The following is a 114,047-nucleotide window of genomic DNA, read 5'->3' as shown; positions in this document are numbered from 1 at the left end:
GCCGTCCTTGCGGAACAGGTCCCACTGGATGTTCGCGCCCATCGGAGCGACCTTCGCGCCCCGCCACCCGTTGTTCGCGTACGTGTACGGGGCCTTCTCCGCGGCCTGCTCCGTGCTGCCCGGCAGCTTCATCAGGGCGGCCAGCGGAATGACCTCCTCCGCGTGCGTGAAGCGGAAGACCGCGCCCGGACCGCCCTTGCCCGCGCGTTCGGCGTCGATCCGGGCGAAGAGGTCGGCCAGGAGCGGGGCCGCCATGCGGTACGTGATGTCCGCGCCCCGGAAGCCGGGGCCCGCCTCGTAGAAGGTCTCGGCGTCATCCAGATAGGCGAACCACGCGGCATCCGCCGGGGCGATGTACCGGTCCATGTGCCACGTACCCTCGTCGCTCATCGCAGGGGCGATGCTGTACAGCCCGTACACCGCCTCGGCGAGCGGCACCGCGTTCTCCGCGAAGCCGAACTCGCCCGCGTCCACACGCCGCACGAAGGCCGGGGTGAAGATCTTCTCCAGGACGCTCCGGGCCGCACGGCGCGTACGGTCCTGGTTCTTGATCTTCGCGAGGGTGGCCGCGAGGCGCTGGTCGCCGGCGATGTAGTCGCGGTACGCCGCGCCGCCCGCCGACTTGTGGAAGTAGAGCAGGTCCGGGTCCGGGCGCGAGGGCTGGACCAGCGGCGCGAGATCCGGCTGCGCGGCGGTGAGCGCGTCGGTGAAGGCGGTGCCGGTGTCGATCGCGCGGCCCTGGCCGGAGGTGATGACCTCGATCGGCTTCTTCTCCTCGGCGATCCGCCGGAACAGCTCGGGCTCGCGCTGCCGCAGCCGCCGCGCCGTCTCGGCGGTGTCGCGCACGCCCCGGCCGCTGAGGTTCCCGTAACCGACCTTCGCCATGGCGTCGAGCAGTGCGGTCACCTCGGGGCCGAGCCGTTCACCGGTACGGGTGAGGGCGCCCTCGCTCCGGGCCTGTCGCCAGGCGGTGAGCAGCAGCTCGCCGTCCGCGCCGCTGGACGCGGCGCGCGCACCGTGCCGCGAGACGTTCTCGGTGAAGACGGGGGTGTACCCGCGCGGGGCGCGCTGGTAGGTACGGGGGTTCTGCTGCGGGGAGTAGAGGGTCTTGGTGGTGTAGCTGCCGGAGCCCGCTACCGGTCCCGGGGCGGGGGTGGCCGAGGCGGGGGTGAGCGGCAGCAGGACGGCGGCCGCCAGCGCACAGGCGGTGGCGGCGACGTACTTCGCGGACCTCGTTCTCGCCGTCTTCGACGGGGACTTCGGCGACTTCGGCGGCTTCGGGGACTTCGGGGGCTTCGGTGACGTCATGGCGGCATCGTCGACCGGTCACATGAACGCAGTACGTACGCACGGCGGCCTCCCGGAGCCTCCGGAGCCCTCCCGATTCCGCCGGCCCGGAACCTCCCCCGGTCCCTTGGGGGAGGCCCCTCGGTGGCCTCCCCCAAGGGATCCGGCCGGTCTCAGTCCGCCGCCGTGAGCTGCTCCGGGAGCGCCGCCGCGTGCACCACCACCAGACCCGACACCGCACGGGTGAGCGCCACATACAGCCGGCGCAGCCCGGTCCGCTCGTCCGGTTCGCCGTCGACCACCGCCGCCGGCTCGTCCAGCACCACGTAGTCGTACTCCAGACCCTTCGCCAGTGACGCCGGTACGAGGGTGAGGCGCGCCGCCTCGTTCGTCTCCTCGCCGGGCGCGAGATACCCGAGCCCCGCCGCCGTCAGCGCCTCCGCCAGCGCCGGAATCCGGGCATCCGCCGCGATCAGGCCGATGGAGCCCTCCCGCGTCAACGACTCCCGGCAGGCCGCCACGACCGCCGCGTCCAGCGCCTCGGGGCCCGCGTCCGGCGCCTCAGGGCCCGCCGCATCCGAGGATTCGGGGGCGCCTGCCTCCCGTTCCTCTTGCACCCCCTGCACCTCCCGTACCTCTCGTACCCCCTGTACCCCCTGTACCTCCCGTACCTCCCGTACCTCCAGCGACCCCGGCGACTCCCGTACGGAGGCCACCGGCGCCAGCCCCGGCGAGATGGCGGGCAGCAGCCGCGACGCATACGCGATCACCTCGCGGGGTACGCGGAAGCCCGCCGTCAACTCCTCGATGACCGCGTCCCCCTTCCCCAGGTGGTGCAGCGCCTCCGCCCAGCTCGCCGTCGCCCACGGCGTCGTCCCCTGCGCCAGATCGCCCAGCACCGTCGCCGAACCGGTGGAGCACCGCCGGCCGACCGCGCGGTACTGCATGGGGGAGAGGTCCTGCGCCTCGTCGAGCACGACATGGCCCAGCGAGTGCGTACGGGCGATGAGATCGCCCGCCTCGTCGATCAGCACCGCGTCCGCCGGGGACCATTTCGCCGACCGTACGCTCCGGGCCGGTTTCGTCCACAGGATGGTCTTCTGCTCGTCGGCGCTGAGCACCCCGTCCGCGTGCGCGGCCAGGAACTCCGGCTCGGAGAGCAGCCGCAGCACCAGCTTCGCCGGATCCACCTGCGGCCAGATCGCCTTGACCGCCGCCTTGACGGCGGGGTTGCGCGCCACCGCGTTCTGCACCCGGTCGTCGGGGGCCTCGCCGGCCTCCTCCATCCGGACCAGCACGGCGTGCGCGATCCGCTGCGGCAGCGCCTCGTGGGCGGCGCCGTACCGCATGTCACGGGCGAGCAACTGCTCGACGATCTCGGTCAGTTCGTACGCCGGGACCCGCCACCGCCGCGAGCCACGCACCACCACGACCGGCTCGGTCGGCAGGATGACATGGGACCGTACGGCCCGCCGCAGCACCTCCGCCATCCGGGCGTCGCCCTTGATCACGGCGGCCTCGGCCGGGTCGGTGCCGCGTACCTCGGTCCCGGTGGCGACCAGGTCCCCGACCGTCGCCTGCCTCACCTCCAGCTCGCCCAGGGTGGGCAGCACCTGCTCGATGTAGTGGAGGAAGGAGTCGTTCGGCCCGATGACCAGCGTCCCGGTGCGGGCCAGCCGCTCCCGGTGCGCGTACAGCAGATACGCGACCCGGTGGAGACCGACGGCGGTCTTCCCGGTCCCGGGTCCGCCCTGCACGCACACCGTGCCGCCCAGACCGCTGCGGACGATCTCGTCCTGCTCGGGCTGGATCGTCGCGACGATGTCCCGCATCGGGCCGACGCGGGGCCGCTCGATCTCCGCCTGGAGCAGCTTGCTGGAGGTGGCGGCCTCGGCGGGGTCGGAGAGGTGCTCGTCCTCGTACGCGGTCAGGTCACCGGCGGTGTAACCGAACCGGCGGCGCAGCGCCACGTCGAGCGGCTTGTTCCGGGAGGCCTGGTAGAAGGGCTGGGAGACGGGGGCGCGCCAGTCGATGACCATCGGGTCGCCCTGGGCGTCGTGGACATGGCGCCGCCCGATGTAGAAGCTGTCGCCGCCGGCCGCGTCGTCCTCCTGACCCGAGTCCTCCCCGTTCCGCTCCCCTCCGCCTACGGGATTCCCCACGGGATTTCCTACGGGGTGGAGGTAGTCGAGCCGCCCGAAGAAGAGGGGGGTGTGGGCGAGGTCGGCGAGCGCCTTGACGCGGTCCTCGATCTGGGCCTCCAGAACGGCGGCGTTGACCCAGTTCGCGGTGACGTCGCGGATGTCGAGGGACTGCACGTCCTCGCGCATGGCGCGCAGGGCGGCGCGGGAGGCGCCCAGGTGGGCACGCTCACGGCCGAGCGGGTCGTCGGCGGGACCGGGGACGGCGTCGGGGGCGGCGTCGCGGACGGCATCGGGGACGGCGTCGGGGGCAGGCGGGGGTACGGGCGCGGACAAGGGAGGTGCCTCCGGGGCTGTACGCACGCCGACGGGCCGCGCTCCGGCGGGCGGGGCGGCGGGGGCCGTTCCGGCGTGATCACGTCATGGGCGGTGGCCGTCCGGTTTCCGTCCGGACGACGGCGCTCCCTGGGGGGAGGCGGGCAAGGTGCAGCAGTGTAGCCAGCGCATGTCGAGGAGGCGAATGCTTTTTGGCCGTCCTCCAGGGGGACCGCCTCCCCCTGGAGGGGGACGGCGGCTCACAAGCGGCTCAAACCCGGGGCCGATGTGCTCCACAGCGCCCGGAGTCACCATGGATGTATGAGCGCAGCATCCCTCACCCCGATCCACGCCCCGCAGAGCGCGCCACCCCCCGGTGCGACCGCGACGGGCTCCGTCCCCCACCCGGGCCACCCGGTCGGCAACGCGCTGCGGGCGGCCAAGATATTCCTGACCACGGCGTTCAAGGTGGCCGTGCTGGGGGAGTACCAGGAGGAGGCGGGCCCCAGACACCGCCGCTGACCGCCGCCGACCCGGAGCCGAAGGGCCCGGAACCAGACCCTCCGCCGATCCACTAGGGTCGCGGCCGTGACCTCCCGGACCGTGACCTTCCGCTCACTCCTCGCAGTGGGCGCGCTCGTCCTCTCGCTGGCGGCCTTCGCCGCCCTCGGCGTCACCCGGCCCGTACATCTGCCCGAGCCCCTGGCCGGAACGGCCCCGTACGACCTCGCCCCCTACGGGATGCCGGCGTACGGAACGACAACGCCGCACACGCACACCCCCGCAGCCCCGGCCCCCGAGAACTCCTCCCCCCACGCCTCCCTCTACTCCTACACCTCCCTCTACTCCTACTCCTCCCCTTATCCACCCTTCGCCGCGATCCTCCTGGTCCCGACCGTCTGGCTGCCCGCGGGCGCCCTCAAGGTGGTCCTCCTCCTCGGCAACCTCGCGCTGCTGGCCCTGCTCGTACGGCTCTCCGCCCGCCTGGCCGGACGGCCCGCCTCCGCACTGGTCGTCATGGGCGCCGTCGCCGCCGGGCTCTGGCTCGAACCGGTCTCCCGGACGATCCTGCTGGGCGAGATCACCCTCGCCCTCGCCTGCCTCGTCCTGTGGGACCTGGCCCGCCCCGACCACGCGCTGGGCAAGGGTTTCGCCCTAGGGGTCGCGGCGGGGGTCACCCTCACCCCGGCGCTCTTCATCGCCTACCTGCTCCTCACCTCCCGGGTACGGCAGGGGCTCACCGCCCTCGCCGCGCTGGCCGCCACGGTGCTGCTCGGGGCGCTCGTCCTCCCGTACGCCAGCGGCGAGTTCTGGACGGCCCGGATCCTGGCGGCCGACCGGACGGGCGCGGTGTGGGGCGTCGCCGACCAGTCGCTGCACGGCCTGCTCGCCCGCCTCTGCCCCACGGACCGGCCGGGCCTCCGCTGGGCGGCCGTCGCCCTGGTCACGGGGGCCGCCGGGCTGTGGGCGGCCCGCCGCGCCGCCGTCCGGGCCGGCTCCGAGACCTGGGGCGTCCTGCTGACCGCCGTCACCGCGCTGCTGGTCACCCCGGTGAGCTGGTCGCACGAGTGGGTGTGGTGCGTACCGCTGCTCGCCGCCCTGCTCGCCGAGGGCCGGGTCCGTACGGCGGTGCTGGCCGGGGCGGTCTGGACGGCGCGCGGCTTCTGGGCCGTACCGTACGAGGCGGACCCGGCCCCGCGCCCACCCTGGTGGCACCAGCCCCTGATCTCCCCGTACACCCTCTGCGCCCTGGCCCTCCTGACCCTGACCACCTGGCACACCCGCACCCCACGCCCCACCGGCCCCCCATACCGCCTCCCGGGGCCGCGCGGGGACAGGAAGGCGACGGCGGGGGCGGGGAAGGACCGCCGCGTCGTCGCCCACGCGGACCACCCCGAGCGGCGCTGAGAACGAGCAAGGCACCCCGCCCACGACAGCGCGCCGCCCACGGAAGCACCCCGCCCACGACAGCGCGCCGTCCGCGACAGTGCGCCGCCCACGGCAGCACCTCGCCCAGGACAGCGCCCCCCCCGCGACAGCGCCCCTCTCACCCCTCCCGCAGCAGTTCGTCCGCGTCCACGATCCGGTACGCGTACCCCTGCTCCGCCAGGAAGCGCTGGCGGTGGGCCGCGAAGTCCTGGTCGATCGTGTCGCGCGCGACCACCGAGTAGAAGCGCGCCTCGTGGCCGTCCGCCTTCGGGCGCAGGACCCGGCCGAGCCGCTGGGCCTCCTCCTGGCGGGAGCCGAACGTCCCCGAGACCTGGATCGCCACCGTCGCCTCCGGCAGGTCGATCGAGAAGTTGGCGACCTTCGAGACGACCAGGACCGAGATCTCGCCCTGCCGGAACGCGTCGAAGAGCTGCTCGCGCTGGGCGTTGCTGGTCTCGCCCTTGATGACCGGCGCGTCCAGATGCTCGCCCAACTCGTCGAGCTGGTCGATGTACTGGCCGATGACGAGCGTCTGCTCGCCCTGATGCCTGCGCACCAGCGCCTCCGTCACCTTCCGCTTGGTCTCGGTGGTGGCGCAGAAGCGGTACTTCTCCTCCGTCTCGGCCGTCGCGTACGCCAGCCGCTCGCCGTCGGTGAGGTTGACCCGTACCTCGACACAGTCGGCCGGGGCGATGTACCCCTGCGCCTCGATCTCCTTCCACGGCGCGTCGAAACGCTTCGGCCCGATGAGCGAGAAGACGTCCGACTCGCGGCCGTCCTCCCGTACGAGCGTCGCCGTCAGGCCGAGCCGCCGCCGGGCCTGGAGATCGGCGGTGAACTTGAAGACGGGCGCGGGCAGCAGATGGACCTCGTCGTAGACGATCAGGCCCCAGTCGCGCGAGTCGAAGAGCTCCAGGTGCGGGTAGATCCCCTTGCGGCGGGTCGTGAGCACCTGGTACGTCGCGATCGTGACGGGCCTGATCTCCTTCCGCGTACCGCTGTACTCGCCGATCTCGTCCTCGGTCAGCGAGGTCCGTTTGACCAGCTCGTGCTTCCACTGGCGGGCCGAGACGGTGTTGGTCACCAGGATCAGCGTGGTCGCCTTGGCCTGCGCCATCGCCCCCGCGCCGACCAGCGTCTTCCCGGCCCCGCAGGGCAGCACGACCACCCCGGAGCCGCCGTGCCAGAACCCCTCGACGGCCTGCTTCTGGTACGGGCGGAGCGCCCACCCGGACTCGTCCAGCTCGATCGCGTGCGCCTCCCCGTCCACATACCCGGCGAGATCCTCGGCCGGCCACCCCAGCTTGAGCAGCGTCTGCTTGATCTGCCCGCGCTCCGACGGATGCACGGCGACGGTGTCCGGGTCGATCCGGCTGCCGACCAGCGGCTGGACCTTCTTGGACCGCAGGATCTCCTCCAGCACCGGCCGGTCGGTGGAGGTCAGCACCAGCCCGTGGACGGGGTGCTTGGTCAGGGTGAGCCGCCCGTACCGGGCCATCGTCTCGGCCACGTCCACGAGCAGGGCATGCGGCACCGGATACCGCGAGAACCCCACCAGGGCATCCACCACCTGCTCGGCGTCGTGCCCGGCGGCCCGCGCGTTCCACAGCCCCAGCGGCGTCAGCCGGTAGGTGTGGATGTGCTCGGGCGCCCGCTCCAGCTCGGCGAAGGGCGCGATGGCCCGCCGGCAGGCATCGGCCTGCTCGTGATCGACTTCGAGCAGCAACGTCTTGTCGCTCTGGACGATGAGCGGTCCGTTCACAGTTGCGCCCTTTCCGTCGGGGTTGTGGACAACGCCCCGGGCGGGCGGAGCCGGCGGAGCCAAACGACCAGTGTCGCCCATCCCGGGCCGATCCGGCACCCAGGTCGGCCGGGAGGGGGGCGGAGGCCGACCGGCGCGGGCGGCGTATTCGGGTGGGGCGGGGGCATCAGGGGGCTATGACCGCTGAGACGGAAAGGACCGGGGCGGGGAGTTCCGCTGCCGGGAGAGGGGCCGGAGGGGCTTGGGGGCGGCATCTGCTGCGGGGGGTGATCATGGGGGTCGCGTTTGTCGCGCTGGTGGGGTTCTCCGCCGTACTGGCCGAGCTGACGCTGACGCCCTCCCCGGCCTCCGTCGAGATGGCGGGGTCCAACCTCAGGCCCGGACACTCGTTGCGCAATTACGCGGAGGACTACACCTTCCTCGCCGCCTGCAAGCAGATCGGCGGGAACCTGCTGCTGGGGGCGCCGTTCGGGGTGATCCTTCCGCTGCTGATGCCGCGCAGGATGCGGATGGTGCGGGTGGTGATGCTCACGGTGCTCGTGATGGCGCTGGTGGAGCTGGCGCAGGGGGCGATGATCGAGGGGCGCGCCTTCGACGTGGACGACGTGATCCTCAATACGAGCGGTGCGCTGATCGCCTATCTGCTGCTGGGGCGGCGGATCTCGCGGAGCTTCCACCGGCTGGGCGCGGAGCCGGAGAAGGTACGGGAGAAGACGAAGATACGGGACAAGGCAGAGGGGAAGGCGCAGGTACGGGACAAGGCTGAGGGGAAGGCGAAGGTACGGGACAAGGCAGAGGGGAAGGCGAAGGTACGGGACAAGGCAGAGGTAGCGGTGCGGGACAAGGCGAAGGTGCGGGGCGGGGTGTCGGGACGGGGGCTTGGCAAGGGCAAGGCCGCCGGGGTGTTCCGGGAGCGGTTGCGGCGGGTCAGGCCGGGTCGTCGGCCAGTTCCGCCACGCCCGTGATGCGGTGCAGGGGGTACGTACGGACCTCGTCGGCCGTGTGGTCGTACGCCGTGACGAAGCCGCCCTCCACCCGGACCGGGGCGATCACCCGCTGGCTCGCCGCGCCGTCCGCGTTCACATAGCCGATCCAGACCGCCGAGCCGGTCAGCGCGGCGGCCTGGACCGTCGCGAGGGTTTCGGCCGAGGTCGTACGGGGGAGCGCGCCGTTCCCGTCAGCCTGGGGTGACGACGATGACGACGGTGATGACGACGGCGACGGCGATGACGATGACGACGAGGCCGCCGCTGTCGCCGTCAGCGTCGCCGAACCGGACGGTGTCGGTTCCGGCACCGGCCTGCGGACCACCGTCGCCGCCAGGTCCCCGGCCCGGATCGCCCGTACCGCCGCGCCCAGCAGCGGTCCGTCCGGCACGGGCGGGCCGTCGGGGACCGGGGCCGGGGCGGTCCGGGGCGGGGTGCGGTGGGCGTGGGCCCGGGTGATCATCACATCGCCGTCCGCCGATTCGGCCGCCGGCGCGAACCCCATGGCGCGCAGCCCTTCGAGGAGCGCCCCCGCGTCCGCGTGCGCCGCCAGCACCGTCGGGGCGAGCCGGCGCAGCCGCAGCCCCTGGGAGCGCTTGTCGGCCAGGATCTCGTCGAGGACGGCCTCGTCGTCGCAGCGTACGTACGCGGAGGCCACGCCGACCCGGAGATGGCCGTGCTTGCGCGCCACGTCGTCGATCAGGTACGCGAGGGGCTGCGGTACCGGCGTGCGGCTGTGGTTCTTGAGGAATTCATGCAGGTCGGACGCGGACTGCCCGGCGTCCAGGGCACGTCGTACCGACCCGGGAGTGAAGCGGTAGACCGTCGCGCCGCCCTTCGACTCGACATCGGCCGCGATCGACAGCAGCTCGGCGAGGTGGCGCAGGAGCGGGCCGGGCGCCACGGCGGTCAGGTCGGCCTGGAGGAGTACGTGGTCCAGGGGCTCGGGGAGCAGCGGGGCCAGCGCCCGGGCGGCGCGCGCTTCGGAGGCGGCGGACGCGGTGCTTGTACGGGGCGTACCGGCGTCCCGAGCGGTGTCCGAGGACGGCGCCGTGAGCAGTTCCCTCGCGTGGGTCGACAGGGCGCCCCGGCCCGTGATCCCCAGGAGCTCCGCCTCGTTCAGCGTCCACGCCGCGAGCCGGGTCCGCAGGTCGTCCGCGCGGCCCGCCGCCGACGCGGCGCGCAGCGGGCGCTCCCAGCGGAGCCGGGCGAGCAGCGACTCGGGGTCGGGGGCGGTGCCGGGCGGGAGGGTGGCGAGGAGTTCGAGGATCCGGTGGCGTACCTCGGGGGCGGGGCCCCGGTCCAGGTCGGGTCCGAGCGCCGCGAGCGTACGGCCCTTGGAGTCCTGGCTGCCGACCAGGCCCGCCGTACGGGTCGCGGCCAGCCAGGCGGTGGCGAGGCGGGCCCAGCGCTCGGGGGCGGGGAGCTCCTGCCACTCGTCGTACGCCGGGGTCGGCGCGTACCGCTCCTCCGTCTCGCCGTCGGAGGCCAGCAGCCCGGCCGCGTAGGCCAGTTCGGTCCAGAAGGCGGCGATCGGCTCGGTGACGTCGAGCGCGGTGGCGGTCCGCTTGAGGTCCCGTACGGAGAGGCCGCCGGCCCGCAGGACATGCGGGCCGCCCTCGTTCCACTCCTTGGCCAGCTCCTCGACGGTGGCGAGCGCGGTGAACGCCTGACCCGCCGCCGTGTTGTCCACAAGCTGGGGAGACGGGGGAGGCGGGGGAGACGCGGGAGAGGAAGGGGACGAGAAAGATGAGGGGGACGAGAAAGATGAGGGGGACGAGAGTGGGGAGAGGGGCGCTGGGCGTAGCGGGCGGCCGCCGGGTACGCGGCCGGGCCTCGGGCCCACGCCCGCGCCCCCGGCCTCCGCACGGGGCGCCAGCGCGGGCGCCGTGGGCTCCGGCTTGCGGTGCGCGCGCCCGGCGCGCAGATGGAGCGCGGCCTCGCGCGGCAGGACCACGGTCCGGGTGGTCGCGGGCAGCAGCAGCCCCCGGTCGCGCAGCCAGCACACCGGCGGCGCCGGGGACGAGGTGACCTCCCCGTACGGCGGCCCCCACACCAGCCGGTCCAGTACCGAGAGCGCCTCCACCGGCGCGGTGTCGAGGAGCGCGGCCATCCGCGTGCGGTCGGTGAAGAGCGCGGTGAGCGCGGCGACGGCGGAGACCGGGTCGTGGGTCGTGGGCAGCCCCGTCGCGGTCAGGATCTCCTGGAGCCGGCCCGGCGACATCCCGGCCGTGGCCTCCGCGACCGTCGGGCCGAGCCCGGTGGGCGAGGGGTGGGTGGCGGACGGCGCGAGCAGTTCGCGGGCGGTACGGACCAGGCGGAGCCGGTCGTCCGGGCCCCAGAGCAGCGCCTGGTCGCGCAGGGTGGCCACGGCGCGGGGCAGGGCCGCCTCGATGACCGGGTCGCCCTCGTCGCCGGTGAGCAGTGCGCGCAGCGTGTCGTACGGGGCGGGCTCGGGGGCGACGGCGAGCGCCTCTGCGGTCTGGAGGGTGAACCGGTCGAGCCGTTCCAGCGCCCGTACGACCGAGGCCCGGGTCCCGGCGCGGGTCGCGAGCTGGGAGAGGTCGCCGGGCACCGGGTTGAGCAGGTCGGGCCTGGCACGCAGCAGGGCGGCGAGCGAGTCGTCGCCCTGGACGCGCAGGGCCTCCGCGAGCGTGCGCGGTGGCGTACCGCCGGTTCCTTCGGACACGTGCGCCTCCTGCTCGGCTTCCGCTCGACTCGGCCTTCGCGGATCCCCGCACGTTCCTCCGGGGATCCCCCTGCGTTATTCGTTCCACGTTAGCCCGTGAAGACCCTTCCGCCCGGTCTCAGGGGGTGGGGCGGGGCGTGGGTTTTTTTCGGACGGAGCCGGGTGGGGCATTCGGACGGAGCCGGATGGGGCGTTCGGGCGGAGCCGGGTGGAGACGATTTCGCGGTGTTCTCCGTACGGGGCGGCGGCGCTCCGTGTACAGGGTGTACGGGGACGCGCTGGGCGGCGCACCGGGGGAGGCACGGGGTGGACGCGCGCGGAGGAGTTCGACACCATCGCGCTGGTGGCCGCCGTGGTGCGTGATGTGGCGCCCGGTATGTGTGTGCGGTGTGCGGCGTGTGGTGTGCGGAGGAAAGTGTGGGGATCGAGAGCGATCAGCTCGTCTACGACTACCTGAGTCGCGTCGGGGACGCGGCCCAGCAGCAGCATCTCTCCTCGGGCGAGCGGATGCGGCTGGTCTCGACGCTGCGGAACGAGATCGACAAGCAGCGCGGCAAATTCTCCACCGACACCCCCGCGACCGTCCGCCGCATCCTGGGGCGGCTGGGGGAGCCCCATGTGGTGGTACGGGACGCCGCGCGGGCCAGTGGCGGTGGTGGCGGTGCCGATGGCGGCGGTACGGATACGGACTCCCCCCGCACCCCACGGGTCCCGGAGCCCCCGGAGGTCGCCGTACCGGAGCAGCGGACCGGGGCGCGGTCGGAGGCGCGGACGGGCCTGGCGAAGGGGCTGGGCCTCGGGCTGCTGGGGTCGTTGGGAACCGGCAAGGGCGGCAAGGGCGGGGGCGGCGAGTCGGGGCCGCCGTCGCCGGGGCCGTCCGCGGGATCGCCGTCGGCGCCCGCCACCCCCGCGCCGGAGCCCCCCGCGGCCCCTGCGGCACCGGCGGCGCCCGCAGCACAGCCGACGCCCGGGGCGGCCGAGGGCTGGCCGGAGGGTGCCTCCCTCATCATCCCGATGCCACTGTCGCCCCCCGGATCTCCCGAATCCCCGGGATCTCCGGAATCCCCCGGATCCCCGGGATCCCCGGCACCGTCCCTGAAGAAGCCGCCCTCGGGGAAACCGGCCCCGGAACCGGCCTCCCCCGCCGGCCGGACCCCCGATGGAACCCCCGAGACCTCGGCCGAAACGGATTCCGGGGCCGGGGCCGGGGCCGGGCGTGGGGCCGGGCCCCGCATCCCCGCCCAGGCGCCGCCCCGTGGAGCGCGGGCGGAGCCCGACTGGTGGCGGATCGAACCGGGGCCCTCCGGTCCCGCCGGGGTGTCGGTGGAGCCCTCGCACGGCTTCGTCGGCGGGGTCGAGATCCCCGACATGCTCAGGCCACCGCCCCCGCCGGCCGACCCGGACGCCAAGGACGCGGCGGGCGCGGCGGGCGCGCGGGAGGGAGCCGGCGCCACCGGAACGGAGGCCGCCGACGCCCCCGGGGACCCCGCCGCCGGGGCGAGGCCCCGGCGCGGGTTCCGGCTGCGCCCCGGGCCCCGGGAGCCGAAGGGCGGCGGCGGGCTCTCCAACCCGTTCCTGCTGCTGGCCGCCGCGCTGCTGGTCGCGGGCGCGTTCCTCGGCTCCTGGCTGGCGCTCGGAGGTGGCTGGCTCCTCGCGTACGCCTCCCGCACGCTCTCCCGCGCCGAGGCGAAGTGGGCGGTCTTCGGGCTGCCGGGCGTGTCGGCGGCGGGCGGTCTGATCTGGATCTGGGGCCGGCTGGACGGGCGCTGGGGCGAGCCGATCCCGACCGGCGGGATGGCGGAGGCGCTGACCGGACTCTGGCCGGTCGTGCTCCGCACGGCGGCGGTCTCCTCCGCCCTCTACCTGGTCTGGCGGGCCCGCCGCAAGACCTCGGCTAGTTAGCGGGTGGCGGCGTTGCGTGCCTCGGTGGCGAGGGCGTGGACGCGGTCGGGCGGGAGGGCGGCGGGGCGGTGTGCGGGCAGGTCTTCACTCCGGCAGGTGCGGCATTTCCCGTCTGCCAGTGCTTCTGGCCGTCCTGGTGCCCGGCAGGTGACGCACTCCACCATGGCGGCCCTTGCCCGGCCCGAGGCGACCGGCGTCTCCGCGGGCCCGGGCGGCTCGGGCGGGAGTTTGGTGGTGAGCCGGGAGCGTACGAGTCCGGCGGGGTGGTGTACGGGTGCGGGGAGTCCGTAGGTGAGGGCCCCCAGGATCTGTTCTTCACCGGCGCCGCGTGCGAACCATGCGGCGGTCAGGGTTTCCAGGGCCGTGCAGTCGGCGGCGGAGAGGGAGAGGTCGGGGCAGCGGCGTCCGAGGGAGGCGAGCAGGAGGTATGCGCGTGAGCGGGGTGGCCGCGTACCGGCCGCCAGGGCGGGGGAGGTGACGGTCCCGCTGCTGGTCGGGGTGGAAGCCGGGGCCGGGGCGGCGGAGGTCATCGGCCGTGCGGCCGGGGCGGTGGCCACGATTGCAACCGGTGCGCACGCACCGGCATTCGGGGGGTCCAGGAAGTCCGGGCGCTCCGTCTCGGTCCTCGTCTCGGCCCCTGTCTCGGTCCCCGTCTCCCAGGCGTCACCCTCACGTGCCGTACGGGAGAACCACGTACGAGTGACCCACCGCCCGCCCCCGTCTCCGGCGAGGAATTCGCGTCGGCGCAGCAGATGTCCGGCGCGTTCGAGGAAGTTGAGGGCGGTGCGTAAGGCGCATTGCCCGTACTCCATCACCTTGGCCAGGGCTTTCACGGAGATGTCGGCCCCGTCGGGCAGCCGGTCGATGAACCCGGCGATGGCGGCTTCCCGCCCCGGCAGGAGGGCGAAGTCGTCGGGGGAGGGGGCCGGTTGCCCGGCGGCCGAACGTTTGCCGTACCCCGGATTGGCCATCGGATGGGAAGCGGCGTGCACGGACGCCGACGCGACACTAAACTGCGAAGCAGCCACAAAGATCACTCATCTTGATCGAGCTGGTCAGGTCTCCGCCCGGTGCTGCTAACACCGGCGGAGGCCGTTTTTTCGTTTCAGGGGCAAGGTAGACGCTCCTCACCCTGCGTCGCAACCCGATCGCGAAAAGTCAACTCCCGAGGTGGGGAGGCGGGGAGCCGGGTAGGGAGGGTGGGTGGGAAAGAGGAACCAACCCATCCCTACAAGCAGGGCTCGACCCCCGAAGCTCAAGCCCCGGGCCACCCCGCCGCCCCTGTTCCCCCAGCTCAGCACCGCGCGAACCCTCGCCCCAACCCCCGAAGCTCAAGCCCCGGGCCGGGCCCGCCCGAACGGCACCGGCTCCGAGCTCTCGAGACTTGCCTTCAGGCCCGGCGTACTGCTCCGTCAGGCCACACCACATCCACGGGGATACCGGCCGCGCGCGCCTCCGTGACGACATCCGCCGTACCGCCGCCCTTCCCGGACGGCGGCTGTCCGTTCCAGACCGCGACAAGACGGTCCGCGCGTTCCAGCAGAACGGCGTTCGCGGACTCGTACGCCTGCCGGTTCGCCGTCTCGTGTGGCATCACCAGCACCTCGGCAGCGGCCTCCACCAGTCGGTCGAACACCGCCGCGTGATCCGGCTTCACCTTCGCAGCCCGATAGTCCCGCGACGGGATCGCCACCACCAGCCGGCCGCCCAGCGCGACGATCTCCTCCGCGAAAAGGCTGTCGGATCCTGCCGCGATGCACGACACCCCGGTCAAGTCCTCCCGAAACGGCTCCAGGACCTCCCGGAGCGCAGCCCGTACGAGCGGCACGCTTTCCAAGGTCAGGTCCATGTGCCCGGTCACGGCCAGTGTCGTCATGTGTCCACCCCTCAGTTCGACAGAAGGTCGCGGATACTGTCCCGCGCCTCTCGGACCGTACGCGACGCACTGTGCCCCACGGTGTACGGGTAGAGCTGTCCGAGCTGCGTGCGGACTCTCCCGGACTGGGTGAGCCCGGCCGCCGCCACCGCCCGGTGCGTTTCCTCGACGCCACCCGCGACATCCCCGGCGAGGAAGCGGCACTCCGCCAGGCCGATCCGGTCGAGCGCGTGCGAGCGCCCTGCTTCGGCCCGGGGCGGAGGGGCGCTTCGTCATGCCCGCGCCCCGTTTGGACGGCCACTTCAGCTGACGGCGGCCTCAACAGCCGCCAGCGCGGCCTGCCACGGATATTCTGAGGGCCGTCCACGCGTCGGCGGATGCGACGCGTACCCCTCGCTCCCGTCCAGATAGCGCACGCCTTGTGCGCGCAGATCCGCGATGCTCCGGGCCGCAGCCGGCTGACTGGCCTGCGCCTGGTTGAAGTACGGCATCGCCAGCACCGGCACCCCCAGATGCACACCCTCCGAGACGAGTCCCAGGGCGAGTGTGTCCGCGATCCCCGCCCCCCACTTGTTCAAGCTCGTGCTGCTGAGCGGCGCCACCAGCATCGCGTCCGCCTTCGGCAGCGCGTCGGACTCCCAGGGCAACTTGTACTGCGAGCGGACCGGGTGCCCGGTCAGCTCTTCCAGTTCGGCCATGCGCGGCTCCCACCACCGGGCCGCCGACGGCGTCAGGATCAGGCACACGTCCCAGCCTGCGGCCTGCGCTGCCCGTACACCGCCGTCGATGTGCTGGGCCGGGCCTGCCGCGCAGGCGATCAGGTAGAGCACTCGCTTCGTCATGCCCGGAGTCCACACCGTGCGGCCAACGCACGCAACTCTGTGCTCGGTACTGGCGTCGCTCCCAAGAGGTCCTCGACCAGGTCCCGGCTGGACTGCCTGCGACGGACCTCCTCGGGAGCCAACTCATCCGCGCGTACGAGGGACTTGACCGCACCTTCCTTGTGCCGTGTCAAGAGCTGAACGCGTGCCATCGTGATGAGGTGCTGGGCCTGCCGCTCCCGCGTCATACCGCCCAGCGCCTCCGGCTCCAGCTCGTTGGCGGCCTCCAGGGCCGACCACCCGTCCTCGAGCCGAGCCAGCACGTCGACCCGGTGCAGCTCGACATTGGTGGGACCGAACGCGGTCCAGTCCTCGTTGAGGTCGGTGCCCTGCTGCTCGGCTACCTCGGTGGCCTCGTCGACCAGATTCGTCGACGCAGCGACCACAGCGGTCGACCGTTCCAACGACGACGAGGAGATCGCGGCGGACAGGTACAGCATCCCGAGGGTCGACAGCCCCGTTGGGCCGGCCGCGGTCAGGCCGTCCCGCAGACGGCTGGCAGCCTGCACCGCGAAGTCGCGTGCGGCCTCCGGGCGCCCCTGGGACTCGCCGGGAGGCGGCGCCGATCGCCACCGGATCCCCGGATCTTTCGGCCGCGCCGAGCGCGCGGTCCGCGACGACTGCGGCCTGCACTGCGGTGCTCGCGCCGTACTTGTGAAGGAAGCTGGCAGCGAGCTGGAGTGTCCGGGACAGCAGCACGTACGCCTCGCCCGTAGATGTCTCCTGCGCGGCCCGCTGGGTATTCAGCAGTAGCGCGGGGAGGTCACGCCCGAGGGCACCGTAGTGACACGCTTGGAACGCGACGCAGCAGAACGTGAGCGCGCGGCGGATCTCGCCGAGCGGCAGCGGGGGACGGTCGCTCATCCCGCTTCGGTACAGGACATCGATCAGCCCGGCGGCCTCGGCGGGCGGAACGGTCTCAGGCGGCGGGGCCGGCGAGTCCATCAAGAGTTGCTCCAGGGGGATGCGCAGGACCTCGGCCGCGCGCATCAGAACTGACAGACGTGGGTCCTGTTGGCGCTGGCCGCCTTCCAGGTCCTGCACCCAGCGCTTGGTCTGGCCCATGAGACGACCGAAGTCTGCCTGTGTGAACCCGCGCCGAGTACGCCAGTAGGCGATGCGACGGCCGATGCGCCCAGTCTCCATCAGTCATCCCCCGTTCAAGGCACGCACTTTGCGTGGCTGCATCTGTTGTACCGCCCCCTACGGTGCGTGCACAGCGGTTCCAACCGAACGGGACATTATGAGTGCAATCAACGCAACATCCGCTGCGGCGGCTATCGGCCGCTGGCTGGCGTCATCCATCCGAGATCCCGAGTCCGCCTACCGGGACTGGCGCGACGGGCGTCCCGCCGTGCTCGCCCTGGGCGTCCAGTTCGACGCGGTGAAGCTCCCGCAGCGCCTGGTGAACGCGGCGGCCGGAGCCCCCGAGCGGTCCGCCGTGACGACCGTCCTGGCCCCGCTGGGCGGCCCCGTCATCTGGTCGCCGCCCGGCTGGTACCTGGCCCTCGTCCCCGCCGGGACGGCCGCCGGCTGGGACTTGCCGTACGCGGGTGCGCTGGGCCAGGGCACGTATCTGACGGTGCCCCGTCCCGACCGTACGGGTCCCGCCGGAATCCATTGGGCTGTCCCGCCCGCCCACGCCCGCACTCTCTGTTCCCCGGGTGCCGTCGCCCGGCTTCTGGCCGACGGCCACCGGCGCCAGGGCGGTACCCGGGTAACGGGGCCCGGCGCGACACCGGCCCTCGTGTCCAGGGCCGACATCGAGGACGCCCTCGCGAAGGCCGCCGCCCTGGGGACCGCACGGGCGGGCGAGGCGGAGCTGGGTGCGGCCGCCGAGCGGCTACGGACCCATATCGCCGCCCTGCTGCCCGCCGCCGAGGCGCACGTCGAGGGGCTGTGGCCGGGCGGGCCCGAGTGGTACCCCCGGCGTTCACGCCTGGACAGCATCCGGCACAACCTCGGCGAGCACGCCCCGGCCTTGACGCCGCTCTCCGCTCAGGTGCGGCTGGCTCTCCTGCACCGGGACTGCGCCTATCTCCTGGAGCACTATGGGAACGCGCGGCCCGAGGACCCCCGAGGGGGCCCGGTGACCCGCGACCACCAGGAGCGTCGGGTCGCGGCGCATCCGCACCGGCGGGCTGGTGAGTCCGGATGACGACTCCCGAACCGCCCGTCCCGCCGCGCTACCCGGCGCCGCACCGCCGGTCCGTACCGTCCGCCCCGTCCGGCGTGGAGTCCGGTCCGTCGTCGCTGCCTGCTCTGTCGGGTCTGCGGGTCGGGATGGCGGCGTACGACCGGCGGACCGAAATGCCGGGGGTCATCAGTTCGTTCGCCGGGTTGCTGGTCTGCCTCGTTCGTCCCTCGGGGCATACCTGGCAGGCCACGTTGAACGCGGTACGCCCCGCGACGGAGCGGGAGCGGATCCAGCTTCGTGCCCTGGCCGAACTCCACCGGCGGCAGCGGCCCCCGGCCACGCCTCCCGCCCCGGCCGCGCCTCCCGCCCGGCGGCGCCCGGCATGAGCGTCGCCCGGTTCTACAACGTGACCGTGGTCTGTGAGGGGCCCACGGTCGACGGCACCCTGGTACGGGTCGTCCTCGCCGCCCGCCAAGCGGTGACCGCCGATGCCGCCCTGGCCTTCCTGCGGCAGCAAGCCCGCCGTATCGCGAATGGCCTCGATCCCGGCCCGGGGGCCGGGTGGGCGCCCCGGGGCACCCTCACCCCCGTATGGTCACCCGACCCCGACGTCCCCACCAGACTCCGCCTCTGGTGTCACACACCGCAGGCCCAGAAAGCCGCCCGGGAACGGCTGCTCGCCGGGGCCGAGTTCAGGCTCAGCGCCGATGACTTCAGCGAGCGGTACACACTCAGGGCACTGCCCGTACCCGTACCCCCGTACCGAAGACCCCCGTACCGGCCCCAGCCCGCGCACATACTGCCGCGCCACGCACAGCCCCCGGCCCGTTCCCGCCGCCGCAGGCACCGCAAGCCCCGGTGGATCGACCGGATCCGGCTCCGTCTCCCCTTCCCTTTCCGGCGGCGGGCCCGCGAACGCTATGCGCCCCGATGACGCCGCACGGGCCGCACGTATCGCACGGGCCCTGCGAGCGGTACGGACCGCACTCGTCGTCAGTGCCACCCTCGCCGCCTACTCGGTCGCCGGATGGCTCCTGGCCGAGCACTTCACGCGCTGACGGCCCGGTTGCCCGCAGCAGGCCCCGTGTGACCCGAGTGCCCAGTGATGGCCTGTACGGGACAGGTCGCCGCTGCCTCGTGGACCGCGCGATCGTGCCCCTCTCCCGTCCCCGGTCCCGTCCCGGCCCCCGTTCCTGTCCGCAGCAGTTCGGCCACTCCCTCGTCGTTCTGGGTGAACACGGCGGGCGCGTGCCGCACGCCCCGGCGGAAACCCCCGCCCGGGTAACGGGTTTGACCAGTGCGAGGGCTGTGGCTGTGCGGAGTCCTGCGGAATGATGAGAGACGTGCGGCAACGAGTAAGCGGCCCCCCGCCCCGCCAGAACGCCACCCCCCGCTCCCCGGCCCAGGTCCACGCCCCGGGCCAGGGGCACGGCTTGGGGCCGGGCGCCGTCTGTGGGCCGGGCTCTGGTTCGGACGTCGACCCGGGTTGGGGGCGGGGCCAGGTGTTCGGGGTGGGGCGGTTGTTCGGATCTCTGTGGTGGCCGGGGGCGAAGGGGAGGGGCGGATCTCCGCGGTGGCGGGGGGTCGGTGTCGGGCTCTGGGTGTGGGGGGTCGTGGCGGTCGGGGCCGGGGGGTGTGGGGCCTTCGGGTACGCGGCTGCCGGGGCCGGGGCCCTTGAGGTGGCCCGGGATCTCTCGGTCGGCTGGGCCTATGCCGGGGCCGGGATCGTCGCCCTGTGGCGGCGTCCCGCCAACCGGACCGGGGTGCTGCTCCTCGCCGAAGGGGTGACCTGGTTCGTCGGGAACCTCCAGGGGTTCGGGCAGCCCGTGGTCTTCGCCCTCGGCGCCTGGGGCGAGGCGCTCAACCTCGCCGTCCTCGCCCATCTGCTGCTCGCCTTTCCCGAGGGCCGTGTCACCGGGGCCCGCGAACGCCGCACCGTCACCGCCGGATATGCGCTGGCCGCCGTCGGCGGCTTGGCGCGCGCTCTGCTGTACGACCCGGCGACCAGCTCCGACAGCAGCTACCTGGCCTGCCGCGCCTGTGACGGCAACGCGCTCCTCCTCCTGCCCGACGCCACCCTCCTCGGCACCCCCCTCTTCGACATCGTCGACCTCACCTACCGCTGCGCGGGCGCACTCCTCACCCTCTGGATCTTCCTGTTGCTGGTCGGCCGCTGGCGCGCGAGCAGCCCGGCCCGGCGCCGCATGCTCCTCCCCGCGGGGGTGTCGGTGGCCCTCGCCCTGGTCTTCGTCGGCTGGGAGATCCTTTATGTCGCGGTCCCCGGCGCCCTGGGGACCCCGGGCGCGGTGCTGACCGTTCCCTCCGACCTCTGCCAGATCGCCGTGCCGGTCTCCTTCCTGCTCGGGCTGTTGCGGATGCGGCTCCGGCGCGCCTCGGCCGGGAACCTGGTCATAGCGGCCGGGGCCGAACCCTCCCCGCGTCAGCTCCAGGACGTGCTGCGCCAGGTCCTCGGCGACCCGTCGCTCCGTCTGGGGCTGAGCGTCCCGGGCGGCGCCCCCGGTGCGTACGAGGACCCGGATGGCCGTTCCCTTCCCGTCCCGGTGTCCGGATCCGGGGTGGGGCACGCGGAGTACGGGGGGTGGCCGGCGCCCGGGGACACCTTGCTCGTTCGGGGTGGTGCCGTCGCCCTTACCGTTGTCGCCCTCACCGCTGCCGAGGGCTGTGGCGGACAGGGACAGGGGAAGGAGCAGGGACAGGAGCAGGGGAAGGGGCAGGTGGGCGGGCCCTTGGCGGTGATGGTGTACGACAGCGCCCTCTGCGACGACCCCGCCCTGATGGCCTCCGTCGCCGCCTCCGTACGGCTCTGCCTGCGCAATGCGCACCTCGCCGAGCAGGCCGTCGGCAGCGACTCCCGGGCCCGCGCCCTGCACGCCCGGCTGCTCCACACCGCCGACGAGGAACGGCGCCGCCTGGAGCGGGACTTGCACGATGGCGCGCAGACCCGGCTGGTCTTCGCCCTGATGAACCTGCGCCGGGTCGGCGCCGAACTCCCCTCCGGCAGCGACCCCGCACTGCGCCTCGCCGTGGTCGAGACGGAGAAGACGCTCCGCCAGGCGCTCTCCGAACTCCGCGACATCGCCCACGGCATCCACCCCGCCGTGCTCTCCCGCGCCGGGCTCGGCCCCGCCGTCACCGCGCTGGCCGAGCAGGCCGCCCTGCCCGTCGTCGTCCTCGCCGAGCCGGGGCGGTACCCCGAAGTCGTCGAGACGACCGCGTACTTCGTGGTCTCCGAGGCCCTGGCCAACGCGGCCAAGCACGCCTCCGCCGGAGCCGTCTCCGTGCGGGTGCGCAGGACCGGAGCCCTGCTGGCCGTCGAGGTCGCCGACGACGGCACCGGCGGCGCCGACCCCGCCGCGGGCAGCGGGCTCCGCGGGCTCGCCGACCGGGTGAGCGCCGCCGGCGGCACCCTGCGGGTGGACTCCCCGCCCGGCGGCCCCACCAGGATCCTCGCGGAGCTGCCATGCGCGTGATCGTCGCGGAGGACTCCGCACTGCTGCGGCAGGGCCTCGTACGGCTGCTGGGCGACCTCGGCGTCGAGGTCGCCGCCGAACTCGGTGACGCCGCCGGGCTGCTCGGCCTGGTCGGCGCCGAGCGCCCCGACGCCGTACTCCTCGACATCCGGATGCCGCCCACCTTCACCGACGAGGGCATCCGCGCGGCGCGCGCCGTCCGCGCGGACTTTCCCGGTACGGGGGTGCTCCTGCTCTCCCAGTACGTCGAGACCACCGCTGCGGTCCAGGCCATGGCCCGCGACTGCCGGGGCTTCGGCTACCTCCTCAAGGACCGCGTCGCCGACGCGGACGAACTCTCCGACGCGCTCAAGCGGGTGGCCGCCGGCGAGTCCGTGGTGGACCCGGAGGTCGTCGCCCGGCTGATGGGCCGGCGCAGGGCGGCGGACGACCTGGACACGCTGACGCCCCGGGAGCGCGAGGTGCTGGCGCTGATGGCGGAAGGCCGCTCCAACGACGCCATCACGGAGCGGCTCCGGATCAGCGGCAAGACGCTGGAGACGCATGTGCGCAACGTCTTCACCAAGCTCCATCTGGAGCCCGATCTCGCCTACCACCGACGGGTCCTGGCCGTCCTCGCCCATCTGCGGGTCTGAGCCGCGCGACGCGCACGGCTCGCGTGAGCCGCGCGACTGGCGTGGCTCGTGTGAGCCGCGTGAGCCGCGTGAGCTGTGCGAGCTGTGTGAGCCGTGCGAGTCGCCGGATGATTTTCCGCGGAACCGGAACCGGAACCGGAACCGCCATCGCGACCGGCATCGCCATCGGAACTGCCCCATTGCCTTGCCCCCTTGCTGTCCCCCGTTGCGGGCGTGGCCCTCCCCCGTGGGGTCACGCCCGCAGGCGGTGTCCCCCGCACCGCCACTTACGAAGGTAGGCGCAGCCGCGCCGTCGTACATCGGGGCAGACCCTGAAATGTGGCTGAGGGGCCGTCAGGGAAGACGTCGGGGGAGAGTCAGGGGTGTCCCTGAGCCGCCCGCCGCGCCCCCGCCAGGAGTTCGCGGGCCTGCTCCGTGTACCGGTGGTCCGGGCCGAAGAGGGACTCCCGGGCCGCCCGTACCTGTTCGAAGAGCTCGATCGCCTCGGCGGCCTCGCCCGCCAGTTGGCAGGAGTACGCGAGGTTCGCGCGCGCGGTCAGCGTCTCCGAGTGGCCGGCTCCGTAGACCCGGGTGTGGTCGGCCAGCGACCGCCGGTGCAGGGCGACCGCCCTGGCGGTTTCCCCCAGGGCCCGGTGGCAACTGGCCAGGTTGGACAGGGCGTTCAGGGTGTGCGGATGGTCCGGGCCGTGGAGGCGTTCGTACGCGGGGAGGTTTCGCTCGTGCAGGGCGAGGGCGGCCGCCGGCTCGTCCCGCAGGGTGTGCAGATATGCCAGATTGGCGCGCGCCACCAGCGTCTCGGGGTGCTCGGGCCCGTACACCCGCTCGGAATCGGCGAGGTTCCGCAGGTGCAGCGGCCCCGCCGCGTCCAGGTCGCCCGCCACCCGGTACGCGCTCGCCAGGAAGGAGCGCGCCGTCAGCGTCGCCGGCGCGTCCGCGCCCTGGAGCCGCTCGTACGCCTCCACCGCGCCCGACGCGCAGGTGACGGCCTGGTCGAAGGGGCCGTCGCCCTGGAGGAAACCGGAGGCCGCGAGCAGGACCGACGCCGTCGTCCCGTCCGCCTCCTCGGGCCCGATATAGCCGGTCAGGGCCAGGACATGCGGCAGGAGCCGGCGCCAGCGCGGCCAGCCGGGGACGTTGAACAGCGGGTTCTCCGGCAGCGCCGCCGAGAGCAGCCGCTGCGCCGCCGCCCTGGCCCGGTCGATCGCCTCCGGTGTCCGCAGCGGGTCGGCGGGGTCCGGGATCCGGGCGACGGCCTGGACCAGCCGGTGGATGGTCACCGCCTCCCGGTCCAGGCCGATCAGGCTGTACGCGTGGAGCAGGGCCAGCGCGTCGTCCACGGCGAGGGGATCGTCGTGGAGGGTGTGGACGAGGTCCCGGGGGATCGGCGCCGACCCGAACCACGCGAACGTCCGCAGGATCTCCCCGGCCAGCGGCTCCTCCTCCGTGACCGCCCGCAGCGACAGCCGCCAGATCCGCGCCACGGTGCGCTCGCCCGCCGCCTCGCCGCCGCCCCCGTCGGTTCCCGGACCCGCGTCGGAGGGCGCCGAGCGGAACATCCGGGCCGGGTAGCGGCGCAGCCGGTCCAGATACGCGGCCGGGGTGATCGCCGTGTACTGGATGTACGCCGCCGCCTGGTCCAGCGCCAGCGGCAGATGGCCCAGCTCGGCCGCGATCCGGTCCAGCACCCCGGGGGCGGTGTTCCCCTCGCCGTCGCTCTCGCCCGCGCTCCCGCCGCTACCCGCGCCGCCGCTCTCGCCCTCGCCGTCGGGGCCCGCTATGCGCCGGAGCAGCTCCGTCGCGGCCTCCGGCGGCAGTGTGCCCAGCGCCAGTGGGCGCGCCACGCGGTGCCAGCCGGTGGCGCGGCGGCTGGTGATGAGATGCCGCCCGGTGGTGAGCATCCCGAGCAGCGGCTCCAACTGGCGGGGCGAGTGCGCGTTGTCGAAGACGAGCAGCCAGCCGTGGTGACTCTGGAGCCAGCGGACCGCCCACGCCGCCGCCTCGGCGCTGGTCGCGGCGGTGTGGGCGCCGTACAGATGCGGGGAGAGCCGCGCGGCCAGCGCGGCGAGCCCGCCCGTGACGGTGCTGGGGGAGTCCGCGGGGATCCACCAGATGGGGTTGTACCGGTCGCGGTGGTGGTGCGCGAAGTGCAGGGCCAGCGCGCTCTTCCCGATACCGCCCAGGCCGTACACGACCGAGGGCGCGGAGGAAGGATTCTCCTCCCCGGGCCGTGCGTCCGGTCCCGTATCCGGACCCGTATCCGGACCCGTATCCGGTCCCGTATCCGGTCCCGTGTCGCCGTCGGCCGGTGCGGGTCGCAGCCCGGCCAGGATGTCCTGCCGGTCGACGAAGACCGGGCTGTGCGGGGCGGGCAGGTTGTGCGTCCCGTGCCCTGCGGCGACCTCGGCGGGTTCGCGTACCGCCGACGCCGGCAGATGGACGGTACGCGCGTCGATGGTCGCCCCGTCGCCCGTGCTCACGATGCCCGTGTTGTGTTGTACGGCCACGGAGCGCGCCCCGGACGCCACCACCCCGGGCGCCTCCGCCCCGGGCGCCTCCGCTCCGGACGTCTCCGCTCCGGACGCCTCCGGCGCGGTCACCGGTCGGTGGCCGGGATGCCGATGGTGGCGCCGTCGCCCGTGCTCACGATGCCCGTGTTGTGCTGCACGGCCACCGACCCCGCCCCGGACGCGGTGAACGACGTACCGCCCGCAGGGAGCAACGCGGCCAGCTCGGCGGCGAGTTCGGGATCGGCGCGCAGCACCCGGCGCAGATGGACGCGGAGTACGGCCTGGAAGTCGGCGTCGTCCGGCGCCTCGGCCAGGTCGTCGATGACCCGCCGCAGTCCCGCCCGGCCCGCGTCCCCGTCCCCGGCACCGTCCGTGCTGTCCGTACGGTCCGTACCGTCCTCACCCCGCTGCCACAGGCGCTGTACGATCCGGCGCCCCAGCGATACGGAGGCGTCGGCCACCGTGTCCGTCGTCCTGGTGACAACTGCCGTGCCGTACGCGGCGATCGCCGCCGTCACGTACGGTGTCACGTCGTTCGCCACGGTCAGCGCGTCCATACGGTACGTTCCCCCAGTCCGGCCCCTCGGCCCGATCGCCCGCGGCAGGCCCCGTCAGCGGTCCTGTTCCGCCGCACCCTCCGAGTATGCGGCCTCTCGTCCCGCCGCCGCCCCCGCGTTCGCCGCCGCGCGATGACCGGCACCGTACGGACGCGGCCGCCGAAGGTGCCGCGCCCCCGTCTGATCGTGATGGAGCCGCTCCCCGGGGCGGAGTCGGACGCGGGCCACTCCCTCTTCCAGCGGGCCACTCCCTCTTCCAGACGGTGATGTGCGGAAAGGAGACCCGTGGTTTCGGAGACAGCGACGACCTCCGCGCGCTGCTGCACGCGGCGGGCTTCGGCGTGCTCTCCGTCGAGCGCCTGTCCAGCGGGCATCACGCCTTCAGGTGCTCACCCGACTGAGCCCCGCCCCGCCTCCTCCGCCCGGTACGGCGTCTCCTCCGCCCGATACGGCGCCCCCGGTACCACCAGCGGCGACCCCGTCACCGGATCCGGGATCACCACCGACTCCAGGCCGAAGACCTCCCGTACCAGCTCCTCCGTGACGACCTCTCCCGGCGCGCCCTCCGCCACCACCCGCCCCGCCTTCATGGCGACCAGGTGGTCCGCGTACCGCGCCGCCTGGTTGAGGTCGTGCAGGACGATGACGACCGTACGGCCCCGCTCGTGGTTGAGGCGGCGTACCAGGTCGAGGACCTCCACCTGGTGCGCGATGTCCAGGAAGGTCGTCGGCTCGTCCAGCAGCAGGAGTTCCGTCTCCTGGGCCAGGGCCATGGCGATCCAGACGCGCTGCCGCTGCCCGCCCGACAGTTCGTCCACCGGCCGGTCGGCGAGCGCGGTGACATCCGTACGGGCCATCGCCGCCGTCACCGCGCGCTCGTCCTCGTCCGACCACTGCTGCCACCACCGCTGGTGCGGCTGGCGGCCCCGCGCCACCAGGTCCGCGACCGTGATCGCCTCCGGCGCGGCCGGGGACTGCGGCAGCAGGCCGATCGAGCGCGCGATCCGCCGGGTCGGGATGCGCGCCAGCTCCGTACCGTCCAGCAGCACGGAACCGCCCTTCGGGCGCAGCAGCCGGCCCAGCGCGCGCAGGGTGGTCGACTTGCCGCAGGCGTTCGGGCCGACGATCACGGTCACCCGGCCGTCCGGGACGGCGAGGTCCAGGCCGTCCACGACCGTACGGTCCTCGTAGCCGAGCGTCAGCGCTTCGGCGGTAAGCCGGCTCGTACCCTTCACGCCGCTCACCCCGCCCGCCTCGTTGGTTCCGCCCGTCCCGTTCACGCCTTGCCTCCCGAGCCGCTGCCCGTCGTACGCCCGGTACGGCCCCGGACGATCAGCCAGATCAGATACGGCGCCCCCACCACCGCCGTCAGCACCCCCACCGGCAGTTCGGTCGGCGAGAGCAGCTTGCGCGCCAGCAGGTCCGCCAGGACGACGATCACCGCACCCGTCAACGCCGAGCAGACCAGCGGGATCTGCGCCGTCCGCGTCATCCGCCGCGCGATCTGCGGCGCCAGCAGCGCCACGAAGTCGACCGGCCCCGCCGCGCCCGTCGCGACCGACGCCAGCACCACCCCGAGCCCCACCAGCCCCAGCCGGACGCGTCCGAGCCGTACGCCGAGCGCGGTGGCGGTGTCGTCGTCCATCGACACCGTGCGCTGCGCGTACGCCGCCCACGCCACCGCCGGCAGGGACACCAGCACCACCCACCCGAGCGGCGCCGCGACTTCCCAGCCCCGGCCGTTGAGCGAGCCCGTCATCCAGACCTTGGCCTGCTGGGCGACGAGAGCGTCACCTTTGGTCAGGAAGAGGGTGGTGACCGATCGCAGCGCGATCGCGAAGCCGATCCCGATGAGCACGAAACGGGCGGCGTGGAGCCCGCCGCGCCACGCGAAGGCATACACGAGGGCCGCCGCCGCGATGCCGCCGCCGACGGAGAGCACGGGGAGAACGCTGGGCGAGGTCACGCCGTACGTCATCGCGCCGACCGTGAGCGCGCCCGCGCCCTGGCTGACGCCGATGATGTCGGGGCTGGCGAGCGGGTTGCGGGCGACGGTCTGGATCAGCGCGCCCGCGACCCCGAAGGCCACCCCGACGAGGATCCCGGCCACCATGCGGGGCAGCCGCAACGTGCCGACCACCAGCTCCTGCGCGGACGGCTGCCCGGTGAGGACCTTCACCACCTCGCCGGGGGGTACGAAGCTCTCCCCGACGCTCAGGTACGCGACACAGACCGCGCCCAGCAGCACGGCGAGACCGGCGGCGACCACGGCCGAGCGGCGGTGCAGGAGGAAGGACGGGCGGAGGGACGGACGAAGGGACGGACGAAGGGACGGACGAAGGGACGGGCGGAGGAGGCCGCGCGGCGGGCGGAGGCGGGTGTAACCGGCGGGGCGTATGGGGGTGGAGGGGGCTACGGAAGCTGAGGGGCGTACGGAGGCGGAATCCCCGCCGGCGGGGCGTATACCGGTCGCCCCGTCCGCGGTTGTCCCGTTGCCGGTCGTCCCGCCCCCGGTCGTCGTCGTCACGCGGGCACCGCCTTCCGCCGTACGAGCGTCACCAGGAACGGCACCCCGATCAGCGCCGTCGTCACCCCGGCCGGCACCTCGCCCGGCGGGAAGACGATCCGGCCGAGCACATCCGCGACCAGCAGCATGACCGGGCCGATCAGCGCGGCCATCGGCAGTACCCACCGGTGGTCGGTGCCGACCAGCGCACGGGCGATGTGCGGCACCGCGAGCCCGATGAAGGCGATCGGCCCGGCCGCCGCGACCCCGACACCGGTCAGCACGGTCGCCCCGACGCCGCCCAGGATCCGTACCACCGCCACGTTCTGCCCCAGCCCCTTCGCGACGTCCTCGCCGAGCGCCAGCGCGTCCAGACCGCGCGCCACCCCCACCACCAGGACCGTGCCGACGAGCAGGAACGGCCACACCTGCCCGGCCACCTGCGCGTCCCGCCCGGCCAGCGAACCGACCTGCCAGAAGCGGAACTCGTCCAGCGTCGCCGCGCTCGTCGTCAGCACCCCCGTGACCACCGCCACCAGCAGCGCGTTGATCGCGGCTCCGCCCAGCGCGAGCTTGACCGGGGTCGCGCCGCCGCGACCGGCGGAGGCGATCGCGTACACCGCGACCGAGGCGAGCCCGGCCCCCGCGAACGCGAACCACACGTACCCGCCGAGCGTGTGCACCCCCGCGAAGGCGATGGCGAGCACCACCCCCACCGAAGCGCCCTGGCTGACGCCGAGGATCCCGGGGTCGGCGATGGGGTTACGGGTGATGCCCTGGAGCGCCGTACCGGCGAGCGCGAGCGCGGCTCCGACCATCACGCCGATCAGGGTGCGGGGGACGCGGAGTTGGCGGATGACCTCGGCGTCGTCGCCGTGCCCGGAGCCCAGCAGCGCGTCCAGCACGGCGGAGGGCGCGACGGCCCGGGCGCCGACGGCGAGGCTCAGCACCACCGCGAGCACCACGGCCACGACACCCGCCACCGTCCAGCCGATACGGCGGACGACGAGCGAGCCCCGGGCGGCGGCGGGGCGGGGCGGTGTCGTCGGGAGGGCGGCGGCTGGCATCTGACCCCAGGGAGGTGCGTCGGGAAGCGCGTTGGGAAGCGCGTTGGGAAGCGCGTTGAGAGGGAGTGAGGCAGAGGGGGGGAGCGAGGTAAGGCTTGGCTTGGCTGACCGGCTCAGTCTAAGCGGGGGGATCAAGCCACCGGAGTGGGTGGAATCGGCCTGGGCAGAATGGGCCTCATGGCACACTCCAGCATGTCGCGTACGGAGCGCCCCGCGCCCGCCGCCGGACCCGTCGTCGGGTTCGACCTCGATATGACCCTGATCGACTCCCGCCCCGGCATTCACGCCGTCTACCAGGCACTCTCCGCCGAGACCGGGGTGCACATCGACGCCGACCTGGCCGTCACCCGGCTCGGCCCGCCGCTCGACCAGGAGCTCGCGCACTGGTTCCCCGAGGAGCGGATCGCGGAGGTGGGGGACCGGTACAGGGAGATCTATCCCACATTCGCCATCGCCCCGACCCTCGCCCTGCCCGGCGCCCGCGAGGCGATAGCCGCCGTCCGGGCGCTCGGCGGGCGGGCGATCGTCGTCACGGCGAAGCACGAGCCGAACGCCAGGCTCCACCTCGGCCACCTCGGCATCGAGCCGGACGAGGTCATCGGCTGGCTCTGGGCGGAGGCGAAGGGCGAGGCGCTGCGCGAGCACGGGGCTTCGGTGTACGTCGGGGACCACACCGGCGACGTACGCGGAGCCCGTACGGCGGGGGCGCTCTCCGTGGCCGTGGTGACGGGGCCGTGCGGTGCGGAGGAACTCCGTACGGAGGGCGCGGATGTCGTCCTGACGGACCTGACGGAGTTCCCGGCGTGGCTGGCGGCGTACGTCGACGGGAAGGACGCCGACAGGACGTACGCCGACGGGACGTACGCCGACGGGACGTACGCCGACGGGACGTACGCCGGCCGGGCGGCCGTCAACGGGGCGGCCGTCAACGGGGCGGCCGACGCGGCGCGTTAGCCCCCGCGACCGCCGACGAGCCGCGTCGCGTCAGCTCCGGCTGTCCCGCCCGTCCCGGCGGTCCCGCCTGTCCCTGCTGTCCCGGCTGCGCTGCGCCGCGACCGAGCGGAGCACGCCCGCGCCGGCGACCGCGAAGCCGACCCCCATCAGCATCGACACGAGATACGCGACGGTCGGGAACGGCGTCCACCCCAGGAAGAGGGGCGCCACCGTGACCAGGGTCGCCACGGCGCCGACGCCGAAGACGATCGCCCCGGCCCGTACGAGACCGTCCCCGGGCCCGGCCTCGTCACGCGCGGGCACGCTCGCGGGGGCGGTCCCGGAAGCCGGATCGGCGGCGGCCGTGGAGCCCGATGATCGGGGGACAGGAGTAGTACTCACCTCACCAGGGTAGTTCCCTGCCGAAGGCAGCGGACAGGAACCGTCCGGCAACGTCTTGTCACCGGGCCCTGGGCCATTAGCCTTGGGGTGGCGGGTCGAGGACCCGCTGTAGTGCTATCCAGAGCCGTTTCGCGCGCGCCAGCGCCCCAACGAGTACGAGGACGAGGACAGACGTGCCTACCGGCAAGGTCAAGTGGTTCAACAGCGAGAAGGGCTTCGGCTTTCTCTCCCGCGACGACGGCGGCGACGTCTTCGTGCACTCGTCGGTCCTCCCCGACGGTGTCGACGCCCTCAAGCCAGGCCAGCGCGTGGAGTTCGGGGTCGTCGCGGGGCAACGCGGTGACCAGGCGCTCTCCGTGACGGTGCTCGACCCGGCGCCATCGGTGGCCGCCGCCCAGCGCCGTAAGCCGGATGAACTCGCCTCGATCGTCCAGGATCTGACGACGCTGCTGGAGAACATCACGCCGATGCTGGAGCGCGGCCGCTACCCCGACAAGGCGCACGGCGCGAAGATCGCGGGCCTGCTGCGCGCGGTGGCGGACCAGTTGGACGTCTGACGCCGGACGTCGGAGACCGGACGTCCGACATCAGACCTCCGGCCTTCGGCCCGGCGGAAGGGCGGGGTACGTACAGGGCTTCCACCCTTACGTACCCCGCCCTTCCGCTACGACGACATCGTCAGCTCCTGCCGGCTCCCTGTCGTCAGTTCCCGTCAGTTCCCGTCAGTTCCCGTCAGCTCTTGTCACCCGCGAACGCGAGCGCCTCCGCCGGCAGCGCGGGCACCAGCCCCTCGGCCGCGGCGCGGGTCAGCAGCCCGCGGATGGCGGCGTACCCGTCCTCGCCCAGGTCGGCGGTGAACTCGTTGACGTACAGCCCGATGTGCTGGTCGGCGACGGCCGGGTCCATCTCCTGGGCATGCTCCCGTACGTACGGACGCGAGGCCTCCGGATCGTCCCAGGCCATCCGGACCGACCGGCGTACGGAGTCCGCGAGCAGCCGCAGCCTCTCCGCGCCCAGCGAGCGCTTGGCGACGATCGCGCCCAGCGGGATCGGCAGTCCGGTCGTGGACTCCCAGTGCTCGCCCATGTCAGCGAGGCGGTGCAGCCCATAATTCTGATAGGTGAACCGGGCCTCGTGGATCACGAGTCCGGCGTCCACCTTGCCGTCCCGTACGGCGGGCATGATCTCGTGGAACGGCATCACGACGATCTCGCCCACCCCGCCGGGCACCCGGTCCGCCGCCCAGAGCCGGAAGAGCAGATAGGCGGTCGAGCGCTCGCTCGGCACGGCGACGGTCCGCCCGGTCAGATCGGCGTCCGGCTCCTTCGCGAGGACCAGCGGACCGCACCCCCGGCCGAGCGCGCCGCCGCAGGGCAGCAGGGTGAACTCGTCCAGGATCCAGGGGAGTACGGCGTACGAGACCTTCAGGACGTCGAACTCGCCGCGCTCCGCCATGCCGTTGGTGAGGTCGATGTCCGCGAAGGTGACGTCGAGTCCGGGCGCCCCGGGGACCCGTCCGTGCGCCCAGGCGTCGAAGACGAAGGTGTCGTTCGGGCACGGCGAGAAGGCGATACGGATCGGGGACGGACGGAGTGGGGACGTACGGAGTGGGGACGTCACGACGACTCCTCGGTCACGAAGGTTCCTCGAAGATGGGGGTGAGCAGGGTGAACGCGTTCCGGAGCGCCTCCAGCGCCGGGCCGATCCGCCAGGACGCCCGGTCGCGCGGCCCGACGGCGTTCGAGATCGCGCGGATCTCTGTACACGGTACGCCGTGGACGGCCGCGGCCTCCGCGACCCCGTACCCCTCCATCGCCTCGGCGGCGGCCCGGGGGTGACGGGCGGCGAGTTCGGCGGTGCGGGCGGCCGTGCCCGTCGCGGTCGAGACCGTCAGGATGGGCGCGAGCAGCGCGGCGGGCCCGGACGGCGTACGGGAGCCACCGGAGGCACCGGCGGGGCCACTGGAGCCGGTGGAGTCACCGGAGGCACCCAGCGCCCGTGCCATCCGCGCCGAGAACTCTGGGTGCGGACGGCGTACGGAGCGCCCGAAGCCCAGCTCCTCCACGGCGGCGAAGCCGTCCGGCGAGTCGGCCCCCAGGTCCGCGGCGACGATCGAGTCGGCGACCACGAGCGAGCCGACCGGCGCGTGCGGCTGGAAGCCCCCGCCGATACCGGCTGCGACGACCAGGTGGTACGGCGGGTCGTACGGGGAGGCGGCGAGCGCCGTCGCGGTGGCGACCGCAGCGGCGGTCGGGCCCACCCCGCCCGCCAGCACGTCGATCACCGGTATCTGCACGGAGCCGGGGCGCGGCGTGTACTGGGCGTGGCCCTTGATCTCGTACCCGCCGGTCAACTCCCGTACCCCACTGGCGGCGTACCGCCCGAGCCCGGCGGCCACGGCGTCGGCCTCCGCCGCCACGGCCGTCACGACGAGCACACGCATGGCGGAACCTCTCGGAGCGACGACGGGGGCGACGGGGACGGAGGGGGCCGGTCAGCCCTTCTTGAACTGGAAGTGCCAGACCCCTGTCAGGGTCTTCCCGGACGTCTCGACGATGCTGACCTGCGTCTCGGTCGCCGGCTCCCCGGTCGGGCTGGCCTGGCTGGAGAGGAAGGCGCTCGCCGGGATGGTCCGGTACGTCTTCGTGTACGGCTCCTGCTCGGCCGGCTGGCCGTTGATGAAGATCGACCAGCCGTGCTCGGCGATGGTCGGGTCGACGCCGAAACGGATCTTGTCGTCGAGGGCGACGGTGATGGTCCGGTCCGCCTTCTTGTTGAGGCAGGCGGTCATCTTGTTCTCCGCGATGGCCTTGCCGTCGTTGTAGCAGGACGCCTCGGTGTTGACCGAGTCGGTGCCGACCGTCACGGTCGCGAGCGGCGTCGGCTTGTCGCAGGCGGCGAGGACGAGGAGTCCGGTGGCCACCGCGCCGAGAGCGGCGCCGGCCCGGCGGGACTTACGGGCGAAGCCGGAGAAGCCAGAGGAGCCAGAGAAGAGCGCAACGGTCATGGGGCGAAGGCTATCGGTCGCCCCGGTTCACGCCACACGCGGGTGGGGCGAGCCGCGCCGGGCGGCGCCGAGCAGCCCCCGTACGCCCGCGAGCGCGCCCAGCGCCACGATGCCCGCGGCGACGCCCATGCCCACCACCCCGTTGAGGGGGAGCGCGATACCGATCGCGCCGCCGACCACCCAGGACATCTGGAGCAGCGTCTCGGAGCGGGCGAACGCGGAGGTCCGTACCTCCTCCGGGACGTCGCGCTGGATCACGGCGTCCAGGGAGAGCTTGCTGAGCGCCTGCGAGAACCCGGCGATCGCGCAGAGCACGGCCATCATCACGCCGCCGAAGAGCAGCGCGGCCAGGAGCGCCGAGCAGAGGGCGATGCCCAGCATGGTGGCGATGATCAACTCGGGCGCGCGGGCCTTGAGCCAGGCGCCGACGGCCGTGCCGAGCGCGTTCCCGGCGCCCGCCGCGACGCCGACGACGCCGAGCGAGACGGCGGCGCTCAGTCCGGTGAGGGGGTGCTCGCGGAGGAGGAAGGCGAGGAAGAAGATGAGGAAGCCGGAGAGGGCGCGGTGCGCGGCGTTGGCCTGGAGTCCGTGGAGGACGGAGGGCCCGACGGTCCGCAGCCCGGGCCGCCGCTCGCGCTCCCGCTCCTTCCTGTCGGCTCTGCTCTCCCTGTCGCCCTTGCCGTCCTTGCGGCCCTTGCGGCCCTTGCCGTTCTTGCCGTCCCGGTCGCCCCGGTCGCTCTTGGGGTGGGGGACGTGCACGAGGTGCGCCTTGCGCTCGCCCTTGGCCGAGTCGACGACGGGCGGCAGGGTGAAGGCCAGCACCGTACCGCCGAGGAAGATCACGCACGCCCCGTACAGCGGACCGCGCTCCCCGATCTGGTGCAGCCCGGCGGCGATCGGCGCCGCGAGCCCGGTGGCGAGCAGACCGGCCAGCGTGACACGGGAGTTGGCCCGTACGAGCGAGACGCGCGGCGGCAGCAGCCGGGGCATCACGGCGCTGCGGACCACGCCGTACGCCTTCGACGCGACCAGCACCCCGAGCGCGGCCGGGTAGAGCTCCAGGCTGCCGGTGACCACGGCGGCCGACATGGCGAGGCCGAGGACGGCGCGGGTCAGCATGGTGGCGGCCATGGCGGCGCGCCGGCCGTGCGGGAGGCGGTCGAGGAGGGGGCCGATGACCGGGGCGAGGAGGGTGAAGGGCGCCATGGTGACGGCGAGGTAGAGCGCGACCCGGCCGCGCGCCTCGTCGGTCGGTACGGAGAAGAAGACGGTGGAGGCGAGCGCGACGGTGATCATGACATCGCCCGCGCCGTTGACGGCGTGCAGTTCGATCAGCTTGCCGAGCCCGGACTCGCCGGCGCCGTGCGCGTGGGTGGCCCTGCGGATCGCGCGTGCGGCGGCGGTGAAGGGCAGGCGCAGCGCACGGCCGACGGCCCGCACCGTCCTCCGGAGCGGACCGCCGTCGTACGCGTCGGACGACCTCGCGGATCTCGCGGCTGCCACTCCGCCATAGTGCCCCAAGGGCCCCTGGCGTGAACCGATCTCAGGCATGACGGGGCCGTGACGGTGCCATGACGGGGGCCCGACCGGCGGGGGACGCGGACGGACCCCGGGGCTGCTTGGCCGGGACGCGCCCGGGGCTGCCCGGCGGGGGCGCGACCTGGGGTGCCCGGCGGGGACGTGGCCGGGTCTGCGGGCGGCGGACGCGCCCGGGGCTGTCCGGCAGGGGACGCACCCGGGCCTGCCCGGCACGGAGACGCGCCCCCGGGGCCGCGGGCGGGGGACGCGCCCGGGACTCACCGGCGCCCACCGGGAATCACCCGGGGGCTGCCCCGGCCTTCCCCTGCGCCACCTCTGGGCCTCCCCACGGCCTTCCCACCGCCTCCCCACGGCCTTCCCGGGGTCTTCCCGCGGCCTCCGCTGCGTTACGGCCCGGTTGCGGAGGGGTCCGAAGCGCGGGAAAGACGGCGCGCAGGTGGGCGGCGGGCGGCAGAGGAGGTAGCGTGCGTAGCGCGCCACCGGCGGTTGTTCTCGGCCGCGCGCCTCTTTGGCATCCCGCAGAATGGATGACAGTAGGCGTGCCCGAGGAGATCTCGGGCGTGGACGTCGATGCGGCCCTCTGGTCCGCTCCGCCCTCGGCCCGTACATCGAAATCCGATGCGGTCGGCGCACCCGTGAGACGGCGTAGGAGAGAAGCGAGACCTGTGAGTGCTGCGACGACGCGAAGCCGAATCCCTGACCGCCTGTGCGCCGAGGCGGTAGACCTCGCCCGCGCGGCAGCCGAGGAGGCCGCCGCGCCCGGGGTGGTCGGGGAACATGTCACGGCGGTGGCCGACGGGGACAGGGTCGTCACCCACTTCTTCGAGTGCAAGGAGCCCGGCTACCGGGGCTGGCGCTGGGCGGTGACGGTCGCGCGCGCCTCCCGCGCGAAGCACGTCACGCTGGACGAAACGGTGCTGCTGCCCGGTCCCGACTCGCTGCTGGCCCCCGAATGGGTGCCCTGGAGCGAACGGCTCCGCCCCGGCGACATGGGCCCCGGCGACCTGCTGCCGACGGAGGCGGAGGACCTGCGGCTGGAGCCCGGCTACTCGGGCGAGGACACGCCCCCGCCGAACTCCGTCGTCCCGGAGGTCACCCCGCAGAACCTGGCGGACCTGGTGGAGGCGGAGGACGCGGCCCCGTCCGCCGATGCCGCCGATGCCGCCGACTCCGTCGGGACCCCGGCCGACGACACCCTCTCGGCCCCCACCAGGGGCACGATCGCGGCGGTCGCCGAGGAACTGGGCATGCGCAGGGCGCGGGTCCTCTCCCGGTACGGCCTCCATGTGGCCGCCGACCGCTGGGACGAGTCCTTCGGCGCGAAGACCCCGATGGCCCAGGCGGCCCCGGCGCCCTGTGTCTCCTGCGGCTTCCTGCTCCCGCTGGCGGGCTCGCTGCGCCAGGCGTTCGGCGTCTGCGCCAACGAGTTCTCCCCGGCCGACGGGCGGGTCGTATCCCTGGCGTACGGCTGCGGCGGGCACTCCGAGGCGGCGGTCATGCCGAAGCCGCCGCGCCCCGCGCCGCCGGTACTCGACTCGATGGGCACGGACGCCTTCCCGCTCCGTCCGGCCCGGGACAGCGGCTCGGTCCTGACGGGCACGGCGGTGGGGGACGGCGATACGGAGGACCTGGGCCACTCGTAAGGCCCCTGAGCCCCCCTGAGCCCCCTAACCCCCTGAGGCCCCTAACCCCCCCGAGGCCCCTTAAGGCCCGTAAGGGACGAGGCAGGACAACGGCGATGCACACCCTCACCCACCGCAAGCTCACCTACTACGTGGCCACCACGCTGGACGGCTTCATAGCGGGCCCGGACGGGGCGGACCCGTCAGGCCCGGACGGCTTCTGGCCCCTGGCGGAGGACTACGTACGGCACATTGTCGACACGTACCCCGAGACGCTCCCCGTCCAGGCCAGGGAGGCGCTCGGGGTGGAGGCGGAGGGCACCCACTTCGACACGGTGCTGGAGGGCCGCCGCAGCTACGAGATCGGCCTGGCCGCAGGGGTCCCCGACGCCTACCCGCACCTGCGCCACCTGGTCTTCTCCCGCACCCTGGCCAAGGCCCCGTCCCCGACGGTCGAACTGACCCCGGAGGACCCGGTGGCAACCGTACGCCGTCTCAAGCGGGAACCCGGCAAGGACATCTGGCTCCTGGGCGGCGCGGAACTGGCGGGCAGCCTCTACGAGGAGATCGACACCCTGATCCTCAAACTCTCCCCCCTGACCATCGCCCAGGGCATCCCGCTGTTCTCCCCCAAGGCGGCCTTCACCCCCCGAACCTGGCACCTGACCAGCCACACCCCCCTCCAGAGCGGCGCCCAGTTCCTCACGTACACCCGCACGGACACCGACTGACCCCTCCCCGCGAGGGCGCCGCCGCCCGGGGCACACGGCAAGGCGCCCACGGCGTAGGGGATGGCGCTGGTGGGTTACTCGGGCTGTACGGGCGGGCATGTGCCCGTGTCCGAGCCGATGCTGTTGATCTCGGCGTTGGAGCGGGTGTCCTCGGCGTAGTTGTACTGGTTGGTGCAGCGCTCGCCGGGCTTGTTGGGGCCGGGGGGCGTGGTGCTCTCCCCGGCCGATGCGTCCGACTTTCCGGAGCCGGAGCCGGAGCCGGAGGCGGAATCGGCGTTGGAGCCGGAGCCGGCCGTGCCGGCCGACGACGCGGCCGACGACGCGGTGGTCGGCACGGAGGTTCCCGCGGCCCCGTCGTTGTCCGGGTTGCAGGCGGTGAGCGACAGGGTGAGGGCCACGGCGGTGAGGGTGAGCGCCGAGATCTTGCGGACGTGCATAAGTCTTCCTCCACAGGGCCCCGTTCCCGGTGAACGGGGCTTCTGGTCTTTCGGATGTGGGCGCGGCGGATCCGCGTTGCGTGGGAAAGGGCGTTGGGACACGCCTGTGACGAGGGCGCAATCCGGCTGTGAAACCCGCCCTGACCTGTGGAGATTGTGTTGTCGGGGTGATCGTTCAGGAGGTTTCCGCGGACTCCAGTACGTTTTTGAGGCGCGTCAGGTCGGCGGCGACCATGCCGGCGTCACGCTCGAAGTCGGCGTCGCTCGTCCCCGGCTGCCGGCGAAGGGTGAAGACCACCTCGCTCCCCGCGCCGTCGGCGATGACACGCACCGGGTTGTGGACGGTCTCCCCGGAGGGCAGCGTGACGTCGTGGTCGAGCACCCCCAGTTCGTTCCGGGGGACGAAGGCCACCACCACCCGTCCCATCAGGGAGGATTCCGCGATCCATTGATCGCCGGCCTTCTCGATCGAGTCCCCCAGGCCACGGGCCCACGCGGGCAGGTTGGCCGGGGCCGAGGCGTAGGCGTAGACCTCGTGGACGGGGCGGTCGATACGGACGCTGAGGTGGCGTGATTCCTTATCGCTGCTGATCATGGCGGCGATGGTAGTGGGCCACCGCCGCCGTTTTCTTGAACGAATCGGACCGGCTTCTCGAACGAATCGGACGGGTTTGTCGAACGAATCGGACAGGCTTGTCGAACGAATTGAACCGGCCCCCTGGATGAATCCGACCGGCCTCGTCAGCCGTGCAGCTTCAGTCCCCTGACGATCTTGTCGACCACGTTCCGCGGACCGTGCACCGCCAGCCCCACCAGGTCCAGGGCGTCCGCCGGGACCGTCCGTACCGCCGCCCGGTTGTCCTCGTCGTTGCCCGTGGCGAACATCTCCGCCGTATAGAGGGCCGTCGGTACGGCGCGGGCCAGCGCCCGGGCGTGGCTGCGGGTCAGGGCCGGGGCGTCGGCGGCGAAGCAGAGGACCGGTTCGCGCAGCAGCGGGAGGTAGTCGTTGCCGGAGGCGTCCTCGTACCGCTTGCCCATGATGTCGTCCCGCGCGTGCGCGATACCGCTGGCCAGGAAGGCCGTCACGTTCAGCTTCTGCCATACGGCCAGGTCGTCCCGGACGATGACGGCGATCTTGGTGTCGAAGCGGAACGGCGCCCCGGAGGATGTGCTGTCTGTCATGGGGGCAGTCTCGGACCGCCACCGGGGCGGTGTCTTGAACGTTCGTGCGCGGTACGCCCCCTCGCACGGCCCTGCGGTACGCCCCTCGTGCGGCCACCCCCTGGACGCTCCCGGGCGGCCACCCCCTGGACACTTCCGCGCCCCCGCCCCCCGCGCGGCAGACTGGACAGCATGAACCAGCAGGGCCTCCCCACCACCCCCGGCGGCGACTGGGCGCGCTACTGGCGGGATCCGGACCGGCCGCTGGAAGCCATGCACGCCCACTTCGTCCGGCACGTCTTCCACCTCCACAGCCACGACGCGTACTCCTTCGCCGTCACCGAATCCGGCGCCCAGCGCTTCCACTGCCGGGGCGGCGGCCACACCAGCACCACCGGGATGATCATGGCGTTCAACCCGGACGACCCCCATGACGGCGAGGCCGCCGAGGAGCTGGGTTTCACCTACCGGATCATGCACATCGGGCCCGAGGTCGTCCGGGACGTCCTCGACGACATCACCGGCGGGCGCGCCGCCCTCCCCCTCTTCGACCGGCCCGTCGTCGACGACCCGGTCCTCGCCTGCGCCCTCCGCCGCCTGCACCCCGCACTCGTCGGCGGCGCCGATCCGCTCGTACGGGAGGAGCGGCTGACCGCCGCCGTCACCGCCATGGTCCGGCGCAACGCCTCGAACCGTACGGGCTCCGCCGTCCCCCGCGAACTCTCCGGCGGACCCACCCGGGGGCTCTCCGGCAGCGGGCGGCTCCTGGCCGCGCGGCGGGTGCGGGCGCTGCTGGACGAGGAGTACGAGCGCGACCTCACCGCCCAGGAGCTCGCGGACGCCGCCGGGTGCAGCCGGTTCGCCCTCTACCGGGCCTTCCGGGCCGTGTACGGCATGCCGCCCAGCGACTACCACCGGCTGCTCCGGCTCCGCAAGGCCCGGCGGCTGCTCGCGGCGGGGCGCTCGGCCGCCGACGCCGCCGCCCTCTCCGGCTTCGCCGACCAGGCGCACTTCCACCGCTGGTTCGTCCGGTCGTTCGGGGTGACCCCGGGGGCGTTCGGGCGGGCCGGCGCGGGAGCCGGGTAGGAGGCGGTGGCCCCGCGTCGCTCAAACGCCGCACGGGGCCGCCGCCGGCCACCGACCGTCCCGCCGGCCACCGGCCGTCCCCCCGGTCAGTCCACCTCGTCCGAGGACTGGCCGCTGCTCTGGGAGATCCCCATGCGGGCCATCTGGTCGGCCATCTCGTCCGCGTTGCCGGTCCCGGGAACCAGACCGCGCATGGGGCCCTCCATGGCGGGGCGGAGGCGCTCACGCCTGCGGTCCAGCCGCGGCGCCTGGTGCCGGTCGAGGCCGTGGGCCGCGCCGGTGGGGTTCGGGGCGACCGTGCCGATCAACCCCTCCAGGCTGAGCAGGTTCCGGGGCATGTCCTCGCCGGTCATCGCCTTCCACACGTCGTTGGCGAAGATCGTGCAGTTGTACTGGGTGAGGTTGTAGGCGACCTCGGCCTTCGCGAAGGCGACCTGGTAACCGCTCTGGACACGATTCAGCGATACATTCTTCGATTCCCTGTGAGTGACCTTCTTGTGCCCGTCCGGGCACGCGACTCCGCCCGGAATGCTCTCCAGCAGCGGGATCTCCTCGCCCCTCTCCGGGTAGAAGCCGAAGGCGACCTTCTTCCCGTCCGATCCGGTGACCTCGATCCAGGCGTGCCCGAGCGACCCCCGAAGGACGTTCCCCGCGTCCACCTTGAGCGTGACCTTCAGCTTCTTGCGGCTGCCGTCGAGCAGTTCCCGTAGGAGCAGGGCGCGCAGCGGCCTCAGTTCGGGGTGCTCCGGCAGATCGATGCCATGCCGGGCCGCTCTCCGGTTCTGGCGCTGTTCCCGCTGGACCCGGCTCACGGCCATGTCCGCGATGCGCTCCGCCTGCTGCGCGAACAGGAGTTCGTGGTGTTCCGTGAAGACCTCTTCGAACACCATCGGATAGCGGTACAGGAAGTCCCCGTATTCGGGGCTGTCCTCGGCGTGGTCGGCGACCTCGCTGTCGTTGACGGCGGCGGAGGCGGCCGAGGCCGCGTATTCGGCCCATCCGTCGATCATCGCCCTGGATTCGTCGGTGACTCCCCCCTCCTCCGCCTCGGCGCCTTCGAGGAGGGAGCTCGTGACGCCGCTGTGCACGATGCCGTACACCGCGTCGCCCATGGCCGAACTCTGCACCGGAGCGGGCGCGGGAGCCGGGGATTCGGGGCGCGCCGGCTGGCGGCGCTCGTCCTCACTGGAGGAGGAGGACGGCTCGAACTCGTAGCGCCCGTAATTCCTTTGCTGATACGGGTTCGCCGGACCGTCCATGAAGGACTGCGCGGCGCTGCCGGCACCGCCCGACCGTATGGAGGCCCCCCGCTCCGGGGAACTGTCGGGCTGCCGTTCGTACTCCGATCCGGAGGACGAGTAGTTCGATCCGGAGTGGTCGGCCTCGTAGCCTCCGCGCTGCTGCGAGCCCTCCACGCGCTGCACGGTCGGCACCTCAGCCGCGCGCTGCACGGTCCCGGCCTCGGGCAGATCCTCGTGGTGGTGTCCCGCGTGCCCGGACGCGGCCCGCTGGGCGACGACGGACGGGGCGGTTGCCGCACCCGCTTCGAAGAAGGCCCCGTCCTTGTCCGCACTCCGCTCGGAGCCCTGGTTGGGGTCGGTGACCGCGAAGCCGGCACCGCTGTTGACCCCGGTCTCCTTGGTGCCGTTGAGGTTCTCGTTCACATGGCTCAGCTCGTGCCCCATGATCCTCATGTCCCTGGCGACCTTCGGGGGCGCGAAGATGTGGTGGCCGACCGTCATGGCCTGGGCGCCCAGCGCCTCGGTGGCCCGCTGGGCCACCGGGTTGTCGTGGAGCTGGGCGGCGCCGAGGTTCGGGTTCTGGAAGTACGGCACCGCCGCGTCGAGCAGCGGCGTGGGAAGCGAGCGGCTCGGCGACGCGATGGCCTCATTGAGGAGGGCCGCCTGAGCGGCCGGGCTGTGGTCCGCCTCGGCCGCCTCTGCCGCCGCGCCAGGCCCGCCGTCGTGGGCGTGCTCCCCGTCCTGGTGCGCCCGCTCGACGGTCGTGTCCGGTACGGAACGCTGGACCTGCGACCCCGATCCCTGGTGCCCGCACGCGGGCCCGTGCTGATGCCGGCTCTGGGCCCAGGGGTGCCCGGCCTGGCGGAGCATCTGGACGACCGCCGCGTTTCCGGCGCTCGCCATGAGATCGGGACCGCCCTGAGCGGCACTCCCGGCCGTGGGCTCTCTGGCCGTGAGGGGCATGTGGCCGCGCTCGGCCTCCTTGTTCCGTATAGGACTGGTGGTCATGTCCTGCTCCCGTACGCGCTGAAGTGAAGTGGAGAGACGTCTACAACGCCGAAGCGTAGTCCGGCAGTCGGCATCGGTCGCCGTCATCAGCGGATGCCGTCGGACGGCATCCGCCCCGCGCGGCGGCGTGTGGTGCGGCCCCGCACCGTCACGGGGCCCGGCGGCGCGGTACGTTCGGGCCCGTACGCGCGGACGGGCGTGCGGGACAGCTACGGCCGTCGGCGACGGGCCGACACGGACGTACGGAACAGAGCGGAGTCACAGCGTGAGCGGCGTAGGTGGCGTAGGCGGCCTGAGTGGCGCGGGTGGCGCGGGCGGCGCGGGCGGCGCAGGCGGTGTGAGGGGCGCCGGCGGCGCTGGCGGTGCGGGTGGCGCGGGCGGCATGGGCGTCGTCGGTACGGGTGCGGGGGCCGACCCGTTCGGTACGGCGCGGCTGCGGCGCGGCGTGCTGGACGCCTGGGGCGCGAGCCCCGCGCGGTTCCGCGAGGACGCCAACGCCGAGGAGGACCTGGCGCTCGGCGGCTACCGGGACCGGCTCGTCGTCGAGCTGGCCCAGAACGCCGCCGACGCCGCCGCCCGCGCCGGCGTCCCGGGGCGGCTCCGGCTCACCCTGCGGCCCGCGACCGGCGACGGACCCGCCGTCCTGGTGGCCGCCAACACCGGCGCGCCGCTCGACGCGACCGGTGTCGAGTCGCTCTCCACCCTGCGCGCCTCCGCCAAACGCGAGGGGCAGGAGGGCGCCGTCGGCCGGTTCGGCGTCGGCTTCGCCGCCGTCCTCGCCGTCAGCGACGAGCCCGCCGTCATCGGCCGGCACGGCGGCGTCCGCTGGTCCCTGGCCGAGGCGCGCGGCCTCGCCGAGGCGACCGCCCAGGCCAGCCCCGGCCTCGGCGACGAACTGCGCCGCCGCGACGGCCACGTACCCCTGCTGCGCCTGCCGCTCCCCGCCGAGGGCACCGCCCCGGACGGCTACGACACCGTCGTCATCCTCCCCCTGCGCGACGCCGCCGCCGCCGATCTGGTGGAGCGGCTGCTCACCGGGGTGGACGACGCGCTGCTGCTCACCCTCCCGGGACTCGCCGAGGCCGCCGTCGAAACCCCGGAAGGGGAACGGGTGTTGCGGCGTACGCGGGACGCGGGGGACCCCTCGTACGTGGTGGTACGGGAGGAGACGGCACCGGCCGCCGGAACCGCCGCTGGAACCACTGCCGGAATCACCACCGACACCACCCTCACCCCCGGCACCACCCCCGACACCACCCTCACCCCCGGCACCACCCGTCGCTGGCGCGTCGTCAGCCACCACGGCGCCATCGACGCCCCCCTCCTCGAAGGCCGCCCCCGGGAGGAACGCCTCCGTCCGCACTGGGCCGTCACCTGGGCGGTGCCCGTGGACGCCGAGGGCGCGCCCGCCCGCCCCCGTACCGCGCCCGTCGTGCACGCCCCGACCCCCACCGACGAACCCCTCGGCGTGCCCGCGCTGCTCATCGCCACGCTGCCGCTGGACACCACCCGGCGCCACCCCGCGCCGGGGCCGCTCACCGACTTCCTGGTCACCCGCGCGGCCGACGCGTACGCCGAACTCCTCAGCCGCTGGACGCCCAACTCCACCGCCCTCCTCGACCTCGTCCCCGGGCCGCTCGGCCAGGGCGAGCTGGACGGGCGGCTGCGCTCCGCGATCCTGGAGCGCCTCCCGCGCGTCCCCTTCCTCACCCCGGCCGCCCCGGCCGAGTCCGACACGTACACCGCGTCCGACACATACACCGCGTCCGACACCCCCGCCGAATCCTCCGAAGACGACGGAACCCCCGGCCCCTTCGCTTCCCCCGGCCCCTTCGCGCCCCCCGGCCCCCTCCGCCCCTTCGAGGCCGAGGTCGTCGAGGGAGCGGGCGCCGAGACCGTACGGGTGCTCGCCGAGGTGCTGCCCACCCTGCTCCCCGCCGGGCTCGAACGCCGCCCGGAGCTGCGGACCCTCGGCGTCGGCCGGCTCCCCCTCGGTGACGCCATCGAGCGCATCGCGGGCGCCGAGCGTGCGCCCTCCTGGTGGTACCGGCTCTACGACTCCCTCGCGGGCGTCGACGCCGACCGGCTCTCCGGGCTGCCGGTGCCGCTCGCCGACGGCCGGACGACAATCGGACCGCGCCAGGTGCTGCTGCCGCTGCCCGGGGCCGAAGGATCCGAGGACCCGGCCGCCTCCGTCGACCTCGCGCGGCTCGGGCTCAAGGTGGCCCACGCCGACGCCGCCCACCCCCTGCTGGAGAAGCTGGGCGCGCTGCCCGCCACACCGCGCGCCGTGCTGACCACTCCGCAGGTACGGGCGGCGGTCGCGGCCTCGCTCGACGCGGGCGAGATCTGGGACGAGGACGCCACCACCCCGGACGCCGACGAACTCGCCGAGCTGGTGCTGACCCTCGTACGGGACGCGGGGCTCGAACCCGGCGACGAACCCTGGCTGGGCGCCCTCGCCCTCCCCGACGAGGACGGCGAACTCGCGCCCGCCGGCGAACTCGTCCTCCCCGGCAGCCCGTTCGCCGCCGTCCTCCGCGAAGACGAACTCGCCCACTGCGACGCCGAACTGGCCGAACTCTGGGGCGAACAGCCGCTGGCCGCCTGCGGGGTGCTGGGCGCCTTTGCCCTCGTACGCGCCACGGACGTCGTCCTCGACCCGGACGAACTGGAGCCCAGGGACAGCGACTTCGCCGAACCCGACGACGCGGGCCTGCTCGACGCCGTCGACGTCTGGTGCGAGGACGTACTGGACCGGCTCCCCGAAACCCCCGTCCCGCCGGTCGCCACCGAGATCGTCGCCGTGCGCGATCTCGACCTGGTGGACGACGACGCCTGGCCGCAGGCGCTGGCGCTGCTCGCCCAGCCGCCGCTGCGGGACGCGCTCGTCCACTCCGTACGGGTGCTGCTGCCCGACGGGACCACGGAGAGCGTCCGTTCGTACACCGCGTGGTGGCTCCGCGACCACCCCGTGCTCGACGGGCGGCGCCCCGCCGGGCTCCGTTCGGCGGCCGGGGACCCGCTGCTCGCCGGGTTGTACGACGCGGTCGACGCCTCCGGCTTCGACGACGCCCAGGTGCTGCACGCCCTGGGGGTACGGACCTCGGTCGCCGCCCTGCTCGGCGAACCGGGTGGCGCGGCCGAACTGCTGGGACGGCTCGCCGACCCGGACCGGGAGGTCGCCCCCGCCCAACTCCACGCCCTCTACACGGCCCTGGCCGACCTCGACCCCGAACAGGTGACTCTCCCGGACGAGTTGCGCGCGGTCATCGACGGTGAGGTACGCGTGGTCGACGCCTCCGACGCCCTGATCGCGGACGCCCCCGACCTCCTCCCGCTCGCCGGAGGGCTTCCCCTCCTCCCCGTATCCCCGGCGCGCGCCGCTGAGCTGGCGGAGCTGCTCCAGGTGCGGCGGCTGAGCGAGGCGGTCCCGGCCGGGGTGACCGGTACGGACCGTACGGAGCGGGAGGTGCCCGAGGCGGTACGCACCCTCCTCGGCCCGGCCACCCCCGCCACGTACACCGAGTACGGGGAACTGAGCGCCGACGGCACCGAACTCGACTGGCGCCGCACCCCGGACGGCACCCTGCACGCCGCCACCCTGGAGGGCGTGGCGGCGGCCCTGGCCTGGGCGACCGCCCAGTGGCCTCGCCGCTTCGAGGTGGCGGCCCTGCTGGAGGACCTGTCCCGGACGGAGGAACTGGCCCGGGACCGCTGGTTCGACTGAGGCGGTCGGGCCGAGGGCGGGCCCCCGCTCCGTACGTGAACGAACGTACGTACGGCCGAGGACGGGCCCTGCTCCGTACGCAAACGCGGATACGTACGGAGCAGGGCCCCGGCACCAGTTGCCCCCCCCGGGTCACCCCAGCGCCCGCACCGACCTCCAGTCGTCCGCCATAGCGACCTTCACCGGCGCGTGCGTCCAGGCCGACGGCGCCGGGACGCCGGCGGGCAGCCTGACCCGGATCCGCTTGCCGACATCGAAACTGCCGTACCCGTCCCCCGGATAGAGCCAGAAGCCGCCGTCCGGGGTGACCGCGAAGAGATCGGTGACGCCGTCGCCCGGGTAGGCGTCCCCGTAATGGGTGATCAGCGCCGCCTTGCCGGTGGTGCGCTGGTACCAGTGGTTCGCCGGGTGGAGCTTTCCGCCCGTCGTGTACGAGGCGTTCAGGCACTCCCCGATACCGCCGCCCGGGAGCCCGACACAGGTGAACAGGTTGCCGGCGCTGTCCACCTGGAGGATGTCGGGGATGCCGTCGCCCGTCAGGTCACCGGGGGCGTCGCCCTGGGTGCCGGGCTGGACGTAGAAGGTGTAGCTGGTGGCGGCGCTCTTGTTGCCGTACTGGTCGAAGGCGTACGCCTGGAGCGTGTTGGGGCCCGCGTGCGGGGGTTTGAGGGCGGCGATGGTGACCTTGCCGTTGGTGGCGGTCACATCGGTCCACCCCAGACCGTCGATGCCGTACTGGAACTTCGCCGCCACGAGGACCGCGTCGAGACCTCCGTCACCCTCTACGACGGTCTCGGCCGCGAGCGCCAGACCCAGGAAGAGGCCGAGCCCGACTGGTCGAAGGTCGTCAACCCGGCGGGCACCTCCGACTACCGCGTCTACACCGACGCGCTGGGCCGCACCGCCCGCGTGGACACCTTCAACCCGCAGGCGCCGAACGGCTTCACCTCGACGCGGTACGCGTACGACCGGCACGGCCGCCTGGAGCAGGCCGTCAACTCGGCCGAGCCGAAGCACCCGTGGAGCTGGACATACGACCACCGGGGCCGCCAGATCACGGCGACCGACCCGGACGCGGGGACGACGAGGACCACGTACGACGCCCGCGACCGCGTCCTGACCACGAAGAACGCGCGGAACGTCACCACCTGGAACGCCTACGACATCCTCTCCCGCCCGACCGAACAGCGCCTGACCGGCGCGACCGGCACGCTGCTGGCGGCGTTCACGTACGACAAGGCGCCGGGCGGTACGGGCATGCCGTACACGGCGACCCGCTACACGGGCGGGGAGGCGTACACGCAGCGGGTCGACGGCTACACGAAGGACTACCAGCCGACATCGACCACACTGACGCTCCCCACGGCCCTGAGCACGGCATGGGGCCTGGAACCCTCCTACACGTACGCGTACTCCTACACGGACACGGGCATGCTCCAGGAGGCGACTCTTCCCAAGGCCGGCAGGTTCGACGCGGAGAAACTCGTCGTCCGCTACAACGAGGACGGCAACCCGCTCTCGGTCTCCGGCAAGGACTGGTACGGAGCCGAGACCGTCTACGACTCCTACGGCCAGGTCCAGCGCTCGACGCTGGGCGCGCAGCCGAACCGGGTCTGGACGCAGGCGACGTACGACGAGTCGAGCGGCGAGCTGAGCGAGCAGGCGGTCTACCGCGAGCAGACCGGCGACCAGAGTGTCGTCGCCGGCAACCTGGTCTCCAAGCGGGCGTACGCGTACGACCCGTCCGGCAATGTGACGTCGGTCCGCGAACACTCCACGGGCATAGCCGAGCGCCAGTGCTTCACGTACGACCCGCTCGGCCAGCTCAAGACGGCATGGACGTCGAAGGACCAGACGGCCTGCACCACCCCCAGGAACACCGACGGCTCACTCAACGTCGCGGCGGGCAAGGACAACTCCGGCTACTGGCAGGAGTACGAGTACGACCTGGTGGGCAACCGCACCAAGCTGACGGAGAAGGACCTGACGGGCGCCACCGCGAAGGACGCGGTGACGTCGTACGCGTACGGCAAGCCGGACGGCAGCCAGCCGCACACACTGACGAAGGTCGCCAAGGCGTACACGACGCCGCAGGGCGCGCAGGTCAAGGCCGAGGCGGAGCGCCTGTACGAACTGACCGGCGAGACCCGCTCGATCACCTCCACGGAGAGCGGTGACGAGCAACGGCTCTCCTGGACGTACGACGGCCAGATAGAGCGCATCACCGGCCAGGGCACAGCGGGCAAAACCCCCTACACCGGCCTGGCCGACAAGTGCCTGGACCTGAAGAACGGCCTGACCGCCGCGGGCCAGCCGCTCCAACTCCACGCCTGCAACACCTCCCCGGCCCAGAGCTGGCGCTTCACCCCGACCCCTGGGCAGGCGGACGCCGACCGGGGCGCGCTGAGCGCGTACGACGACTGGTGCGTACAGCCGGCGTCGAACACGGCAGGCGCGGCGGTGGAGATCCAGAAGTGCGACGGCAAACCGGCCCAGGAGCTGAGGCGCACAGCATCCGGCCAGTTGACACACCTGGCATCGGGCCTGTGTGTGGCGGTGAAGGACGCCAACCCGGCCAACTCCACCCCCCTGGTCCTGACAACTTGCTCGACCGCCGGACCCGACCAGCTCTGGTCACCTCAGAACGACACCCGATACATCTACGCCCCCGACGGCACCCGACTCCTCTCCATCAAGAACAAGCAGGCAACCCTCTTCCTGGGCGACACGGAGATCACGGTCGCGCCGGGCGGCACACTGATCCACACACAGCGCACCTACGCGGTGCCGGGCGGCGCGGTGATGCGGTACGCGAACGGTGAGGGCGCGGCGCAGTTGGTGGCCCTGACAGGCGACCACCAGGGAAGCACGTACACAGAAGTAGCCCTGAACTCCACCAACACCGTCCGGATCCGCAAGCAGGACCCCTTCGGCAACCAGCGGGCCGCGGGCTCGCTCGGGACGAACCTCCAGTCCCACTCCGGCTTCCTGGGCGCGACCAGGGACGACTCCTCGGGCTTCCAGCCGCTGGGCGCGCGCCTGTACGACCCGCTGGTGGGCCGCTTCCTGTCGGCGGACCCGGTGCTGGACCTGAACGACGTCCTCCAGTCCAACGGCTACGCGTACGCGCACAACAACCCGGTGACGATGGCGGACCCGACGGGCCTGGCCATCTCCCTGACGGCCTCGGAACGAGCGGCGGCCCTGGCGGGCGCGGGCCTCTCAGCGGCCCAGGTCTCCCAGGCCCAGGCCATGAGCGGCAAGTCCCTCACCTCGGTGATCCTGTCGGTGGCCTGGAGCACCCTGAAGGACTTCATCGGCATCAACGACGCGGTGTCGTGCTTCGGCGGCGACATGTGGTCGTGCGGCAGCCTGATCATCAGCGCGATCCCCTGGTCCAAAATAGGAAAAATCCCCTCAGTCCTCAGAGCGGTCGACCGCACCATCAACGCGGTCATGGCCTTCCGCGCCGCGAAGAGAGCGGCGGAACTGGTCCTGAAGGCGGCGAAGGCAGCCGAGGCCGCCGCTCTCCGGGCCAAGAAGGCGGCGATCGAGAGAGCAAAAAAGGAAGCAGCCCAGCGAGCCAAGAAAAAGGCCGCCGAACAAGCAAAAAGAACAGCAGACAGAGCAGCAGCCCAGGCCAGGAAAACCGGCAACGCGGTCCAGAAACAAGCCCAGGCAAAAGCAGCCCCCCGAGTCTCCACCCACAAGCCGCCCAATAACAGAGGCAGCACAGCCACCCCCTCCAAGGCAGGCGGCTCCAAACCAGGCGGCACCTCCGGCGGCACCTCCCGCACCAGCGGCGGAGGCACCAGCGGCAGCGGCGGCTCGGGCAAGGCCGGCGGCGGCTCCGGCGGCTGCTCGGCGGCGAACAGCTTCGTCCCCGGCACGAAGGTCCTCCTGTCCGACGGCACCACCAAGCCGATCGAACAGGTCAAGCCGGGCGACAAGGTCCTGGCCACAGACCCCAGGACGGGTGAGACCCGAGCGGAGACGGTCACCGCCGAGATCAAGGGCGAGGGCCTGAAACACCTGGTCAAAATAACAATCAACACAACCACCAAAAAAACCGCCAAAAAAACCACCAACCCAACCCAGATCACAGCCACAGAGGGCCACCCCTTCTGGGTCCCTGAACTCGGAGAATGGCTGGACGCCAAGAACCTCCACCCAGGCCAGTGGCTCCAGACCGGCGCGGGCACGCTGGTCCAGATCACAGCGGTAGAACACCACACCGCCCAAGCGGCAACAGTCCACAACCTCACCGTCGCCAACCTCCACACGTACTATGTGCTGGCGGGGCAGACGCCGGTCCTCGTGCACAATTCCAGTTGTCCCACAAGTGCCGCCGATGGTGAGCGTTTGCGCAGGCAGCTCGCCGAGGAGGCTGGCCAGCTTCCAGGGATTCGTTCGGCAGATGACATCTTCGATACCCCATCTGCCCTCAGTGGTGGCGTCACGCCGGACCAGGTTCGCCCATTCTTTGCAGGCCGGAACGGATGGGTCGAAGAGGGCCTAGGTAGAGGTAAGAACGCTGGCGGCGGTTGGGTAATTCGCGAATATACAGGTCGCGGAGACCCGACTGGGAGGATGCTCAGGTGGAATCCTGGAGGCGGCCATCATGGTGAGGGTGCTTACTGGAGAGTCGTGGGTCCTGAAGGGGATCTGGGAGGAATCATTCGATGACCGACGATCGGAAGTTGGCGGACTTTCGGCGGTGGACTCTCGCCGTGCTGGGCTTGCTCAGTGCAGGGCCCGAAAAGCAAGTGGAGTACTTGCGGGCGTCAGGTGTGGGACCAGATGAAGTATTGCTTCAATTCGACGACGTGCTGCACGTGGCTCGCGCCAGAGTAGCTGACGGTTCGTTGAATGACGAAGATTACCTCTTGCTTCAGGAGGTCAATGAAAGCGTCAATTCCGTAAGCGCGGGCCCTGAGGTGATTTGGACCGAGGGTGCTCTCAAAGAGGCCGCTGCATGGGAAGAGGTGCGGGCGGCGTCGAGGGCGGCAAAGTCGGGTCTGGAGCAGTCCTGGAGCCAGGATGCAGGCGATTAGCAGGGAACTTTTTGACGGTGATCGGTGGCGAATATAATTCGCCTTCGATTGCTCCAATGTAGGACGTTCCTGAGCGTTCGCTGAGGTCAACGCGAGAGCCCCACCGATGTGAAATCGGCGGGGCTCTCGTGTCGTTTGACGGCAACGGTGACGGCAACGTCAGCGGACGACGGCTGCGGTGGGTGGGTCGTCGGGGGCGTCGGACGGGCCGAGGGCGTTGCCGAGGGTGTCGATGGCCTGGCGCTGGAGGCGGAGGCGGACGTGGGCGTAGACGCCGGCGGTGACTCCGATGTGGGCGTGACCGAGCAGCTCCTTGATGATGACGAGGTCGACGCCCTGCTCCAGGAGCAGGGTCGCGGTCGAGTGCCGGAGGTCGTGGAAGCGGATCGTCCGGAGCTCTGCGCTGTGAAGGAGGCGGCGGAAGCGGCGGGTGAGGTTGGTGGGGTCGAGAGGTTCGCGTGTGCCGGCCACGGTCACCCCCGGCACGTTGGCCAAGGACACGCACACCGGCGCGGCGTACTCGTCAACCCCCAGCTCCCAGCGCGCCACGTCCTCCGGCGGGCGGCCGGTGGGTCGGTGCTCGGTCGGCGTGGTCAACGGGTCGGAGCGCACGCCCATTCGTTCCGCCCGGCCTATTTCAATCCCGAGATTGATTCCGCTCTCGCGGATGGTGGGCAGATCGCCGGCCGCGGAGCAGATAACTGTGCAGAGATCCGGGCCTGCAATACTCTGATCGCCGAGCATGGGGCCGATTTTGAAGATCAAGTCGGACGCTCGCTGCGGTTGAGCGACATCGAATTCTTGACCGTTCGCAGTGCAACGGGTGCCCCAGAAGCGGCGTGCCTATCCTGCCAGAGTGTTCTTGTCCGGCGCGGAGCGACAGACCTATCGAGGTGAGAAGAATGAGCGAGTCGGAGCTAGAGGAATTCCTCAGCTCGTTTGGCTGGGAGGTGGCTGGGGTCCGTCGTGAAGCGGATGCCATCGTGACAGGTCTGGAGCGTGTCGGATTTGCCTGCCATGAGGAGGCAAGGGGCTTCTTGGGTGAATACCTCGGCCTGAAGATCGACCACCTTCCGGCCCTTTTTATCGCCGGAGAGAGGATCTCAAGCTGGACGCACTTCGATCCGTCCGCCGTGTGCACTACTCGTGATGCGGACGTGGCTCGCCGATGTGCAGAGGTAGCTGGCACGACTCTGTTTCCGATTGGAGTGGACAGCTTCCATCTGACCGTATATTCGGGAAGCGACGGAAGGCTCTACGCAGGGTTCGATTCATCGGTCTATCGATATGGGGAAGATTTCAATGTGATGTTCTCGATGATGAAAGCTGGAGTACGCCCAATCTCATTGGGTGAGTGGACGATTCAGTGAGAACGGCGCGCCGCCACTTTTGCTGAAATCGTGTTCATTTGAATTTCCAACGCCCGCTTGACTGAGAATTCGCGAACCCTGAAAAGGCACGCTCAAGCCCTCGTCGACAGTGATGTCGATGAGGGCTTGACGTCGTTTGACGGCAGTAGTTGGAGGAACGCGCACGGTCGTGCGGTTGATATTCGGGTGAATGCTCAGGCGAAGCCCCATGCTGAAGCCGATGTGTTTCAGCAGGCGAAGGATGCCGGGGCGTCCGGCACCAGAGCAGTTCTCCATGTGGACCGGGACTTCTGTCGATCATGCGGAGCAACTGGTGGGGTTGGGTCCTTGATGCGCGGCCTAGGGGTTGAAGAGCTGCTAGTTCATTCGCCCTCCGGTATCTTTACGATCAACGCAGTACGAAGACCATCCACGCCGAGAATGCCAGGGTAGGGCGCCATGATCAGGCTGGCAGGAGACGATCGAGACGGCCCCAAGACGCGCGACTGGGAAGTTGATAATCCGGCGCCGGAACGAATCGTTCAGTCGATCGCGACTCTTGATGGGAATCGATGGACTGAGGTTTCCGTGACAGAGGATGCCCCTTTTCGGCATCTCTCGATTGCGGGCGGTCCGGATCTCTTCCTCGTTACGGGAGAATCTATCGATGGAGAAATCCTCCAATTGAGGAACCCTGAGTGTGGCGCGGAGGAGGTCAGACTTGTGTGCGGTGGCCAGATGGGGATTTTTGAACGATCCGATCTGGTTGGTCGAGATCAAGCTGTCGAGGCTGTTTCGGAATTTCTGGATGGTTTTCCTGACGGATTCAGATCGGCCTGGTCTGTAGAATAGGAAAGGTCGCCGGGGAGTGCGTTGAAGCACCTCCCGGCGACTTTCTTGTTCAGTCACCGCCCGGCGATGACGGCAACGGTGACGGCAACGTCGGCGGACGACGGCTGCGGCGGGTGGGTCGTCGTGGTCGCCGTCGGCCGGGCTGAGGGCGTTGCCGAGGGTGTCGATGGCCTGACGCTGGAGGCGGAGTCGGACGTGGGCGTAGACGCCGGCGATGACGCCGATGTGGGCGTGGCCGAGGAGTTCCTTGATGACGGCGAGTTCGTCGTCCTGTTCCAGGAGCAGGGTGGCGGAGGGGCTTCCTGTCCGACTGCACCACAAGGCAGATTGAAACGGACACCAAGACCATCAAGCCGGCCTAGATCACAGCCACAGAGGGCCACCCCTTCTGGGTCCCCGAACTCGGAGAATGGCTGGACGCCAAGAACCTCCACCCAGGCCAGTGGCTCCAAACCGGCGCGGGCACGCTGGTCCAGGTCGCAGCGGTAGAACACCACACCGCCCAAGCCGCAACAGTCCACAACCTCACCGTCGCCAACCTTCATACGTACTATGTGCTGGCGGGGCAGACGCCGGTCCTCGTCCACAATTGCGGGGGAAGCAAGCTCAAAGAGGGTGAGCAATACGTCTACCGCGCTGTGAAGGACGACGAGTTGAAACAACTCTTGGACACTCGTCGCTTTCAGAACCCCCGAGGTATCGAATCGAAGTACTTTTCTTCGACTCCAGAGGGTACAGCTCTCTACGCCAGGTCCGCCCATGCGAAGTTCCCTGACGAAGGCGCTTACACGCTGGTGCGTGGCGTGATTAGAACTGAACATATTCCTGCGGAGAGCAGGATTGAGCATCTCGCGGACGGGGGTGGCGGAATCGATGCCTTCGCGCTCTGGGAGGATTCAATGAGTACGATCGGCCGAGTTCGAATCCTTCCCTCCATGCCGATCCCTTAGGTGAATCGATGAAGATCTACGTGACGTCCCTCCAGCAGTCGACCCTGGACCTCTGGTCGAGGCTGCTGCCTGAATCGATGGCGATCGAGTTCGTCAACGAAAGTAGCCGCTCGGTTCGGGCTGACGCGCTTGTGATGTCTGGAGTTTGGGCATTTGACCGCTACGGCGGTAGGCCGAACAGAGAGAGCGCGCAGGTCTTGTCGAATTCGAGAGGTGACGGCTTGCCGGAGTGGATTGTCGTCCCGCCGTTTCGTCCGATCGTTGAACGAGACGGTGAATTCTCCATCAGGGAAGATTTCGAGCAAATCAGCCCTGCCTACTATGCCGTGCTCCAGTCTCTCAGAGCAGTGAGGGATGAATTCGGAGACTCGGTAAGCGTGGCGCTGGATCTACCAATGCTCGGAATGGATGATCCACACGATGAGTCGACCCCAGCGTCGGTGGCTCGGGCCATCGAGGTATTTCTGAATGAATGAGCAGAAGCCCCACCGGAGAGTCAGTCCGGTGGGGCTTCTCGCGTCTTGACGGCAACGCTGACGGCAACGTCAGCGGACGACGGCTGCGGTGGGTGGGTCGTCAGGGGCACCGTCACCCTGACCGAGGGCGTTGCCGAGGGTGTCGATGGCCTGGCGTTGGAGGCGGAGTCGGACGTGGGCGTAGACGGTGGCGGTGACGCCGATGTGGGCGTGGCCGAACAGCTCCTTGATCACGACGAGGTCCACACCCTGCTCCAGGAGCAGAGTGGCGGTCGAGTGCCGGAGGTCGTGAAACCGGATACGGCGGAGTCCGGCCCGGTCGAGGAGTCGGCCGAAGCGGCGGGTGAGGTTGGTCGGGTCGATCGGTCTGCCCTGGGGAGTGGTGAACACGTACCCGTTGTCCTGCCACTCGGTGCCTGCCGTGTGCCGTTCGCGCTGCTGCTTCTCGTGGTGGTGCTTCAGCGACTGGAGGCAGCGGGCAGGGAGGGCGATGCGCCGCTCGGAGGCCCGGGTCTTGGTGGGCAACGTCGTGAGTCCGCCCGTGTTGGTGCGCTGGAAGGTGCGGCGGATGGTGGCGGTGCCTGCGTCGAGGTCGAGGTCGCCCCGGTGCAGCCCGAGGAGTTTGCCCTTGCGGAGCCCGGTGTGGAGGGCGAGTTCGAACAGCGCGTGCAACCTGTGTCCGCGCGTAGTCGCGAGGAGCTGGCGGACTTCGTCGGCGGTGAGGGGGTCGAAGCGCCGGAGCCGTGGGGTGCCGGTGCGGACATTGCGGGCGACATCGCGCGGGCTCTTCTACTCGCGTACGGCCGTGCTCCAGGGGCGAGTTGAGAACGGAACGCATGTAGGCCGGCGTTAGCGGGAGGGCGGCTGGTTGCAGCACCGGCTGAGCGGGGGCTGGGAGGTCCGGGCATGCCCGCCGCCATGGCGGCTACAAAAGGGCCACCACTTCTGGGTCCGCGAACTCGGCGAATGGCTGGATGCCAAGGGCCTCCGCCCGGGCCAGTGGCTCCAGACCGGCGTGGGCACGCTGGTCCAGATCGCAGCGGTAGAACACCACACCGCCCAAGCGGCAACAGTCCACAACCTCACCGTCGCCAACCTCCACACGTACTATGTGCTGGCGGGGCAGACGCCGGTCCTGGCCCACAACGCCAGTCCGGAACAGTGTCAGCTCGGCGTGCAGGAATCACGTCGAGATGCAGGTCGCCGCCTATATGCGCCGCAATGATATTGGACGCGGAGTGCTTTACATAAATCGCCCCGATGGCGTCTGTCAATTCTGTAACGGATCGGCGTGTGCGAGCCCTGGTGGCACTCCGGTAAATCCCATCTAGGATGCGCTTCCCGGAGGTGCGCAAATGTGGGTCTACAATCAGAGTGGAAAATTCCTCGGTAAATTCACGGGTAATTCCCGCTAGTTGCGGCTGGAGCGTTTCGGTGGGGTATGGCAGGCGCCCTGCCGAAACGATTTCGGAGTGGAATGTGCGCCGATATGGCGATTATGAACATATCGGCCGAGCTGGGGCCATGGCGTATGCTTGTGTGCCGTGGATGAACTCCTGTCAATTAATTCGAATAGCGTCGAACGTTTCCTCCGTCGCTGGTACGGCACCGCGGAGAGCGTGAGTCGCGTTCACCTTGACGCCAGACCCTACGTGCCTGCCGAACTGATTGAGTGGCATATGGCTGCAGCGCTTGCTGCTGGCCCTGTGACGTTCCAGGACCGGCCCGTTACGCCTCGGGACCTTGTGTCGGACTCTTCCGGCATGCTCGAATTCTGGGTTGAAAATCAGAACGGCTATTTCTGGGCGGTTGATCTAAATGATGGCAGGCTTCAGGTCTTCTCCAGGGAGGCAGGAGAAGGCGGCTGGACGGGAACGAGCGAGGTCCTCCGTGATTTTCTTCTGCATTGCACCGTGCGGGAAGCTGTCATCGGAGGTGCGTCCAAGTTCACCATCTTTGTTGATGCTTCAGAAATCAACGAGGCTCTGGAGTCGTTTGAGCCGCTGAAGTTCGCAGCGCTTAGCAGCGAAGAGCCTCAGGTCAGGCTGTGGTGTAGCGAGGATGCGCTTGTCCGTATGGCGCCTCCGCCAACGGGATATGCGGGCCCCGGCGAGCAGTTGTGGATGCTGACTTTTGCAGCTCCGTCTGATTCACGTATCGAGCGGTACACGCCTCGGTTCGGCCTTGAGGGCTTGACCGAGGCCAAACCTGCTCGTTTGGAGCTTCCGTACGGGCCACCGCCGTTCTAGATGCACCGGAATCATCCTGGACCGCAGTTGGCGGCGTACGAGAATGACCGTCGACCATATGAGCGTGCGTGGCCTGGGGGCTCGTCCAGTTTGCTGAGGAACCGGAAGTCGTCATGTTCTTGGAAATGCTCCTCATTGCATAGCGCGGCGCCCCGCCGGTGTCTCTTCCGGCGGGGGCCGCCACGTCTGACGGCAGTAATTGACGAAGGAAGGCGGCGGGGATCGGTTGGTGGCTGGTTGTCGCAGCGGGGAGGGCGCATAAAGTTGGCTTCCACTAGCGAAGGCGTTGCTTCACTCTGGGCTCGCCTCAGGGGAATGCGGAAGGGTAAATTTTGTTTGGTACGCCCCGCGCTTGCTGGCTTGCGGGGTGCCTCGGACTGGGAAAACGGGCTGGTAGAAGGTGGCCACATGCGTGACGGTGAACTTGAGGAGATCGAGGAGTTGTGCTCTGCGGCCACTCCGGCGCCTTGGTTCGTTAGGACCTTGGGTGACGACTCCGCCATGAATCTTGTGGCGGTGAGCACGGCTCCCGACACTGGTGCTGCCGAGAGATGGCCGAACTTTGATCATCGAGAAATGATTGCCGCAACTTTGGTTCAGCATCCGCGATACGTCGATTCTGGCGACGAACGCTGGGACGAGAACGCGGCCTTCATCGCGATGGCGCGGGAGGCTGTGCCGCGCCTTGTGGAAGAGGTTAGGCGCCTCCGGGCCCTGCTTGCAGGTGAGGGGAGTGGTCAATGATGGACTATTCGGGCTTCATGGTCAATCGCGGAACCGGAGTCTGAATTCCGTCTTCTCGTTGGCATGAGTGTACGGACGGCTAACCAAAGAGTGCGCAAGAAAGCAGCCCCCGCCGTTTTTTCCGGAGAGGGCTGCTGCGGATTTTCGCGGCGGTCTGACGGCAGTAGTTGACGGCAACGGCGGCGGACACCTGGGTGTCCGCCGCCGTTGCTGTACGTATGTCAGGGGTGGTCGAGGGCGCGGCTGAGGGTGTTGATGGCGTCTTGCTGGAGGGGGAGTCACTGGGGGTTGTGGAGGGTCAGGTGGGGAATCTGCGGGCTACCCAGCGCCAGCAGAGTTCCAGGGCCGCTGATGCCACTGCCGCGATGGCGACCGCGGTCCAGGGGATCACGGTGCCCTCCAGCTTCAGGGCGAAGAAGTGCTGGAGGGCCGGGACCGCCAGGACGACCAGGAAGGCCGCGCCCATGGCGGCGACCAGGCAGACGCGCCACCAGGTGTACGGGCGGGCCACGATGGCCAGGACCCACATCGAGACCAGGAAGAGGGTGAGGGTCGCCGCGCTGGTCTGTGCGTTCAGGGCGTCCTGGCCGTGGTAGGCGTGCCTGGCCAGGAGGTATGTCGCGAAGGTGGCCAGGGCCGCGATGATGCCGGACGGGATCGCGTACCGCATCACCCGGCGGACGAAGTGCGGGCGGGCGCGTTCCCGGTTCGGGGCCAGGGCCAGGAAGAACGCCGGGATGCCGATCGTCAGGGTGGAGAGAAGGGTGAGGTGGCGGGGGAGGAAGGGATACTCCACCTGGAAGCACGCCACCAGCACCGCCAGCAGCACCGAGTAGACCGTCTTCGTCAGGAAGAGCGTCGCCACCCGCGTGATGTTGCCGATGACCCGGCGCCCCTCCGCCACCACCGAAGGCAGCGTCGCGAAGCTGTTGTTCAGCAGCACGATCTGCGCCACCGCCCGCGTCGCCTCCGAACCCGAGCCCATCGACACCCCGATGTCCGCGTCCTTCAGCGCGAGTACGTCGTTGACGCCGTCCCCCGTCATGGCCACCGTGTGCCCCCGCGACTGGAGCGCCCCCACCATGTCCCGCTTCTGCTGCGGGGTGACCCGGCCGAACACCGCACCCCGGTCGAGCGCCTTAGCCAGCCCGTCTCGTTCGGTGGGCAACTGGCGTGCGTCGACGGTGTGTTCGGCACCCGGCAGGCCGAGCTTGCCGGCCACCGCGCCCACGGAGACCGCGTTGTCGCCCGAGATCACCTTCGCGGCGACCTCCTGGTGCCCGAAGTACGCCAGGGTCTCGGCGGCGTCCGGGCGCAGCCGCTGCTCCAGGACGACCAGCGCGGTCGCCTCCGCCCCGGCCGCGGCCTCGGGGGAGTCGAGCGCGGTGACGTACGTACGGGCGAGCAGCAGGACCCGCATCCCCTCCCGGTTGAGCTGGTCCACCTCGGTCAGCGCCGGGTGGTCCGGGGGGAGGAGCACATCCGGGGCCCCCAGGAGCCAGCCGACCGTCTCGGGGGAGGGGGAGGGGGGTGACTTAGGGGTGGGTGAGGGGGGCGTTTCGGGGGTGTGCGGGGGAGTGGGGGCGGGCTCGGTGAATGAGGCTCCGCTGTATTTCCGTACGGACGAGAACGGCAGCGCCGCCCGCACCGGCCACCGGCCCCGATCGCCCTGGTACGCGTCGATGATCGCCTGGAGGCTGGCGTTCGGGCGGGGGTCGGAGGCGCCGATCGCGCCGAGCACCTGCCGTACGTACGCCTCGTCCGCGCCCCCCAGCGGGCGCAGCGCGCTGACGTCCATCCCGCCCTCGGTGAGGGTGCCCGTCTTGTCCAGGCAGACGACGTCGACGCGGGCCAGCCCCTCGATCGCGGGCAGTTCCTGGACGAGGACCTTGAGCCGGCCCAGCCGGATGACGCCGATCGCGAAGGCGACCGAGGTCAGCAGCACCAGCCCCTCCGGGATCATCGGGATGATGCCGCCGACCGTTCTGGCGATGGAGTTCTTGACATCGGTCTGCTTGACGAAGAGCTGGCTGAGGATGAGCCCGAGCGCGGTCGGGACCATCATCCAGGTCACGTACTTGAGAATCGTGCTGATGCCGTTCCGCAGCTCCGAGTCGACCAGCGTGAAGCGGGACGCCTCCTCGGCGAGCTGGGCGGCGTACGCGTCCCGGCCCACCTTCGTGGCCTCGAAGGCCCCGCCGCCGACCACCACGAAGCTGCCGGACATCACCGGGTCGCCGGGACGTTTCAGCACCGGGTCCGCCTCGCCCGTGAGCAGCGACTCGTCGATCTCCAGGCTCTCCGCCTCGGCCACCACGCCGTCGACCACGACCTTGTCGCCGGGGCCCAGTTCGATGAGGTCCCCGAGGACGATCTCGGAGGTGGAGAGTTCGGTGGCGGTGCCGTCCCGCCGTACGGTCGGCCGGGCCTCGCCGATGACCGCGAGACCGTCCAGGGTCTTCTTGGCGCGCAGCTCCTGGACGATGCCGATACCGGTGTTCGCGATGATCACGAAGCCGAACAGGGTGTCCTGGATCGGCGCGACGAAGAACATGATCACCCAGAGCACGCCGATGATCGCGTTGAACCGGGTGAAGACGTTCGCGCGCACGATGTCGGCGGCGGACCGGCTGCTGCGCACGGGTACGTCGTTGACCTCCCCGCGCGCCACATGCGCCGCCACCTCGGCGGAGGTCAGCCCGGTGTGCCTGGTCAGGCGCGACCGGACGGGCGACGGTGGCTTCACGGGGTGTACGGGGTCCAGTTCGGCGCCCGCGTCGATCATCGGGTGGTGGGGATGGTGGGGATGGGGGGAGTGGTGGTGGGGGGTGGGGGGTGTCGGGCCCGGGGGCTCGGGGCCGTCGGTGTTGATCTGAGCCCGCTGCGTCATGTCTCGACCGTACGGCGGGGAAGGCCCCTTCACCCGTCGGCCAGGCGCAGGATCAACCCGGGGGAGGAGGGGGCGGGGTCCGGACTCGTACCTGGGCAGGAGGAGTGGGGGAGGAGGAGTGGGGGAGGAGGAGTGGAGGAGGAGTGGAGGAGGTAGGGGAGTCGGGGCTCCGCCTCAGGGGGGCACTCAGGGGGCGTCAGGGTGACGGTGGCTGAGATCCCGCCGTGCCCGCCGAGCCCGCGGATCCCGCCGAGTCCGCGGAATCCGGAGAGTCCGCGGCCGCCGCGCGCTTGATCGCGGCGTCCCGGCCGCGTACGTACCAGATCCCGATCAGCCCGAGACCGCCGCCCGCCAGGCAGGTCCAGATCCACCAGGCGTGCCCGTGGGCGCTGTACCAGCCGTAGAACGGGAGCTGGATCAGGAAGAGGGCGAACCAGATGATCGTGCCGCCGGTGACGGTGCCGACGACCGGGCCCTCCAGGGGCTCGGGCGCGGTGCGCTGGGGCTTGGAACCGGTCATGGGGTCAGTCTAGGTGGGCGGCCCGCGGCGTCTCGCCGCAGTTGGCCGAGGCGGGCCGCGCCTTGGCGGCACAGGGGTCTACGCGCGGAGATAGCGATCTTGCCATGATCTGTTCATACTGAAGCGGTTTCTGGATGTCCGGTTTTGTTCGTTTGAACATCCGATGGAAATCTGTTGAACACATCAGTGTGATCGTCTCGTCTCCTTCCGTTTCCGTTCCGCTGTTCCCTTCCGTTCCGCTGTCCTCCGTCCCTTCATCCGAGGTCCCGCATGTCTTCCACGGCCATCGCTCCGCTCGACGGCTTCTTCAAGATTTCGGAGCGCGGTTCCACGCTCGGCCGTGAAGTACGGGGCGGTTTCGCCACCTTCTTCGCGATGGCGTACATCATCGTGCTGAACCCGATCATTCTCAGCAGCGCGAAGGACATCAACGAGCATCATCTCAACGGTGGCCAGCTCGTCACCGCGACCGTGCTGACCGCCGCCTTCTCCACGCTCCTCATGGGCGTCATCGGCAATGTGCCGATCGCCCTCGCCGCCGGCCTCGGCGTCAACAGTGTCGTCGCCCTCCAGCTCGCACCCCGGATGAGCTGGGCCGACGCGATGGGCATGGTGGTGCTCGCGGGGCTGCTGGTGATGGTGCTCGTCGCCACCGGGCTGCGCGAGCGCGTGATGAGCGCCGTGCCGCTGGGGCTCCGCAAGGGCATCGCGATCGGTATCGGTCTCTTCATCATGCTGATCGGACTCGTCGACTCCGGGTTCGTCTCCCGTATCCCGGACAAGGCCGAGACCACCGTGCCGCTCCAGCTCGGCTCCGGCGGGCATCTGCTCGGCTGGCCGGTGCTCGTCTTCGCGGTCGGCGTGCTGCTGACGCTCGTGCTGATCATCCGGAAGGTGCCGGGCGCGATCCTGATCTCCATCATCGCGATGACGGTCCTCGCGATGATCATCGACCAGGTCGCGAAGGTCGAGAGCTGGGGCCTCACCGCCCCGAAGTGGCCCGGCAACCCCGTCGCCACCCCGGACTTCGGCCTGATCGGCCATGTCAGTCTCTTCGGCGGCTTCCAGAAGGTCGGCATCCTCACCGGCGCGCTCTTCGTCTTCACCGTGCTGCTGTCGTGCTTCTTCGACGCGATGGGCACCATCCTGGGCGTCGGCGACGAGGCCAAGCTGATGGACAAGGACGGCAACCTGCCGGGCATCAACAAGGTTCTCTTCGTGGACGGTGTCGCGGTCGCCGCCGGCGGCGCGGGCTCCGCCTCCGCCAACACCTGCTACGTGGAGTCCACGGCGGGCGTCGGCGAAGGCGCCAGGACGGGGCTCGCCTCCGTCGTCACGGGCCTGCTCTTCACCCTCGCGCTGTTCCTCACGCCGCTGGCCACGATGGTCCCGTCCCAGGCGGCGACCCCCGCGCTGATCGCGGTCGGCTTCCTGATCCTGGCCGGCTCCGTACGGGACATCGACTGGAGCGACTTCACCATCGCCGTCCCGGCCTTCCTGGCCATGGTGCTGATGCCGTTCACCTACTCGATCACCAACGGCATCGGCATCGGCTTCATCACCTTCTGTGTGCTGCGCCTGGCGACCGGGCGGGGCCGCGAGGTGCCGGTGGCGCTGTACGTCGTCTCGGCGGTCTTCCTCTTCTACTACGCGATGCCCGCGCTGGGGCTGACCTGAGCCGGGGCCGATCCGGAGCGGGGTCGACCTGAGCCGGGGCCGACCTGCGGCGGTGCTCACCCGAGCCGAGTCCGAGCCGAGTCCGAGCCGAGTCCGAGCCGAGTCCGGTCCGATCCGGGCCGCCGACGCGCCCCCGGCCCGGCCCTGGCTACTGAACGCCGTAGAAGCGCTCCGTCTCCTCGACGGCGGCTTTGAAGCGTTCGTCGAAATCGTCCCGGATAAGCGTCTTGGTCACGTAGTCCTGGACGCTCATACCCCGTATGGCGGCATGGTGCCTGAGCCGTTCGAGCAGCTCGCAGTCGATCCGCAGGCTGAGCACTGTCGATCCCATACGTACCAGGGTCGGGGGCGGGTACGCCGTCGTGCGTAACTTTCCGTGTCAGTCTCACTCGTACGAGTGAGATCGTCGCCCGGGATCGCGCCCACGCCCCCGGGATCCCGTTCGCGCCCCAGTGGTATTTAGGTTGGGTAATGAGTTACGCTAAATACATGTCTGACCTGCCCCACGGCGACGACAGTGGCGACATCGAGAACGACGCCGAGAACGACGCCGCCGTGAACGCTCTCCGCTCCGCCGTCATGCGGCTGGGCCGGCGCCTGAAGCACCAACGTGTGGACGAGTCGCTGTCCCCGACCGAGATGTCGGTCCTGGGCACGCTCGCCCGCTGTGGCTCGGCCACCCCGGGCGAACTGGCCCGCAAGGAGCATGTGCAGCCGCCGTCGATGACCCGCATCGTCGCGCTGCTGGAAGCGAAGGGTCTTGTCAGACTTGAGCCACATCCCGACGACCGCCGGCAGAAGGTGGTGAGCCAGACCGAGCGTGCCGAGGCGATGCTCGAAGAGAGCCGCCGCAAGCGCAACGTCTGGCTGGCGACCCTGGCCGAGGGCCTGGACGAGGACGAATGGGCGAAGCTGCGCGCTGCCGCCCCCGTGCTGGAGAAGCTCGCCCATCTGTAGAACGCGCGCCGTAAGGAGGCGAACCCCCATTGAGTACGGGACCCGGAGCAGACTCCGCCCCCGCACCGAAATCCACCCACGACAGCACCGCACCGGACAGCGGCACTCACATAGGCGGCGGTACGCACAGCACCTGTGCCACCCCCGCCGAACCGACACCCGGTAGCACCGCCAACGCCCAACCCCCCACGCCCCCCACCTCCTCTGCGCCCCCCATACCCTCGGCGCCCTCCCTGCCCTCCGCGCCTCCCGTACCCTCCGCGCCCCCCGCATCTCCCGCATCTCCCGTGGCCCGTACGGTCCGTACAGTCCGTACCGCCCACACGGCCACCGCCCTCTCCGGGCCGCCTGGCGGAGCCGGAGACACCGGGGACACGGGAAACGCCGGAAGCGGAAGTGGAGGAGGAGGCGGAGGAACCTTCTCCTCCCTCAGGATCCGCAACTACCGGCTGTTCGCGACGGGCGCCGTCGTCTCCAACATCGGTACGTGGATGTCCCGCGTCACCCAGGACTGGCTGGTCCTGAGCCTCACCGGCTCCTCCGCCGCCGTCGGCATCACGACGGCCCTCCAGTTCCTGCCCATGCTGCTCTTCGGCCTGTACGGCGGCGTCATCGCCGACCGTTACCCCAAGCGGCGGCTCCTCCTCTTCACCCAGGGCGCGCTGGGCCTCTGCGGGATCTCCCTCGCCGTACTGACGCTCTCCGGACATGTCCAGGTCTGGCATGTCTACCTGCTGGCGTTCCTGCTGGGCATGGTCACGGTGGTCGACAACCCGACCCGGCAGTCCTTCGTCTCCGAGATGGTCGGCCCCGACCAGCTCCGTAACGCCGTCAGCCTCAACTCCGCCAACTTCCAGTCCGCCCGGCTGATCGGCCCGGCGGTGGCCGGGGTCCTGATCACCACGGTCGGCAGCGGCTGGGCGTTCCTGCTGAACGGCCTCTCCTTCCTGGCGCCGCTCGTCGGCCTGCTGCTGATGCGCCAGCGCGAACTCCACCCGCATGTCGGGGTACCGCGCGCGAAGGGCCAGCTCAGAGAGGGGCTGCGGTATGTACGGGGCCGCCCGGACCTGATCTGGCCGATCGTCCTGATCGGCTTCATCGGCACCTTCGGCTTCAACTTCCCGATCTGGCTGACGGCCTTCGCCGACAAGGTCTTCCCGGCCGGCGCCGGGCTCTACGCCTTCTTCAACATCCTCATGGCGGCGGGCTCCCTGGCCGGCGCCCTCCTCGCCGCCCGCCGCGGTGCCACCCGGATCCGGCTGCTGCTCCTGGCGGCGATGGCCTTCGGCGTGCTGGAGATCGTGGTCTCCTTCTCGCCGAACGTGTGGCTGTTCTCGCTGCTGCTCCTGCCGATCGGCATGCTCGGCATGACGACCAACATCAGCGCGAACACCAGTGTCCAGATGGCGGCCGACCCGGAGATGAGAGGCCGCGTCATGAGCCTCTACATGATGGTCTTCGTCGGCGGCACCCCCATCGGCGGTCCGCTCCTCGGCTGGGTCACCGACACGTACGGCGCGCGCGTCGGCTTCGCGACCGGCGGCGCGGTCTCGCTCCTCGCGGCGGCGGCGATCGGGGTCGTCCTGACCCGGGTGGCGGGCGTACGGCTCCGGGTGGACCTGCGCGGCGGACGCCCGCGCATGGAGTTCGTACCGAGAGAGGAGCCCGAGCGGCTCGCGACGGCGGCGTAGGCGCGGACGCGCACGCCGGGCGGCTGTTCCCGTGCTCCGGGGCCCGGACCCCGGAGCACGGAACACGGGGTGGGTCAGTCGCGGGGGAACTTGTCAGTGGCCAGGGTCAGGCCCAGGTTGTTCGTGGTGATGTCGATGGCGGTGCCGAACTTGGTGATCACTTCCGTGGTGTACTCGCCGTCCTTGAGATCGGTGTAGAGGTGGCACCGGGCGACGTAGGGGTCGACGATGAAGTACACGGGGACACCGGCTGCCGCGTACGCGGTCTTCTTCGGGCCGTAGTCGTTGGCGGCGGTGCCCTTGGAGATCACTTCGGCGATGAACTCCACGTCCTCGGGGCGCCATCGCCCGGCGGTATTGGGCCTGGCGTCGGCGGCCAGTTTGGCGACATCGGGGCAGAATCCGTTGAGAAGCCCGGGGAAGTCGATCCGCACGTCGGACGCGACGGTGACGTCCATGCCGAACCTGTCCTCCAGGGCTCGCACAATGCGGCGGATGATCTCCCAGTGCACCTGGCGCTGCGGCGACATGAAGATGTTCCCCTCGACAATCTCGACCTTCATTCCCTCGGGGACGGGCATCTTTTCGAGCGCGCTGAACATCGTGTCCAGTGTCATCTCGTAGCTCTCGTCGGCCATGGCGATCCTGTCGGTGTCGATCCAGCGGGTCTCTACGACGGTCATATGGCGCTCCTCCCCGCTCCCGCGTGGATGCGGTAGCCGCGCGGTACAACGATACGTACGGTGACCCGGTTACGTCCCGTATGTCGTATGACCGGCAGAATCGTTTCCATGAGCCTGCCAAGCCCGCCGCCCGGCCCGCCGCCCGGCCCGCCGCCCGGCCCGCCGCCCGGCCCGCCGAGCCCCGCCCACCCGCTGAGACTCTTCGCCGCCGTCCTGCCGCCCCCCTCCGCCGTCGCCGAGCTGGCCGGTGCCGTACGGGAGTTGGGAGGGCTGCCCGGGGCCGGTGCGCTGCGGTGGACCGAGGTGGCGGGGTGGCACTTCACGCTCGCCTTTCTCGGGGAGGTGGACGGGGCGGTGCTGCCCGAGCTGGTGCGGCGGCTGGGGCGGGCGGCCGGGCGGACCGAGGGGTTCCGGCTCCGGGTCCACGGGGGCGGGCGCTTCGACGACCGGGCGCTCTGGGCCGGCGCCGCCGGGGGGATCGACACACTGCGGCTCCTCGCCGAACGTACCGACGCCGCCGCCCGCCGGGCCGGGGTCGCGATGGGCGAGCACCGCCGCTTCCGGCCGCACCTCACCCTCGCGCGCACCAGGGGCCCCCGCGCCACCCGGCCCGACCTGCTGCCGTACGTCGAGGCGCTGGACGGTTTCGAGGGCACCCCGTGGGAGGTCTCCGAGCTGGCGCTCGTACGGAGCGAACTGCCGGTCTCGGGGGTGGCGGGGGAGCAGCCCCGGTACGAGACGATCGCGCGCTGCCCGCTCGGCCGGGAGGGAGCGGGGACCCCGGGCGCGGGGACCCCGCTCCCGGGGACCCCGGGCGCGGGGGGCGGCGGGGCGGGCGGTTAGGCTCGTCGCGTGGACCCGAAAACCCGTAACCGCGTCATGGCCGTCGTGCTCGTGCTGATGTTCGCGATCATCGCGGTGGCCTCGGCGGTCGGGTAGCCCTTGCGGGGGCCACCCGCACCCGCCTCCGCGCCCGCCGTACCCGTTACCAGGCGAACGCCTCCGGCGACGGGCCAGGACCCGGGAAGATCTCCTCCAGTTCGGAGAGCACCTCGCCCGTCAGGGTGAGGGCACTCGCCCGTACCGCCGATTCGAGCTGCTCCAGCGTGCGCGGGCCGACGATCGGGCCTGTCACGCCCGGCCGGGTGAGCAGCCAGGCCAGGGCCGCCTCGCCCGGGTCGATGCCGTGCTTGTCGAGCAGGTCCTCGTACGACTGGACGCGCGCCCTGGTCGCGGGGTCGGCCAGCGCGTCGGCGGCGCGGCCGGAGGCACGCCGTCCGCCCTGCACCTCCTTCTTGAGCACCCCGCCGAGCAGACCCCCGCTGAGCGGCGACCACGGGATGACCCCGAGGCCGTACTCCTGCGCGGCCGGGATGACCTCCATCTCGGCGCGGCGCTCGACCAGGTTGTACAGACACTGCTCGCTGACCAGGCCGTACGAGCCGAGGCGCCGCGCGGTCTCGTTGGTCTGGGCGATCTTCCAGCCGGGGAAGTTGGACGACCCCGCGTAGAGGATCTTGCCCTGCTGGATCAGGGTGTCGACGGCCTGCCAGATCTCCTCGACCGGGGTGGAGCGGTCGATGTGGTGGAACTGGTACAGGTCGATGTGGTCGGTCTGGAGCCGCTTCAGGCTGGCGTCGACCGCGCGCCGGATGTTCAGCGCGGAGAGCTTGTCGTGGTTGGGCCAGGCGTCGCCTTCGGCGGCCATGTTCCCGAAGACCTTGGTGGCGAGCACGACCTTGTCGCGGCGGTCGCCGCCCTTCGCGAACCAGGTGCCGAGGATCTCCTCGGTGCGGCCCTTGTTCTCGCCCCAGCCGTAGACGTTGGCCGTGTCGAAGAAGTTGATGCCCGCGCCGAGCGCGGCGTCCATGATGGTGTGGCTGTCGGTCTCGTCGGTGAGGGGACCGAAGTTCATCGTGCCGAGGACGATGCGGCTGACCTTGAGTCCGGTGCGTCCGAGCTGCGTGTACTCCATGAGTCCCTACCCAACGCGTTCGAGAGCACTCGAAGCAAGCCCCCTGGGGCGTGTGGGGGCGTATGGAGGCTGTCGGGGGCGGCGCGTCCCGCGTACGGCTCAGCGCGCGAACGGGCTCGGCGCGGGCGCCGGCTCGTCGCCCGCACGCGCTCAGCGCGCGAACGCGTCGAGCGCCGCGATCAGGGTGCGCCGCTCCTCGTCGCTCCCCTTGTGCCCGGCGTCCTCGATCACGACCAGCCGCGACCCCGGCCAGGCGCGCGCCACCTCCCAGGCGGTGCCCAGGGGCCCCGCCAGGTCGTGGCGGCCGTGGACGAGCACGGCCGGGATACCCGCGAGGCGGTGCGCGTCGCGGAGCAGGGCGCCCTCCTCCAGCCAGGCGCCGTTCGAGAAGTAGTGCGAACAGATCCGGACAAGCGCCTGCTGGTCGAGTGCGGGGCGGCCGGCGTACGGGGCGGGGGAGCCGTTTGGCTCCTGCGAGAGCACGGCGTCCTCCCAGGCGCACCAGTCGGCGGTGGCCCGCTCCCGTACGGCCGGATCGGGGCTCGCCACCAGCCGGGCGTACGCGGCGACGAGGGACGGGGCGGCGGCCGTACGGTGGTCCAGCTCGGGCGGGGCGGGGGCGCCGGCCCTTTCCCGCTCCTCCTGCCGGTGCTGCCCCGCACCCGCCCGGAAGCGCTCCCACTCCTCGGGGAAGAGCCGGCCCGAACCCCCGTACAGCCAGGCGATCTCCGCGCGCCGGGTCATCGTCACACCCGAGATGACGACCTCCGAGACGCGCTCGGGGTGCGTCTCGGCGTACGCGAGGATCAGCGTCGACCCCCAGGAGCCGCCGAAGAGCAGCCAGCGGTCGATCCCGAGGTGGGCCCGCAGCCGCTCCATGTCGGCGATCAGGTGCGCCGTGGTGTTGTGCCGCAGGTCGGTGGCGGGGTCGGCGGCGTGCGGGGTGGAACGCCCGCAGTTGCGCTGGTCGAAGAGGACGACGCGGTACCGCTCGGGGTCGAAGTACCGCCGCGTGTACGGCGACCGCCCCGACCCGGGCCCGCCGTGGACGACCAGGGCGGGCTTGCCCCGGGGGTTGCCGCAGACCTCCCAGTGCACGCGGTTGCCGTCGCCGACGTCCAGCAGCCCCTGGTCGTACGGCTCGATGGGCGGGTGCGGGTGCGGGTGCGGGTGCGGGGCCGGGGTCGGATCCGGGGTCGGGTCCTGGTCCGGGGCGGGTGCGGGCGGTGTGGGTGTCCTGGGCATGCGGACGACGGTACCGAGAGAGCCGGCGCGGGAGCGGGTCTGTCCCCCGGGGTTACGCGCCCAGTGCCCACAGCCAGGAGACGGAGCCGATGAAGCCGACCGCTCCCAGCGCCGTTCCGGTGACCGCCGGCCACATGCGGCCGATGCCCTGGCGGGCGTAGTGGACGGCCGCCGCGCCGGCGGTGAGGGCGAAGGCGCCGGCCAGGGCCGACCAGGGGAACAGCACGAGCATGAGGGCGGGGACGGTGCCCGCCGTGGCCAGGGTGCCCAGGGTGAGGGCGGTGGGGGTCAGCAGGGTGGCGGGGGTGTCGGGGGTGTTCGGGGTGCCGGGGGAGGTGTTGCTCGGTGTGGTGGTGTCGCTCGGCATGGTGGCCCCCCGGGATGAGAATTGAACCTGTTCAGATTCTGGGGTGATCCTACTCCTGGTCCGCCTTCCGGTCCTGTTCCTGGGCCTGTTCTCGGTCCTGCTTCCGGTCCTGTTCCTGGGCCTCCAGGGCGTCCGCCAGTACCTCCGCCAGGTGCCGGGCCCGGGTGCCGTTCAGGTGGGCCAGTTGGGTGCGGCAGGAGAAGCCGTCCGCCAGGATCTCCGCACCCGGTGTGCCGTCGGTGCCCTGGCCGGCCTGCTCCGCCGCCCTGACGGCAGGCAGCAGTTGGTCCTCGGCGCAGGCCACCGATACGTCGTAATGGCCCCGTTCGAAGCCGAAGTTGCCCGCCAGGCCGCAGCAGCCGCCGCTCAAGTCGCCTGTCAGGCCCGCCCGTTCGCGCAGGCGGCGGTCGGCCTCATCGCCCAGGACCGCGTGCTGGTGGCAGTGGGTCTGACCGGCGGCCGGGCGGTTCAGGCGGGGCGGGTGCCAGTCGGGGGCGTACTCCTCCAAGGTCTGGGCGAAGGTGCGGACGGCGGCGGCGAGACGGGGTGCGCGGGGGTCGTCGCCGAGGAGTTCGGGGAGGTCGGTGGTGAGCGCGGCGGCGCAGCTCGGCTCCAGGACCACCACCGGGAGGCCCGCGTCCAGCAGGGGTTCCAGGACGTCGAGGGTGCGGCGCATGACCGTACGGGCGCGGTCCAGTTGGCCCGTGGAGACATAGGTCAGGCCGCAGCAGACCCGGGGGCCGGGGGTCCGCCGCGCGGCCGGGGTGGGGGACGGGGAGAAGGGGGCGTCCGGGGTGAGCGGGGTCAGGCCCGCCGCCTCCAGGACCCGTACCGCCGCCCGGCCCACCGACGGCGACAGGTGCTCCGTGAAGGTGTCCGGCCAGAGGACCACCCGGGGGCCCGCCGTCCCGGGAACAGCCGTGTCGGAGCCCGCCGCCCCGGGACCTGCCGCCCCGGGACCCGCCGTCCCGGAGCCCGGGTCCCGTTCCCGTAGCCAGTGGCTGAAAGTCTCCGTCGCCAGGGCCGGGATCGGGCGCTCCGGGGCGATGCCGGCCAGGCGTTTCGCCAGGGCGGCCAGGGGGCGTACGCGGGCCGCCGCGTTCAGCACCCCGGCGAACGGGGCCGCCAGGCGGAGCCAGCGGGGGAGCCACCCCATCGCGTAGTGGGCGGCGGGGCGGCGGCGGCCCGCGTAGTGGTGGTGGAGGAACTCCGCCTTGTACGTGGCCATGTCGACGCCCACCGGGCAGTCGCTGCGGCACCCCTTGCAGGAGAGGCAGAGGTCGAGGGCGTCCCGCACCTCCGGTGAGCGCCAGCCGTCCCGCACCACCTCGCCCGCCAGCATCTCGTGGAGCAGCCGGGCACGGCCCCGGGTCGAGTGCCGCTCCTCGCCCGTGGCGCGGAACGACGGGCACATCACGCCGTCCCCCGAAGACGGGCCCGCGACCCGGCACTTGGCGACGCCGACACAGCGCCGTACCGCCGCCGGGAAGTCGCCGCCCGCCGGGCCGTCGTGGGGGTAGCCGAAGGCGACCGGGACCGGTTCGCGGGGGAGGACCGCGAAGCGCAGGTTCTCGTCGAGGCGGGCCGGGCGGGCCAGGACGCCCGGGTTCAGCCCGCCGTCCGGGTCCCAGAGGTCCTTGAACTCCGCGAAGAGGGCGACCAGTTCGGGCCCGTACATCTTCGGCAGCAGCTCCGCGCGGGCCAGCCCGTCGCCGTGTTCGCCGGAGAGGGAGCCGCCGTGCGCGACGACGAGGTCCGCCACCTCCTCCGAGAAGCGGCGGAACCGCCGTACGCCCTCCTCGCTCAGCAGGTCGAAGTCGATCCGGACATGGACGCAGCCGTCGCCGAAGTGCCCGTACGGCGTTCCGCGCAGCCCGTGTTCGGTCAGGAGGGACCTGAACTCCCTGAGATATGAGCCGAGTCGGGCGGGGGGTACGGCGCAGTCCTCCCACCCCGGCCAGGCCTCTCCGCCGTCCGGCATCCGCGTCGCCGTGCCGGCCGCGTCCTCCCGTACCCGCCACAGCGCCCGCTGCTCCGCCGGGCCGGTGACGACCACGGCGTCGAGCGCGTCGGCCGCGCGCAGGATCTCCTCTGCGCGGGCGCGCGCCTCCGCCGCGCTCGCGCCGCCGGTCTCCACGAAGAGCCAGGCGCCGCCGCGCGGCAGGTCGTGGCCGCCGGGCACCAGGTCCTCGGCCATGCCCTCGACCGTGAGCGGCCCGTAGGGGAGGAGCCCGGCGGCGGCCTCGGCGGCGGCGCTCTCGTCCGGGTAGCCGAGGACGGCGAGGGCGCGGGCGGCGGGCGCCTCGACCAGCCGTACGGTCGCCTCGGTGACGACGCCGAGCGTGCCCTCGCTGCCGCAGAACGCGCGGGCGAGGTCGGTGCCGCGCTCCGGGAGGAGCGCGTCGAGGGCGTACCCGGAGATGCGGCGGGGCATCGCGTCCGGGAAACCGGTACGCAGGAGGGCCAGATTCCGCTTTACCAGCGCCTCCAGCCCCCTAGGGGCTCCCAGGGGCCCCGGGAGCCCCGGAAAGCGCTCAGAAGGGCGCTCAAGGGCGCGCTCGGATCCATATTCAGGGGCGCGCTCAGGGGGGCGTCGAGAGGCGTGTTCGGAGGCGTGTTCGGAGGCGCGCTCAGGGCGCCATCCCTGGCCGAGGGTCAGGGTCTCGCCGCCGTACGTCAGGACCTCCAGCCGCCGTACGTTGTCGGCGGTGGTGCCCCAGGCCACCGAGTGCGCGCCGCAGGAGTTGTTGCCGATCATCCCGCCGAGCGTGCACCGGCTGTGGGTGGACGGGTCCGGGCCGAAGGTCAGGCCGTACGGGCGGGCCGCGGCCCGCAGATCGTCCAGGACGACACCGGGCTGGACCACCGCCGTACGGGCCTCCGGGTCGAGCGAGACGATGGTGCGCAGATGGCGCGTGAGGTCCATGATCACGCCAACTCCCGTTGCCTGCCCGGCGATTGATGTGCCTGCGCCACGCGGAACGACGGGTACGCTGTGGTCCCTGCAAACCGCGAGGGCCGCCGCCACATCGGCGGCGTCACGCGGAGTGACCACTCCGACCGGAACCCGGCGGTAGTTGGAGGCGTCCATGGTCATGAGTGCCCGCGCGGCAGCTCCGAAGTCGACCTCGCCGCGCAAGGCCGACGTCAGATCCCGGGCTAGGACGGTCGTCGCATGAGACGAATGAGACGGATGGGGCGGATGAAGCGCCGCCGCGTCCGATCCCCGCTGTTCACCTCGGTGTTCACCCTGGTCGGTCATGGCTCCAGGATGAACCCGGGGAGGTGCGCGGATGGGGATTTTTCCCCACCGCCACACCGTTCCGGAGGAAGGTCCGGACCAAGGGCCGGACCGGGGGCCGGACGAAGAACCCGGACAGGTTTTTCCCCAACCGATCGTCAACTCTCCTATAGTGGCCACCGTTTGCGCACTCTGAGTAGACAAACATCTCGGAGGAAGATAAGAGTCGGCGTCGAACCCGTCGTCATATACCGGTACCCAGCTCTACCCCTACCCCCACAGAGCCCCGTCCCACGCATCCCCCGCCGCTCCGTTCCGTCTACGAGGTAGCAGAATTTGCGCCGCTCACTCCGCTACACCGCACCGGCCCTGCTGATATCGGCTGCCGCCAGCGGCCTCCTCTGCTTCTGGGCCGTGTCGTCCGACGCCCCCGCCGCCGTACGGACACCACTCGCCTGGGGCGCCGCCGCCGCGGTCGTCGCCGCCGTCACGGCCGTCGCCCAGCTCACGGCCTCCCGCGAGCAGCAGCGCGAGAAGAACTCCCTGCTCAACGCCCATATCGAGCAGCTCAACGGCGACCTCGCGCGGGCCCAGGAGGAGATCCGGCGGGCCAACGCCGACGCCCGCGCCAGCGCCGAGGCAGCCTCCCGCAGCGAGACCAACCGGGCCGCCGCCATCTCCGCCTGCGCCAACGCCGCGGGCCGGATGCAGGCGCTCGCCACCAGCATGCTCGCCGACCTCCGCGAGATGGAGCACGCCCACTCCGACGAGGACGTCCTCGGCGACCTGCTCCACCTCGACCACCGCACCGCCCAGGCCGGCCGCCTCGCCGACTCCCTCGCCGTGCTCACCGGCGCCCGCTCCGGGCGGCGCTGGGCCAAGCCGATCGTCATGGAGTCGATCCTGCGCGGCGCCATGGGCCGTATCAGCGGCTACCAGCGCGTACGGCTCCACTCGACCAGCGAGGTCTCCATCGCCGGGCACGCCGCCGAAGGCGTCATGCACGCGCTCGCCGAACTCCTCGACAACGCTGCCAACTTCTCGCCGCCCACCGCCGAGGTCCATGTCTACGTCGAAGAGGTCCCGGCCGGGATCGTCATCACCGTCGAGGACAGCGGCCTGGTCATGAGCGACGTCCAGCTCCGCCGCGCCGAGCAGGCCGTCACCGTCGTCCCGGACGACCTCAGCGGACTCTCCGGCACCCGGCTCGGCCTCTCGGTCGTCGGCCGCCTCGCCCGCAAGCACGGACTGACCGTCTCTTTCCGGCCATCCGCGCGCGGCGGCACCGGCGCCCTGCTGATGCTCCCGCAGGACCTGCTCAGCCAGGCGCGCGGGATGAGCCTCGCCGGCCAGGACCAAGCCCCCCTGCTCACCGGAGGACCGATGGGAACGGGCCCCGGCGGCTCCACCTCGCCCGACGCCGCCGAAGGCCTCGCGGGCACCCCGATGTCCTCGCGGCTCCGCCGCCGTACCGCCGCCCCCGCGCCCGGACCGCACCCGGCCGCCGCCCACACGGCCGCCGTCTCCCACGCGCCCGTCCCGGAGCCCGCCCCCGACCTGGCCCCGGCGCCCGCCACCCCGGCGCCCGCCATCCCGGCCCCGGTCGCCCGCGCCTCCCGGGGCGCCGAGCGAGGCGCGGGAGACCGGGGCGCCGACCGGGGCGCCGACCTGCCCCCGGCCGCGCCCAAGCGGGTCCGCAGACACGCGCCCCCGGCCCCGGCCCCCTCCGGCCCCTCCTCGGCCCCGCCCGCCAGACCCGCCCCCACCGGACAGCACCGGGGCCTCCCGGACGAGGAGGAACCCCCGGAGCTGGGCGAGAGCGGGCTGCCCAAGCGCCGCCGCGGCCGTACCCTCGCCGCCTCCATGCGCCGCACGGGAGAGGCCAACTCGCCCGCGCGCTCCACCCCGATACCCCCCGCTGACCCGGCCGTCCAGGCGGCCCGGTTCAGCAGCTTCCGCAAGGCCGTACGGGACAACCCGCACACCCCGGCCACCACCATGCACCCGGACCCGGAAGGCGATTCCCGATGATCGGCAGTCCCATCGACGAGAAGTTCACCTGGCTCCTGGAGAACCTCCTCCAGCGCACCCCCGGCGCCCGCCACGCGCTGGTCCTCTCCCGGGACGGCCTCAAGCTCTGCCGTACCCCCGAACTCTCCGAGGACCAGGCCGACCAGCTCTCCGCCATCGCCGCGGGCATCCAGAGCCTGTCGCACGGCGCGTCCATAGAATTCGGCGACGGGCGGGGCGGCGTGCGCTCCGCCATGGCCGAGTTCTACGGCGGCGTCCTGCTGATCGTGGAGGCCGGGGACGGCGCCCACCTCGCCGTCGTCGCCGGTGAGGACTCCGATGTCGGGGTCGTCGGGCACAACATGAGCGAACTGGTCGAGCAGCTCGGCGAGTACCTCAGCGCGCCTCCGCGCCACCCTGAGGACGCCACCGCGGGATCCGTATGAGCGGCCCGGGGTTCGGCGGATGGTCGGGGCGCTCAGGGCGCCCCAGCCGGGACGACTCGCCCGACCGGCTGTACACCCTCACCGGAGGGCGCAGCAAGTCGGACGCGAGCATGTTCGACCTGGTCACGCTCGTGGTCGCGGAGTCGGCCCCGACCCCGGGCATGCAGTCGGAGCACGCCAAGATCCTGCGTATCTGCCAGACCCCGACGGCCGTCGTGGAGGTCGCCGCCCAGCTCAAACTGCCCGGCAGTATCGTCCGGATCATCCTCACCGACCTGCTCGACACGGGCCGTATCACCGCTCGCCACCCCCGTACGGCCCGATCGGCCGGCCGGCTTCCCGATCCCGACCTCCTGGAGCAGGTGCTCGTTGGACTCCGCAACCTTTGAACGGCCCACCGGCCCGACGCCGGCCGGTCCGTCCCTCGCCACGACCGCCGACAACGGACTGAAGATCGTTGTCGTCGGTGGCTTCGGCGTGGGAAAGACCACGATGGTCCGTTCCGTCAGTGAGATCCGTCCCCTCAGCACCGAGGAGACGATGACCCGCGCGGGCGAGGGGATCGACGAACTCGCCGACCTCGACGGGCTCCACCAGAAGTCCTCGACCACGGTCGCCTTCGACTTCGGCCGCATCTCCCTCGACCAGCACTCGGTGCTCTACCTCTTCGGCGCGCCGGGGCAGGAGCGCTTCTGGTTCCTCTGGGACCGGCTCTTCGCCGGCACGCTGGGCGCGGTGGTCCTGGTCGACACGCGAAGACTCGCCGACTCCTGGTACGCCATCGACCGGCTGGAGCACTACGGCACGCCGTTCATCATCGCCTGCAACGACTTCGGCGGCCCGCACCACACGGCCGAGCAGATCCGCGAGGCGCTGGACATCGACCCCGAGGTGCCGATGGTGGAGTGCGACGCGCGGGACCGGTCCTCCAGCAAGTACGTCCTGATCACGCTGGTCGAATACCTGGCCACGCTCGCCGCACGCGCGGCGCGGCATTCGTGACGTACGGGAAGGACATGACGTACGGGATGGACGGCAGGGACGGGGCGTACGGTACGGACACCCCGTACGGTACGGACGCCGCGTACGGTACGGACGCGACGCACGGAGACGCGGCGTACGCCCCCGGCCCCGGCGGCTACGCCGACGGCTTCCCCGAGGACGCCGTCCACCTCGGCGGGGCCCGCTTCCAGAGCGACCCCACCGCCCTCTACCGGGAGCTGCGCCGCGACCACGGCGCCGTGGCCCCGGTACGGCTCGACGGCGGCCTGCCCGCCTGGCTGGTCCTCGGCTACCGCGAACTCCACCTGGTCACCGCCGACTCCGCGCTCTTCAGCCGCGACCCCGCCCGCTGGAACCAGTGGCCCCGCGTCCCCGCCGACTGGCCGCTCGCCCCGATGATCGGCCGCAACCAGAACTCCGTCCTCCACACCGTCGGACAGCACCACCGCGAGCGCGCCGGGGTGATCGCCGAGGCCCTGGAGTCCGTCGACCCGTTCGTCCTCAAGCGGTACGCCGAGGAGTACGCCGACGACCTGATCGACGGCTTCTGCGCCTTCGGCCGTACGGAACTGATCTCCCAGTACGCCACCCTCCTCCCGGTCCGCGTGCTGGCCCGCGTCTACGGCTTCCCGGACGAGGAGGGCCCGTACATCGTCAAGGCGCTCAACGACCTGACCGACAGCGGCGAGAACGCGCTCGCGGGCCAGCGCTGTCTGTCCGAGTCGGTGGCCGCGCTGGTCCGCGAGAAACATGTCACCGGCGGCCACGACGTCCTCTCCCGGATGCTCCGCAACCCCTACGGGTTCACCGACGAGGAGGTCGTCCAGGACCTGATGGTGATGATGGTCGCGGGCCACCAGCCCACCGCCGACTGGATCGGCAACTCGCTGCGGCTGATGTTCACCGACGACCGGTTCACCGTCTCGCTCTCCGGCGGCCGGCACAGCGTCCCCGAGGCCATGAACGAGGTGCTCTGGGAGGACACCCCCTCCCAGAACGTCGCGGGCCGCTGGGCCACCGCCGACACCACCCTCGGCAACCGGCGTGTCCACGAGGGCGACATGCTGATCCTGGGCGTCGCCGCCGCCAACTACGACCCGCAGGTCCGTACCGACAGCTACACGCTGACCGGCGGCAACAACGCCTTCTTCTCCTTCGGCCACGGCGAACACCGCTGCCCGTTCCCGGCCCAGGAGATCTCGGAGGTGGTGGCCCGCGCCGCCATCGAGGTGCTGCTCGACCGCCTCCCCGACATCGAACTCGCCGTCCCCGCCACGTCGTTGAACTGGCGCCGCTCCCCCTGGCAGCGGGGGCTCGCGGCGCTGCCGGTGCGCTACACACCGGCGCCGCCGTACGGGAGGGCGTAACCGCCCCGCCGTACGGAAGGGCGTAACCGCCCCGCCGTACGGGAGGGCGTAACCGCCCCGCAGTCCAGACAGTCCGCGCAGTCCAGGCAGTCCCGTCCCGGATCCACGGAGGTGCGACATGAACTGTCCCTACGCCCACGGCGGTTCCGCGGCGGCACCGGCGGAGGGCCCGGTCGTCCTCGACCCGTTCGTCACCGACCTGGACGCCGAGAGCGCCGCGCTGCGCGCCGCCGGACCGCTGGCGCGCGTCGTCCTGCCCGGCGGGGTGGCCTGCTACGCGGTGACCCACCACGCCGAGGCCCGCGCCGCGCTCACCGACCCCCGGCTGGTCAAGGACATCGGCGTCTGGGACGCCTGGCGGCGCGGCGAGATCCCGCTCGACTGGCCGCTGGTCGGGCTCGCCAACCCCGGCCGCTCGATGCTCACCGTGGACGGCCCGGACCACCGCCGCCTGCGCGCGCTGGTCGCCCAGGCGCTGACCGTACGCCGGGTGGAGCTGCTGCGGGAGCGGATCGGCGAGCTGACGGCGGGGCTGCTGGACGGGCTCGACGGCCTGGACGGGCTCGACGGTACGGGAGCCCCGTACGGTACTGACTGTACGGACGGTACGGAGCCGCCGTACCGTCCGTACCGTACGGAACCGGTCGACCTGAAGGCGGCGTTCGCGTACCGCCTCCCCATGGGCGTCATCAGCGAGCTGATGGGCGTCGACCCGGGCGACCACCCCCGGCTGAAGGAGCTGTACGGGGAGTTCTTCTCCACGCAGACCCCGCCGGAGCGGGTCCCCCTGGTCGTGGCGGACCTCGCGGAGGTCTTCACCCGTGTCATCGACGCGAAGCGCGTCACCCCGGGCGACGACCTGACCAGCGCGCTGATCGCCGCCTCCGAGGACGGCGACCGGCTGGCCCAGGACGAGATCCTGCACACCCTGATGGTGATGGTCGCGGCCGGCCACGAGACGACGATCTCCCTGATCGTCAACGCGGTGGTGGCCCTGGAGACCCACCCGGAACAGCGCGCGCGGGTGCTGGCCGGCGAGATCCCCTGGGAGAACGTGATCGAGGAGACCCTGCGCTGGTCGGCCCCCACCTCGCATGTCCTCTTCCGGTTCGCCACCGAGGACATCGCGTTCGGCGGCAGCGTGCTCCCGGCGGGGGAGGCGCTGCTCGTCTCGTACGGGGCGATCGGCCGCGACGAGCGGCAGCACGGCCCCGACGCCGGCGCCTTCGACGCCACCCGCGAACCCAACCGCCACCTCTCCTTCGGCCACGGCCCGCACGTCTGCCCCGGCGCCGCGCTCTCCCGTCTTGAGGCGGCGGTCGCCCTGCCCGCACTGTACGGACGCTTCCCCGGGCTGAGCCTCGCCGTACCGGCGGCGGAGCTGCGGAACATGCCGGTGGTCACCCAGAACGACCTGTACGAGCTGCCGGTGCGGCTGGGGCGGCTGGGGCCCGGAGGCGCCTGACCACCGATGTGGGGGCCCGTGCGGAGCCCGAGCGCGCCGCTGGTGCAGGCCCGAGCGGGGCCCGGCCCCGGGGTCTGAGCGGGGACGTCTCACCGGACGGACACGTTTCCGTCCCGTTTCGGAAACGGCTAGGCTCGCGCCGTGGCCGATATCCAGATTCCCGCTGACATCAAGCCCGCCGACGGCCGTTTCGGCGCAGGCCCCTCCAAGGTGCGGACGGAGGCGGTGGACGCGCTGGCCGCCACCGGTACCTCGCTCCTCGGCACCTCCCACCGCCAGGCGCCGGTCAAGAACCTGGTCGGCTCCGTACGCGCCGGGGTGAGCAGCCTCTTCTCGCTGCCCGAGGGGTACGAGGTCATCCTGGGCAACGGCGGCTCCACCGCCTTCTGGGACGTCGCGACGCACGGTCTGATCGACACCAAGTCGCAGCACCTCTCGTTCGGCGAGTTCTCCTCCAAGTTCGCCAAGGCCGCCAAGCTCGCCCCCTGGCTCGCCGACCCGACGGTGATCTCCGCCGACCCGGGCTCGCACCCGGAGCCGGTCGCGGAGGAGGGCGTGGACGCGTACGCCTTCACCCACAACGAGACCTCCACGGGGGTCGCCGCCCCCGTCCGGCGCGTCGCGGGCGCCGACGAGGGCGCGCTGGTGCTGGTCGACGCGACGTCCGGCGCGGGCGGTCTGCCGGTGGACATCGCGGAGACGGACGTCTACTACTTCGCCCCGCAGAAGTCCTTCGCCGCCGACGGCGGTCTCTGGATCGCGGTCTTCTCCCCGGCCGCCCTGGAGCGCGCCGCCCGGATCCACGGCTCGGGCCGCCATGTCCCGGAGTTCTTCTCGCTGCCGACGGCGATCGACAACTCGCTGAAGAACCAGACGTACAACACTCCGGCACTGGCCACGCTCTTCCTCCTCAACGAGCAGTTGGACTGGATGAACTCCCAGGGCGGCCTGGAGTGGACGACCGCCCGTACGGCCGCCTCCGCGCGGAACCTGTACGGCTGGGCCGAGGCGTCCAAGTACGCGACCCCGTTCGTGGTCGACCCGGCGAAGCGCTCGCAGGTCATCGGCACGATCGACTTCGCGGACGAGATCGACGCCGCCGCCGTCGCCAAGGCGCTGCGCGCCAACGGCATCGTGGACACCGAGCCGTACCGCAAGCTCGGCCGCAACCAGCTCCGCGTGGCGATGTTCCCGGCGATCGACCCGGCGGACGTCGAGGCGCTGACGGCGTGCGTCGACTACGTCATCGAGCGCCTCTGACGCCCTTCCGTCGCGTCGGCCACGGGGCCCGTCGGACCCCCCTCACGGGGCTCTGACGGGCTCCGTCGCGTCGGCCCGGTACGGCTGCCGACCTGACAGGCCCCGTCGCGTCGGCCCGGTACGGCTGCCGGGGGCGGTCAAGGGCCGTCAAGGCCGGTCAAGGGCTGCCGGGGGCTGTCGGACGTTGCCAGTGGGCTGTCCGGCGCCGCTGTGGAAAAGGCGTGGCTGCCTGTCGAGTCGTGGTGCGAAAATCACTCCGCATCGTGATCCAGATGAGCGTCCCGGAGGTCCGTATGGACATCGCCCCCCTGCTGCCGATGACCACGCCCCGGTTGTCGCTGCGCCTGTTCACCCCCGGCGACGCCGACGACCTCCACGCCTACCAGAGCCTGCCGAGCGTGGCGCGCTACCTGTACCGGCCGGCGCACACGCGGGAGCGCAGCGAGCAGGTCGCCGCCGAGCGCGCGGCGCACTCGGTCTGGCGCGCCGACGGGGACAAGGTGGCGCTTGCCGTGTGCCGCCGCGGTGAACCCGGCGTCCTCGGCGAGGTGACGCTCACCCTGGCCGACGCCCGCGCGGCCCAGGCCGAGATCGGCTGGACCCTCGACCCACGTCACCAGGGCCACGGCTATGCGACCGAGGCGGCCGGGGTGCTGGCCGGGTTCGCCTTCGACCGGCTGGGCGTGCACCGGCTCTACGCACGGCTGGATGTGGAGAACACCGGGTCCGTGCGGGTCTGTGAGCGCCTCGGGATGCGCCGGGAGGCGCACCTGGTCGAGAACGACCTCGACGGGGACCGCTGGGGCAGCGAGTACGTCTACGCGGCGCTGGCCGCGGACCTCGCCGTTCGGCCGGACGCCGGACAGTCGAGCCCGACGCCGCCGAGCCCGGCCCGGGAGGGGCGCTAACTCTTCCTGCGGGCGCGCCGGTAGCCCAGGTAGAGCAGGGCGCCGGCCGCGAGGACGATCGCCCCGACGGTTGGGTTCCCCGGGCTCCCGGCCCCGCCCGTATCGCCGCCGCCGGAGCCCGCGGTGGCGTCCTTGCCGCCCCCGGAGCCGCCCCCGGCCCCGGAGTCGCCCCCGGAGCCTGCCCCGGAGTCGGAGCCCTGGCCCGGCCTCTTGTCCAGGTCCACCCGGATCACGGGGCTCTGCTCCCCCTCCGAGCCGAACATCAGGGCCGTCCCGTCGAGCGTGTACGTCACCGACTCGGCCTGCCGCTGAAAGGGCGCCGATACGGAACGTACCGCCCCCAGCTTGCCGTTCTCCCAGACGTACGACCGCGCCCCGATGTACGACCGCAGCGTCAACTCCTTGCCGTCCGGCGAGAACGCCCCGTCCGTCACCCAGGGCACCTCGTCGATCCGGCGGAAGACGTTCGTCCCCGACGGGCTGAGCGTCGCGGGCCCCTCGTACAGCCCCCCTCCCCCCTTGTTCTTCGACGCGATGTAGACCCGCCCCGTCGTGGGGTGCACCATCAGCGACTCCGCGTCGCGGGGCCCGTCCGCGTACTCCACGGTGAACTGCGTGACCCGGACCGTCGCGTCCCTCAGTTCCTTCGGCTCCGGGAAACGGTAGATCCAGACGTGGTCCCAGGCCCCGTCGAAGTTGTCCCCGATGTCCCCGACGTAGACGTTCCCGTCCGGCCCGATCGAAATGGCCTCGACATCCCGGGCCTCCCCGATCCCGGCCATGGTGATGGTGGCGACGGTCTCGCCGGTACGGGAGTCCACGGCGTACACCTGGGGCCCGTAACCGCTGTCGTTGTGCGTCCAGTACACCCCGGGGTGGCGCCGGCTGGCCGCCAGACCGCTGGACTCCTTGATCCGCGCGTCCCTGATCGTGAAACTCTGGTCCGGCTTCCCGTCCTCCGCGACCGCGACCGGCCCCCCGCCGAGCACCACCAGAGCCGCCGCCACGGACGCGGCCAGGAGGGCACGCGGTACGTACCGCACGGGCGGTACGTACGGTACGCGCGGTACACGCAGTACAGGCGGTACGTACGGTACGCGCCGGGCGTCACGCGGGGGGATACGCATCCCCCCAGCCTGCCATCACTCCCCGCGGCGCCCGTGCCCGCCGGGCTATTTGTCGTCGGGCCACAGCCGGAACGCGGTGTGCCCGGTGAGGGGGCGCACCATCCGGAAGCGACGGCGGTCCAGGGTCAGGATCGAGTCGGTGTGGTACTCGGATGCCATGACGACGCCGGTCAGGCGCCGGGTGGGTGGCCCGGGGGCGCGGCCGTGTCGTTCGGCATGACCAGGGTGCCGTTCACGCCGAACGTGGCGATCAGCAGCGACAGCCGCTGCCGCGCGGAACTGCCCCGATCCGGGGCGCCGTTGGCGTCGTCGCTCGGGGCTTCCGTGACGGGGGGAGGTTCCACGGGGTTCATGGCGATGGGCCTTTCGCCTCGGCGCGCGGTGGGGGGCGGTGGCGACATGCGGTGACCGTAGCGTCACTCGGGTGGAGTTTGCAAGTATGTACCGGGCCAAGGAGGGGTTCGGGTATGCGTCGAGGGCGCCCCGGCGGGGTCGCGCACGGGGCTTCTGGCGCGGCGCGGGCGGTTTTCAGTCCGGGAGGTGATCGAACATGCCCGTTTTAACGCTTGAGATGAACGTCGCGAACTTGGCTCGGCTGGTCTCCGCTATCACGTTCGGGTCGTCACTCTCGCGCAGAAGGATCGCGCCGTCGCGGCGGGCGATCTGGACGCACTGTGCTCCGACCTCGGAGAACGACGACTTCTGCCACTTGATACCTGAATTCATGACTTGACTTCTCACAGTTCACGTGCGATGTGGTGAATGAAGCTGCGCGACTCGGCGGGCTCCAGAGAAGCCTGCTCGGCAACTTCGAACACCGTGCGGTGGTTCTCCAGATCTGTAGGCGTGTCGAGGAAGCGGCCGTCGTAGCTGTTGTCGAGGTGGACCGTGTCGAGCTGGGGCACGACGCCGCCCGCGTAGAGCGCGGTCTGGGTGAGGCGGGTGAAGTCCTCGCTGGCGAAAGGAATGACGCGGATCATGATGTCGGGCCGCTCCGACATCTCTATGAGGTATTCGAGCTGCTTGCGGGTGGCCTTCCGGCCGCCGATCCGCATGCGCAGCGCGGCCTCGTGCACGATGGCCTCAAGGTCCGGCGGGTTCTCCTGGTCGAGCAGGGCGCTCCTCCGCAGCCGGTGCTCGGTACGCGCCCGCACTTCGTCGGCGGGCAGCCTGGGAAGTGCGGACCTGAACAACGCCTGTGTGTACTCCTCGATCTGGAGAATTCCGGGGAACGTCACCGGCTGTAGATAGCGCAGGTATTCCGCGTGGTGTTCCATCTCCGAGACGTCGAGGAAGCTGGGCGGTAGGATGCCGCGGTATTCGTCCCACCAGTACTGGCCGCGACGCTCGTTCGTCATGGCGCAGAGGGCGTCGATCAGGGCGGCGTCACCGCACTCGTAGTAGACCGCCAGCTTGCGGACCCGCTCCTCGCTGATGCCGAGGCGGCCACACTCGATGTTGCTGATCCTGGATTGATCCGTGGAGAAGAGGCCGGCCGCTTCGCGGGCTGTCTTTCCAGCTCGTAGCCGCATCCTCTTCAACTCTGTACCGAGGCGCACCTGTCGGACGCTCGGGTTGTCCCTTGGCGGCATGTCACCTTCCTTGTTTCCCGAAACAGTCTCCCGCGCGGTCGTCGAGCTGGTCCACTCAGGGTCATCAGATCGAGGTACATAGGTGGACCGGTAACTCTAGTTACCCCTACCGTTGTCCAGGCGTCGCATCGCGCGTCAACCAGACCGGAGTGCGGCCGCCCCGCGCGCCATAACCCTGTGCCGGTACGGCCGCCGCCACGCATGGCGAGCAACGCAGCGCATCCGTTCGTCTCGTTCGTTTCGTATCGCATCGCGTTGGAGGACGACATGGCCATGGTGACCACCCTTCCCCTTCCGCCCGCACCGCCGCAGCCGCATGGCGGGGAGAGCTACCGGCTGCTCCTGCCGAACACGGCGGGCGCGCCCAAGATCGCGCGTGACTTCGTCGCGTCGCTGCTGGCGGTGAGCAGGCATCTTCCGCTGGTGGACGACGCGCGGTTGTGCGTGACGGAGATCGTCACGAATGTGCACCGGCATACCGGCACGGACCTGATCCGGGTTCAGGCGACCGTCAGCCGCGAGCTGATCACCGTCTTCGTGTCCGACGACAACCCCTGGGCGCTGCCGGTACCCGGGGTGCCCGGCGCGTCCGGCGCACCCGGGGCCGGGTCCGGGGCCGGGTCCGGGCACGAACCGGAGGCGGGGCAGGGGCTGTTGCTCGTCACGCGGCTGGCGGTGGCGTGGGGCGCGACGTTGTACGGGGGGTGCGCGCCGACGCACAAGGCGGTCTGGTTCACGCTGGCCAGGAGCGCGGACGCGGACGCTGACGCGGGGGCGGGGGCGTGACGGAGGGCGTGACCGGTGGCCGGGGGTGGGACTTCGTGGTGGCCGGCATCTGTCTGGTGCTGGTGGCCGGAGGGCTGGTGTTCACCCCGGCACCGGGCCGCCGCCGATCGGCCGGGGGTGGGACTTGGGATGGGGCCGAGGCCGGGGAGGGGAGTGCTCTGAAGTGCGTCTGCCGGTCCGCCTGCTGGGGCGAGGGCGGGGCGTCGTGCCGCCGGGGCCCCGTCGCACCCCGGGATCCCGCGCACGGTGGTTCCGTACCCCAGGGTTCCGCCGATAGCTGATAAGTGCTGGTCCCGTGGCCGATCGCCCTGATGGCCCTGGGCGATCGGCCGCTGCCGGTGGTTGGCTGGGGCCATGGAGATCCTGATTCTGGGTGGTACGGCTTGGGTGGGCCGGGAGTTGGCGCGGCAGGCGCTGGAGCGCGGGCACGGGGTGACGTGCCTCGCGCGGGGCGACAGCGGGGACGTCGCGCGGGGCGCGCGGCTGGTGACCGGGGACCGGCGCTCGCCGTCGGCGTACGAGGGGCTCGGCGGCGGTGAGTGGGACGCGGTGGTGGAGGTGTCCTGGCAGCCCGGCTTCGTGCGCGGGGCGCTCGACGCGCTCGGCGGGAGGGCGCGGCACTGGACGTACGTATCGTCCGTCAGCGCGTACGCGTCCCAGGCGGATCCGGGCGCCGACGAGTCCGCCGCGCTGCTCCCCCCGACCGGCCTGAGCGAGGTCGGCGCGGAGGAGTACGCCGAGGCGAAGGTGGCGTGCGAGCAGGCGTCGGAGGCGGTGGTGGGGGACCGTCTGCTGATCGCGCGGGCCGGTCTCATCGGCGGCCCCGGGGACCATACGGGGCGTACGGGTTACTGGGTGGCGAGGGCGGCACGGGACGGGCGGGGCCCGATGCTGGTGCCGGATGCGCCGGCCGCGCCGACGCAGGTGATCGACGTACGGGACCTGGCGGCGTGGGTGCTGGACGGGGCGGAGACGGGGATCACGGGGGCGTACGACGCGGTCGGTCCGGTCGTACCGTTCGGGGAATGGGTCGACCTGAGCCGGGAAGCGGGCGGGCACACCGGCCCGGTGGTGAAGGCCGACCCGGCATGGCTGCTGGCCCAGGGCGTCGCCCAGTTCGCGGGCCCGGACTCCCTTCCCCTGTGGCTGGCCGAACCGGAGTCGCGGGGCATGCTGGCCCGCAGCGGCGAGGCGGCCCGCGCGGCGGGGCTGCGGGCACGCCCCCGGGCGGAGATGCTGGCGGACACGCTGCGCTGGGAGCGGGCCGAGGGCCTGGACCGGGCACGGGGCGCGGGCCTGAGCGCGGAGCGCGAACGGGAGTTGCTGGGGGAGTTGGGGGAGTTGGGGGCGCTGGAGGAGCCGGGGGCTTGACGGGGCCGGTTGTTTCGGTGGGTGGTGGGAGGGGTGCGGGTGGTCCGCCTTGCGGGGCATCCGCACCCCATCGGCCCACCCCACCCGCCCCGTCCGGCTTCAGCGCAGGTGGGAGCAGTCGGAGTTGGGGGTTCGGGTGAGGGTGATGACGTGGTCGAGGCGGTCGCGTACGGCCAGCAGGTCGGTGATCTGCTGGTCGATGCGGGTGCGTTCGGTGACGAGTTGGTCCAGGAGGCCCGAAGGGGCCGCGCTGCCCCCGTCCACGCACGGCAGGATCTCGCGGACCACTCGGCTCGGGAGACCCGCCGCGTACATCTGCTGGATGAAGCGGACCCGGCTGACGGCGGTGCCGGGGTACTGGCGCTGGCCGCCGGGGCTGCGGCTCGACCGGAGCAGGTCCTGTTCCTCGTAGTAGCGCAGCGCACGGACGCTCACGCCCGCCTGGTCCGCGACCTCGCCGATACGCATCGTTTCTTCCTTTTCTGATCGCATCTGCCCGGTATGTTCGGACTTGTCTCCGGATTTGCATCTGACGTCAACGTCAGGTTTTAGCGTAGCGGGCGTCGGCACTCGCCGACCACACATCCCCTGTGGAGAGGCGGAACGTCATGCGCGCAGTCCGGTTTCACGAGTACGGAGGCGTGGAGACCCTCGTGGTCGAGCAGGTGCCGGAGCCGCGTCCCGGGCCCGGGGAGATCCGTATCCGCGTGGCGGCGGCCAGCGTCAATCCGATCGACTGGAAGGCGCGGGCCGGTGCGCTGCGCGGGATGATCTCCGTGGAGCTGCCCGCGATTCCCGGCCGGGACGCCGTCGGCGTCGTCGACGAGATCGGCGCGGGGGTACGGGGGGTGAGCGCCGGCGACCGGGTCTTCGGGCTGGGCGGTGTCACCGGTGCGACGGCGGAGCTGGCCGTGCTCTCGGCCTGGGCGCACGCGCCGGCCGAGTGGACGGACGAGGAGGCGGGCGGCGCCGCCCTGGCCGCCGTGACCGCGATGGGCGGGCTGAACGCGCTCGGGCCCCTGCGGGGGCGCACCCTGCTGGTGGAGGGGGCCGCCGGGGGAGTGGGCAGCGCGGCGGTCGAGATCGCGGTGGCTCGGGGGGCCACCGTGATCGGGACGGCGAGTGAACGCAACCACGCGTTCGTCGCCTCCCTGGGGGCCGTTCCCACCACGTACGGCACCGGCCTCGCGGAGCGCCTGGCCGCGCTCGCTCCGGGGGGCGTCGACCTCGCGCTGGACACCGCGGCCTCCGGTTCGCTGGCCGACCTCGTCGCGATCGTGGGCGACCTGGCCCGCGTGTCGACGGTCGCCGACCATGCCCGCGCGGCGGAACTGGGGGTGCGTGTGGTCAACGCGGAGAACGACTCTGCTCTGTTGGCGGAGGCGGCCGAACTCGGGCGGCAGGGCCGCTACACCCCGCGCGTCGAGCGGACGTACCCCATCGAACGGATCGCGGAGGCACACGCGTACGCCGGGCGCGGACACACGCGGGGGAAGATCGCGATCCGCGTCTGACGGAGCCCGGGCCCCCGGACCCCCGGCTCCCGTCCGTACGTACGTACGTAACTCTCGCCGACGCGAACCACCGCCGGCGGCCGTGAGAATCGCCCGCGAGCGTGCCGGAGAAGGCATGCGCGAGGGCAGAGGAGCATGGGTGATGGGGTTGCGTGACATGGTGCGGGGGCCGGTGAGGCGGGGGAGGGTGCGTCGGGGGCCGGTGGGTGGAACGCTCACCGGCCCTTCGCGTGGGGGCCGGCGCCTGGTGGCGCTGTTCACGGTGGTGGGCGCTCTGCTGGCGCTGCTGACCGCTGTCGTGCCCGGCGCCGCGCCGGCGATGGCCGCCGACGACGGCCAGGAGCCGAGGCTCGGCTCGTGGAACATGCAGGGGGCGAACGACGGCACCGGTGGCGGACGCGAGTCCCGGTGGAATACCGGCGTCCCGAGGATGTTCAGCCGGGAGGGGGTGCAGGTACTGGCGTTGCAGGAAGCCGGTACCAATCCGCCGGAGGGGGCGGTGTGGACCGATCGCCGATTCGACGACGACAACCTGAGCGAGCATGTGTACACGCTGTCAGGGGTCGGTCCCGTACGTATCTACTGGGCCCATTTCGGTCAGCAGCGAAACGGCCTGGCATTTGTGACTCAGGAGACCGTCCGGGACGCTGCCCTGATCCGGGTGAACGGTGAGCACAATTCACGTCCGATTCTGGGCGTACTCATCGGGGAGATCTGGTATTTCACCACCCACGCCCTCTCGGGCACCGATGACAGCGGGGGTGCCGATGCCGAGGAGATCGTCGACGCGGTGCGCCACTATATGCGGACGCACGCACCGGTGAACGAATGGCGGATCGCGGGCGACTTCAACCGCAATCCGTCCAGGATGCCCGCTTCCATTCAGCGCATGATCGTCCGGACGAATCAGCCGACGCAGTACGGCGGGGACGAGCTCGACTACGCCGTCTTCAGCGACCGCAACAACCGGACGGTCGAAGCCGCCCGGGTCGGCCTCAATTCCGACCACTGGGGCATTACGTTCACCAACGCCGGCGGATGCGGTGCGGGTGGCGCTCCGAGGTCGGGCGCGGCGCTGGCGGGTGCGGCCCTGGCGGAGGTCGGGAAGGCGGCCGACGACGAGTGCGACCGCAACCCGGTCCCCGGCTACACCTACCGGGCCTACGTCACGGATGACATCGGCAGTCTCCGCATGCTGACCCGGATGGAGGTCGGCCCGGCGCTGGTCAAATCGGAGAAGGACGTGCCGCCTACGGCATCGGTCGACATCGAGGTCGGTTTCGGATGGCGCCCCGACACGTACAAACTGCACATGGGCAACCAGTGTTTGTCGCACGAGCTCGAAGGGCGGAGTCCCAAGGTCTCCTTCGGGCCGTGTGATCTGGGAGACCGCCGTACGGACTGGACGTTCTCCGGCCCGGGTGCGCTCATCGACCCCGATTCCAAGGAGACATGGAGCCTCGGGCCCTACCGGAGGGGATTCGGGGCCACCTTCCTGGGGATGGAGATGCGGACGGAGGTGTTCGACTGGACCTTCCTCGACCCCTCCCAGGGATTCCCGTCCAGGCCGACACCGCCCCATGCTCCGGCGCGGCCCGATTACCGTCTGATGGCGGTGGGCGACTCGATCACGTACGGCGTGGGATCGACGGGTGAAAACGGTTACCGGAAGATGCTCTGGGGCGAACTGGAGAAGGACGGGACCAGGCTCAACTTCGTCGGGTCGAATTCCTCGGGGAACATGTCGGAGCCGTTCCACGACGGATACCGGGGCTATCTGATCGATGAGATCGCGGAGAGAGCGGCACGGGATGTCAAGGACATGCGCCCGAACGTGGTGACCTTGATGGCCGGGACGAACGACATCCAGAAGGACCGGGATGTCGCGGGCGCTCCGGCCCGGCTCGGCAAGCTGATCGACCAGCTCCAGGACGGCTCGCCCGGGGTGGCGATCGTGGTGGCGACGCTGGTCCCGGTCAAGGGCGACCCGCCCGCGCAGGAGCGGCGCAACGCGTACAACGAGAAGGTGCGGGCCCTGGTGAGGGATCGGCAGGACCAGGGGGAGAGCCTGGTCCTCGCCGAGATGGGGCCGATGACCGACGACATGCTCGCGGACCGGCTGCACCCGAACGACGCCGGGTACGCCTACATGGCGGACGAGTTCGCCCGGGCCATCGCGATCGTGGCGGACATGGGGCTGATCGACAAGCCCGCGGATCTCCAGCACCGGCCCGACGACTGCCCGGCGACGGGCGGCGGTTGGAAGGAGCTGGGGCGGATCGCGCAGGGTCCGATCAACGGTGACAGCTCCAATGCCGGGATCACCGGGCGGGTGGAGCTGGCGGACTTCGACGGTGACGGCCGGGTGGATTACGCGGTCGTGACGGACACGGGTGCGGTGTATCTGTGGACGCGGACCGCCGCCGGTGGCTGGGAGAACCGGGGGAAGGTCGCCGAAGGCACCGGGAATCCGGGCTCGGAGGTGCGGTTCGCCGACCTCGACGGGGACGGGCGCGCCGACTACCTGGTCGTGCATGACGACGGGTCCGTCGAGGCGTGGCGGAACAACAATGTGGCGGTTGACGGGGGCAAGGGCTGGGTGTCGGTGGGGACCGTCGCGGCGGGGACGGGGAATTCCGGTTCCACGGTGCGGTTCGCGGACATCGACGGCGACGGGCGTGACGATTACGTGGTCGTACACGACAGCGGGGCGGCCGATGCCTGGCTGAACCAGGACGTCTTCGCCGAGGGCAGGAGCGCCTGGAAGAAGCTGGGGGAGATCGCGGAGGGGACCGGGAATCCGGGGTCGAAGGTGCGCCTGGCCGATCTGGACGGGGACGGCGCGGACGACTACCTGGTCGTCCACAGTGACGGCTCGGCGGAGGCGTGGCTCAACGAGGGGGTTGCCAAGAAGCTGGGCAAGGGGTGGAAGTCGATCGGGAAGATCGCCGCGGGGACCGGTATGGAGGGGTCGGTGACGGTTCAGTTCGCGGATGCGGACGCGGACGGGGACGCGGACTACTTCGTGGTCGGGTCGGCGGGGACGGCGACCTGGTGGGAGAACGCGGACGTGGCGACGCGTGCGGACAAGGAGAACGGGTTCAAGAAGCGGGGCGTGTACGGGGATCACAAGCTGGACGCGGCGAACAACGCGCGGACGGTGCACTTCGCCGACCTCGACGGTGACGGCGACGACGATTACGTGCTGGTCGGCCCGAAGGGAGAGGTCGAGGCCTGGCGCAACGACGATGTCGCCACGCGGGGGACGAACGCGTGGATCAAGGTGGGGCGGGTCGCCGAGGGGGTGTCGCCCGGGAAGAACGAGCGGGTCGTCTTCGCCGACATCAACGGGGACGGGCGGGATGATTATCTCGTCGTCGACGACACCAACGGCCGGGTGCGCGGCTGGCGCAACGACGGGGTGTTCGAGAAGGGCATCACCGCCTGGACGAATCTCGGGGTCATCGCGCAGGGTCCCGCGCTGGCGGCCGAGGGCGAGGTGCAGTTCGCGGACATCGACGGGGACGGCAAGGACGACTACCTCGTGGTGACCTCCGGCCACTCCGTACACGCCTGGCGGAATCTGGGGACGAACGCGCCGGGTGGGGGTGGGTGGTCGACGCCGTATCTGATCGCCTCGCCGAAGGACAAGGAGTCCATCCCGGCCGGGCAGAAGACCCTGTTCGCCCAGATGAACTGTGATCAGCGGGCCGATTATGTGCTGCGTGATCCCGCCGACAACAACGCCCTGTACGGGTGGCTGAACCTGGGCGGGTTCGACAACAAGTGGTCGGAGAAGAAGAAGGTCGCCTACGGGGTCGCGATGGGCTTCCCGGTGGAGGTCCACCTCGCCGATCTCGACGGTGACGGCATGGACGACTACCTCGTCGTCGACCCGAAGAACGGCGCCACCCGCGCCTGGCTCAACAGGGGCGGAAACCAGGGCACTCCATGAGCCCACGGCACTGCCCGAGCGCGTGAGTCTGTGAGTGCCCGAGCGCGTGAGCGCGTGAGTGCTGAGGGCCGTGTGATCCGGTGATCCGGTGATCCGGGGAAGCGCCCGGCCGGGGGAGATCCTCCGGCCGGGCGCTTCGCCGTGTACCCGCCCGGCGGCTGATGCGGACAAGTAAGTCAAGCCTTACTTTTACGGAAATCCATCTGCATAGTGGAGGGCCGAGTCGAGGGGAGCACGGTTTTGCCGCAGTTCAACCACGGTGCCGCGGGACAGGTCGAGGCGGAGCAGGCCCAGGTGTCCGCGATGTACCGGCTGCTGGACGACCGAGTGGCCGATACGCGGGCCCAGTTGGCCGACGTACTGAGGTCGCCGGCCGAGAGCGCCGGAGAGGTGTACGCGCGGGACGCCGCCGCCGAGCATCTGACCCGGCAGGCCCGCCGGTTCGCGGAGGCCGAGGAAGGGCTGGTCTTCGGCCGGACCGACGGCGCGGACGGCACCGTCCTGCACATCGGACGGCTCGGCCTGCACCGGGACGACCGGGATCTGCCCCTGCTCGTCGACTGGCGGGCGGATGCGGCGCGCCCCTTCTACACGGCGACGGCCGTCCACCCGATGGGGCTGCGCCGCCGCCGTCATCTGCGCGTGGACCACCGTGCCGTACGGGCGGTGAGCGACGAACTGCTCGACGGGTCCGCCCCCGTGGCCGGCGACATCGTCGGCGACGGCCCGCTGACCGAGGCGCTGGAGGCGCGCCGCACCGGGCGGATGCGTGCGGCGGTGGCGACACTCCAGGCCGAGCAGGACGCGATCGTCCGCTCCCCGCATCGGGGGGTGACGGTGGTGCAGGGCGGGCCCGGCACGGGCAAGACCGTCGTCGCGCTGCACCGGGCGGCGTACGTGCTGTACGCGTTCCCGCGCGCCGCCGAGCGCGGTGTCCTCGTGCTCGGCCCGAACGCGCGGTTCCTCGACTATGTCTCGCGTGTGCTCCCCTCGCTCGGGGAGAACGATGTGGCCCTGGCGACCTACGGGGAGCTGGCCGGAGCGGCGCACACCGCGGTGGACCCCTCCGCCATCGCACGGCTCAAGGGCCGCTCCGCCATGGCCGGGGCACTGGCGGGGCTGGTGCGCTCCTGGCAGGCGCCCGCGGAGGCCCGCTCCGCGATACGGGTGGGGCCGGCGCGGGTCCGACTGACGGGCGCGGATGTCGCGACGGCACGAGCGGCCGCGGTGGCGAGCGGCCTGGCGAGCAACCGTGCGCGCGAGGTCTTCAAGGAACGGTTGATCGACACGGTGACCAGCGCGCTGGAGCGTGACACCGCCGAGGCTCTCGCCCGTATCGACGCCGAGAGCGCCGAGATGGCAGGGAGCGCCGGGGGCACGGGCTTCGACCTCGACGCCGCGGCCGATGCCGATCTGCGGGCGCTCGGCTTCGACGGCGCGGCGGCCGCCGACCCGGCCGAGATGTTCGACGCGGACGCGCTGCGCGCGGACCTCGGGGACGACGCCCATGTCGAGGGTGCGGTGGATGCCCTCTGGCCACGGCTGACGCCCGAACGGGTCGTACGGGCCCTGCTGACGGACGCCCGCGCCCTGGCCGCCCATCTGCCGTCGCTCACCGACGACGAGCGTGGCCGGCTGCTGCGCTCCGCCGACGCCCCGTGGACCGACGCCGACGCGGCGCTGCTCGACGAGGCGGCGAACCTGGTGGACGGGCCGCCGGGGCGGACGTTCGGGCATGTCGTCGTGGACGAGGCCCAGGAGCTGACCGCCATGGAGTGGCGGATGGTGCTGCGCCGGTGCCCGGCCAGGTCGATGACGCTGGTGGGCGACTTCGCCCAGGCGGGCCCCAAGACGGAGGCGGACGACTGGTCCCAGGTGCTGGGCCCGCATCTCGGGACCCGGTTCTCCCCGCACACCCTGACCGTCAGCTACCGCACGACCCAGGAGATCCTGGCCACGACGCGCGACCTGCTCGCGCGGATCGCCCCGGGCCGGGCGCCGAGCCGCGCCATCCGCCGGGGCGAGCCTCCCCGCACCCGTACCGCGCGGCCGCACAGACTCGCCGCCGTCGTGGCGGAGGAGCTCCGGGCGGAGGCCGCGGCCCATCCGGGCGACCTGCTCGCCGTGGTCTGCGCGGACTCCCGGCTCGACGGCATGGCGTCGGCCGGTCTGGCGCGGTGGGCGCGGCTCGTGCCGGTGTCCGAGGTCCGTGGTCTGGAGTTCGACGCGTGCGTCGTCGTCGCGCCCCAGGAGATCGCCGGGGCCCGGCCCGGCGGCGAACGCGACCTGTATGTCGCCCTCACCCGTGCCACCAAGAGGCTCTGCCTGGTCGCCGTCCACCCCGGGTGAACATCACGGCCCCGGGGCCCGGGGCCCGCAGCCCCGGGCCCCGGGGCCCGGTCTCCTTGCTCCCTGCTCCTTCTGCTCCCTGCTCGTTACTCCCTGCTTCTCACTCCGCTGCCCTGCCCTTGGCCTGCGCCGTGTCCGGCTCCGTGTCCGGCTCCGTGTCCGGCTTCGTGTCCGGCTTCGTGTCGGGCTTCGTGTCCGGCTTCGCTTCCGGCTCCGTGCCCGGCTTGGTCCCCGCCGGTGCCTCGCCGTCGTACGCCTGGAGGAAGTGGTTCCGGAACGTGTCCATCCGCCAGACCGGGGCGTCCGGCTCCGGCTTCAGGCCCTCGTGCCAGTTCCAGCCGGAGATGCGCTCCATCACCGCGGGGTCGCGGGCCACGATCGAGACCGGGACGTCCCAGTCGGCACCCGGGCCCGTGACCCGGCTGTTGGGCTGGTGGTCGCCGAGGAAGACCAGGACCGTGTTGTCGTCGCCGTACCGCTCCAGCCACTCGATGAGGCTGGTCAGCGAGTACTCGATCGACGTGCGGTACGCGACGCGCAGCTTCGCCGGGTCCTTCAGGGTCTCCGTCGGGTCGGTGCCCTTCTTCTTGATGCCGTGGTAGATCGAGCCGTCCCCGATCTCGTCCCAGCCGACCATCGTCGGCAGCGGCGACCACGGGTTGTGGCTGGAGGCGAGGACCATCTCCGTCATCAGCGGCTCGCGGTCCTTCTTGCCGTGCTCCAGCCGCTCGTACGCGTCCAGGCTGTACTGGTCGGGTACGGGCGACCAACTGAACTTCGGGCCCTGGTAGCCGATGTTCCGCGAGTCGTAGATGTTGTCCAGGCCGAAGAACTTCCCCTCCGGCCAGGAGCGGGTGACGCCCGGCATGATGCCCACCGTCCGCCAGTCGCCGGTGCGGCCGAAGGCGCTGGTGAGGGTGAGGCGGTCGCTGGTGGTGACGGTGCGGTAGCGCTGCTGGTTGTTGACCCACATGCCCGACATGAACGTCGTGTGCGCCAGCCAGCTCCCCGCGCCCGACACCGGCGAGGTGAGGAAGCCGCTGCGCGCCTCGAAGCCGGCCGCCTTCAGGCGTTCCGTGCCCTCGTTCAGCACCTCGGTGACCGGGGGCCCCATCTCCGGGTCCTCGATGGCGCTGCGGCCGTAGCTCTCGATGAACGTGAAGATGACGTCCTTGCCGCGCAGCCCCGCCAGCAGTTGGTCGTTCGGGACGTTGCGGAACCGGTCGTTCGCCGCCGCCTTCTGGAACTCCTTGCCGTCCCGCAGGCCCGCGCTGACCAGGTCCGCGTGGTTCTGTACGAGGTCGGTGGTGGTCCGGGAGGCGACCGGTGTGCCCGCGATTTCGAGGCCGAGGGCCATGCAGGTGACCCAGACGGTGCTGAAGAGGAGGGCGGTGCGGGTGGTGACGCCGTTGTGGCGGTTCATGAGCGCGTTCAGCCGTACGACCGCGAGCGTCATCAGCACGACCACGGCGACCGCGAGGACCGCGACCCCGATCACGGCGAGGACCCCGCCGGCCTGGCCGAGGGTGTCCCGGAGGAACGACTCGGCGTTGCCGAAGAGGATCCAGTCGAGGAGGAGGTCGAAGGGCCGGTCCAGGACCGAGGAGAAGCCCAGGTCGAGGAAGGTGAGGAGGGTGAGCAGGCCCAGGGTCAGCCCCATCACCGCCGCCGCGATCCGGCTCGCGCGGGAGGGCAGGAGGAGCAGGACGGCGGTGCCGATGATGCCCTCGACCGGAAGGTGGACGAAGGAGCTGGGGGTGAGCAGCTCGGTCTCGTTGGGGAGGACGAGGGCGAGGTAGACGAAGACGGCCGCGAGCACGGTGAGCGCGACGGAGGCGGACCGGGCGAGAACGGGGTAACGGGCACGTATGCCCAGGGGGGCGGCCTCCGGAGACGCACCGGCCCCTAGGGGGGCGGCCGGTGCGTCTCCGGGGGCGGGGGCCCCTTCCGGAGCCCCTTCTGGGGTCGCCTTAGGGGCTGCCTCGGGGGACGTCTCCGGATCGGCGTCCGGTCCGGCTTGCGGATCGGCTTCCGGATCTGCGTCCGGTCGGGCATCCCGTTCGGTGTCCGGCCGGGCATCCCGTTCGGTGTCCGGCCGGGCATCCCGATCGGCGTCCGGTCGGACTTCCGGTGTGGTGTCCGGTCCGGCTTCCGGCTTGGTGTCCGGCTCCCGCTTCTGTTCCGGTTCCTGCGACAACCTGAAGGTCCTTCCGTGCGTGACCCGTGCTGGTAGGGCTGCTGGTACGGCTGCTGTTACGGCGGTGCGGCGGTACAGCGGTACGTACGGACCGGCGGCGGTTTCGGTTCAATGTCCACCTACTCCCTGAGTCGAGTATATTGACGTGGGCGTGCAACGTAATGGACTAGCCAGAGGGTCGGAGGAGTCGCTGTGGTGGAGGAGTCGCGTACCGGCGCGGTGGAGGCCCCGGAGGCCGCCGCGCCCGGTGCCGTCACGGTGCCCGAGGCCGCCGCCCCCGGCGTCGTCGGAGCGGCGCCCGGCTCCCCGAAACGGCTGCTCGGGCCCGTCGCGCTCGTCATCGCGGGCGGGATATCCGTGCAGTTCGGGGCGGCCGTCGCGGTGCTGCTGATGCCCCGCACCGGTGCCGTCGGCATCGTCACGCTACGGCTCGGACTCGCCGCCCTCGTCATGCTCGCCGTCTGCCGCCCGAAGCTGCGCGGCTACTCGCGGGCCGACTGGGGGACCGTCCTCGCCTTCGGCGCCACCCTCGCCGCCATGAACGGCCTCTTCTACCAGGCCCTCGAACGGATCCCGCTCGGCGTCGCCGTCACCCTGGAGGTGCTCGGCCCGCTCGCGCTCTCCGTGATCGTCTCCCGGCGCCTGGTCAATGTCGTCTGGGCGGTGCTCGCGCTCGGCGGGGTCGTGCTGCTCAGCGGCGGCGGCTTCGACCGGCTCGATCCCGTAGGGGTCGCGTACGCGCTCGGCGCCGGCGCCATGTGGGCCACGTACATCCTCTTCAGCGCGCACACCGGCCGCCGCTTCCCGCAGGCGGACGGCCTCGCCCTGGCGATGGCCGCCGCCGCGCTCCTCATCCTGCCGCTCGGCATCGCGGAGTCCGGGCCGAAGCTGCTGGCGCCGACCACGCTGGGGCTCGGCCTGGTGGTGGCGCTGATGTCGTCCGTCCTCCCGTACACCCTCGAACTCCTCGCGCTGCGGCGGCTGCCCGCGCCCACCTTCGCCGTGCTGATGAGCCTGGAACCGGGCATCGCGGCCACCTCCGGCTTCCTCATCCTCGGCCAGGAACTCTCCGCGCTCGACGCGCTGGCGATCGCCCTGGTCATCGTGGCGAGCATGGGGGCCGTGCGGACCCAGGTGGCGAAGACGGCCGGGAAGAAGGCTGGGAAGACGACCGCGAAGAACGCCGGGAAGAGGGAACGTACTTGAGAGTAAGTTCGCGGCGTACGCACGCTTGATTGTTCTCGCGGGCGCTGCGATGCTCCGGTGCGACGCACGCCGCCGTGGACCGAGGGGAGCGCCGCCGTGCCCGACGCCGCCGTGCCCGACGCCGCCGTGTCCGACGCCGTCGTCCCCGTCCTGCGCATCGGGAACGCCTCCGGCTTCTACGGCGACCGCTTCGACGCGCTGCGCGAGATGCTCACCGGCGGCCCCCTCGACGTCCTCACCGGGGACTTTCTCGCCGAACTGACCCTGCTCATCCTCGGCCGCGACCGCCAAAAGGACCCGCGCAGGGGGTACGCCACCACCTTCCTGCGCCAGTTGGAGGACGGGCTCGGCCTGGCCCGGGAGCGCGGGGTCCGCCTCGTCACCAACGCGGGCGGGCTGAACCCGGCCGGACTCGCCGACGCCGTACGGGAGTTGGCGGACCGGGTGGGGGTACGGGCCCGGGTCGCCCATGTCGAGGGCGATGACCTCCTCGGGCAGCGGGGGGAGAAGCGGCCGGGACACACGTGGGGCGGGGACGTGCTCACCGCCAACGCGTACCTCGGCGGCGCCGGGATCACCGCCTGTCTGCGGGCCGGCGCGGATGTCGTCATCACGGGGCGCGTCACGGACGCCGCCCTGGTCACGGGGCCCGCCGTCGCCCACTTCGGGTGGGACCTGCCGGGCGCGCGCGGCCCGCGCGGCACGCTCGACGCACGCGGCACCCTCGACGCACGCGGCACCCTCGACGCACGCGGCACGCTCGACGCGCTCGCCGGGGCCGTCGTCGCCGGGCATGTGCTGGAGTGCGGGGCGCAGGCGACCGGCGGCAACTACTCCTTCTTCACCCGGCACGACCCGCGCGCCCTGCGCCGCCCCGGCTTCCCGCTCGCCGAACTCCACGCCGACGGCTCGGCCGTCATCACCAAGCACGACTCCACCGGCGGCGTCGTGGACATCGGCACCGTCACCGCCCAACTCCTCTACGAGACCCAGGGAATCCGCTACCTCGGCCCCGATGTGACGGCCCGCCTCGACACCGTACGGCTCCAGCAGGACGGCCCCGACCGGGTGCGTATCAGCGGGGTACGGGGCGAACCGCCGCCCCCGGCGCTCAAGGTCGGGCTCACCCGTATCGGCGGCTGGCGCAACGAGGTCGTCTTCGTCCTCACCGGCCTCGACATCGGGGCCAAGGCGGGCCTGGTCCGCGCCCAGGTCGAGGACGCGCTCGACGCGGCCCGGGGCGCCCGCCCGGCCGAGGTGCGCTGGGAGCTCTCCCGTACGGACCACCCCGATGCCGCCACGGAGGAGACGGCCAGCGCGCTGCTCCGGCTGGTCGTGCGGGACAGCGACCCGGAGGCGGTGGGCCGGGCGGTCACCGGGGCCGCGGTGGAGCTGGCGCTCGCCAGTTACCCGGGTTTCCATGTCACGGCCCCACCCGGCAGGGGTGCCCCCTACGGGGTCTTCGAGGCGGCGTACATCGACGCGGGGGAGGTCACGCAGGTGGCGGTGTTGCCGGACGGCACGCGGTTACGTATCCCGGCCGACCCGAGCCGTACGGCCCGTACGCACCATACGGCCAGTACGGTACGTACCGCCCATACGGTACGTGCGGTACGGGGAGAGTCCGCGCCCGGAACCCCGCACCCCGCCGCCCCCCTCCCCGCCGAACCCGCCCTGCCCGCGCCGCTCCCCGCCGGGCTCCCCACCCGCCGCGCGCCCCTCGGGGCCGTCGCGGGCGCCCGCAGCGGAGACAAGGGCGGGGACGCCAATGTCGGGCTCTGGGTGGAGAGCGAGGCCGCGTGGCGGTGGCTCGCGCATACGCTCACCGTCGAACGCTTCCGCCAACTCCTACCCGAGACAGCCGACTTGGCCGTCGAACGCCACCTCCTGCCGCGCCTCCGCGCCGTCAACTTCACCGTGGCGGGGCTGCTCGGCGCCGGGGTGGCCGCGCACGCCCGGTTCGACCCGCAGGCCAAGGCGCTGGGCGAGTGGCTGCGCGCCCGCCACCTCGACATCCCGGTCACCCTCCTCACGGACACCCCGTACGGGCCGGACACCTCCGCCCCCACACCCGCCCCGTACGGGCCAGACGCCCCCGCCTCCGCGCCCGCCCGGTACGAGCAGGAGGCACCCGCCCCCGCCCCCGCCCCGTACGAGCAAGAGGCACCCGCCCCGACCCCCACTCCCGTCCCCCGCCCTCCGGAGCCGCCCCGGTGACCGTTCTGAGCTCCGCCCTCGACACCGCCTCCGCCGAGTACGCCGGCCACCGGTCCGCCATGCTCGCCAAGCTCGACGCCCTCGACGCCGAGCACGCCAAGGCCCTCGCCGGCGGCGGCCCGAAGTACACCGCCCGCCACCGCGCCCGCGGGAAACTCCTCGTCCGGGAGCGGGTCGAGCTGCTGCTCGACCCCGACACCCCGTTCCTCGAACTCTCCCCGCTCGCCGCCTGGGGCAGCGACCACCCCGTGGGCGCCTCGATGGTCACCGGGATCGGGGTGGTCGCGGGCGTCGAGTGCGTGATCACCGCCAACGACCCGACCGTACGCGGGGGTTCGTCCAACCCGTGGACCCTGCGCAAGGCGCTCCGCGCCCACCAGATCGCCTACGCCAACCGCCTCCCGCTGATCAGCCTGGTCGAGTCCGGCGGCGCCGATCTCCCCTCCCAGAAGGAGATCTTCATCCCCGGCGGCGCCCTCTTCCGCGACCTCACCCGGCTCTCCGCCGCCGGAATACCCACCATCGCCGTCGTGTTCGGCAACTCCACGGCGGGCGGCGCCTACATCCCCGGGATGTCCGACCACACCGTCATGATCGAGGAGCGCTCCAAAGTCTTCCTGGGCGGGCCGCCGCTGGTGAAGATGGCCACCGGGGAGGAGAGCGACGAAGAGTCGCTGGGCGGCGCCGCGATGCACGCCCGTACCTCCGGACTCGCCGACCACCTCGCGCGCGACGAACCCGACGCCCTCCGGCAGGCCCGCCGTATCGTCGCCCGCCTCAACTGGCGCAAGGCACACCCCGGTCCAGGGCCGTACGACGAGATCCGGCCGCCCGCGTACGACGCCGAGGAACTCCTCGGGATCGTCCCCGGCGATCTCCGGATCCCCTTCGACCCGCACGAAGTTGTCGCCCGGATCGTGGACGGCTCCGACTTCGACGCCTTCAAGCCGCTGTACGGACCGAGCCTGGCGACCGGCTGGGCCCGGATCTTCGGCTACCCGGTCGGGATCCTCGCCAACGCGCGCGGTGTGCTCTTCTCCGAAGAGTCGCAGAAGGCCGCGCACTTCATCCAACTCGCCAACCAGCGCGACATCCCGCTCCTCTTCCTCCACAACACCACCGGCTACATGGTCGGCGCGGAGTACGAGCAGGGCGGCATCATCAAGCACGGCGCGATGATGATCAACGCGGTCGCCAACTCCCGGGTCCCGCACCTCTCCGTCCTGATGGGCGCGTCGTACGGCGCGGGGCACTACGGCATGTGCGGGCGCGCCTACGACCCCCGCTTCCTCTTCGCCTGGCCCAGCGCCAAGTCCGCCGTCATGGGCCCGCAGCAGCTCGCGGGCGTCCTGTCGATCGTCGCGCGCGCCTCGGCCGAGGCGAAGGGGCAGCCGTACGACGAGGAGGGCGACGCGGCGCTGCGCGCGGTGGTGGAGCGGCAGATCGAGTCCGAGTCGCTGCCCGCGTTCCTCTCCGGGCGGCTGTACGACGACGGGGTCATCGACCCGCGCGACACCCGTACCGTCCTCGGGATCTGCCTCTCCGCCGTGCACGGCGCGCCAGTTGAGGGCGTACACGGCGGCTTCGGCGTCTTCCGGATGTGACGGGGAGCCGTGCGAGGGAAGCGGAAGGAAACAGGGGGAATGACAAGAGGGAGGAACTGCCGGTGATCTCCACGCTGTTGGTCGCGAACCGGGGCGAGATCGCCTGCCGCGTCTTCCGCACCTGCCGGGAGCAGGGCATCGCCACGGTCGCCGTGTACGCGGACCCCGACGCGGACGCGCTCCATGTCCGGGCGGCGGATACGGCCGTACGGCTGCCGGGGGCCGCGCCCGCCGGCACCTATCTGCGCGGCGACCTGATCGTCCGGGCGGCGCTCGCGGCGGGCGCTGACGCGGTGCACCCCGGGTACGGATTCCTCTCCGAGAACGCGGAGTTCGCTCGGGCGGTCCTGGCCGCGGGGCTCCGCTGGATCGGGCCGCCGCCCGAGGCGATCGAGGCGATGGCGTCGAAGACCCGGGCGAAGGAGCTGATGGCGGCGGCCGGGGTGCCGCTGCTCGCCCCCGTCGACCCGGCCACCGCCACCCCGGACCAACTCCCCCTGCTGCTCAAGGCGTCGGCGGGCGGAGGCGGCCGGGGCATGCGGGTCGTCCGTGAACTGGACGCGATGGAGGCGGAGTTGCGGGCGGCCTCGGCGGAGGCGCGGGCCGCGTTCGGGGACGGGGAGGTCTTCGCGGAGCCCTATGTGACCGGGGGCCGCCATGTGGAGGTGCAGGTCCTCGCGGACGCGCACGGCACGGTCTGGGCGCTGGGGACCCGGGACTGCTCGCTCCAGCGCCGCCACCAGAAGGTGATCGAGGAGTGCCCGGCGCCGGGGCTGCCGGACGCGCTCCGTACCGGACTCGCCGAAGCCGCCGTGGCCGCCGCCCGCGCCGTGGGCTACCGGGGCGCGGGGACGGTCGAGTTCCTCGTCACGGCGGAAGGCCGCCCGTACTTTCTGGAGATGAACACCCGGCTCCAGGTCGAACACCCCGTCACGGAGGAGGTGTTCGGCCTCGACCTGGTCGCCCTGCAACTCTCCGTCGCGGAGGGCGACCCCCTGCCGCCCGAGCCCCCGCCCCCGTACGGCCACGCGGTGGAGGCCCGGCTCTACGCGGAGGACCCGGCGGAGGGCTGGGCCCCGGGGACGGGGCGGCTGCACGCGCTCTCCGTGCCGGGGGCAGAGGCGCCGTACGGAGCGGAGACGTCGTACGGGGCGGAACTGCCCTACGGAGCGGAACCGCCGTACAGAGCACGGGAGTCGCACCGATCCGGCACCCCCCGTATCCGGGTCGACGCCGGGTACGCCGGGGGCGACACCATCGGCGTGCACTACGACCCCCTCCTCGCCAAGGTCATCGCCTGGGCACCCACCCGCGCGGCGGCCCTGCGCCGGCTCCGGGACACGCTGCGGCGGGCGCGGGTGCACGCGCCCGTCTCCAACAGGCAGTTGCTCGTACGGTCGTTGGCGCACCCCGAGGTCGTCGCGGGCCGTCTCGACACCGGCTTCTACGACCGCCATCTGCCCGCGCTGACCGCCCCGGAGGACGGCCCGGAGGGCGGCCCCGGCGAGCGGTGCGCTGCCGTCGCCGCCGCGCTCGCGGACGCCGCGACGCGGGGCCGGGGCGGCACCGTCCCGGCGAGGATCGGTGGCTGGCGGAACGTGCCGTCGGCGCCGCAGACCAAGACGTACGGCACCCACGAGATCCGCTACCGGGCCACCCGCACCGGATACGTACTCGAACCCGAGACGCCCGAGGCCCCAGAAGCCCCCGAGACGCCAGAAGCTTCCGAGACCCCCGAGACCCCCGAGCCCTCCGGACCCCCGATCCGGGTCGTCGCCGTCACGCCCGGCCGGGTCGTCCTCGAAGTCGGCGCCGTCCTGTGGAACTTCCACGTCACCGCGTACGGCGACGAGGTCCATGTCGACTCCGCGGCGGGCTCCTGGCGGCTGCCCGCCCGGCCCCGCTTCCCCGAGCCGCGCCCCGCCACCGAGCCCGGCTCGCTGCTCGCGCCCCTGCCCGGGACCGTCGTACGGGTCGCGGACGGCCTCGCCGAGGGGGCGCGGGTCACGGCGGGGCAGCCGGTGGTCTGGCTGGAGGCCATGAAGATGGAGCACCGCGTCCTCGCCCCCGCCACCGGCACCCTGACCGCGCTCCACGCCGCCCCCGGACGGCAGGTCGAGGTGGGCGCCCTGCTCGCCGTCGTCACCGCCACCGACGCCACTAGCTCCACCGACGTCCCCGACGTCCCCGACGCCCCCGACGCCCCCGACGCACCGGAGGACACCTGACCATGGCCACCGACGCCTCCCGCCCCACTGCCCCCTCCCATCCCTTCCTCGCCGAGAGCGAGGAACACGCCGCCCTCAGCACCGCCGTCGCCGCCCTCGGCCGCCGCCACGGCCCCGGCTTCGACCGCGCGACCCTGTGGCAGGAGGCGGGCAAGCTCGGCTACCTCGGGGTGAACCTGCCGGAGGAGTACGGCGGCGGAGGCGCCGGCATATCCGAACTCGCCCTGGTGTTGGAGGAACTGGGTGCGCAGGGCTGTCCGCTCCTGCTGATGATCGTGTCCCCCGCGATCTGCGGCACGGTGATCGCCCGCTTCGGCACCCCGGAGCAGAAGCGGCAGTGGCTCCCCGGGCTCGCCGACGCCTCCCGCACCATGGCCTTCGCCATCACCGAGCCCGACGCCGGGTCCAACTCCCACCGGATCACCACCACCGCCCACCGCGACGACGAGGGCGGCTGGGTGCTCAACGGCCGCAAGGTCTTCGTCTCGGGCGTCGACCTCGCCGATGCCACCCTCGTCGTCGGCCGTACGGAGAACGCGGCGACCGGCGGCCTCAAGCCCTGCCTCTTCATCGTTCCGCGCGACGCCGAAGGGTTCACCCGTACCCCGATCGACATGGAACTCACCACCGCCGAGAAGCAGTTCGAGCTGGTCCTCGACGACGTACGGCTCCCCGCCGACGCCCTCGTCGGGGACGAGGACGCCGGACTGCGCCAGCTCTTCGCCGGGCTCAACCCGGAGCGGGTGATGACCGCCGCGTACGCGCTCGGCCTGGGGCGGTACGCGCTCGGGCGGGCCGTCGACTACGCGAAGACCCGCCAGGTCTGGCAGGCCCCCATCGGCGCCCACCAGGCCATCGCCCACCCCCTCGCCCAGGCCCACATCGAGATCGAACTGGCCGGACTGATGCTGCGCAAGGCCGCGTTCCTGTACGACGCGGGCGACGACCAGGGGGCGGGCGAGGCGGCGAACATGGCCAAGTACGCGGCGGGCGAGGCCTGCGTACGCGCCGTCGACCAGGCCGTACAGACCCTGGGCGGCAACGGCCTCACCCGCGAGTACGGCCTCGCCTCCCTGGTCACCGCCGCCCGCGTGACCCGGATCGCCCCGGTCAGCCGGGAGATGATCCTGAACTACGTCTCCCACCAGTCCCTGGGGCTCCCCAAGTCGTACTGAAATAACGGGCGTTCACCCCGTACGGCCCAGCGCCTCCCGCACCGTACGGCCGTGCCGGGTCCTGAGCCGCCGCAGCTCCCAGAGGCTCACCGCCGTGACCGACATCGGCCCGCCGAACACCGCCGCGACCAGCACCCCCGTGGGGGCGCCCGCGTAGGTGTCCTGGATCAGGTCCATCACCGAGAGCTCCCAGGCCAGCAGGGTCGCGGTGAGCGGGGGCAGGACGTCGTGGATGTCGGCGGCGCGGAACATGTGGGTCAGCGCCAGGCCCGCGCCGTAGACGATGAAGGCGATGGCCCAGATGCACCCGATCACCAGGGCGAACTGGTACAGGATCATCAAGTAGTCGGCCGTCGCCGGGTGTTCGGGCGCCCGCCTGATGGAGCCGCCGGTCAGGAAGCCGAAGACGAGCAGGAGGATGAACCCGAGAGCGCCGCCCAGGGCCAGCAGCGCGCCGAGCGGTTTCAGCGCGCGCCGCAGGTACTCGCGCCGGCGGTCCGGACGGCTCAGGGCGATGAACACGCCCACGCAGACCGGGAAGGTGGCCGCCAGCACGGCCCAGGCGTCCCCCGCCTGCTCGAACCGCTGCCAGGCCACGGCCTGCGCGTCCGCCGCGATCCGGTACGCCACCAGGATCCACGCGATCGCGGCGAGACCGACCACCATGCGCAGGACCTGGATCCGCCGCACCACCGGGTCGTCCACCCGGTCCGGCCGGGTCGGCCTGCACACCCTGCGGGCCACCCTGACGGGGTGGAGCAGCAGCCGTACCAGCCGCCGCCTGAGCGACCGCCGCCGGGCGGGACCGGGCGGCGGCGGCCCGGGGTACGGCCCGGGCTGCGGGGGTACGGGCTGCGGCGGTACGGGGTGCGGGCCCCACCCCGGTCGCGGTGGTACGGGCGGCGGGCCCCACCCCGGTCGCGGGGCGCCCCCTCCGGGCCCCCACTGTCGCTGTCCGGCGTTCATGTCGTTCCCCCGTACCTCGTACCGTATTGCTGTGAGCACTGACGGTAGCGGTACGGACGGGGGCGAGGGTACGGGGCGACGGCCTCCCCCGCACCGTCAGACGATCGGGTCCACCTCCGCGTACCCCGCGATCTCCGCCGGACCCCGCGCCCCCGGTCCCACGTACCGCGCCGAAGGACGTACCAGCCGGCCCGTCCGCTTCTGCTCCAGGATGTGCGCGGACCAGCCGGCCGTTCTGGCGCAGGTGAACATCGAGGTGAACATGTGCGCGGGGACCTCCGCGAAGTCCAGCACGATCGCCGCCCAGAACTCCACGTTCGTCGCCAGCACCCGGTCGGGGCGGCGCGCGTGCAGCTCCTCCAGCGCGGCCTTCTCCAGCGCCTCCGCCACCTCGAAGCGCGGCGCGGCCAGTTCGCGCGCCGTGCGCCGCAGCACCCGGGCGCGCGGGTCCTCGGCCCGGTAGACCCGGTGGCCGAAGCCCATGAGGCGTTCACCCTGGTCGAGCGCCTGCTTGACATAGGCCGTCGCGTCGCCGGTGCGCTCGATCTCCTCGATCATGCCGAGGACCCGCGAGGGCGCGCCCCCGTGCAGCGGGCCCGACATCGCGCCGACCGCGCCGGAGAGCGCGGCGGCGACATCGGCGCCGGTGGAGGCGATCACCCGGGCGGTGAAGGTGGAGGCGTTCATGCCGTGCTCGGCGGCGGAGGTCCAGTACGCGTCGACGGCCTTCACATGACGCGGGTCGGGCTCGCCGCGCCACCGGATCATGAAGCGCTCCACCACCGACTTCGCCTGGTCGATCTCGCGCTGCGGGACCATCGGCACGCCCTGGCCGCGGGCCGACTGGGCGACGTACGAGAGCGCCATCACGGCGGCCCGCGCGAGGTCGTCCCTGGCCCGGGCCTCGTCGATGTCGAGCAGCGGTTTCATGCCCCAGACCGGGGCGAGCATCGCCAGCGCGGACTGGACGTCGACCCGGATGTCGCCGGAGTGCACCGGCAGCGGGAACGGTTCGGCGGCCGGCAGGCCGGGGGTGAACGCGCCGTCGACCAGCAGCCCCCACACGTTCCCGAAGGAGACCTCGCCGACCAGATCCTCGATGTCGACGCCCCGGTACCGCAGGGAGCCGCCCTCCTTGTCCGGCTCGGCGATCTCCGTCTCGAATGCGACGACGCCTTCGAGGCCGGGGACGAAGGAGGTGGCAGAGGTGTCGGAGTCTGACATCGGGCGGCTCCTTGCTCGGGCGGGCAGGGTGTCGATGAGACCCCAGATTTTGGCCGTTTTCCACGGTAGGGAAAGAGAGCGCGGCGCGTGATAACCGGCACACTGCCTTATTTTGTCCGGCGAGGATTGAGGCTCCTCTGTTCAGGGCAAACTCGGCGCTGCGGCAGGATGATCCCGTGCCTCACGAGACCCCGGATCCCTCCGCCATGCGCGAGCAGTACCGTTCCACCCCGCTCCTCGAAACGGACCTCGCCGCCGCGCCCATGGACCAGTTCGCGCGCTGGTTCGCCGAGGCCGTGGCCTGTGCCTTTCCCGAGCCGAACGCGATGGTCGTCGCCACCGCGACCCCCGAGGGCCGGCCGTCCTCCCGGATGGTGCTGCTGAAGGGGTTCGACGACCGCGGCTTCGTCTTCTACACCAACTACTCCTCCCGCAAGGGCCGGGAGATCGGCGCCAACCGCCAGGTCTCCCTGCTCTTCCCCTGGCACCCGCTGGCCCGCCAGGTGATCGTCACGGGCGCGGCGGCCCGTACCGGACGGGACGAGACGGCCGCGTACTTCCGGACCCGGCCGCACGGCTCCCAGCTCGGCGCCTGGGCCAGCGACCAGTCCGCGCCGATCGGCTCGCGCGAGGACCTGCTCCAGCGGTACGAGGCCCTCGCGGACCGGTATCCGGAGGGCGAGCAGGTTCCGGTGCCCCCGCACTGGGGCGGCTTCCGGGTCGTCCCGGAGACGGTGGAGTTCTGGCAGGGCCACGAGAACCGGCTCCACGACCGGCTCCGGTACGTACGGGCGGAGGGCCCGGACAGGCGGCCGGGGTGGCGCGTGGAACGGCTCTGCCCCTAGGGGTCCCTGCCCTTAGGGGTCCCTGCCCCTAGGGGGCCCTGCCCCTAGGGGACTGGCCCCCCGTAGGGGTCCGGCCCCGAGGGGCCCTGCCCCTGGACCAGGCCCCTGAGACAGCGGAACCCCGCAGGCTCGGGTTCCTCCGAGGAGGAGCCGGCCGGACGGACCGGCGAGCCTGCGGGGCGGTGACTACTGTGGATTGGGCCGACGGACGTGTCGGCTCCGCACTGAGTGCGGCGTCGGGCCGTCAGCCCGCAGCCACCTCACGAGTCCGGAAAGAAATCACTTCCGAATCACCTCCTTTCAGTGTGCTCCACAGCCTAGGAAGCGCTCCGGCCCCGCTCAACCGAATTAACGGATCACTTTTCCGGCGGAACGATGTGTGAGGTGGGCCACTTTCGAGTTGAATGATCGTAGGTGCGGCAGCAGAGTCAGCAGCACAGGCGGAGATGTCCCGCAGGGGGTGCCAGCGTGAGTGCTTCTCGGAGTGAGACCACCAGTGCGGCCGGACCGGACGAGCCGGGGTCCGACGGCGGCTCGGACGGCGCCGGTGGCGGCGGGACCGGGGGCGGCCAGGACGGTCCGGGGTCCGACCTGCTCGCGGCGCTGCTCGACGGGATGGACGCGGCGCTCTGCGCCTTCGACGCGCAGGGCGTGATCACCCACTGGAACCGCGAGGCCGAGCGCATCCTCGGCTGGACCGCCGCGGAGGCCGTCGGCCGGCACGGCTTCGCGGGGTGGGCGGTGCGCACCGCCGACGCGGACGAGGTCCAGGCGCGGCTGATGGCCGTGATGGAGGGCCCGGGGCGGCAGGTCGACGAGTTCGCGCTGCTGAGGAAGGACGGCGGGCGGGTCCTCATCCGTACTCAGTCCTCCGGGATGCGCGGGGCGGACGGGAAGCCCGCCGGGGTCTACAGCGCGTTCAGCGAGGTCCACGACCAGATCGACCTGGAGCGCTCCATCGCGCTGAGCGAGGCGCTTTTCGAGGACGCGTCCTGGGCGGTCGTGCTGGTCGATGTCGACCTGCGGCCCACCGTCGTCAACGTCGAGGCGGCGCGGCTGCTCGGCGCCGGGCGCACCGCCGTGCTGGGCCGGCCGCTGGGCGAGCTGATCACGGGGGGCGTGGAGGAACTGGAGTCGGCGCTCCAGCATGTGCTGTCGGCGGGCGCGGCGTCCGCCACCGCCGAGGTGTGGGTGACGCTCCGTACGCCGGACGGCGAACGGCGGCGGTGCTGGCGGTGCGGCTTCCTGCGGCTGGCATCGCCGCTGGCGGAGGAACCGGTTCCGCTGGGCGTGGGGTGGATGTTCCAGGACGTCACGGAGGTGCGGCTGGCCATCCAGGAGGCGGACCGGCTCCGCTTCCGGGGCAGCCAGCTCCACCGTGCGGCGCGGGCGGCGGCGGAGTGCGAGGACCCGATGGAGGCGGCCTCGGTCCATCTGGACTTCGCGCTGGCGGGCTTCGCGGACCATGCCCTGATCGACCTGATCGCGGACGGCACGCGCGCGGGGGCCGCCGGAAGGACAGCTTCCGGCGGCGTCGCGTCCATCCCTTCCGCCCCTGCGGGCCCGGTGCGCCTGATCCGCGCGCTGGCGACCCCCGCGGGTGGCGTGTCGGGCCCGAGCGCGCCGACCGGGATGGGCTCCATACCGGTGCCGTACGTCGCCGGGCACCCCGCGCTCCAGGCCCTGGACCGTACCGGCGCGGTCCGGGCCAGCGCCCCGCTCACCGCCGAGCCCGCGAACGGCGGCCAGGGCGGCGCGCCCCAGCCGGTGCCCGCCCCCGTATGGGCGTCGTCCCGGCAGTGGCCCGAGGACTCGGTCCACGCGCTCTGCACGGTCCTCCGCAGCCGGGGCAGATCGCTCGGCGTGGTGACCTTCCTCCGCGGCACCAGCCGAGCCGCCTTCGAACGCCCCGACGCGGTGTACGCGGAAGAAGTGACCCTCCGGATAGCCGCCTGCCTGGACCTGGCCGCCGCGTTGCCCCCGTCTCCGGGAGACGATTAGGGGTTCGGAGGCCCTGGCCGGCCCCGCCAGGCGGGCGGTCCGGCCAGGCGGGCGGTCCGGCCAGGGCCTCTCTCCGGTCAGCCCTGCGACCGCGCCGGCGGCGGCAGCGGCACCATTCTGACCGGTTCCGTCTCCGCGTCGTGGTGGCGCAGCGCCCAGTTCTCCAGGGCGATCCGGCACGCGTGGTCGACATGGCGCAGGCCCGACAGGTCCAGTTCGATCGGCTGGTCCTTCGGGAGGGCTTCGAGCTGTTCCATGATCCGGGGCAGCCGCAGGAACGTCGCGTTGCCCGTCACCGAGACCACCAGCCGCCCGCCGGTGAGCTTCCGTACGTCGACATGGAGGTGGGAGATCTCCCACGCCGTCTTGACCACCGCGAGCAGCAGCCCCAGCACCACGCCCTCGAAGAGGTTGGTGACCAGGACCGCCAGCGCGGTGACGGCCAGGATGACCGCCTCGCCCCGGTGTTCCCGCCAGAGCGGGGCCAGCTCCCGTACGGGCATCAGCTTGCACCCCGCGTGGACCAGGACGCCCGCCAGTGCCGCCAGCGGTATCACCCCGATCGCGGCGGGCAGCAGCGCCGCGAAGAGCAGCAGCCAGAGGCCGTGCAGCACCCGGGAGAGCGAAGTGCGGGCGCCCGCCTGGACGTTGGCGGCGCTGCGGACGATCACCGCGGTCATCGGCAGCGCGCCGAGCGCCCCGCAGACGGTGTTGCCGACGCCCTGGGCCATCAGCTCCTTGTTGTAGTCGGTGCGGGGCCCGTCGTGCATACGGTCGATGGCGGCGGCGCTGAACAGGGACTCCGCCGAGGCGATCAGGGTGAAGGCGAGGACGGTGCCGATCGCCGCCACCCCCACCAGCGCGCCGAAGTCCTCAAGCCCCGGCGGGCTTACGGATTCCAGCAGTCCCTGGACCTCGACCCGGGCGATCTCCAGGTCGAGCAGGAGCGTCGCGCCGGTCGCCAGCGCCACGGCGACGAGCGGACCCGGCACCACCCGGACCCGGGCGGGCAGTCTCGGCCACAGGACGAGCACCGCGACCGTACCGGCGCCGACGAGGAACGCGGTCAGCGCCGTACCGTTCGAGACGATCTCGCCGGCCAGCCCCGGCAGCCCGGTGAGCTTGGGGATGCCGCCGGACGGCTGCGGGGTGTCGGCCATGGCGTACACCTGGCCCAGCACCAGCACCAGCCCGATGCCGGCCAGCATGCCCTGCACCACGGCGATCGAGATGGCCCGGAACCAGCGCCCCAGGCCGAAGGCGCCCAGCAGGAGCTGGAGCAGTCCGGAGACGAGGACGATGGCGCCGAGCACGCCGAGCCCGAACTCCTTGACGGCCTCGTACACGAGCACGGTGAGCCCGGCGGCGGGGCCGCTGACCTGGAGCGAGCTGCCGGGCAGACAGCCGACGACGATGCCGCCCACGATGCCCGTGACCAGGCCGAGTTCGGCGGGGACGCCGGAGGCGACGGCGACGCCCACACAGAGCGGGAGGGCGACGAGGAAGACGACGAGCGACGCGAGGACGTCGCGCCGGAGGACCTGAGGGTCCCTCAAGAGGCTGAACATGAAAGGGAAGTCCTAGCTGTGAGACGGGGACGAGCGACGCGGTGGGTGCGGCGCCCCGGGCCCCGGCGGGCACGTCCCGGGCCACGCGGCCACGCGCTTGCGCACGTTCGCGCCGACACGCGTTCGCGCGTTCGCGGTTACGTGGTCACGCGGCCACGGGTCGGGCCCGCCGGACCCGAAGGCGTGCTCACAGCGGTCTGAACTCCCCGTCCAGCTCCGGCCGGTGACTGCTCACCGCGCCGGTGTCCACCTCGTAGTACCAGGCGTGCAGCGAGAGCCGCCCCTCGGCGAGCCCCTCCCGCACGGCGGGGTAGCCGCGCAGGGTGTCGAGCTGGGCGGCGGCGTGGTGCCGTACGGCGTGCGCGAGGCCCCGCGCGGACGGGAGCTCCCCGGTCGAACTGTCCAGCCAGCCGCGTACGGCGGGCACGGCGGAGAGGTCGTCGCCGCGGACCATGGCGCCGACGGCCCCGCAGTGCGAGTGCCCGCAGACGACGATGTCGCGGACGCCGAGGACGCGCAGCGCGTACTCGATGGTGGCGGTCTCGCCGCCGGGCCGCGCCGCGTCGTACCGGGGGACGATGTTGCCCGCCGTACGGAGCTCGAACAGCTCGCCGGGACGGGCGCCGGTGATGAGGGAGGGGATGACTCGGGAGTCCGAGCAGGTGATGAAGAGCGCTTCGGGGGCCTGCCCCGCGGCGAGATCGCGGAACTCCTCGGAGCGCTCCGCCACGTGCACGGAGAAGGAACGGGCGTGTTCGATGAGTGACTTCATGATGGCCTGCCTCCTGCACCCTCGGTTCGGCCGGGGCGCGGTGTGGTCGGGTCAGTGGGGGGTGGTGCTGGGTGTTCGGTGTTCGGCGTGCGCGTACGTACGGGTATCCAGGTGTGCGGGTACCCAGGTGTGCGGGAACGCCGGCGAGACGCCGCCGGAAACCCATGATGAGGCACCGTGGCGTCGACTACTTTGCCTGAACATTACCTGCACGTGAAAGATCAAAATTCCGCCAAGCGCGCCTTTCGTGACGCAAAGTGGCTTTTTTGGATTGCGTGTGCGAGGTGCGTTCGTGGGTGCGATTCCCGCAGGCCCCGCCCTTCCCGACCGACACGGTGATTATCCGATCACCTGATCGAGAGGGCGTTGCAATGGTGACGTACGGTCGACCGGGCCCGTTCCGCCGATAGTTTCGGGCGTGTGACGGAGATCGCGGCGGCGGCGCCGCGGGGGCGTTCTCAGTGCCGGTAGAAGATCCGGTCCCGGTTCTCGGTCATCACCCGGGCGTTCCACTCCGTACCGCCGTCGACGTTCCCGGAGCGCAGCAGCGGCGGTTCGATGCCGCGCGCGGCGAGCTCCGCGGCCCCGGCGGCCATCGTCGCCTGCATCAGGGCGCTGGTGACGACCGTGGAGGCGGGCGCGAAGGGCGCGGCGACGCCCGGGGCGGTCAGTTCGGCGTCGCCGACCGCGATGCCGCTGTCGAGCACGATGTCGCAGTGGTCCTTGAGGAAGGTCCCGGTCCGGTTCCTGGCGGTGGTCTCGCGCGCGTACGCCACCGAGGTCACCCCGATCACGGTCATCCCCAGGGCCCGCGCGGCCAGCGCCATCTCGACGGGGAGCGCGTTCCGCCCGGAGAGCGAGATGATCACCAGCAGGTCCCCCGGGCCGGCCGGGGAGGCGTCGAGCACGGTGCCCGCCAGGCCCTCGACCCGCTCCAGCGCGGAGCCGAGCGGCGCGGGCATGACATCCACGCCGACCAGGCCCGGTGCGGCGAGCAGATTCATGGTGGCGAAGCCGCCGGCGCGGTAGACGACGTCCTGGGCGGCGAGCGAGGAGTGCCCGGCGCCGAAGGCGAAGAGCCGGCCCCCGGCGGCGACGGTGTCGGCGACCGCGCGCCCGGCGGCGGCGATGGAGGCGGCCTCCGCCTCCCGTACCCGCTGGAGCAGGCCGATCGCCGCGTCGAAGAACTGGTCGGCAGGCGTGCTCTCGCGCATGGGGGAGCCCTTCGATGGGGGGGGGTACGGGGCGGACGTGCCGGGCGGGGTGCGAGGTGCGGTACGGGGCGCGGTGCGGGGCGCTGTGCTGGGCGGGAATGGCTGTGTCGCCGATCACGTTGAGGTCTGGACCATTGCCCTGTCAACACCGTTCCCTCCGCCGACGCGGCACGCTTGTCGGTGGTATGCGTCAGAATTGAGCCAGGGCCAGCGCCAGCGCACGATTTATTCGAGGGGCACGAATGTCCGGACTGATCGACACCACGGAGATGTATCTCCGCACCATCCTTGAGCTGGAAGAGGAAGGTGTGGTTCCGATGCGCGCCCGGATCGCGGAGCGGCTCGATCAGAGCGGCCCCACGGTCAGCCAGACCGTCGCACGCATGGAGCGTGACGGGCTGGTGCAGGTCGCGGGCGACCGGCATCTGGAGTTGACGGAAGAGGGGCGCAGGCTGGCGACGCGTGTCATGCGCAAGCACCGGCTCGCCGAATGCCTCCTGGTCGATGTGATCGGCCTGGAGTGGGAGCAGGTGCACGCGGAGGCGTGTCGCTGGGAGCACGTGATGAGCGAGGCGGTGGAGCGGCGCGTGCTCGAACTGCTCCGCCACCCGACGGAGTCGCCGTACGGGAACCCGATCCCGGGCCTTGAGGAGCTGGGCGAGAAGGCCGAGGCCGATCCGTTCCTCGACGCGGGGATGGTGAGCCTGGCGGAGCTGGACCCGGGCGCCGACGGCCAGACCGTCGTCGTACGGCGGATCGGCGAGCCGATCCAGACGGACGCGCAGCTCATGTACACCCTGCGGCGAGCGGGGGTGCAGCCGGGCTCCGTGGTGAGCGTGACGGAGTCGGCGGGCGGGGTGCTGGTGGGGAGCAGCGGCGAGGCGGCGGAGCTGGACTCCGAGGTGGCGTCGCACGTCTTCGTGGCGAAGCGCTGACCAGGCGGGCGTCCGCCGCCAGACCTACGGCCCGACCGGCCGCCGCCCGCCCCGGCGTACCGCCCCGGCGTACCGCCCCGGCGTACCGCCCCGGCGTACCGCCCCGGCGTACCGCCCCGGCGTACCGCCCCGGCGTACCGCCCCGGCGTGCCGCCCCGGCGTGCCGCCCCGGCGTACCGCCCCGGCGTACCGCCCCGGCGTACCGCCCCGGCGTACCGCCCCGGCGTGCCGCCCCGGCGTGCCGCCCCGGCGTACCGC

General features: G+C 71.9%; 94 protein-coding genes and 8 pseudogenes (1 of these 102 cut by a window edge). 52 read left to right on the top strand and 50 right to left on the bottom strand.

The features are described from left to right. Together AB0O07_RS17470 and AB0O07_RS17465 are read right to left on the bottom strand one after the other, a co-directional pair. A protein-coding gene (locus AB0O07_RS17470; protein ID WP_365633613.1) for a histidine-type phosphatase crosses the window boundary here: on the bottom strand, positions 1 to 1,308 show its 5' portion. It extends 258 nt beyond the left edge of the window; the window shows 1,308 of its 1,566 coding nt (coding positions 1-1,308); its start codon is at positions 1,306 to 1,308; the stop codon falls past the left edge of the window. A gap of 152 nt (positions 1,309 to 1,460) precedes the next feature. Further along, positions 1,461 to 3,647, bottom strand: a complete 2,187-nt coding sequence (locus AB0O07_RS17465) for a UvrD-helicase domain-containing protein (RefSeq protein WP_365634257.1) — start codon at positions 3,645 to 3,647, stop codon at positions 1,461 to 1,463. A gap of 417 nt (positions 3,648 to 4,064) precedes the next feature. Between AB0O07_RS17465 and AB0O07_RS17460 the strand changes: the two genes are divergently transcribed. Both AB0O07_RS17460 and AB0O07_RS17455 read left to right on the top strand, forming a co-directional pair. Further along, positions 4,065 to 4,265 (top strand): hypothetical protein, encoded by a 201-nt coding sequence (locus tag AB0O07_RS17460; protein ID WP_365633610.1) that lies wholly within the window; start codon positions 4,065 to 4,067, stop codon positions 4,263 to 4,265. Positions 4,266 to 4,331: 66 nt separating this feature from the next. Beyond that, positions 4,332 to 5,651 (top strand): glycosyltransferase 87 family protein, encoded by a 1,320-nt coding sequence (locus tag AB0O07_RS17455; protein WP_365633607.1) that lies wholly within the window; start codon positions 4,332 to 4,334, stop codon positions 5,649 to 5,651. 139 nt (positions 5,652 to 5,790) lie between these two features. On the opposite strand, the gene AB0O07_RS17450 is transcribed toward AB0O07_RS17455, so the two are convergent. Beyond that, positions 5,791 to 7,434 (bottom strand): DNA repair helicase XPB, encoded by a 1,644-nt coding sequence (locus tag AB0O07_RS17450; protein ID WP_365633604.1) that lies wholly within the window; start codon positions 7,432 to 7,434, stop codon positions 5,791 to 5,793. 272 nt (positions 7,435 to 7,706) lie between these two features. On the opposite strand from AB0O07_RS17450, the gene AB0O07_RS17445 reads away from it, so the two are divergent. Continuing rightward, positions 7,707 to 8,399, top strand: coding sequence for a VanZ family protein (locus AB0O07_RS17445; RefSeq protein WP_365633601.1), 693 nt, complete (start codon positions 7,707 to 7,709; stop codon positions 8,397 to 8,399). On the opposite strand, the gene AB0O07_RS17440 is transcribed toward AB0O07_RS17445, so the two are convergent. Continuing rightward, on the bottom strand, positions 8,362 to 11,109 hold the full coding sequence (locus AB0O07_RS17440; RefSeq protein ID WP_365633598.1) for a helicase C-terminal domain-containing protein: 2,748 nt from the start codon (positions 11,107 to 11,109) through the stop codon (positions 8,362 to 8,364). The two genes, AB0O07_RS17445 and AB0O07_RS17440, sit on opposite strands and share 38 nt — an antisense overlap. Before the next feature lie 417 nt (positions 11,110 to 11,526). On the opposite strand from AB0O07_RS17440, the gene AB0O07_RS17435 reads away from it, so the two are divergent. Continuing rightward, positions 11,527 to 13,011, top strand: coding sequence for a hypothetical protein (locus AB0O07_RS17435; protein ID WP_365633595.1), 1,485 nt, complete (start codon positions 11,527 to 11,529; stop codon positions 13,009 to 13,011). On the opposite strand, the gene AB0O07_RS17430 is transcribed toward AB0O07_RS17435, so the two are convergent. The 5 genes and pseudogenes from AB0O07_RS17430 to AB0O07_RS17410 all read right to left on the bottom strand — a co-directional run. Further along, a complete protein-coding gene (locus tag AB0O07_RS17430) occupies positions 13,008 to 14,003 on the bottom strand; it encodes a hypothetical protein (RefSeq protein WP_365633592.1) in 996 nt (331 codons plus the stop codon). The two genes, AB0O07_RS17435 and AB0O07_RS17430, sit on opposite strands and share 4 nt — an antisense overlap. 398 nt (positions 14,004 to 14,401) lie before the next feature. Continuing rightward, positions 14,402 to 14,887 carry a hypothetical protein gene (locus AB0O07_RS17425; RefSeq protein WP_365633590.1) on the bottom strand — a complete coding sequence of 162 codons (486 nt, stop codon included), beginning with the start codon at positions 14,885 to 14,887 and terminating at the stop codon, positions 14,402 to 14,404. A gap of 302 nt (positions 14,888 to 15,189) precedes the next feature. Beyond that, a complete protein-coding gene (locus AB0O07_RS17420; protein ID WP_365633587.1) occupies positions 15,190 to 15,729 on the bottom strand; it encodes a flavoprotein in 540 nt (179 codons plus the stop codon). Further along, a complete protein-coding gene (locus tag AB0O07_RS17415; protein WP_365634325.1) occupies positions 15,726 to 16,277 on the bottom strand; it encodes a hypothetical protein in 552 nt (183 codons plus the stop codon). Before AB0O07_RS17415 ends, AB0O07_RS17420 begins: the two co-directional genes overlap by 4 nt. 505 nt (positions 16,278 to 16,782) lie before the next feature. Next, positions 16,783 to 16,914 (bottom strand): annotated as a pseudogene (locus tag AB0O07_RS17410) (DNA-binding protein); the annotation flags it as partial. A 97-nt stretch (positions 16,915 to 17,011) separates the two neighbouring features. On the opposite strand from AB0O07_RS17410, the gene AB0O07_RS17405 reads away from it, so the two are divergent. From AB0O07_RS17405 to AB0O07_RS17390, 4 genes are read left to right on the top strand one after another with little or no spacing between them, the layout of a single operon-like run. After that, entirely contained in the window at positions 17,012 to 17,926 is a 915-nt protein-coding gene (locus AB0O07_RS17405; RefSeq protein WP_365633584.1) for a DUF6415 family natural product biosynthesis protein, read from the top strand. Next, entirely contained in the window at positions 17,923 to 18,291 is a 369-nt protein-coding gene (locus tag AB0O07_RS17400) for a hypothetical protein (RefSeq protein ID WP_365633581.1), read from the top strand. Before AB0O07_RS17405 ends, AB0O07_RS17400 begins: the two co-directional genes overlap by 4 nt. Continuing rightward, on the top strand, positions 18,288 to 18,839 hold the full coding sequence (locus AB0O07_RS17395) for a hypothetical protein (protein WP_365633578.1): 552 nt from the start codon (positions 18,288 to 18,290) through the stop codon (positions 18,837 to 18,839). Before AB0O07_RS17400 ends, AB0O07_RS17395 begins: the two co-directional genes overlap by 4 nt. Then, a complete protein-coding gene (locus AB0O07_RS17390; RefSeq protein WP_365633575.1) occupies positions 18,826 to 18,963 on the top strand; it encodes a hypothetical protein in 138 nt (45 codons plus the stop codon). The genes AB0O07_RS17395 and AB0O07_RS17390 overlap by 14 nt, the downstream gene beginning before the upstream one ends. Here AB0O07_RS17390 and AB0O07_RS17385 read toward each other — a convergent pair. Next, positions 18,953 to 19,162, bottom strand: coding sequence for a ferredoxin (locus AB0O07_RS17385; protein ID WP_365633573.1), 210 nt, complete (start codon positions 19,160 to 19,162; stop codon positions 18,953 to 18,955). The two genes, AB0O07_RS17390 and AB0O07_RS17385, sit on opposite strands and share 11 nt — an antisense overlap. Positions 19,163 to 19,584: 422 nt before the next feature. Here AB0O07_RS17385 and AB0O07_RS17380 point away from each other — a divergent pair, with 422 nt between their 5' ends. Both AB0O07_RS17380 and AB0O07_RS17375 read left to right on the top strand, forming a co-directional pair. Further along, positions 19,585 to 21,396 (top strand): histidine kinase, encoded by a 1,812-nt coding sequence (locus AB0O07_RS17380; protein ID WP_365633570.1) that lies wholly within the window; start codon positions 19,585 to 19,587, stop codon positions 21,394 to 21,396. Further along, entirely contained in the window at positions 21,387 to 22,031 is a 645-nt protein-coding gene (locus AB0O07_RS17375; protein WP_365633567.1) for a response regulator transcription factor, read from the top strand. Before AB0O07_RS17380 ends, AB0O07_RS17375 begins: the two co-directional genes overlap by 10 nt. Before the next feature lie 356 nt (positions 22,032 to 22,387). Here AB0O07_RS17375 and AB0O07_RS17370 read toward each other — a convergent pair whose 3' ends face one another. The 5 genes from AB0O07_RS17370 to AB0O07_RS17350 form a co-directional block, all read right to left on the bottom strand. Next, positions 22,388 to 24,628, bottom strand: coding sequence for a tetratricopeptide repeat protein (locus AB0O07_RS17370; RefSeq protein ID WP_365633564.1), 2,241 nt, complete (start codon positions 24,626 to 24,628; stop codon positions 22,388 to 22,390). Then, a complete protein-coding gene (locus tag AB0O07_RS17365; RefSeq protein WP_365633560.1) occupies positions 24,625 to 25,095 on the bottom strand; it encodes a hypothetical protein in 471 nt (156 codons plus the stop codon). Before AB0O07_RS17365 ends, AB0O07_RS17370 begins: the two co-directional genes overlap by 4 nt. 389 nt (positions 25,096 to 25,484) lie before the next feature. Beyond that, the gene (locus AB0O07_RS17360; protein ID WP_365633557.1) at positions 25,485 to 26,375 is read right to left on the bottom strand and encodes an ABC transporter ATP-binding protein; all 891 of its coding nucleotides are present in this window, start codon (positions 26,373 to 26,375) and stop codon (positions 25,485 to 25,487) included. Next, positions 26,372 to 27,493, bottom strand: a complete 1,122-nt coding sequence (locus AB0O07_RS17355; RefSeq protein WP_365634254.1) for an iron ABC transporter permease — start codon at positions 27,491 to 27,493, stop codon at positions 26,372 to 26,374. The genes AB0O07_RS17360 and AB0O07_RS17355 overlap by 4 nt, the downstream gene beginning before the upstream one ends. 125 nt (positions 27,494 to 27,618) lie before the next feature. Further along, positions 27,619 to 28,668 carry an iron ABC transporter permease gene (locus AB0O07_RS17350; RefSeq protein WP_365633555.1) on the bottom strand — a complete coding sequence of 350 codons (1,050 nt, stop codon included), beginning with the start codon at positions 28,666 to 28,668 and terminating at the stop codon, positions 27,619 to 27,621. A gap of 177 nt (positions 28,669 to 28,845) precedes the next feature. Here AB0O07_RS17350 and AB0O07_RS17345 point away from each other — a divergent pair, with 177 nt between their 5' ends. Next, on the top strand, positions 28,846 to 29,622 hold the full coding sequence (locus AB0O07_RS17345; RefSeq protein WP_365633553.1) for an HAD family hydrolase: 777 nt from the start codon (positions 28,846 to 28,848) through the stop codon (positions 29,620 to 29,622). A gap of 30 nt (positions 29,623 to 29,652) precedes the next feature. On the opposite strand, the gene AB0O07_RS17340 is transcribed toward AB0O07_RS17345, so the two are convergent. Beyond that, positions 29,653 to 29,925, bottom strand: coding sequence for a hypothetical protein (locus AB0O07_RS17340; protein WP_365633551.1), 273 nt, complete (start codon positions 29,923 to 29,925; stop codon positions 29,653 to 29,655). A gap of 251 nt (positions 29,926 to 30,176) precedes the next feature. Here AB0O07_RS17340 and AB0O07_RS17335 point away from each other — a divergent pair, with 251 nt between their 5' ends. Then, positions 30,177 to 30,560 carry a cold-shock protein gene (locus AB0O07_RS17335; RefSeq protein ID WP_365633549.1) on the top strand — a complete coding sequence of 128 codons (384 nt, stop codon included), beginning with the start codon at positions 30,177 to 30,179 and terminating at the stop codon, positions 30,558 to 30,560. A gap of 175 nt (positions 30,561 to 30,735) precedes the next feature. Here AB0O07_RS17335 and AB0O07_RS17330 read toward each other — a convergent pair whose 3' ends face one another. The 4 genes from AB0O07_RS17330 to AB0O07_RS17315 are packed head-to-tail and all read right to left on the bottom strand — an operon-like array spanning position 30,736 to position 34,561. Next, positions 30,736 to 31,623 (bottom strand): 1,4-dihydroxy-6-naphthoate synthase, encoded by an 888-nt coding sequence (locus AB0O07_RS17330; RefSeq protein WP_365633547.1) that lies wholly within the window; start codon positions 31,621 to 31,623, stop codon positions 30,736 to 30,738. A gap of 13 nt (positions 31,624 to 31,636) precedes the next feature. Further along, complete coding sequence (gene mqnB, locus AB0O07_RS17325; protein ID WP_365633544.1) at positions 31,637 to 32,446, bottom strand: futalosine hydrolase; 810 nt, start codon at positions 32,444 to 32,446, stop codon at positions 31,637 to 31,639. 51 nt (positions 32,447 to 32,497) lie between these two features. After that, a complete protein-coding gene (locus AB0O07_RS17320) occupies positions 32,498 to 33,010 on the bottom strand; it encodes a DUF2771 domain-containing protein (RefSeq protein WP_365633541.1) in 513 nt (170 codons plus the stop codon). Positions 33,011 to 33,037: 27 nt separating this feature from the next. Next, positions 33,038 to 34,561, bottom strand: coding sequence for an MFS transporter (locus tag AB0O07_RS17315; RefSeq protein ID WP_365633538.1), 1,524 nt, complete (start codon positions 34,559 to 34,561; stop codon positions 33,038 to 33,040). A gap of 653 nt (positions 34,562 to 35,214) precedes the next feature. Here AB0O07_RS17315 and AB0O07_RS17310 point away from each other — a divergent pair. Together AB0O07_RS17310 and AB0O07_RS17305 are read left to right on the top strand one after the other, a co-directional pair. Further along, positions 35,215 to 36,192, top strand: a complete 978-nt coding sequence (locus tag AB0O07_RS17310) for a DUF3027 domain-containing protein (RefSeq protein ID WP_365633535.1) — start codon at positions 35,215 to 35,217, stop codon at positions 36,190 to 36,192. Between the two features lie 95 nt (positions 36,193 to 36,287). Beyond that, entirely contained in the window at positions 36,288 to 36,902 is a 615-nt protein-coding gene (locus tag AB0O07_RS17305; protein WP_365633532.1) for a dihydrofolate reductase family protein, read from the top strand. Between the two features lie 74 nt (positions 36,903 to 36,976). Here AB0O07_RS17305 and AB0O07_RS17300 read toward each other — a convergent pair whose 3' ends face one another. The 3 genes from AB0O07_RS17300 to AB0O07_RS17290 all read right to left on the bottom strand — a co-directional run bounded on the left by AB0O07_RS17300 (position 36,977) and on the right by AB0O07_RS17290 (position 38,521). Beyond that, on the bottom strand, positions 36,977 to 37,339 hold the full coding sequence (locus AB0O07_RS17300; protein WP_365633529.1) for a hypothetical protein: 363 nt from the start codon (positions 37,337 to 37,339) through the stop codon (positions 36,977 to 36,979). A gap of 175 nt (positions 37,340 to 37,514) precedes the next feature. Further along, complete coding sequence (locus AB0O07_RS17295; protein ID WP_365633526.1) at positions 37,515 to 37,934, bottom strand: SRPBCC family protein; 420 nt, start codon at positions 37,932 to 37,934, stop codon at positions 37,515 to 37,517. A 146-nt stretch (positions 37,935 to 38,080) separates the two neighbouring features. Then, entirely contained in the window at positions 38,081 to 38,521 is a 441-nt protein-coding gene (locus AB0O07_RS17290; RefSeq protein ID WP_365633523.1) for a DUF2000 domain-containing protein, read from the bottom strand. Positions 38,522 to 38,692: 171 nt separating this feature from the next. On the opposite strand from AB0O07_RS17290, the gene AB0O07_RS17285 reads away from it, so the two are divergent. Beyond that, entirely contained in the window at positions 38,693 to 39,586 is an 894-nt protein-coding gene (locus AB0O07_RS17285; RefSeq protein WP_365633520.1) for an AraC family transcriptional regulator, read from the top strand. Between the two features lie 86 nt (positions 39,587 to 39,672). Here the strand turns inward: AB0O07_RS17285 and AB0O07_RS17280 are convergent, their stop codons facing one another. Beyond that, positions 39,673 to 41,835, bottom strand: a complete 2,163-nt coding sequence (locus tag AB0O07_RS17280) for a DUF4157 domain-containing protein (RefSeq protein WP_365633517.1) — start codon at positions 41,833 to 41,835, stop codon at positions 39,673 to 39,675. Between the two features lie 382 nt (positions 41,836 to 42,217). Here AB0O07_RS17280 and AB0O07_RS17275 point away from each other — a divergent pair, with 382 nt between their 5' ends. Continuing rightward, positions 42,218 to 45,565, top strand: a complete 3,348-nt coding sequence (locus tag AB0O07_RS17275; RefSeq protein ID WP_365633514.1) for a molecular chaperone Hsp90 — start codon at positions 42,218 to 42,220, stop codon at positions 45,563 to 45,565. A 132-nt stretch (positions 45,566 to 45,697) separates the two neighbouring features. Here the strand turns inward: AB0O07_RS17275 and AB0O07_RS17270 are convergent, their stop codons facing one another. Next, positions 45,698 to 46,270 carry a hypothetical protein gene (locus tag AB0O07_RS17270; RefSeq protein ID WP_365633511.1) on the bottom strand — a complete coding sequence of 191 codons (573 nt, stop codon included), beginning with the start codon at positions 46,268 to 46,270 and terminating at the stop codon, positions 45,698 to 45,700. Between the two features lie 39 nt (positions 46,271 to 46,309). Here AB0O07_RS17270 and AB0O07_RS17265 point away from each other — a divergent pair. After that, positions 46,310 to 50,251, top strand: a pseudogene (locus AB0O07_RS17265) (polymorphic toxin-type HINT domain-containing protein); the annotation flags it as partial. Next, positions 50,248 to 50,619, top strand: a complete 372-nt coding sequence (locus tag AB0O07_RS17260; protein ID WP_365633508.1) for a hypothetical protein — start codon at positions 50,248 to 50,250, stop codon at positions 50,617 to 50,619. The pseudogene AB0O07_RS17265 and the gene AB0O07_RS17260, both read left to right, overlap by 4 nt. A gap of 159 nt (positions 50,620 to 50,778) precedes the next feature. Here AB0O07_RS17260 and AB0O07_RS17255 read toward each other — a convergent pair. Further along, positions 50,779 to 51,072, bottom strand: a pseudogene (locus AB0O07_RS17255) (tyrosine-type recombinase/integrase); the annotation flags it as partial. Between the two features lie 449 nt (positions 51,073 to 51,521). Here AB0O07_RS17255 and AB0O07_RS17250 point away from each other — a divergent pair. Beyond that, entirely contained in the window at positions 51,522 to 51,989 is a 468-nt protein-coding gene (locus tag AB0O07_RS17250; RefSeq protein ID WP_365633506.1) for an SUKH-3 domain-containing protein, read from the top strand. Here AB0O07_RS17250 and AB0O07_RS17245 read toward each other — a convergent pair. Beyond that, positions 51,963 to 52,265 carry a hypothetical protein gene (locus AB0O07_RS17245; RefSeq protein WP_365634322.1) on the bottom strand — a complete coding sequence of 101 codons (303 nt, stop codon included), beginning with the start codon at positions 52,263 to 52,265 and terminating at the stop codon, positions 51,963 to 51,965. The genes AB0O07_RS17250 and AB0O07_RS17245 overlap by 27 nt on opposite strands. On the opposite strand from AB0O07_RS17245, the gene AB0O07_RS17240 reads away from it, so the two are divergent. Then, positions 52,176 to 52,421 carry a deaminase gene (locus tag AB0O07_RS17240; RefSeq protein ID WP_365634251.1) on the top strand — a complete coding sequence of 82 codons (246 nt, stop codon included), beginning with the start codon at positions 52,176 to 52,178 and terminating at the stop codon, positions 52,419 to 52,421. The two genes, AB0O07_RS17245 and AB0O07_RS17240, sit on opposite strands and share 90 nt — an antisense overlap. 6 nt (positions 52,422 to 52,427) lie before the next feature. Further along, positions 52,428 to 52,820, top strand: a complete 393-nt coding sequence (locus tag AB0O07_RS17235) for a hypothetical protein (RefSeq protein ID WP_365634319.1) — start codon at positions 52,428 to 52,430, stop codon at positions 52,818 to 52,820. Between the two features lie 93 nt (positions 52,821 to 52,913). On the opposite strand, the pseudogene AB0O07_RS17230 reads toward AB0O07_RS17235, so the two are convergent. Continuing rightward, positions 52,914 to 53,114 (bottom strand): annotated as a pseudogene (locus tag AB0O07_RS17230) (site-specific integrase); the annotation flags it as partial. Between the two features lie 68 nt (positions 53,115 to 53,182). On the opposite strand from AB0O07_RS17230, the gene AB0O07_RS17225 reads away from it, so the two are divergent. Both AB0O07_RS17225 and AB0O07_RS17220 read left to right on the top strand, forming a co-directional pair. Continuing rightward, entirely contained in the window at positions 53,183 to 53,770 is a 588-nt protein-coding gene (locus AB0O07_RS17225) for a polymorphic toxin-type HINT domain-containing protein (RefSeq protein ID WP_365634249.1), read from the top strand. Between the two features lie 8 nt (positions 53,771 to 53,778). After that, positions 53,779 to 54,246 carry a hypothetical protein gene (locus tag AB0O07_RS17220; RefSeq protein ID WP_365633504.1) on the top strand — a complete coding sequence of 156 codons (468 nt, stop codon included), beginning with the start codon at positions 53,779 to 53,781 and terminating at the stop codon, positions 54,244 to 54,246. A 69-nt stretch (positions 54,247 to 54,315) separates the two neighbouring features. On the opposite strand, the pseudogene AB0O07_RS17215 reads toward AB0O07_RS17220, so the two are convergent. Continuing rightward, positions 54,316 to 55,131 (bottom strand): annotated as a pseudogene (locus AB0O07_RS17215) (site-specific integrase); the annotation flags it as partial. Between AB0O07_RS17215 and AB0O07_RS17210 the strand changes: the two are divergent. From AB0O07_RS17210 to AB0O07_RS17195, 4 genes and pseudogenes are all read left to right on the top strand, one after another. After that, positions 55,115 to 55,336, top strand: a pseudogene (locus tag AB0O07_RS17210) (hypothetical protein); the annotation flags it as partial. The pseudogenes AB0O07_RS17215 and AB0O07_RS17210 overlap by 17 nt on opposite strands. Positions 55,337 to 55,355: 19 nt before the next feature. Then, positions 55,356 to 55,577, top strand: a complete 222-nt coding sequence (locus AB0O07_RS17205) for a DddA-like double-stranded DNA deaminase toxin (RefSeq protein ID WP_365633501.1) — start codon at positions 55,356 to 55,358, stop codon at positions 55,575 to 55,577. Between the two features lie 213 nt (positions 55,578 to 55,790). Next, positions 55,791 to 56,495 carry a hypothetical protein gene (locus AB0O07_RS17200; protein WP_365633498.1) on the top strand — a complete coding sequence of 235 codons (705 nt, stop codon included), beginning with the start codon at positions 55,791 to 55,793 and terminating at the stop codon, positions 56,493 to 56,495. Positions 56,496 to 56,903: 408 nt separating this feature from the next. Next, positions 56,904 to 57,239 (top strand): hypothetical protein, encoded by a 336-nt coding sequence (locus tag AB0O07_RS17195; RefSeq protein WP_365633495.1) that lies wholly within the window; start codon positions 56,904 to 56,906, stop codon positions 57,237 to 57,239. Positions 57,240 to 57,537: 298 nt separating this feature from the next. Here the strand turns inward: AB0O07_RS17195 and AB0O07_RS17190 are convergent, their stop codons facing one another. Both AB0O07_RS17190 and AB0O07_RS17185 read right to left on the bottom strand, forming a co-directional pair. Next, on the bottom strand, positions 57,538 to 60,129 hold the full coding sequence (locus AB0O07_RS17190; protein ID WP_365633493.1) for an HAD-IC family P-type ATPase: 2,592 nt from the start codon (positions 60,127 to 60,129) through the stop codon (positions 57,538 to 57,540). Between the two features lie 196 nt (positions 60,130 to 60,325). After that, positions 60,326 to 60,649 carry a DUF2530 domain-containing protein gene (locus tag AB0O07_RS17185; RefSeq protein ID WP_365633490.1) on the bottom strand — a complete coding sequence of 108 codons (324 nt, stop codon included), beginning with the start codon at positions 60,647 to 60,649 and terminating at the stop codon, positions 60,326 to 60,328. A 270-nt stretch (positions 60,650 to 60,919) separates the two neighbouring features. Between AB0O07_RS17185 and AB0O07_RS17180 the strand changes: the two genes are divergently transcribed. Continuing rightward, a complete protein-coding gene (locus AB0O07_RS17180; RefSeq protein WP_365633487.1) occupies positions 60,920 to 62,326 on the top strand; it encodes an NCS2 family permease in 1,407 nt (468 codons plus the stop codon). A gap of 148 nt (positions 62,327 to 62,474) precedes the next feature. Here the strand turns inward: AB0O07_RS17180 and AB0O07_RS17175 are convergent, their stop codons facing one another. Then, the gene (locus AB0O07_RS17175) at positions 62,475 to 62,657 is read right to left on the bottom strand and encodes a ribbon-helix-helix protein, CopG family (RefSeq protein WP_365633484.1); all 183 of its coding nucleotides are present in this window, start codon (positions 62,655 to 62,657) and stop codon (positions 62,475 to 62,477) included. A gap of 158 nt (positions 62,658 to 62,815) precedes the next feature. On the opposite strand from AB0O07_RS17175, the gene AB0O07_RS17170 reads away from it, so the two are divergent. Beyond that, positions 62,816 to 63,283: a MarR family transcriptional regulator gene (locus AB0O07_RS17170; RefSeq protein WP_365633481.1), complete on the top strand. Its 468-nt coding sequence runs from the start codon at positions 62,816 to 62,818 to the stop codon at positions 63,281 to 63,283. 29 nt (positions 63,284 to 63,312) lie between these two features. After that, positions 63,313 to 64,974 carry an MFS transporter gene (locus AB0O07_RS17165; RefSeq protein WP_365633478.1) on the top strand — a complete coding sequence of 554 codons (1,662 nt, stop codon included), beginning with the start codon at positions 63,313 to 63,315 and terminating at the stop codon, positions 64,972 to 64,974. Between the two features lie 74 nt (positions 64,975 to 65,048). On the opposite strand, the gene AB0O07_RS17160 is transcribed toward AB0O07_RS17165, so the two are convergent. Beyond that, positions 65,049 to 65,657, bottom strand: a complete 609-nt coding sequence (locus AB0O07_RS17160; RefSeq protein WP_365633475.1) for a Uma2 family endonuclease — start codon at positions 65,655 to 65,657, stop codon at positions 65,049 to 65,051. Positions 65,658 to 65,849: 192 nt separating this feature from the next. Between AB0O07_RS17160 and thpR the strand changes: the two genes are divergently transcribed. Continuing rightward, on the top strand, positions 65,850 to 66,500 hold the full coding sequence (thpR, locus tag AB0O07_RS17155; protein WP_365634246.1) for an RNA 2',3'-cyclic phosphodiesterase: 651 nt from the start codon (positions 65,850 to 65,852) through the stop codon (positions 66,498 to 66,500). Between the two features lie 142 nt (positions 66,501 to 66,642). Here thpR and AB0O07_RS17150 read toward each other — a convergent pair whose 3' ends face one another. The 4 genes from AB0O07_RS17150 to AB0O07_RS17135 all read right to left on the bottom strand — a co-directional run bounded on the left by AB0O07_RS17150 (position 66,643) and on the right by AB0O07_RS17135 (position 72,383). Continuing rightward, complete coding sequence (locus tag AB0O07_RS17150; protein WP_365633472.1) at positions 66,643 to 67,632, bottom strand: aldo/keto reductase; 990 nt, start codon at positions 67,630 to 67,632, stop codon at positions 66,643 to 66,645. A 150-nt stretch (positions 67,633 to 67,782) separates the two neighbouring features. Continuing rightward, positions 67,783 to 68,877 carry an alpha/beta fold hydrolase gene (locus tag AB0O07_RS17145; RefSeq protein WP_365633469.1) on the bottom strand — a complete coding sequence of 365 codons (1,095 nt, stop codon included), beginning with the start codon at positions 68,875 to 68,877 and terminating at the stop codon, positions 67,783 to 67,785. Between the two features lie 52 nt (positions 68,878 to 68,929). Beyond that, positions 68,930 to 69,244, bottom strand: coding sequence for a hypothetical protein (locus AB0O07_RS17140; protein WP_365633466.1), 315 nt, complete (start codon positions 69,242 to 69,244; stop codon positions 68,930 to 68,932). A 49-nt stretch (positions 69,245 to 69,293) separates the two neighbouring features. Further along, positions 69,294 to 72,383 (bottom strand): FAD-binding and (Fe-S)-binding domain-containing protein, encoded by a 3,090-nt coding sequence (locus AB0O07_RS17135; RefSeq protein WP_365633463.1) that lies wholly within the window; start codon positions 72,381 to 72,383, stop codon positions 69,294 to 69,296. A gap of 438 nt (positions 72,384 to 72,821) precedes the next feature. On the opposite strand from AB0O07_RS17135, the gene AB0O07_RS17130 reads away from it, so the two are divergent. The 8 genes from AB0O07_RS17130 to AB0O07_RS17095 all read left to right on the top strand — a co-directional run bounded on the left by AB0O07_RS17130 (position 72,822) and on the right by AB0O07_RS17095 (position 80,943). Beyond that, a complete protein-coding gene (locus AB0O07_RS17130; RefSeq protein ID WP_365633460.1) occupies positions 72,822 to 74,516 on the top strand; it encodes an ATP-binding protein in 1,695 nt (564 codons plus the stop codon). After that, on the top strand, positions 74,513 to 74,941 hold the full coding sequence (locus AB0O07_RS17125; RefSeq protein ID WP_365633457.1) for a roadblock/LC7 domain-containing protein: 429 nt from the start codon (positions 74,513 to 74,515) through the stop codon (positions 74,939 to 74,941). Before AB0O07_RS17130 ends, AB0O07_RS17125 begins: the two co-directional genes overlap by 4 nt. Then, on the top strand, positions 74,938 to 75,330 hold the full coding sequence (locus AB0O07_RS17120; protein ID WP_365633455.1) for a DUF742 domain-containing protein: 393 nt from the start codon (positions 74,938 to 74,940) through the stop codon (positions 75,328 to 75,330). The genes AB0O07_RS17125 and AB0O07_RS17120 overlap by 4 nt, the downstream gene beginning before the upstream one ends. Positions 75,331 to 75,388: 58 nt before the next feature. Further along, complete coding sequence (locus AB0O07_RS17115; protein WP_365634243.1) at positions 75,389 to 75,943, top strand: ATP/GTP-binding protein; 555 nt, start codon at positions 75,389 to 75,391, stop codon at positions 75,941 to 75,943. Further along, positions 75,940 to 77,310: a cytochrome P450 gene (locus AB0O07_RS17110; RefSeq protein ID WP_365633452.1), complete on the top strand. Its 1,371-nt coding sequence runs from the start codon at positions 75,940 to 75,942 to the stop codon at positions 77,308 to 77,310. The genes AB0O07_RS17115 and AB0O07_RS17110 overlap by 4 nt, the downstream gene beginning before the upstream one ends. A gap of 118 nt (positions 77,311 to 77,428) precedes the next feature. Further along, positions 77,429 to 78,775, top strand: coding sequence for a cytochrome P450 (locus AB0O07_RS17105; RefSeq protein ID WP_365633449.1), 1,347 nt, complete (start codon positions 77,429 to 77,431; stop codon positions 78,773 to 78,775). Positions 78,776 to 78,916: 141 nt separating this feature from the next. Further along, the gene (gene serC / locus AB0O07_RS17100) at positions 78,917 to 80,035 is read left to right on the top strand and encodes a phosphoserine transaminase (protein ID WP_365633446.1); all 1,119 of its coding nucleotides are present in this window, start codon (positions 78,917 to 78,919) and stop codon (positions 80,033 to 80,035) included. A 293-nt stretch (positions 80,036 to 80,328) separates the two neighbouring features. Next, positions 80,329 to 80,943, top strand: a complete 615-nt coding sequence (locus tag AB0O07_RS17095; RefSeq protein WP_365634240.1) for a GNAT family N-acetyltransferase — start codon at positions 80,329 to 80,331, stop codon at positions 80,941 to 80,943. On the opposite strand, the gene AB0O07_RS17090 is transcribed toward AB0O07_RS17095, so the two are convergent. The 5 genes and pseudogenes from AB0O07_RS17090 to AB0O07_RS17070 all read right to left on the bottom strand — a co-directional run bounded on the left by AB0O07_RS17090 (position 80,940) and on the right by AB0O07_RS17070 (position 83,662). Next, positions 80,940 to 81,986 (bottom strand): WD40 repeat domain-containing protein, encoded by a 1,047-nt coding sequence (locus AB0O07_RS17090; RefSeq protein WP_365633443.1) that lies wholly within the window; start codon positions 81,984 to 81,986, stop codon positions 80,940 to 80,942. The genes AB0O07_RS17095 and AB0O07_RS17090 overlap by 4 nt on opposite strands. Positions 81,987 to 82,115: 129 nt before the next feature. After that, positions 82,116 to 82,235, bottom strand: a pseudogene (locus AB0O07_RS17085) (VapC toxin family PIN domain ribonuclease); the annotation flags it as partial. A gap of 5 nt (positions 82,236 to 82,240) precedes the next feature. Beyond that, complete coding sequence (locus AB0O07_RS17080) at positions 82,241 to 82,471, bottom strand: hypothetical protein (protein ID WP_365634316.1); 231 nt, start codon at positions 82,469 to 82,471, stop codon at positions 82,241 to 82,243. Between the two features lie 127 nt (positions 82,472 to 82,598). Next, positions 82,599 to 82,796: a DUF397 domain-containing protein gene (locus AB0O07_RS17075; RefSeq protein ID WP_365633440.1), complete on the bottom strand. Its 198-nt coding sequence runs from the start codon at positions 82,794 to 82,796 to the stop codon at positions 82,599 to 82,601. 11 nt (positions 82,797 to 82,807) lie between these two features. After that, a complete protein-coding gene (locus AB0O07_RS17070; protein WP_365633437.1) occupies positions 82,808 to 83,662 on the bottom strand; it encodes a helix-turn-helix transcriptional regulator in 855 nt (284 codons plus the stop codon). Between the two features lie 273 nt (positions 83,663 to 83,935). Between AB0O07_RS17070 and AB0O07_RS17065 the strand changes: the two genes are divergently transcribed. Both AB0O07_RS17065 and AB0O07_RS17060 read left to right on the top strand, forming a co-directional pair. Continuing rightward, positions 83,936 to 84,448, top strand: a complete 513-nt coding sequence (locus AB0O07_RS17065) for an ATP-binding protein (protein ID WP_365633434.1) — start codon at positions 83,936 to 83,938, stop codon at positions 84,446 to 84,448. A 354-nt stretch (positions 84,449 to 84,802) separates the two neighbouring features. Then, positions 84,803 to 85,819 carry an NAD-dependent epimerase/dehydratase family protein gene (locus AB0O07_RS17060; RefSeq protein WP_365633431.1) on the top strand — a complete coding sequence of 339 codons (1,017 nt, stop codon included), beginning with the start codon at positions 84,803 to 84,805 and terminating at the stop codon, positions 85,817 to 85,819. A 99-nt stretch (positions 85,820 to 85,918) separates the two neighbouring features. Here the strand turns inward: AB0O07_RS17060 and AB0O07_RS17055 are convergent, their stop codons facing one another. After that, positions 85,919 to 86,287: a MerR family transcriptional regulator gene (locus tag AB0O07_RS17055; protein ID WP_365633428.1), complete on the bottom strand. Its 369-nt coding sequence runs from the start codon at positions 86,285 to 86,287 to the stop codon at positions 85,919 to 85,921. Positions 86,288 to 86,427: 140 nt separating this feature from the next. Here AB0O07_RS17055 and AB0O07_RS17050 point away from each other — a divergent pair, with 140 nt between their 5' ends. From AB0O07_RS17050 to AB0O07_RS17040, 3 genes are all read left to right on the top strand, one after another. After that, positions 86,428 to 87,333, top strand: a complete 906-nt coding sequence (locus AB0O07_RS17050; protein ID WP_365633425.1) for an NADP-dependent oxidoreductase — start codon at positions 86,428 to 86,430, stop codon at positions 87,331 to 87,333. A gap of 247 nt (positions 87,334 to 87,580) precedes the next feature. Continuing rightward, a complete protein-coding gene (locus tag AB0O07_RS17045) occupies positions 87,581 to 91,288 on the top strand; it encodes an FG-GAP-like repeat-containing protein (RefSeq protein ID WP_365633422.1) in 3,708 nt (1,235 codons plus the stop codon). A gap of 240 nt (positions 91,289 to 91,528) precedes the next feature. Next, positions 91,529 to 93,637 (top strand): ATP-dependent DNA helicase, encoded by a 2,109-nt coding sequence (locus AB0O07_RS17040; RefSeq protein ID WP_365633419.1) that lies wholly within the window; start codon positions 91,529 to 91,531, stop codon positions 93,635 to 93,637. Between the two features lie 100 nt (positions 93,638 to 93,737). On the opposite strand, the gene AB0O07_RS17035 is transcribed toward AB0O07_RS17040, so the two are convergent. Further along, a complete protein-coding gene (locus AB0O07_RS17035; RefSeq protein WP_365633416.1) occupies positions 93,738 to 95,456 on the bottom strand; it encodes a sulfatase in 1,719 nt (572 codons plus the stop codon). 636 nt (positions 95,457 to 96,092) lie between these two features. Here AB0O07_RS17035 and AB0O07_RS17030 point away from each other — a divergent pair. The 5 genes from AB0O07_RS17030 (at position 96,093) to AB0O07_RS17010 (ending at position 104,264) form a co-directional block, all read left to right on the top strand. Next, positions 96,093 to 97,040, top strand: a complete 948-nt coding sequence (locus tag AB0O07_RS17030) for an EamA family transporter (RefSeq protein WP_365634237.1) — start codon at positions 96,093 to 96,095, stop codon at positions 97,038 to 97,040. A gap of 126 nt (positions 97,041 to 97,166) precedes the next feature. Continuing rightward, positions 97,167 to 99,257 carry an acyclic terpene utilization AtuA family protein gene (locus AB0O07_RS17025; RefSeq protein ID WP_365634234.1) on the top strand — a complete coding sequence of 697 codons (2,091 nt, stop codon included), beginning with the start codon at positions 97,167 to 97,169 and terminating at the stop codon, positions 99,255 to 99,257. Next, on the top strand, positions 99,254 to 100,861 hold the full coding sequence (locus tag AB0O07_RS17020) for a carboxyl transferase domain-containing protein (protein ID WP_365633413.1): 1,608 nt from the start codon (positions 99,254 to 99,256) through the stop codon (positions 100,859 to 100,861). The genes AB0O07_RS17025 and AB0O07_RS17020 overlap by 4 nt, the downstream gene beginning before the upstream one ends. Before the next feature lie 62 nt (positions 100,862 to 100,923). Further along, entirely contained in the window at positions 100,924 to 103,089 is a 2,166-nt protein-coding gene (locus AB0O07_RS17015; protein WP_365633410.1) for a biotin carboxylase N-terminal domain-containing protein, read from the top strand. Positions 103,090 to 103,091: 2 nt separating this feature from the next. Further along, on the top strand, positions 103,092 to 104,264 hold the full coding sequence (locus AB0O07_RS17010; protein ID WP_365633407.1) for an acyl-CoA dehydrogenase family protein: 1,173 nt from the start codon (positions 103,092 to 103,094) through the stop codon (positions 104,262 to 104,264). 12 nt (positions 104,265 to 104,276) lie between these two features. On the opposite strand, the gene AB0O07_RS17005 is transcribed toward AB0O07_RS17010, so the two are convergent. Together AB0O07_RS17005 and AB0O07_RS17000 are read right to left on the bottom strand one after the other, a co-directional pair. Then, entirely contained in the window at positions 104,277 to 104,996 is a 720-nt protein-coding gene (locus tag AB0O07_RS17005) for a hypothetical protein (RefSeq protein WP_365633405.1), read from the bottom strand. Positions 104,997 to 105,326: 330 nt separating this feature from the next. After that, complete coding sequence (locus AB0O07_RS17000) at positions 105,327 to 106,454, bottom strand: citrate synthase 2 (protein ID WP_365633402.1); 1,128 nt, start codon at positions 106,452 to 106,454, stop codon at positions 105,327 to 105,329. A 206-nt stretch (positions 106,455 to 106,660) separates the two neighbouring features. Here AB0O07_RS17000 and pdxH point away from each other — a divergent pair, with 206 nt between their 5' ends. Together pdxH and AB0O07_RS16990 are read left to right on the top strand one after the other, a co-directional pair. After that, a complete protein-coding gene (pdxH, locus tag AB0O07_RS16995) occupies positions 106,661 to 107,299 on the top strand; it encodes a pyridoxamine 5'-phosphate oxidase (protein ID WP_365634231.1) in 639 nt (212 codons plus the stop codon). A gap of 468 nt (positions 107,300 to 107,767) precedes the next feature. After that, on the top strand, positions 107,768 to 109,300 hold the full coding sequence (locus tag AB0O07_RS16990; RefSeq protein WP_365633399.1) for a PAS domain-containing protein: 1,533 nt from the start codon (positions 107,768 to 107,770) through the stop codon (positions 109,298 to 109,300). A gap of 77 nt (positions 109,301 to 109,377) precedes the next feature. Here AB0O07_RS16990 and AB0O07_RS16985 read toward each other — a convergent pair whose 3' ends face one another. The 3 genes from AB0O07_RS16985 to AB0O07_RS16975 all read right to left on the bottom strand — a co-directional run bounded on the left by AB0O07_RS16985 (position 109,378) and on the right by AB0O07_RS16975 (position 112,854). Then, on the bottom strand, positions 109,378 to 110,868 hold the full coding sequence (locus AB0O07_RS16985; RefSeq protein ID WP_365633396.1) for a SulP family inorganic anion transporter: 1,491 nt from the start codon (positions 110,866 to 110,868) through the stop codon (positions 109,378 to 109,380). Between the two features lie 187 nt (positions 110,869 to 111,055). Beyond that, positions 111,056 to 111,640 (bottom strand): carbonic anhydrase, encoded by a 585-nt coding sequence (locus AB0O07_RS16980; protein ID WP_365633393.1) that lies wholly within the window; start codon positions 111,638 to 111,640, stop codon positions 111,056 to 111,058. Between the two features lie 458 nt (positions 111,641 to 112,098). Beyond that, positions 112,099 to 112,854: an SIS domain-containing protein gene (locus AB0O07_RS16975; protein WP_365633390.1), complete on the bottom strand. Its 756-nt coding sequence runs from the start codon at positions 112,852 to 112,854 to the stop codon at positions 112,099 to 112,101. Positions 112,855 to 113,096: 242 nt separating this feature from the next. Between AB0O07_RS16975 and AB0O07_RS16970 the strand changes: the two genes are divergently transcribed. Beyond that, positions 113,097 to 113,789 (top strand): metal-dependent transcriptional regulator, encoded by a 693-nt coding sequence (locus tag AB0O07_RS16970; RefSeq protein WP_365633387.1) that lies wholly within the window; start codon positions 113,097 to 113,099, stop codon positions 113,787 to 113,789. 24 nt (positions 113,790 to 113,813) lie between these two features. On the opposite strand, the pseudogene AB0O07_RS16965 reads toward AB0O07_RS16970, so the two are convergent. Further along, positions 113,814 to 114,047 (bottom strand): annotated as a pseudogene (locus AB0O07_RS16965) (DNA recombination protein RecN); the annotation flags it as partial.

Source organism: Streptomyces sp. NPDC093085, from assembly GCF_040683935.1.
In the GTDB taxonomy this organism is placed as follows: domain Bacteria; phylum Actinomycetota; class Actinomycetes; order Streptomycetales; family Streptomycetaceae; genus Streptomyces.
This window is presented reverse-complemented; position numbering and strand designations above follow the sequence as displayed.

What these genes read in the sequence shown, in the direction of transcription:
- AB0O07_RS17460 (WP_365633610.1), top strand. Translation starts at nt 4,065, where the DNA reads ATGAGCGCAGCATCCCTCACCCCGATCCACGCCCCGCAGAGCGCGCCA.
- AB0O07_RS17445 (WP_365633601.1), top strand. Translation starts at nt 7,707, where the DNA reads ATGGGGGTCGCGTTTGTCGCGCTGGTGGGGTTCTCCGCCGTACTGGCC.
- AB0O07_RS17425 (WP_365633590.1), bottom strand. Translation starts at nt 14,887, where the DNA reads ATGACGACACTGGCCGTGACCGGGCACATGGACCTGACCTTGGAAAGC.
- AB0O07_RS17420 (WP_365633587.1), bottom strand. Translation starts at nt 15,729, where the DNA reads ATGACGAAGCGAGTGCTCTACCTGATCGCCTGCGCGGCAGGCCCGGCC.
- AB0O07_RS17405 (WP_365633584.1), top strand. Translation starts at nt 17,012, where the DNA reads ATGAGTGCAATCAACGCAACATCCGCTGCGGCGGCTATCGGCCGCTGG.
- AB0O07_RS17400 (WP_365633581.1), top strand. Translation starts at nt 17,923, where the DNA reads ATGACGACTCCCGAACCGCCCGTCCCGCCGCGCTACCCGGCGCCGCAC.
- AB0O07_RS17395 (WP_365633578.1), top strand. Translation starts at nt 18,288, where the DNA reads ATGAGCGTCGCCCGGTTCTACAACGTGACCGTGGTCTGTGAGGGGCCC.
- AB0O07_RS17390 (WP_365633575.1), top strand. Translation starts at nt 18,826, where the DNA reads ATGCGCCCCGATGACGCCGCACGGGCCGCACGTATCGCACGGGCCCTG.
- AB0O07_RS17375 (WP_365633567.1), top strand. Translation starts at nt 21,387, where the DNA reads ATGCGCGTGATCGTCGCGGAGGACTCCGCACTGCTGCGGCAGGGCCTC.
- AB0O07_RS17365 (WP_365633560.1), bottom strand. Translation starts at nt 25,095, where the DNA reads ATGGACGCGCTGACCGTGGCGAACGACGTGACACCGTACGTGACGGCG.
- AB0O07_RS17350 (WP_365633555.1), bottom strand. Translation starts at nt 28,668, where the DNA reads ATGCCAGCCGCCGCCCTCCCGACGACACCGCCCCGCCCCGCCGCCGCC.
- AB0O07_RS17345 (WP_365633553.1), top strand. Translation starts at nt 28,846, where the DNA reads ATGGCACACTCCAGCATGTCGCGTACGGAGCGCCCCGCGCCCGCCGCC.
- mqnB (WP_365633544.1), bottom strand. Translation starts at nt 32,446, where the DNA reads ATGCGTGTGCTCGTCGTGACGGCCGTGGCGGCGGAGGCCGACGCCGTG.
- AB0O07_RS17320 (WP_365633541.1), bottom strand. Translation starts at nt 33,010, where the DNA reads ATGACCGTTGCGCTCTTCTCTGGCTCCTCTGGCTTCTCCGGCTTCGCC.
- AB0O07_RS17315 (WP_365633538.1), bottom strand. Translation starts at nt 34,561, where the DNA reads ATGCCTGAGATCGGTTCACGCCAGGGGCCCTTGGGGCACTATGGCGGA.
- AB0O07_RS17305 (WP_365633532.1), top strand. Translation starts at nt 36,288, where the DNA reads ATGCACACCCTCACCCACCGCAAGCTCACCTACTACGTGGCCACCACG.
- AB0O07_RS17300 (WP_365633529.1), bottom strand. Translation starts at nt 37,339, where the DNA reads ATGCACGTCCGCAAGATCTCGGCGCTCACCCTCACCGCCGTGGCCCTC.
- AB0O07_RS17295 (WP_365633526.1), bottom strand. Translation starts at nt 37,934, where the DNA reads ATGATCAGCAGCGATAAGGAATCACGCCACCTCAGCGTCCGTATCGAC.
- AB0O07_RS17290 (WP_365633523.1), bottom strand. Translation starts at nt 38,521, where the DNA reads ATGACAGACAGCACATCCTCCGGGGCGCCGTTCCGCTTCGACACCAAG.
- AB0O07_RS17285 (WP_365633520.1), top strand. Translation starts at nt 38,693, where the DNA reads ATGAACCAGCAGGGCCTCCCCACCACCCCCGGCGGCGACTGGGCGCGC.
- AB0O07_RS17280 (WP_365633517.1), bottom strand. Translation starts at nt 41,835, where the DNA reads ATGACCACCAGTCCTATACGGAACAAGGAGGCCGAGCGCGGCCACATG.
- AB0O07_RS17275 (WP_365633514.1), top strand. Translation starts at nt 42,218, where the DNA reads ATGGGCGTCGTCGGTACGGGTGCGGGGGCCGACCCGTTCGGTACGGCG.
- AB0O07_RS17260 (WP_365633508.1), top strand. Translation starts at nt 50,248, where the DNA reads ATGACCGACGATCGGAAGTTGGCGGACTTTCGGCGGTGGACTCTCGCC.
- AB0O07_RS17250 (WP_365633506.1), top strand. Translation starts at nt 51,522, where the DNA reads ATGAGCGAGTCGGAGCTAGAGGAATTCCTCAGCTCGTTTGGCTGGGAG.
- AB0O07_RS17245 (WP_365634322.1), bottom strand. Translation starts at nt 52,265, where the DNA reads ATGGAGAACTGCTCTGGTGCCGGACGCCCCGGCATCCTTCGCCTGCTG.
- AB0O07_RS17235 (WP_365634319.1), top strand. Translation starts at nt 52,428, where the DNA reads ATGATCAGGCTGGCAGGAGACGATCGAGACGGCCCCAAGACGCGCGAC.
- AB0O07_RS17220 (WP_365633504.1), top strand. Translation starts at nt 53,779, where the DNA reads ATGAAGATCTACGTGACGTCCCTCCAGCAGTCGACCCTGGACCTCTGG.
- AB0O07_RS17205 (WP_365633501.1), top strand. Translation starts at nt 55,356, where the DNA reads ATGTGCTGGCGGGGCAGACGCCGGTCCTGGCCCACAACGCCAGTCCGG.
- AB0O07_RS17195 (WP_365633495.1), top strand. Translation starts at nt 56,904, where the DNA reads ATGCGTGACGGTGAACTTGAGGAGATCGAGGAGTTGTGCTCTGCGGCC.
- AB0O07_RS17190 (WP_365633493.1), bottom strand. Translation starts at nt 60,129, where the DNA reads ATGACGCAGCGGGCTCAGATCAACACCGACGGCCCCGAGCCCCCGGGC.
- AB0O07_RS17185 (WP_365633490.1), bottom strand. Translation starts at nt 60,649, where the DNA reads ATGACCGGTTCCAAGCCCCAGCGCACCGCGCCCGAGCCCCTGGAGGGC.
- AB0O07_RS17180 (WP_365633487.1), top strand. Translation starts at nt 60,920, where the DNA reads ATGTCTTCCACGGCCATCGCTCCGCTCGACGGCTTCTTCAAGATTTCG.
- AB0O07_RS17175 (WP_365633484.1), bottom strand. Translation starts at nt 62,657, where the DNA reads ATGGGATCGACAGTGCTCAGCCTGCGGATCGACTGCGAGCTGCTCGAA.
- AB0O07_RS17170 (WP_365633481.1), top strand. Translation starts at nt 62,816, where the DNA reads ATGTCTGACCTGCCCCACGGCGACGACAGTGGCGACATCGAGAACGAC.
- AB0O07_RS17160 (WP_365633475.1), bottom strand. Translation starts at nt 65,657, where the DNA reads ATGACCGTCGTAGAGACCCGCTGGATCGACACCGACAGGATCGCCATG.
- AB0O07_RS17150 (WP_365633472.1), bottom strand. Translation starts at nt 67,632, where the DNA reads ATGGAGTACACGCAGCTCGGACGCACCGGACTCAAGGTCAGCCGCATC.
- AB0O07_RS17145 (WP_365633469.1), bottom strand. Translation starts at nt 68,877, where the DNA reads ATGCCCAGGACACCCACACCGCCCGCACCCGCCCCGGACCAGGACCCG.
- AB0O07_RS17140 (WP_365633466.1), bottom strand. Translation starts at nt 69,244, where the DNA reads ATGCCGAGCGACACCACCACACCGAGCAACACCTCCCCCGGCACCCCG.
- AB0O07_RS17125 (WP_365633457.1), top strand. Translation starts at nt 74,513, where the DNA reads ATGATCGGCAGTCCCATCGACGAGAAGTTCACCTGGCTCCTGGAGAAC.
- AB0O07_RS17120 (WP_365633455.1), top strand. Translation starts at nt 74,938, where the DNA reads ATGAGCGGCCCGGGGTTCGGCGGATGGTCGGGGCGCTCAGGGCGCCCC.
- AB0O07_RS17105 (WP_365633449.1), top strand. Translation starts at nt 77,429, where the DNA reads ATGAACTGTCCCTACGCCCACGGCGGTTCCGCGGCGGCACCGGCGGAG.
- AB0O07_RS17095 (WP_365634240.1), top strand. Translation starts at nt 80,329, where the DNA reads ATGGACATCGCCCCCCTGCTGCCGATGACCACGCCCCGGTTGTCGCTG.
- AB0O07_RS17080 (WP_365634316.1), bottom strand. Translation starts at nt 82,471, where the DNA reads ATGTCGCCACCGCCCCCCACCGCGCGCCGAGGCGAAAGGCCCATCGCC.
- AB0O07_RS17075 (WP_365633440.1), bottom strand. Translation starts at nt 82,796, where the DNA reads ATGAATTCAGGTATCAAGTGGCAGAAGTCGTCGTTCTCCGAGGTCGGA.
- AB0O07_RS17070 (WP_365633437.1), bottom strand. Translation starts at nt 83,662, where the DNA reads ATGCCGCCAAGGGACAACCCGAGCGTCCGACAGGTGCGCCTCGGTACA.
- AB0O07_RS17065 (WP_365633434.1), top strand. Translation starts at nt 83,936, where the DNA reads ATGGTGACCACCCTTCCCCTTCCGCCCGCACCGCCGCAGCCGCATGGC.
- AB0O07_RS17060 (WP_365633431.1), top strand. Translation starts at nt 84,803, where the DNA reads ATGGAGATCCTGATTCTGGGTGGTACGGCTTGGGTGGGCCGGGAGTTG.
- AB0O07_RS17055 (WP_365633428.1), bottom strand. Translation starts at nt 86,287, where the DNA reads ATGCGTATCGGCGAGGTCGCGGACCAGGCGGGCGTGAGCGTCCGTGCG.
- AB0O07_RS17050 (WP_365633425.1), top strand. Translation starts at nt 86,428, where the DNA reads ATGCGCGCAGTCCGGTTTCACGAGTACGGAGGCGTGGAGACCCTCGTG.
- AB0O07_RS17010 (WP_365633407.1), top strand. Translation starts at nt 103,092, where the DNA reads ATGGCCACCGACGCCTCCCGCCCCACTGCCCCCTCCCATCCCTTCCTC.
- AB0O07_RS17000 (WP_365633402.1), bottom strand. Translation starts at nt 106,454, where the DNA reads ATGTCAGACTCCGACACCTCTGCCACCTCCTTCGTCCCCGGCCTCGAA.
- pdxH (WP_365634231.1), top strand. Translation starts at nt 106,661, where the DNA reads ATGCGCGAGCAGTACCGTTCCACCCCGCTCCTCGAAACGGACCTCGCC.
- AB0O07_RS16985 (WP_365633396.1), bottom strand. Translation starts at nt 110,868, where the DNA reads ATGTTCAGCCTCTTGAGGGACCCTCAGGTCCTCCGGCGCGACGTCCTC.
- AB0O07_RS16980 (WP_365633393.1), bottom strand. Translation starts at nt 111,640, where the DNA reads ATGAAGTCACTCATCGAACACGCCCGTTCCTTCTCCGTGCACGTGGCG.
- AB0O07_RS16975 (WP_365633390.1), bottom strand. Translation starts at nt 112,854, where the DNA reads ATGCGCGAGAGCACGCCTGCCGACCAGTTCTTCGACGCGGCGATCGGC.
- AB0O07_RS16970 (WP_365633387.1), top strand. Translation starts at nt 113,097, where the DNA reads ATGTCCGGACTGATCGACACCACGGAGATGTATCTCCGCACCATCCTT.